This is a genomic window from Streptomyces sp. NPDC102402 (assembly GCF_044765765.1).
Classification (GTDB): domain Bacteria; phylum Actinomycetota; class Actinomycetes; order Streptomycetales; family Streptomycetaceae; genus Streptomyces.
On record NZ_JBIWKR010000001.1, the window covers coordinates 632,758 to 744,918 of the forward strand.

General features: G+C 71.0%; 101 protein-coding genes and 1 tRNA gene (2 of these 102 cut by a window edge). 54 read left to right on the forward strand and 48 right to left on the reverse strand.

What is annotated here, in order from left to right:
* The 5 genes from ACIRJR_RS02605 to ACIRJR_RS02625 form a co-directional block, all read left to right on the forward strand.
* Window positions 1-25, forward strand: the end of a protein-coding gene (locus tag ACIRJR_RS02605) for a DUF881 domain-containing protein (RefSeq protein ID WP_403773781.1). It extends 701 nt beyond the left edge of the window; 25 of the gene's 726 nt are visible here — the last part of the coding sequence; the start codon falls outside the window, past its left edge; the stop codon is at window positions 23-25.
* Between the two features lie 129 nt (window positions 26-154).
* Window positions 155-343, forward strand: coding sequence for a hypothetical protein (locus tag ACIRJR_RS02610; RefSeq protein WP_073750646.1), 189 nt, complete (start codon window positions 155-157; stop codon window positions 341-343).
* Window positions 340-978 (forward strand): aminodeoxychorismate/anthranilate synthase component II, encoded by a 639-nt coding sequence (locus ACIRJR_RS02615; protein WP_403772641.1) that lies wholly within the window; start codon window positions 340-342, stop codon window positions 976-978. Before ACIRJR_RS02610 ends, ACIRJR_RS02615 begins: the two co-directional genes overlap by 4 nt.
* The gene (locus tag ACIRJR_RS02620; protein ID WP_403772644.1) at window positions 975-2,357 is read left to right on the forward strand and encodes a class E sortase; all 1,383 of its coding nucleotides are present in this window, start codon (window positions 975-977) and stop codon (window positions 2,355-2,357) included. The genes ACIRJR_RS02615 and ACIRJR_RS02620 overlap by 4 nt, the downstream gene beginning before the upstream one ends.
* 36 nt (window positions 2,358-2,393) lie before the next feature.
* A complete protein-coding gene (locus tag ACIRJR_RS02625; protein ID WP_403772647.1) occupies window positions 2,394-3,122 on the forward strand; it encodes a class E sortase in 729 nt (242 codons plus the stop codon).
* A gap of 93 nt (window positions 3,123-3,215) precedes the next feature.
* Here ACIRJR_RS02625 and pknB read toward each other — a convergent pair whose 3' ends face one another.
* The 6 genes from pknB to ACIRJR_RS02655 form a co-directional block, all read right to left on the reverse strand.
* Complete coding sequence (gene pknB / locus ACIRJR_RS02630; protein ID WP_403772650.1) at window positions 3,216-5,207, reverse strand: Stk1 family PASTA domain-containing Ser/Thr kinase; 1,992 nt, start codon at window positions 5,205-5,207, stop codon at window positions 3,216-3,218.
* A 171-nt stretch (window positions 5,208-5,378) separates the two neighbouring features.
* The gene (locus ACIRJR_RS02635) at window positions 5,379-6,833 is read right to left on the reverse strand and encodes a peptidoglycan D,D-transpeptidase FtsI family protein (RefSeq protein WP_403772653.1); all 1,455 of its coding nucleotides are present in this window, start codon (window positions 6,831-6,833) and stop codon (window positions 5,379-5,381) included.
* Window positions 6,830-8,230, reverse strand: a complete 1,401-nt coding sequence (locus ACIRJR_RS02640; protein ID WP_403772656.1) for an FtsW/RodA/SpoVE family cell cycle protein — start codon at window positions 8,228-8,230, stop codon at window positions 6,830-6,832. Before ACIRJR_RS02640 ends, ACIRJR_RS02635 begins: the two co-directional genes overlap by 4 nt.
* Before the next feature lie 21 nt (window positions 8,231-8,251).
* Window positions 8,252-9,724, reverse strand: a complete 1,473-nt coding sequence (locus ACIRJR_RS02645; RefSeq protein ID WP_403772659.1) for a Stp1/IreP family PP2C-type Ser/Thr phosphatase — start codon at window positions 9,722-9,724, stop codon at window positions 8,252-8,254.
* 129 nt (window positions 9,725-9,853) lie between these two features.
* Window positions 9,854-10,369, reverse strand: a complete 516-nt coding sequence (locus ACIRJR_RS02650; RefSeq protein WP_103760635.1) for an FHA domain-containing protein — start codon at window positions 10,367-10,369, stop codon at window positions 9,854-9,856.
* A 10-nt stretch (window positions 10,370-10,379) separates the two neighbouring features.
* Window positions 10,380-11,240, reverse strand: a complete 861-nt coding sequence (locus ACIRJR_RS02655) for an FhaA domain-containing protein (RefSeq protein WP_403772662.1) — start codon at window positions 11,238-11,240, stop codon at window positions 10,380-10,382.
* Window positions 11,241-11,554: 314 nt separating this feature from the next.
* Here ACIRJR_RS02655 and ACIRJR_RS02660 point away from each other — a divergent pair.
* Window positions 11,555-11,637: transfer RNA gene (locus ACIRJR_RS02660), tRNA-Leu, on the forward strand.
* Window positions 11,638-11,964: 327 nt separating this feature from the next.
* On the opposite strand, the gene ACIRJR_RS02665 is transcribed toward ACIRJR_RS02660, so the two are convergent.
* Window positions 11,965-12,576: an FMN-dependent NADH-azoreductase gene (locus ACIRJR_RS02665; RefSeq protein WP_403772665.1), complete on the reverse strand. Its 612-nt coding sequence runs from the start codon at window positions 12,574-12,576 to the stop codon at window positions 11,965-11,967.
* Window positions 12,577-12,729: 153 nt separating this feature from the next.
* Here ACIRJR_RS02665 and ACIRJR_RS02670 point away from each other — a divergent pair, with 153 nt between their 5' ends.
* Window positions 12,730-13,074 (forward strand): winged helix-turn-helix transcriptional regulator, encoded by a 345-nt coding sequence (locus tag ACIRJR_RS02670; RefSeq protein WP_403772668.1) that lies wholly within the window; start codon window positions 12,730-12,732, stop codon window positions 13,072-13,074.
* A 131-nt stretch (window positions 13,075-13,205) separates the two neighbouring features.
* Here ACIRJR_RS02670 and ACIRJR_RS02675 read toward each other — a convergent pair whose 3' ends face one another.
* A complete protein-coding gene (locus tag ACIRJR_RS02675; RefSeq protein WP_403772671.1) occupies window positions 13,206-13,658 on the reverse strand; it encodes a MarR family winged helix-turn-helix transcriptional regulator in 453 nt (150 codons plus the stop codon).
* Window positions 13,659-13,740: 82 nt separating this feature from the next.
* Between ACIRJR_RS02675 and ACIRJR_RS02680 the strand changes: the two genes are divergently transcribed.
* From ACIRJR_RS02680 to ACIRJR_RS02695, 4 genes are all read left to right on the forward strand, one after another.
* A complete protein-coding gene (locus ACIRJR_RS02680; RefSeq protein ID WP_403772674.1) occupies window positions 13,741-14,991 on the forward strand; it encodes a hypothetical protein in 1,251 nt (416 codons plus the stop codon).
* A gap of 221 nt (window positions 14,992-15,212) precedes the next feature.
* The gene (locus ACIRJR_RS02685) at window positions 15,213-16,670 is read left to right on the forward strand and encodes a DUF2252 domain-containing protein (protein ID WP_403772677.1); all 1,458 of its coding nucleotides are present in this window, start codon (window positions 15,213-15,215) and stop codon (window positions 16,668-16,670) included.
* 59 nt (window positions 16,671-16,729) lie between these two features.
* The gene (locus tag ACIRJR_RS02690) at window positions 16,730-17,737 is read left to right on the forward strand and encodes a J domain-containing protein (RefSeq protein ID WP_403772680.1); all 1,008 of its coding nucleotides are present in this window, start codon (window positions 16,730-16,732) and stop codon (window positions 17,735-17,737) included.
* Window positions 17,738-17,782: 45 nt separating this feature from the next.
* Window positions 17,783-18,127, forward strand: a complete 345-nt coding sequence (locus tag ACIRJR_RS02695; protein ID WP_403772684.1) for a rhodanese-like domain-containing protein — start codon at window positions 17,783-17,785, stop codon at window positions 18,125-18,127.
* Between the two features lie 126 nt (window positions 18,128-18,253).
* On the opposite strand, the gene ACIRJR_RS02700 is transcribed toward ACIRJR_RS02695, so the two are convergent.
* Genes ACIRJR_RS02700 through paaA form a run of 5 tightly spaced genes read right to left on the reverse strand, consistent with a single transcriptional unit; the run spans window position 18,254 to window position 21,823 of the window.
* Window positions 18,254-19,315 (reverse strand): 2Fe-2S iron-sulfur cluster-binding protein, encoded by a 1,062-nt coding sequence (locus tag ACIRJR_RS02700; RefSeq protein ID WP_403772687.1) that lies wholly within the window; start codon window positions 19,313-19,315, stop codon window positions 18,254-18,256.
* Window positions 19,316-19,813, reverse strand: coding sequence for a 1,2-phenylacetyl-CoA epoxidase subunit PaaD (gene paaD, locus ACIRJR_RS02705; protein ID WP_403773784.1), 498 nt, complete (start codon window positions 19,811-19,813; stop codon window positions 19,316-19,318). It abuts the gene before it with no gap.
* Window positions 19,810-20,511, reverse strand: a complete 702-nt coding sequence (gene paaC, locus ACIRJR_RS02710; RefSeq protein WP_403772689.1) for a 1,2-phenylacetyl-CoA epoxidase subunit PaaC — start codon at window positions 20,509-20,511, stop codon at window positions 19,810-19,812. The genes paaD and paaC overlap by 4 nt, the downstream gene beginning before the upstream one ends.
* Window positions 20,508-20,798: a 1,2-phenylacetyl-CoA epoxidase subunit PaaB gene (gene paaB / locus ACIRJR_RS02715; RefSeq protein WP_398976099.1), complete on the reverse strand. Its 291-nt coding sequence runs from the start codon at window positions 20,796-20,798 to the stop codon at window positions 20,508-20,510. The genes paaC and paaB overlap by 4 nt, the downstream gene beginning before the upstream one ends.
* Complete coding sequence (paaA, locus tag ACIRJR_RS02720; protein ID WP_403772694.1) at window positions 20,795-21,823, reverse strand: 1,2-phenylacetyl-CoA epoxidase subunit PaaA; 1,029 nt, start codon at window positions 21,821-21,823, stop codon at window positions 20,795-20,797. Before paaA ends, paaB begins: the two co-directional genes overlap by 4 nt.
* 115 nt (window positions 21,824-21,938) lie before the next feature.
* Here paaA and ACIRJR_RS02725 point away from each other — a divergent pair, with 115 nt between their 5' ends.
* From ACIRJR_RS02725 to ACIRJR_RS02735, 3 genes are read left to right on the forward strand one after another with little or no spacing between them, the layout of a single operon-like run.
* Window positions 21,939-22,820, forward strand: a complete 882-nt coding sequence (locus tag ACIRJR_RS02725; protein ID WP_403772697.1) for a DUF5819 family protein — start codon at window positions 21,939-21,941, stop codon at window positions 22,818-22,820.
* Complete coding sequence (locus ACIRJR_RS02730; protein ID WP_403772700.1) at window positions 22,817-24,088, forward strand: HTTM domain-containing protein; 1,272 nt, start codon at window positions 22,817-22,819, stop codon at window positions 24,086-24,088. The genes ACIRJR_RS02725 and ACIRJR_RS02730 overlap by 4 nt, the downstream gene beginning before the upstream one ends.
* Complete coding sequence (locus ACIRJR_RS02735; RefSeq protein ID WP_403772703.1) at window positions 24,085-24,786, forward strand: TrmH family RNA methyltransferase; 702 nt, start codon at window positions 24,085-24,087, stop codon at window positions 24,784-24,786. Before ACIRJR_RS02730 ends, ACIRJR_RS02735 begins: the two co-directional genes overlap by 4 nt.
* A gap of 100 nt (window positions 24,787-24,886) precedes the next feature.
* Here the strand turns inward: ACIRJR_RS02735 and paaN are convergent, their stop codons facing one another.
* Complete coding sequence (paaN, locus tag ACIRJR_RS02740; RefSeq protein ID WP_403772706.1) at window positions 24,887-26,587, reverse strand: phenylacetic acid degradation protein PaaN; 1,701 nt, start codon at window positions 26,585-26,587, stop codon at window positions 24,887-24,889.
* A 123-nt stretch (window positions 26,588-26,710) separates the two neighbouring features.
* Here paaN and ACIRJR_RS02745 point away from each other — a divergent pair, with 123 nt between their 5' ends.
* Window positions 26,711-27,301, forward strand: a complete 591-nt coding sequence (locus tag ACIRJR_RS02745; RefSeq protein WP_403772709.1) for a TetR/AcrR family transcriptional regulator — start codon at window positions 26,711-26,713, stop codon at window positions 27,299-27,301.
* A gap of 64 nt (window positions 27,302-27,365) precedes the next feature.
* Here the strand turns inward: ACIRJR_RS02745 and ACIRJR_RS02750 are convergent, their stop codons facing one another.
* Complete coding sequence (locus ACIRJR_RS02750; RefSeq protein WP_403772712.1) at window positions 27,366-27,905, reverse strand: Lrp/AsnC family transcriptional regulator; 540 nt, start codon at window positions 27,903-27,905, stop codon at window positions 27,366-27,368.
* Between the two features lie 211 nt (window positions 27,906-28,116).
* Between ACIRJR_RS02750 and pdhA (ACIRJR_RS02755) the strand changes: the two genes are divergently transcribed.
* The 7 genes from pdhA (ACIRJR_RS02755) (at window position 28,117) to ACIRJR_RS02785 (ending at window position 36,508) form a co-directional block, all read left to right on the forward strand.
* Window positions 28,117-29,280: a pyruvate dehydrogenase (acetyl-transferring) E1 component subunit alpha gene (gene pdhA, locus ACIRJR_RS02755; RefSeq protein WP_403772715.1), complete on the forward strand. Its 1,164-nt coding sequence runs from the start codon at window positions 28,117-28,119 to the stop codon at window positions 29,278-29,280.
* The gene (locus tag ACIRJR_RS02760; protein WP_403772718.1) at window positions 29,277-30,308 is read left to right on the forward strand and encodes an alpha-ketoacid dehydrogenase subunit beta; all 1,032 of its coding nucleotides are present in this window, start codon (window positions 29,277-29,279) and stop codon (window positions 30,306-30,308) included. The genes pdhA (ACIRJR_RS02755) and ACIRJR_RS02760 overlap by 4 nt, the downstream gene beginning before the upstream one ends.
* Window positions 30,308-31,642: a dihydrolipoamide acetyltransferase family protein gene (locus tag ACIRJR_RS02765; protein ID WP_403772721.1), complete on the forward strand. Its 1,335-nt coding sequence runs from the start codon at window positions 30,308-30,310 to the stop codon at window positions 31,640-31,642. The genes ACIRJR_RS02760 and ACIRJR_RS02765 overlap by 1 nt, the downstream gene beginning before the upstream one ends.
* Before the next feature lie 232 nt (window positions 31,643-31,874).
* Window positions 31,875-32,750, forward strand: coding sequence for an NTP transferase domain-containing protein (locus ACIRJR_RS02770; protein WP_403772724.1), 876 nt, complete (start codon window positions 31,875-31,877; stop codon window positions 32,748-32,750).
* Window positions 32,747-34,351: a molybdopterin molybdotransferase MoeA gene (locus ACIRJR_RS02775; protein WP_403772727.1), complete on the forward strand. Its 1,605-nt coding sequence runs from the start codon at window positions 32,747-32,749 to the stop codon at window positions 34,349-34,351. The genes ACIRJR_RS02770 and ACIRJR_RS02775 overlap by 4 nt, the downstream gene beginning before the upstream one ends.
* Window positions 34,309-35,451, forward strand: coding sequence for a potassium channel family protein (locus tag ACIRJR_RS02780; RefSeq protein WP_403772730.1), 1,143 nt, complete (start codon window positions 34,309-34,311; stop codon window positions 35,449-35,451). Before ACIRJR_RS02775 ends, ACIRJR_RS02780 begins: the two co-directional genes overlap by 43 nt.
* Before the next feature lie 70 nt (window positions 35,452-35,521).
* A complete protein-coding gene (locus ACIRJR_RS02785; RefSeq protein ID WP_403772733.1) occupies window positions 35,522-36,508 on the forward strand; it encodes an NAD(P)H-quinone oxidoreductase in 987 nt (328 codons plus the stop codon).
* Window positions 36,509-36,839: 331 nt separating this feature from the next.
* Here the strand turns inward: ACIRJR_RS02785 and ACIRJR_RS02790 are convergent, their stop codons facing one another.
* From ACIRJR_RS02790 to ACIRJR_RS02815, 6 genes are all read right to left on the reverse strand, one after another.
* Window positions 36,840-37,388: a bacterial proteasome activator family protein gene (locus ACIRJR_RS02790; protein ID WP_403772736.1), complete on the reverse strand. Its 549-nt coding sequence runs from the start codon at window positions 37,386-37,388 to the stop codon at window positions 36,840-36,842.
* 179 nt (window positions 37,389-37,567) lie between these two features.
* Window positions 37,568-40,432, reverse strand: a complete 2,865-nt coding sequence (locus ACIRJR_RS02795; protein WP_403772739.1) for an FtsX-like permease family protein — start codon at window positions 40,430-40,432, stop codon at window positions 37,568-37,570.
* A complete protein-coding gene (locus ACIRJR_RS02800) occupies window positions 40,429-41,193 on the reverse strand; it encodes an ABC transporter ATP-binding protein (RefSeq protein WP_403772742.1) in 765 nt (254 codons plus the stop codon). Before ACIRJR_RS02800 ends, ACIRJR_RS02795 begins: the two co-directional genes overlap by 4 nt.
* Window positions 41,194-41,488: 295 nt before the next feature.
* A complete protein-coding gene (locus ACIRJR_RS02805) occupies window positions 41,489-42,100 on the reverse strand; it encodes a PadR family transcriptional regulator (protein WP_403772745.1) in 612 nt (203 codons plus the stop codon).
* Between the two features lie 71 nt (window positions 42,101-42,171).
* On the reverse strand, window positions 42,172-42,678 hold the full coding sequence (locus ACIRJR_RS02810; protein WP_403772748.1) for a hypothetical protein: 507 nt from the start codon (window positions 42,676-42,678) through the stop codon (window positions 42,172-42,174).
* 177 nt (window positions 42,679-42,855) lie between these two features.
* Window positions 42,856-44,487 carry a protein kinase gene (locus ACIRJR_RS02815; protein WP_403772751.1) on the reverse strand — a complete coding sequence of 544 codons (1,632 nt, stop codon included), beginning with the start codon at window positions 44,485-44,487 and terminating at the stop codon, window positions 42,856-42,858.
* Between the two features lie 297 nt (window positions 44,488-44,784).
* Between ACIRJR_RS02815 and ACIRJR_RS02820 the strand changes: the two genes are divergently transcribed.
* Window positions 44,785-46,392 (forward strand): protein kinase, encoded by a 1,608-nt coding sequence (locus ACIRJR_RS02820; RefSeq protein ID WP_403772754.1) that lies wholly within the window; start codon window positions 44,785-44,787, stop codon window positions 46,390-46,392.
* Between the two features lie 113 nt (window positions 46,393-46,505).
* Here ACIRJR_RS02820 and ACIRJR_RS02825 read toward each other — a convergent pair whose 3' ends face one another.
* From ACIRJR_RS02825 to ACIRJR_RS02835, 3 genes are all read right to left on the reverse strand, one after another.
* Window positions 46,506-47,567, reverse strand: coding sequence for a phosphotransferase (locus tag ACIRJR_RS02825; protein ID WP_403772757.1), 1,062 nt, complete (start codon window positions 47,565-47,567; stop codon window positions 46,506-46,508).
* A 1-nt stretch (window position 47,568) separates the two neighbouring features.
* Window positions 47,569-48,063 carry a pyridoxamine 5'-phosphate oxidase family protein gene (locus tag ACIRJR_RS02830; RefSeq protein WP_403772760.1) on the reverse strand — a complete coding sequence of 165 codons (495 nt, stop codon included), beginning with the start codon at window positions 48,061-48,063 and terminating at the stop codon, window positions 47,569-47,571.
* 220 nt (window positions 48,064-48,283) lie between these two features.
* Entirely contained in the window at window positions 48,284-48,943 is a 660-nt protein-coding gene (locus ACIRJR_RS02835) for a response regulator (protein WP_403772763.1), read from the reverse strand.
* 345 nt (window positions 48,944-49,288) lie between these two features.
* Here ACIRJR_RS02835 and pdhA (ACIRJR_RS02840) point away from each other — a divergent pair, with 345 nt between their 5' ends.
* The 4 genes from pdhA (ACIRJR_RS02840) to ACIRJR_RS02855 all read left to right on the forward strand — a co-directional run bounded on the left by pdhA (ACIRJR_RS02840) (window position 49,289) and on the right by ACIRJR_RS02855 (window position 53,527).
* The gene (pdhA, locus tag ACIRJR_RS02840; RefSeq protein ID WP_403772766.1) at window positions 49,289-50,449 is read left to right on the forward strand and encodes a pyruvate dehydrogenase (acetyl-transferring) E1 component subunit alpha; all 1,161 of its coding nucleotides are present in this window, start codon (window positions 49,289-49,291) and stop codon (window positions 50,447-50,449) included.
* A 2-nt stretch (window positions 50,450-50,451) separates the two neighbouring features.
* Window positions 50,452-51,432 (forward strand): alpha-ketoacid dehydrogenase subunit beta, encoded by a 981-nt coding sequence (locus ACIRJR_RS02845; protein ID WP_403772769.1) that lies wholly within the window; start codon window positions 50,452-50,454, stop codon window positions 51,430-51,432.
* Window positions 51,433-51,442: 10 nt separating this feature from the next.
* Complete coding sequence (locus ACIRJR_RS02850) at window positions 51,443-52,852, forward strand: dihydrolipoamide acetyltransferase family protein (RefSeq protein ID WP_403772772.1); 1,410 nt, start codon at window positions 51,443-51,445, stop codon at window positions 52,850-52,852.
* A 135-nt stretch (window positions 52,853-52,987) separates the two neighbouring features.
* Window positions 52,988-53,527, forward strand: a complete 540-nt coding sequence (locus ACIRJR_RS02855) for a hypothetical protein (protein WP_403772775.1) — start codon at window positions 52,988-52,990, stop codon at window positions 53,525-53,527.
* Window positions 53,528-53,542: 15 nt separating this feature from the next.
* Here the strand turns inward: ACIRJR_RS02855 and ACIRJR_RS02860 are convergent, their stop codons facing one another.
* The gene (locus ACIRJR_RS02860; RefSeq protein WP_403772778.1) at window positions 53,543-53,965 is read right to left on the reverse strand and encodes an ATP-binding protein; all 423 of its coding nucleotides are present in this window, start codon (window positions 53,963-53,965) and stop codon (window positions 53,543-53,545) included.
* A 256-nt stretch (window positions 53,966-54,221) separates the two neighbouring features.
* On the opposite strand from ACIRJR_RS02860, the gene ACIRJR_RS02865 reads away from it, so the two are divergent.
* The 3 genes from ACIRJR_RS02865 (at window position 54,222) to ACIRJR_RS02875 (ending at window position 55,625) form a co-directional block, all read left to right on the forward strand.
* Entirely contained in the window at window positions 54,222-55,103 is an 882-nt protein-coding gene (locus ACIRJR_RS02865) for a helix-turn-helix domain-containing protein (RefSeq protein WP_403772781.1), read from the forward strand.
* Window positions 55,104-55,108: 5 nt separating this feature from the next.
* The gene (locus tag ACIRJR_RS02870; protein ID WP_403772784.1) at window positions 55,109-55,297 is read left to right on the forward strand and encodes a DUF397 domain-containing protein; all 189 of its coding nucleotides are present in this window, start codon (window positions 55,109-55,111) and stop codon (window positions 55,295-55,297) included.
* A 142-nt stretch (window positions 55,298-55,439) separates the two neighbouring features.
* Window positions 55,440-55,625 carry a DUF397 domain-containing protein gene (locus ACIRJR_RS02875; RefSeq protein WP_403772787.1) on the forward strand — a complete coding sequence of 62 codons (186 nt, stop codon included), beginning with the start codon at window positions 55,440-55,442 and terminating at the stop codon, window positions 55,623-55,625.
* 62 nt (window positions 55,626-55,687) lie between these two features.
* On the opposite strand, the gene ACIRJR_RS02880 is transcribed toward ACIRJR_RS02875, so the two are convergent.
* On the reverse strand, window positions 55,688-56,587 hold the full coding sequence (locus ACIRJR_RS02880) for a D-alanyl-D-alanine carboxypeptidase family protein (RefSeq protein ID WP_403772790.1): 900 nt from the start codon (window positions 56,585-56,587) through the stop codon (window positions 55,688-55,690).
* Window positions 56,588-56,876: 289 nt separating this feature from the next.
* Here ACIRJR_RS02880 and ACIRJR_RS02885 point away from each other — a divergent pair, with 289 nt between their 5' ends.
* Together ACIRJR_RS02885 and ACIRJR_RS02890 are read left to right on the forward strand one after the other, a co-directional pair.
* Entirely contained in the window at window positions 56,877-57,560 is a 684-nt protein-coding gene (locus ACIRJR_RS02885; protein WP_403772793.1) for a GntR family transcriptional regulator, read from the forward strand.
* Window positions 57,557-58,864: a nitrate/nitrite transporter gene (locus tag ACIRJR_RS02890; protein WP_403772796.1), complete on the forward strand. Its 1,308-nt coding sequence runs from the start codon at window positions 57,557-57,559 to the stop codon at window positions 58,862-58,864. Before ACIRJR_RS02885 ends, ACIRJR_RS02890 begins: the two co-directional genes overlap by 4 nt.
* Before the next feature lie 76 nt (window positions 58,865-58,940).
* Here the strand turns inward: ACIRJR_RS02890 and ACIRJR_RS02895 are convergent, their stop codons facing one another.
* Window positions 58,941-59,765, reverse strand: a complete 825-nt coding sequence (locus ACIRJR_RS02895) for a maleylpyruvate isomerase family mycothiol-dependent enzyme (protein ID WP_403772799.1) — start codon at window positions 59,763-59,765, stop codon at window positions 58,941-58,943.
* Between the two features lie 200 nt (window positions 59,766-59,965).
* Between ACIRJR_RS02895 and ACIRJR_RS02900 the strand changes: the two genes are divergently transcribed.
* Entirely contained in the window at window positions 59,966-60,763 is a 798-nt protein-coding gene (locus ACIRJR_RS02900) for a carbon-nitrogen family hydrolase (RefSeq protein ID WP_403772802.1), read from the forward strand.
* Between the two features lie 75 nt (window positions 60,764-60,838).
* On the opposite strand, the gene ACIRJR_RS02905 is transcribed toward ACIRJR_RS02900, so the two are convergent.
* Window positions 60,839-61,333 (reverse strand): LURP-one-related/scramblase family protein, encoded by a 495-nt coding sequence (locus ACIRJR_RS02905; RefSeq protein ID WP_403772805.1) that lies wholly within the window; start codon window positions 61,331-61,333, stop codon window positions 60,839-60,841.
* 64 nt (window positions 61,334-61,397) lie between these two features.
* Here ACIRJR_RS02905 and ACIRJR_RS02910 point away from each other — a divergent pair, with 64 nt between their 5' ends.
* A complete protein-coding gene (locus ACIRJR_RS02910; protein WP_403772808.1) occupies window positions 61,398-63,209 on the forward strand; it encodes an NHL domain-containing thioredoxin family protein in 1,812 nt (603 codons plus the stop codon).
* Between the two features lie 66 nt (window positions 63,210-63,275).
* Here the strand turns inward: ACIRJR_RS02910 and ACIRJR_RS02915 are convergent, their stop codons facing one another.
* The 3 genes from ACIRJR_RS02915 to ACIRJR_RS02925 all read right to left on the reverse strand — a co-directional run bounded on the left by ACIRJR_RS02915 (window position 63,276) and on the right by ACIRJR_RS02925 (window position 66,987).
* Entirely contained in the window at window positions 63,276-63,497 is a 222-nt protein-coding gene (locus ACIRJR_RS02915) for a DUF6458 family protein (protein ID WP_403772811.1), read from the reverse strand.
* Between the two features lie 104 nt (window positions 63,498-63,601).
* The gene (locus ACIRJR_RS02920) at window positions 63,602-64,900 is read right to left on the reverse strand and encodes a M18 family aminopeptidase (RefSeq protein ID WP_403773787.1); all 1,299 of its coding nucleotides are present in this window, start codon (window positions 64,898-64,900) and stop codon (window positions 63,602-63,604) included.
* Between the two features lie 260 nt (window positions 64,901-65,160).
* Window positions 65,161-66,987 carry an acyl-CoA dehydrogenase gene (locus ACIRJR_RS02925; protein WP_403772813.1) on the reverse strand — a complete coding sequence of 609 codons (1,827 nt, stop codon included), beginning with the start codon at window positions 66,985-66,987 and terminating at the stop codon, window positions 65,161-65,163.
* Window positions 66,988-67,159: 172 nt separating this feature from the next.
* Between ACIRJR_RS02925 and ACIRJR_RS02930 the strand changes: the two genes are divergently transcribed.
* From ACIRJR_RS02930 to ACIRJR_RS02940, 3 genes are all read left to right on the forward strand, one after another.
* Window positions 67,160-67,600, forward strand: coding sequence for an SseB family protein (locus ACIRJR_RS02930; RefSeq protein WP_103760589.1), 441 nt, complete (start codon window positions 67,160-67,162; stop codon window positions 67,598-67,600).
* Between the two features lie 177 nt (window positions 67,601-67,777).
* Window positions 67,778-68,734 carry a pirin family protein gene (locus tag ACIRJR_RS02935; RefSeq protein WP_403772816.1) on the forward strand — a complete coding sequence of 319 codons (957 nt, stop codon included), beginning with the start codon at window positions 67,778-67,780 and terminating at the stop codon, window positions 68,732-68,734.
* 233 nt (window positions 68,735-68,967) lie between these two features.
* A complete protein-coding gene (locus ACIRJR_RS02940; protein ID WP_403772819.1) occupies window positions 68,968-70,044 on the forward strand; it encodes an AI-2E family transporter in 1,077 nt (358 codons plus the stop codon).
* Here ACIRJR_RS02940 and ACIRJR_RS02945 read toward each other — a convergent pair.
* Window positions 70,039-72,162 (reverse strand): SpoIIE family protein phosphatase, encoded by a 2,124-nt coding sequence (locus ACIRJR_RS02945; protein ID WP_403772822.1) that lies wholly within the window; start codon window positions 72,160-72,162, stop codon window positions 70,039-70,041. The genes ACIRJR_RS02940 and ACIRJR_RS02945 overlap by 6 nt on opposite strands.
* A gap of 186 nt (window positions 72,163-72,348) precedes the next feature.
* Here ACIRJR_RS02945 and aspS point away from each other — a divergent pair, with 186 nt between their 5' ends.
* The 3 genes from aspS (at window position 72,349) to ACIRJR_RS02960 (ending at window position 76,217) form a co-directional block, all read left to right on the forward strand.
* On the forward strand, window positions 72,349-74,184 hold the full coding sequence (aspS, locus tag ACIRJR_RS02950) for an aspartate--tRNA ligase (protein ID WP_403772825.1): 1,836 nt from the start codon (window positions 72,349-72,351) through the stop codon (window positions 74,182-74,184).
* A 145-nt stretch (window positions 74,185-74,329) separates the two neighbouring features.
* Entirely contained in the window at window positions 74,330-75,244 is a 915-nt protein-coding gene (locus tag ACIRJR_RS02955) for an intradiol ring-cleavage dioxygenase (RefSeq protein WP_403772828.1), read from the forward strand.
* A 211-nt stretch (window positions 75,245-75,455) separates the two neighbouring features.
* The gene (locus ACIRJR_RS02960; protein ID WP_403772831.1) at window positions 75,456-76,217 is read left to right on the forward strand and encodes a hypothetical protein; all 762 of its coding nucleotides are present in this window, start codon (window positions 75,456-75,458) and stop codon (window positions 76,215-76,217) included.
* Window positions 76,218-76,298: 81 nt separating this feature from the next.
* Here the strand turns inward: ACIRJR_RS02960 and metG are convergent, their stop codons facing one another.
* On the reverse strand, window positions 76,299-77,912 hold the full coding sequence (gene metG, locus ACIRJR_RS02965; protein WP_403772834.1) for a methionine--tRNA ligase: 1,614 nt from the start codon (window positions 77,910-77,912) through the stop codon (window positions 76,299-76,301).
* A 147-nt stretch (window positions 77,913-78,059) separates the two neighbouring features.
* Here metG and ACIRJR_RS02970 point away from each other — a divergent pair, with 147 nt between their 5' ends.
* Window positions 78,060-78,713, forward strand: coding sequence for a response regulator transcription factor (locus ACIRJR_RS02970; RefSeq protein ID WP_403773791.1), 654 nt, complete (start codon window positions 78,060-78,062; stop codon window positions 78,711-78,713).
* A gap of 62 nt (window positions 78,714-78,775) precedes the next feature.
* Complete coding sequence (locus ACIRJR_RS02975; RefSeq protein WP_403773794.1) at window positions 78,776-79,972, forward strand: sensor histidine kinase; 1,197 nt, start codon at window positions 78,776-78,778, stop codon at window positions 79,970-79,972.
* Here ACIRJR_RS02975 and ACIRJR_RS02980 read toward each other — a convergent pair.
* Window positions 79,906-81,612, reverse strand: coding sequence for a VWA domain-containing protein (locus ACIRJR_RS02980; RefSeq protein WP_403772837.1), 1,707 nt, complete (start codon window positions 81,610-81,612; stop codon window positions 79,906-79,908). The two genes, ACIRJR_RS02975 and ACIRJR_RS02980, sit on opposite strands and share 67 nt — an antisense overlap.
* Before the next feature lie 279 nt (window positions 81,613-81,891).
* Here ACIRJR_RS02980 and ACIRJR_RS02985 point away from each other — a divergent pair, with 279 nt between their 5' ends.
* The 3 genes from ACIRJR_RS02985 to ACIRJR_RS02995 all read left to right on the forward strand — a co-directional run bounded on the left by ACIRJR_RS02985 (window position 81,892) and on the right by ACIRJR_RS02995 (window position 86,291).
* Window positions 81,892-83,952, forward strand: a complete 2,061-nt coding sequence (locus ACIRJR_RS02985) for a PhoX family protein (protein ID WP_403772840.1) — start codon at window positions 81,892-81,894, stop codon at window positions 83,950-83,952.
* Between the two features lie 223 nt (window positions 83,953-84,175).
* Window positions 84,176-85,849, forward strand: coding sequence for a hypothetical protein (locus tag ACIRJR_RS02990; protein WP_403772843.1), 1,674 nt, complete (start codon window positions 84,176-84,178; stop codon window positions 85,847-85,849).
* A gap of 37 nt (window positions 85,850-85,886) precedes the next feature.
* The gene (locus tag ACIRJR_RS02995) at window positions 85,887-86,291 is read left to right on the forward strand and encodes an RNA-binding S4 domain-containing protein (RefSeq protein ID WP_403772846.1); all 405 of its coding nucleotides are present in this window, start codon (window positions 85,887-85,889) and stop codon (window positions 86,289-86,291) included.
* Window positions 86,292-86,361: 70 nt separating this feature from the next.
* Here the strand turns inward: ACIRJR_RS02995 and ACIRJR_RS03000 are convergent, their stop codons facing one another.
* Window positions 86,362-87,420, reverse strand: a complete 1,059-nt coding sequence (locus ACIRJR_RS03000; RefSeq protein ID WP_403772849.1) for an NAD(P)-dependent alcohol dehydrogenase — start codon at window positions 87,418-87,420, stop codon at window positions 86,362-86,364.
* A 97-nt stretch (window positions 87,421-87,517) separates the two neighbouring features.
* Here ACIRJR_RS03000 and ACIRJR_RS03005 point away from each other — a divergent pair, with 97 nt between their 5' ends.
* The gene (locus ACIRJR_RS03005) at window positions 87,518-88,120 is read left to right on the forward strand and encodes a TetR family transcriptional regulator (RefSeq protein ID WP_403772852.1); all 603 of its coding nucleotides are present in this window, start codon (window positions 87,518-87,520) and stop codon (window positions 88,118-88,120) included.
* A gap of 52 nt (window positions 88,121-88,172) precedes the next feature.
* Here the strand turns inward: ACIRJR_RS03005 and ACIRJR_RS03010 are convergent, their stop codons facing one another.
* From ACIRJR_RS03010 to ACIRJR_RS03020, 3 genes are all read right to left on the reverse strand, one after another.
* A complete protein-coding gene (locus tag ACIRJR_RS03010; RefSeq protein ID WP_403772855.1) occupies window positions 88,173-88,418 on the reverse strand; it encodes a DUF2630 family protein in 246 nt (81 codons plus the stop codon).
* A gap of 24 nt (window positions 88,419-88,442) precedes the next feature.
* Window positions 88,443-89,384 carry an NADP-dependent oxidoreductase gene (locus tag ACIRJR_RS03015; RefSeq protein WP_403772858.1) on the reverse strand — a complete coding sequence of 314 codons (942 nt, stop codon included), beginning with the start codon at window positions 89,382-89,384 and terminating at the stop codon, window positions 88,443-88,445.
* Window positions 89,385-89,470: 86 nt separating this feature from the next.
* Window positions 89,471-90,382: a hypothetical protein gene (locus tag ACIRJR_RS03020; RefSeq protein ID WP_403772861.1), complete on the reverse strand. Its 912-nt coding sequence runs from the start codon at window positions 90,380-90,382 to the stop codon at window positions 89,471-89,473.
* A 121-nt stretch (window positions 90,383-90,503) separates the two neighbouring features.
* Between ACIRJR_RS03020 and ACIRJR_RS03025 the strand changes: the two genes are divergently transcribed.
* The 3 genes from ACIRJR_RS03025 (at window position 90,504) to ACIRJR_RS03035 (ending at window position 92,905) form a co-directional block, all read left to right on the forward strand.
* Window positions 90,504-90,920 carry a hypothetical protein gene (locus ACIRJR_RS03025; RefSeq protein WP_403772864.1) on the forward strand — a complete coding sequence of 139 codons (417 nt, stop codon included), beginning with the start codon at window positions 90,504-90,506 and terminating at the stop codon, window positions 90,918-90,920.
* Between the two features lie 159 nt (window positions 90,921-91,079).
* The gene (locus ACIRJR_RS03030) at window positions 91,080-92,051 is read left to right on the forward strand and encodes an ATP-binding cassette domain-containing protein (RefSeq protein ID WP_403772867.1); all 972 of its coding nucleotides are present in this window, start codon (window positions 91,080-91,082) and stop codon (window positions 92,049-92,051) included.
* A complete protein-coding gene (locus tag ACIRJR_RS03035) occupies window positions 92,048-92,905 on the forward strand; it encodes an ABC transporter permease (protein WP_403772870.1) in 858 nt (285 codons plus the stop codon). Before ACIRJR_RS03030 ends, ACIRJR_RS03035 begins: the two co-directional genes overlap by 4 nt.
* Window positions 92,906-92,999: 94 nt before the next feature.
* On the opposite strand, the gene ACIRJR_RS03040 is transcribed toward ACIRJR_RS03035, so the two are convergent.
* From ACIRJR_RS03040 to ACIRJR_RS03050, 3 genes are all read right to left on the reverse strand, one after another.
* Window positions 93,000-93,422 (reverse strand): universal stress protein, encoded by a 423-nt coding sequence (locus ACIRJR_RS03040; RefSeq protein ID WP_403772872.1) that lies wholly within the window; start codon window positions 93,420-93,422, stop codon window positions 93,000-93,002.
* Between the two features lie 94 nt (window positions 93,423-93,516).
* Window positions 93,517-94,176 (reverse strand): FMN reductase, encoded by a 660-nt coding sequence (locus ACIRJR_RS03045; protein WP_403772874.1) that lies wholly within the window; start codon window positions 94,174-94,176, stop codon window positions 93,517-93,519.
* A gap of 5 nt (window positions 94,177-94,181) precedes the next feature.
* Window positions 94,182-95,282, reverse strand: coding sequence for an LLM class flavin-dependent oxidoreductase (locus tag ACIRJR_RS03050; protein ID WP_403772877.1), 1,101 nt, complete (start codon window positions 95,280-95,282; stop codon window positions 94,182-94,184).
* A gap of 160 nt (window positions 95,283-95,442) precedes the next feature.
* Here ACIRJR_RS03050 and ACIRJR_RS03055 point away from each other — a divergent pair, with 160 nt between their 5' ends.
* Window positions 95,443-95,571, forward strand: coding sequence for a DUF6126 family protein (locus ACIRJR_RS03055; protein WP_267074804.1), 129 nt, complete (start codon window positions 95,443-95,445; stop codon window positions 95,569-95,571).
* Between the two features lie 302 nt (window positions 95,572-95,873).
* Window positions 95,874-96,932, forward strand: coding sequence for a tryptophan--tRNA ligase (gene trpS / locus ACIRJR_RS03060; protein WP_403772880.1), 1,059 nt, complete (start codon window positions 95,874-95,876; stop codon window positions 96,930-96,932).
* A gap of 63 nt (window positions 96,933-96,995) precedes the next feature.
* On the opposite strand, the gene ACIRJR_RS03065 is transcribed toward trpS, so the two are convergent.
* The 4 genes from ACIRJR_RS03065 to ACIRJR_RS03080 all read right to left on the reverse strand — a co-directional run bounded on the left by ACIRJR_RS03065 (window position 96,996) and on the right by ACIRJR_RS03080 (window position 106,988).
* Window positions 96,996-98,996: an NAD-binding protein gene (locus ACIRJR_RS03065; protein ID WP_403772883.1), complete on the reverse strand. Its 2,001-nt coding sequence runs from the start codon at window positions 98,994-98,996 to the stop codon at window positions 96,996-96,998.
* An 88-nt stretch (window positions 98,997-99,084) separates the two neighbouring features.
* Window positions 99,085-104,001, reverse strand: a complete 4,917-nt coding sequence (locus ACIRJR_RS03070; RefSeq protein ID WP_403772886.1) for a DNA repair ATPase — start codon at window positions 103,999-104,001, stop codon at window positions 99,085-99,087.
* A gap of 63 nt (window positions 104,002-104,064) precedes the next feature.
* Window positions 104,065-106,200, reverse strand: coding sequence for a flotillin family protein (locus tag ACIRJR_RS03075; protein ID WP_403772889.1), 2,136 nt, complete (start codon window positions 106,198-106,200; stop codon window positions 104,065-104,067).
* A 149-nt stretch (window positions 106,201-106,349) separates the two neighbouring features.
* Window positions 106,350-106,988: a hypothetical protein gene (locus ACIRJR_RS03080; protein ID WP_403772892.1), complete on the reverse strand. Its 639-nt coding sequence runs from the start codon at window positions 106,986-106,988 to the stop codon at window positions 106,350-106,352.
* Between the two features lie 301 nt (window positions 106,989-107,289).
* Between ACIRJR_RS03080 and ACIRJR_RS03085 the strand changes: the two genes are divergently transcribed.
* A complete protein-coding gene (locus tag ACIRJR_RS03085; RefSeq protein WP_403772895.1) occupies window positions 107,290-108,354 on the forward strand; it encodes a PucR family transcriptional regulator in 1,065 nt (354 codons plus the stop codon).
* 68 nt (window positions 108,355-108,422) lie between these two features.
* Here ACIRJR_RS03085 and ACIRJR_RS03090 read toward each other — a convergent pair whose 3' ends face one another.
* A complete protein-coding gene (locus tag ACIRJR_RS03090) occupies window positions 108,423-108,878 on the reverse strand; it encodes a TerB family tellurite resistance protein (RefSeq protein WP_359463362.1) in 456 nt (151 codons plus the stop codon).
* A 124-nt stretch (window positions 108,879-109,002) separates the two neighbouring features.
* Between ACIRJR_RS03090 and ACIRJR_RS03095 the strand changes: the two genes are divergently transcribed.
* On the forward strand, window positions 109,003-109,458 hold the full coding sequence (locus ACIRJR_RS03095) for a BlaI/MecI/CopY family transcriptional regulator (protein WP_403772898.1): 456 nt from the start codon (window positions 109,003-109,005) through the stop codon (window positions 109,456-109,458).
* A gap of 11 nt (window positions 109,459-109,469) precedes the next feature.
* On the forward strand, window positions 109,470-110,423 hold the full coding sequence (locus tag ACIRJR_RS03100; RefSeq protein ID WP_403772901.1) for a M56 family metallopeptidase: 954 nt from the start codon (window positions 109,470-109,472) through the stop codon (window positions 110,421-110,423).
* Window positions 110,424-110,442: 19 nt separating this feature from the next.
* On the opposite strand, the gene ACIRJR_RS03105 is transcribed toward ACIRJR_RS03100, so the two are convergent.
* Window positions 110,443-111,774, reverse strand: a complete 1,332-nt coding sequence (locus ACIRJR_RS03105; RefSeq protein ID WP_403772904.1) for a cation:proton antiporter — start codon at window positions 111,772-111,774, stop codon at window positions 110,443-110,445.
* Between the two features lie 2 nt (window positions 111,775-111,776).
* Window positions 111,777-112,161, reverse strand: the 3' portion of a protein-coding gene (locus tag ACIRJR_RS03110; protein WP_104787243.1) for a cation:proton antiporter regulatory subunit. 86 nt of this gene lie beyond the right edge of the window; only the last 385 of its 471 coding nucleotides appear in the window; the start codon falls outside the window, past its right edge — the gene reads right to left on this strand; the stop codon is at window positions 111,777-111,779.

Sequence of the window (112,161 nt, forward strand, 5' to 3'; positions counted from 1 at the left end):
CCATTACGCACAGCCGGTGAAGTAGTCCGGGCGACTGACGCCACGGGATGCGCGTCGGACCGTGACAAGCGGCTCCACAGGCGGCTTTCCACAGCTGACCCACGCCTGTGCCCCGGCCGTTTAGTCTGGTGCCGTACCGAATGGAGGCAACAGCATGTACGGCTGGATCTGGCGGCATCTGCCGGGTAACGCATGGGTGCGGGGCTTCATCTCGCTCGTGCTGGTCCTGGCGGTTGTCTACGCGCTCTTCCAGTACGTCTTCCCCTGGGCGGAGCCACTGCTTCCGTTCGGTGATGTGACGGTGGACGGCGAAAGCACCAGCGGAGCGGGGTCCGGTCAGTGAGCGCACGCATTCTCGTCGTCGACAACTACGACAGCTTCGTCTTCAACCTCGTCCAGTACCTCTACCAGCTCGGTGCCGAGTGCGAGGTGGTGCGCAACGACGAGGTGACCACGGGCCACGCCGACGACGGCTTCGACGGGGTCCTGCTGTCGCCCGGACCCGGTACACCGGAGCAGGCGGGTGTCTGCATCGAGATGGTGCACCACTGCGCGCGGAACGGCGTCCCGGTCTTCGGAGTGTGTCTGGGGATGCAGTCGATGGCCGTCGCGTACGGCGGTGTGGTGGACCGGGCGCCGGAGCTGCTGCACGGCAAGACCTCCCCCGTCCTGCACGACGGCAAGGGCGTGTTCGCCGGCCTGCCGTCGCCCTTCACCGCGACGCGTTACCACTCGCTCGCCGCCGAACCCACGACGGTTCCTCCCGAGCTCGAGGTCACCGCCCGCACGGCCGACGGCATCATCATGGGGCTGCGCCACCGTGAACAGGCGGTGGAGGGCGTGCAGTTCCACCCCGAGTCGGTGCTCACGGAGCATGGCCACCTGATGCTCGCCAACTGGCTCGAGCAGTGCGGGGACGCGGGGGCAGTCGCGAGATCGGTGGGGCTCGCCCCGGTGGTGGGCAAGGCCGCAGCGTGACCTCGCTCCGCCCCGGCGCCGGGCAGGACGGCCCGTACCCGCAGGGAGCGTACGAGCCCGACGGCACGTTCGCGGCGGCGGTGGAGCAGCTCGCGGATCCGCTGAACGATCCGCTTCCGGGGCAGCACACCTCGCCCTGGTTCCGGACGGAGACGGAACAGACCGGCGACGGTTCACCCCAGATGCCTCAGACGCCTCAGGCGGCGCCTCAGGGGCCTGCGGAGACCCCGGGCGAGTGGTACGACCCGGAGGGGTATCAGAGGGACTGGTACGGGCAGCAGGGGCCGGAGGCGGCTCCCAGGGAGGCGACCGTCCGGGGGACGGCGGTGACAGCCGATCCCGCCGCGGGCGTGCCCGGCCCCAGGAGCGGGGTCCAGGACCCGATGGCGGAGACGCCCGCCCGCGTGCCCACGGCGCCCGGACCGGATCGTGTGCGGCCCGTTGCCGGCGTACCTCCGGTCCTGCACGACGAGACGGTGGCCCTGCGGACGGCCGACACGCGGAGGGCGGCGCGGCCCGCCGCCCCCGATGACGCCGGGACCGGTCCCGAGCCGTTGCCGGCGGGCGGCAGGGCCGAGCGGCGCCGGGCGGCCAAGGGGCAGGGCAGACGGCGGGGCGAACCCCGGGCGGCGGCGGACCCGGGGGCCGTCGGGCCCGCGGTCCCGATGTCACGGCTGGAGGCCCGGCGAGCGGCCCGTGCCGCCAAGGACAGCCCCGCCGTGGTGGCCAGCCGGGTCGTCGGCGAGGTGTTCATCACCTTCGGCGTGCTGATGCTCCTGTTCGTCACCTACCAGCTGTGGTGGACCAACATCCGTGCCGACCAGATCGCGGGCCGGGAGACGCACAAGATCCAGGACGACTGGGCGAGCGGTGAACGCAGTCCGGGGGTCTTCGAACCCGGTCAGGGGTTCGCGATCATGCACATCCCCAAGCTGGACGTGGTCGCGCCGATCGCCGAGGGCATCAGCAAGGAGAAGGTCCTCGACCGCGGCATGATCGGCCACTACGGCGAGGGCAAGCTGAAGACCGCGATGCCCTCGGACGAGCAGGGGAACTTCGCGGTGGCGGGTCACCGCAACACCCACGGCGAGCCCTTCCGCTACATCAACAAGCTGAAACCGGGCGATCCGATCGTGGTCGAGACGCAGGACGCCTACTACACGTACGAGATGGCCAGCATCCTTCCGCAGACGTCGCCGTCCAACGTGGCGGTGATCGACGAAGTGCCCCCGGGCTCCGGTTTCACCGGTCCGGGCAGGTACATCACGCTGACCACCTGCACGCCGGAATTCACGAGTACGTACCGAATGATCGTGTGGGGCAAAATGGTCGACGAACGGCCGCGCAGCAAGGGGAAGCCCGACGCGCTCGTCGACTGAAGCGGGCTGGACGACATCACGACAGGGGCGGGTGCGGTGGCAGCGAGGACCGAACAGGAAGAGCGCACCGACGAGCCGGTCGTCCCGGTGCGCCGCAGGGGCCGCCATCCGGTCGCGACGGCCGTGAGCGCCTTCGGTGAACTGCTGATCACGGCCGGGCTGGTGCTGGGCCTGTTCGTCGTCTACTCGCTGTGGTGGACCAACGTGCTCGCCGACCGTGAGGCCGACAAGCAGGGCAACACCATCCGCGACCGGTGGGCCGGGGGCCCCGGGGCGCTGGACACCAGGGACGGCATCGGCTTCCTCCACGTCCCGGCCATGAAGAACGGCGAGGTGCTGGTCAAGAAGGGCACCGACACCGAGACCCTCAACAACGGCATCGCCGGCTACTACACGGACCCGGTGAAATCGGCCCTTCCGTCGGCGGAGCAGGGCAACTTCGCGCTCGCCGCGCACCGGGACGGGCACGGCGCCAAGTTCCACAACATCGACAAGGTGAAGACGGGTGACGCGGTCGTCTTCGAGACCAAGGACACCTGGTACGTCTACAAGGTCTTCGCGGAGCTTCCGGAGACGTCGAAGTTCAATGTCGACGCGATCGCTCCGGTGCCCAAGGGATCGGGTGCGAAGAAGGCCGGACGCTACATCACGCTGACCACGTGCACGCCCGTCTACACGTCGAAGTACCGCTACATCGTGTGGGGCGAACTGGTCCGCACCGAGAAGGTCGACAGGGACCGCACGAAGCCGGCGGAGCTGCGGTAGCGGTCCGGCGCTCCTGTACGGACGACAGGCCCCGACCACCTCAGCGGTGGTCGGGGCCTGTCGTGTGTGTACGCCGTGCACGGCTCCGTGGCGTCAGTCCTGCCGGCCGCCGAAGAGGTTGCCGTCCCCGCCCCCGTCGCCGCCGAAGGTGGTGAGGGTGACCGTGGTGCCCTTGGCGACCGGCGAGTTGGCCCCCGGGTCGGCCTGCACCACCAGGGCGTTCGGCTTGTCGGGCGAGTTGGCGGCCAGCGCGACGACCAGCCCCATGCCTTCGAGCTGGGCCTTCGCCTGCTGGTACCGCATGCCGACGATGTTGGCCGGGATGGTGACCTGCTCGGGCTGCGCAGGGCCCTTGGAGATCTTCAGGACGATCTGAGTGTCCTTGGCCTGCTTGCTCGGGGCTTCCGGGGTCTGTCCGATCACCGTGCCGGCAGGTTTGTCCGATTCCTCTTCGGCACTGGCGATGCTGGTGAAGCCGATGCCCTTGAGCTGCGCCTCGGCGTCCGCGAACGACCTGTCGGTGACGCTCGGCAGGTCGAGCAGCTTCTCCTTGGCCACGGTGATCGTGACCTCGGTGTCCTTCTCGACCTTCGAACCGCCCTCGGGATCCTGCGCGATGACCGTGTCCAGGGTCTTCTCGGACTCCTCCGCCTTCACGTTCACCGTGAAGCCGTCGTCCTCCAGGGCCTTGCGGGCATTGTCCACGGACTTCTCCAGGACGTCAGGCACCTCGACCTTGGGGGCCCCTGTGGAGACGACGACCGTCACGGTCTCGCCCTTCGACATCTCCTCGTCCGTGTCCGGGGTCTGGCTGCAGATCTCGCCCTTCGCCTGGTTCTCGCAGGGCTCCTTCGACCCGACCTTCAGTTCGACCTCGGCGTTGTCCGCCAGCCTCTGCGCCTCCTTGACCGTGGAGCCGACCATGTTCGGCACGCCGAACTTGCCGCCGTCCCCGCCGTCGGTGGAACTGAAGAGCGTCTGGCCGATCAGGATCGCGCCGATCAGCACGAGGACGCCGGCGACGACGAGGAGGATCGTCGAGGTGTTGCTCTTCTTCTGCTGGCGCCGGCGGCCGGGGCGGTCGTCGTAGCCGTAGCCGCCGTCGTCCGGGTTGACCGGGGGCAGCATCGACGTCTGGCCGCCGCCCGGGTCCGTCGCGCGCAGGGCGGTGGTGGGCTGGTCGTTTCCGTAGCCGTCGTACCCGCCGTAGCCGGCCGCTCCCATGGCGGCCGTGGCCGCGACCGGGCGGCCGTCGAGGCATGCCTCGATGTCGGCGCGCATCTCGTCGGCCGACTGGTAGCGGTAGTCAGGGTCCTTGGTCAGCGCCTTCAGGACGATGGCGTCCATCTCGGGCGTGATCTCGGAGTCGAAGTTGCTCGGCGGCTGCGGCTCCTCGCGCACGTGCTGGTACGCGACGGCGACGGGTGAGTCCCCGACGAACGGGGGGCGGACCGCGAGCAGCTCGTAGAGCAGGCAGCCCGTGGAGTAGAGGTCGGAGCGCGCGTCGACCTGCTCGCCCTTCGCCTGCTCCGGGGAGAGGTACTGGGCCGTGCCGATGACCGCCGCGGTCTGGGTCATCGTCATTCCGGAGTCGCCCATCGCGCGGGCGATACCGAAGTCCATGACCTTGACCTGGCCGGTGCGCGTCAGCATGACGTTCGCCGGCTTGATGTCGCGGTGGACGATCTGGGCGCGGTGCGAGTACTCCAGCGCCTGGAGGATCCCGACCGTCATTTCGAGGGTCCGCTCCGGCAGCAGCTTGCGGCCGGAGTGCAGAAGCTCTCTGAGGGTCGACCCGTCGACGTACTCCATCACGATGTACGGGATCGAGACCCCGTCGACGTAGTCCTCGCCGGTGTCGTAGACGGCGACGATCGCGGGGTGGTTGAGCGAGGCGGCGGACTGGGCTTCACGGCGGAACCGTGCCTGGAAGGACGGATCGCGGGCGAGGTCGGCCCGCAGCGTCTTCACAGCGACGGTGCGGCCGAGCCGGGTGTCGTGGGCGAGGTAGACCTCGGCCATGCCACCACGGCCGAGCACCGAGCCCAGCTCGTACCGGCCGCCGAGGCGACGCGGCTCTTCCATAACTGATCCAGCCCTCTCCGTCAGTCCCGACCGCACCCGTGTGTGGTCCGGCGGTGCGCTGCTCGCGCATACGCTACCGGGCACCCCCGGCGTGATCGGCCCGCACCCGTCAGCTGATATCCGACCGGTATCCCAATGTGCTGGTGCGGACAGAAGTTGTGACGGGTGTCACTACTTTCCGTCGAGTACCGCCTTCATCACGTTCTTGGCGATCGGTGCCGCCAGGCCGCCACCGGAGATGTCGTCCCGGTTGGCGTTCCCGTCCTCGACCACCACGGCTACGGCGACCGGTGAGCCGCTGTCGGTCTTGGCGTACGAGATGAACCAGGCGTACGGCTTCTCGCTGTTGTTGAGTCCGTGCTGGGCGGTGCCGGTCTTGCCACCGACGGTGACGCCGTCGATCTGGGCGTTGGTTCCCGTGCCCTCCTTGACCACGGTCTCCATCATCTGCTGCACCTTCTGGGCGTTCTCCGCCGAGAGCGGCTCGCTGAGCTGCTCCTTCTCGTGCGTGTAGATGACGTCCAGATTGGGTGCCTGGCGCTGGGCGACCATGTACGGCTGCATGAGCTTGCCGTCGTTGGCGATCGCCGACGCGACCATGGCCATCTGGAGCGGAGTGGCGCGGTTGGAGGCCTGGCCGATGCCCGCCATGGCGTTCTGCGGCGGGTTGTCCTTCGGGTAGACGCTGGCGTCGGCCCGGACCGGAGTGAAGACTTCCTTGTCGAAGCCGAACTTGTCGGCCTGCTCGATCATCTTCTCGTTGCCGAGGTCGTCGCTCATCTTGCCGAAGACGGTGTTGCAGGAGTAGCGCAGTGCCACTCGGAGCGAGGCGTCCTTGCAGGGGATGTTGCCCTCGTTCTGCAGCAGGTTGGTCGACTGCGGGAGACGCCAGGGCAGCGGGGAGTCGGTCTTCGCGTCGATGTCGGTGTAGAGGCCGTTCTCGAGGGCCGCGGACGCCGTGACGACCTTGAACGTCGAGCCGGGCGGGTAGGTCTCCCGCAGGGCCCGGTTCAGCATCGGCTTGTCCTTGTCGTCCAGGAGCTTCTGCCGTGCGTCGGAGTCCTTCATCGAGTTGCCCGCGAACACCGAGGGGTCGTACGAGGGCGTGCTGGCCAGCGCGAGGATGGCGCCGGTCTGCGGGTCGAGCGCGGCGACGGCGCCCTTCTTGTCCCCGAGTCCTTCGAAGGCGGCCTTCTGGGCGGCACCGTTGAGCGTGGTGACGACGTTCCCGCCGGTCTTCTTCTCGCCGGTGAACATCGACAGGGTGCGGTCGAAGAACAGCTGGTCGCTGTTGCCCGTCAGGATGCCGTCCTCGAGGTTCTCCAGCTGCGAGGAGTCGAAGGCCTGCGAGGAGTAGCCGGTGACGGGGGCCCACATGGGGCCGTTCTTCCAGACGCGCTTGTACCTGAAGTCGCTGTCCTTGGTCTCGACGGAGCTCGTGACGGGTTCGCCGTCGACGATGATGTTGCCGCGCTCGTGGGCGTAGCGCTCGATCTGGACGCGGCGGTTGTGCTCGTTCGCGTTGAGTTCGTCGGCGCGGACGTACTGGATGTAGTTGGTGCGGATCAACAGGGCCAGGACGAGGACGCCGCAGAAGATCGCGATCCTGCGGAGCGGCTTGTTCACGGTCGGACCACCTGGGTCATCTCGGCGTCCGGGGACGGTGCGGGTGCGGGGGCGGGACGCCGGGCCGTGTCGCTGATTCTGATCAGGATCCCGATGAGGGCCCAGTTGGCGATGACGGACGAACCACCGGCCGCGAGGAACGGCATGGTCATACCGGTCAGCGGGATGAGCCCCATGACACCGCCGGCGACGACGAAGACCTGGATGGCGAAGGAACCGGACAGGCCGATCGCCAGGAGCTTGCCGAAGGGGTCGCGGGCGGCGAGGGCCGTACGGACGCCGCGCTCGACGACGAGGCCGTAGACGAGCAGGACGGCCATCATTCCGGCCAGACCGAGTTCCTCGCCGACGGTGGCGAGGATGAAGTCGGAGTTGGCGGCGAAGCCGATCAGGTCCGAGTTGCCCTGGCCGAGGCCGGTGCCGAGGGTGCCGCCGGAGCCGAAGGCCATGAGGGACTTGGCCATCTGCTCGCTTGCGTCGAACTTCCCCCAACCTGCGAACGGGTCGAGCCAGGCGGTGACGCGCTCCTGGACGTGCGGCTCGAACGTCGCCACACCGACGGCGCCTGCTCCCGACATCAGCAGGCCGAAGACGATCCAGCTGGTGCGCTCGGTGGCGACGTACAGCATGACGACGAACATGCCGAAGAACAGCAGCGAGGAACCCAGGTCGGTCTCGAAGACCAGGATCAGGATCGAGAAGGCCCAGACCATGAGGATGGGTCCGAGGTCTCGGCCGCGGGGCAGGTACAGCCCCATGAAGCGGCGGCTGGCGAGGGCCAGGGCGTCGCGCTTGACCATCAGGTAGCCGGCGAAGAACACCGCGATGATGATCTTGGCGAACTCGCCCGGCTGGATCGTTCCGACGCCGGGGATGTTGATCCAGATCTTGGCGCCGTTCACCGCGGGGAAGAACATCGGAAGGATGAGCAGGAACAGCGCGACCAGCATGGAGATGTAGGTGTAGCGCTGCAGGATGCGGTGGTCCTTCAGAGCGATCAGGACGCCGACCATCAGAGCCACACCGACCGCCGAGAACATCAGCTGTTTGGAGGCGGCCGGGGCGAAGGTTCTGATTGCCTGGAACCGCTCAGACTGGTCCAGGCGCCAAATGAGGGCCAGTCCCAGCCCGTTCAGCAGGGTCGCCAGTGGCAGGAGCAGCGGGTCCGCGTACGGGGCGAATCTCCGTACGGCGAGATGGGCCACTCCGCCGAGCAGCGCGAGGCCCAGGCCGTAGCCGAGCATGCCCGCAGGCAGTTCGCCGTTGAGGGCGAGGCCCACGTTGGCGTACGCGAACACCGAGATCAGGACGGCGAACGCGACCAGCACCAGCTCGGTGTTGCGGCGGCTCGGCGCGTCGATCGCGCCGATGGTGGTCGTGTTGGTGACAACGCTCATGTGCTGAAGGCCCCCTACGGCTTACTGCTTACCGCACTGCAGGGCCAGCTTCTTCTCTTCCTCCGAGAGGCTGGGGCCGGGAGTGGGAGTCGCGGTCTTGGTCCCCTTGGCGGGAGACGTGGCGGAAGTGCTGTCGGCGGCTTCGTCCTGGCTCTTGGCGGCGTCCGCCTCGGCCGCACGGCGCTGCGCGTCCTTCTTGCAGGCGGAGGCCTGTGCTTCGAGCTCGCTGAGCTTCTTGTGGGCATCGGTGAGGTTGCCCTGGGAGATCGTCGCTTCGACCTTCTTGCGCCAGTAGGGCGGGAGGTACTTGAGTTCGATCTTGGTGTCCTCTTCGACCTTCGAGAGGGACACCCAGGCCAGGTCCTGGCTGATTCCTCGGTACAGCGCGACGTTGTCGTCCTTCGCGCCCACGTAGAACTGCGTCTGGGTCCAGCGGTAGCCCCCGTAGACGCCGCCGCCGATGACGGCCAGCGCGAGCACGATGTAGAACGAACGCTTCAGCCACCTGCGGCGGCCACGGGGCTTGACGAAGTCCTCGTCGGTGTACGCGTCGAAGGCGCCGTCAGGACCGGAGCCGTAGCCCATGTCGTCGCCGCTGCCGGGCGGGCCGAAGCCTCCGGGCTGCGGAGGCACGGGGCGGCCGAGGCCGGCCGCGCGGCCGGCCGGTGTCTCCATCGCCCGGCCGTCGTTCGCCTGAGCGGCCTGGTTCTCGGCGACCGCGCCGACGATGACCGGGGTGTCGTTGAGCTGTCCGGCCAGGGTGTCGTTGCTGTCGACGTCCAGGACGTCGGCGACGATGCACGTGATGTTGTCAGGGCCTCCGCCGCGCAGGGCGAGCTGGATGAGGTCCTGGATCGTCTCCTGCGGGCCCTGGTAGCTGGCCAGGGTCTCCTCCATCGTCTGGTGGGAGACGACGCCGGAGAGTCCGTCCGAGCAGATCAGATAGCGGTCGCCGGCCCGGACCTCCCGGACCGAGAGATCGGGCTCCACGTGGTCGCCGCTGCCCAGGGCCCGCATCAGCAAGGAGCGCTGCGGGTGGGTGGTGGCTTCCTCTTCGGTGATCCTGCCCTCGTCGACGAGACGCTGCACCCAGGTGTGGTCCTGGGTGATCTGCGTCAGCACGCCGTCGCGCAGGAGGTACGCACGGGAGTCGCCGACGTGGACGAGGCCGAGGCGCTGACCGGTCCAGAGCAGGGCGGTGAGCGTGGTGCCCATGCCCTCCAGCTGGGGGTCCTCCTCGACCATGACGCGCAGTTGGTCGTTGGCCCGCTGGACCGCCGTACCGAGCGAGGTGAGGATGTCGGAGCCCGGCACGTCGTCGTCGAGCTGGACGAGCGTGGAGATCACCTCGGAGCTGGCGACCTCTCCGGCCGCCTGGCCGCCCATGCCGTCGGCGATGGCGAGAAGGCGGGGCCCGGCGTAGCCGGAGTCCTCGTTGCCTTCCCGGATCATGCCCTTGTGCGATCCGGCGGCGAAGCGCAGGGACAAGCTCATGCGCACCTCGCCCGTCGGTTCGGGGTACAGCCGGTCTCGAGCCACACTGCCCACCCTCCGGTCGGGAGCCGGGCCGGGTCCGTCGTAAGGACCGCCGCGGCTCGCTCGCTCCGCTCGCTCATTGTCGTACTACTTCCGCAGCTCGATGACGGTCTTACCGATGCGGATCGGCGCGCCCAGCGGAACAGGCGTCGGGGTGGTGAGCCGGGTCCGGTCGAGATAGGTGCCGTTGGTGGACCCGAGGTCCTCGACGATCCACTGGCCGTCACGGTCCGGGTAGATCCTGGCATGCCTGCTGGACGCGTAGTCGTCATCCAGCACGATTGTTGAATCGTGCGCCCGGCCCAGGGTGATGGTCTGGCCCTGCAGAGCGACCGTGGTACCGGTGAGTGTGCCTTCGGAGACGACCAGCTTGGTGGGTGCCCCACGGCGCTGGCGCCCGGACTGCTGGCGCTGCTGAGGCGGCGCCGCTTGCTGTTGGCGTCCTTGTTGCGGGCGCGTGTCACCGGCAGTGCGGCGTGAGCCGCGCTGCGTGACACGCGTACCGAACAGGTCGCTGCGAATGACCTGGACGGCCACGATTACGAATAGCCACAGAACAGCCAGGAAACCTAGCCGCATGACCGTCAGGGTCAGCTCTGACATTGCCCCCGCTTCACCCTTCGGCTTGCCGGTAAACGATGGTGGTGCTGCCCACGACGATCCGCGAGCCGTCGCGGAGCGTAGCGCGGGTGGTGTGCTGCCCGTCCACCACGATGCCGTTGGTGGACCCGAGATCCTGGATCGTCGAGGGCGTTCCGGTCCGGATCTCACAGTGCCGGCGGGATACGCCGGGGTCGTCGATCCGCACGTCGGCGTCGGTGCTTCGTCCCATCACCAACGTCGGGCGGGAGATCTGATGGCGGGTGCCGTTGATCTCGATCCAGCGCCGCACCTGGGCGTCCGGCGCGGAGCCGGACGCGGCCGGCGGGCGCCAGTCGCTGGAAGGACCTCCGGAGCGCCCGGCACCCGGCGGCGCCGGGGGCATGGGCGGGGCGGAAGCCGGTGGGTAGCCGTAGCCGCCCTGCTGCCCCTGGGGGGCGGAAGGGCGGTTCGGCTGGGCGTGAGGGGCAGGGCCGCTCTGCTGGCCCTGCTGTGACGAACTCGACGCCAAGGTCCGGCTGCGTACGCGGTACAGACCGGTGTCGAGGTCGTCCGCCTTCTCCAGGTGGACCTTGATCGGTCCCATGAAGGTGTACCGCTGCTGCTTGGCGTAGTCGCGTACGAGGCCGGAGAGCTCGTCGCCGAGCTGGCCGGAGTACGGGCTCAGCCGCTCGTAGTCCGGAGTGCTGAGCTCGACGATGAAGTCGTTGGGTACGACGGTTCGCTCGCGGTTCCAGATCGTCGCGTTGTTGTCGCACTCGCGCTGGAGTGCTCCCGCGATCTCGACCGGCTGCACCTCGGACTTGAAGACCTTGGCGAAGGTGCCATTGACCAGACCTTCGAGACGCTGCTCGAAACGCTTCATGACTCCCATGGGGCACCTCCTCCGGTGTCGTCGTCCCTGTACTGCTTACTGATCGTATCCACGCGTCGGGAAATCGGCTGGTTCCCCTTGTCTGCACAGTGGATGAGTGTCACCTCTCACACGGATCGTAGAGGTGGCCTCCTGACAGTGTCCCGCACTCCGGCTGCACTCAGGAGGAGTGGGGCCGAGCTTCCCGCGTTCCCGCTTCCCTCCGTGGGTCGGGCGAAACAACGGATGTGAATCCACCCTGTCCAGCGTGCTAATCTTCCGTTGTCGCCAGGCGCTCGCACCACACGGTGAGAGAGTCTGAAAACACCACTCATGCGCGAGTGGCGGAACGGCAGACGCGCTGGCTTCAGGTGCCAGTGTCCTTAGGGACGTGGGGGTTCAAATCCCCCCTCGCGCACAACGCGCAGTCGCTTGCGACTGCCGGGTTGGTTCGACAGAACCCCCGCACCGGAGAGATACGGTGCGGGGGTTCTTCGTTGTGCGGACCTCACTAAGGGCCCCTCAGGGCGGCCGGTGCGGCCTGTCGGACCGGCCGCCCTGACCGGGTGGTCGGGTCCGGCGATGCATGGGAGAGCCTGCTGGCTCATGTCGGCCGCACGCCGGAGTTCTGTGATGAAGCACGCATCCCGTTCAGGGGCGTGGGCGACCGGGGGCCGTTGTTTCACGTGAAACGTCGGATCCGTACCGAAGAGGCGGTTCGCGCGAACCCGGGTGTGGAGCTACGTCAGGCCGCGAGGCGCGCTGCGAGGGCCTTGGCCTTCTCCTTGGCGTCGGTGAACGCCTGGCTGCGGGACGCGTCGGCGAGCGGGATGAGCTCGGCCATCTCCGGCTTCGAGTGGGCCAGCGTCAACTCCGGCACGATGAAATCGACTTCGGCGCCGAGCATCCCGGTCAGCACCTTCTCCAGGTAGTTCTGGACGAACTCGAAGTCCTCGCGAGGAGTGCCGGCGGCGTACGAGCCGCCTCGGCTGGCCACCACGGTGACGGGGGTGCCGGCGACGGGGCTCTCCGGCCCGGCGTTGTGGCCGACGATGATCACCTGATCCAGCCACGCCTTCAGGGTGGACGGGATGGAGAAGTTGTACATGGGTGCGCCGATGAGCACGGCGTCCGCGGCGTTCAGCTCCGCGGCCAGTTCGGCGCGCAGTGTGTCGGCGGCGCCGGCGGCTGCGGCCGAGGCGTCCAGGTGGGGCAGGGGGTCGGCGGCGAGGTCGCGGTACACGACGTTCCCGTCGGGGTGCTGCTCTCGCCAGGTCGTGACGAAGGCGGCCGTTACCTCACGCGACGTAGAGCCCTGAGGGAAGACGGCGGAGTCGAGGTGGAGAAGCGTTGCCATGGAGATCTCCATAGGAGTCGAGTGGTCGGCTCGGTGCGCGCGGGTGTCGGTCGCGGGGCGGAGAGCACGACCCTGCTTTTGAGTACGTACCTATTGATAACACAGTCCCTTACTTTTAATAAGCCCCTCACTGTGGCGCAGTACTCTGGGGGCATGGCGGATCACAGCGAACAGGCCTGTCGGCGAGTGGATGTGGGCATCACTCGCGTCTTCGAGCTGTTCGGGAAGCGCTGGACGGGCCCGATCGTCTCCGTGCTGATGCAACAGCCGGTGCACTTCGCGGATCTCCGCCGAGCGATCCCCGGCATCAGTGAGCGGATGCTGTCGGACCGGCTGTCCGAGCTGGGGGCGGCGGGTCTCGTCGTGCGTGAGGTCGATGAAGGGCCCCCGCTGCGGGTCGCGTACCGGCTGACGGAGGCGGGTGCCGCCATGGAGCCCTCGCTCAAGGAGCTCGCGCAGTGGGCGGATACCTATCTGGCGGAGCCCGGCGGCTGCTGACCCGTCGCCGGATGCGCCGGCGGCAGGGGGCCGCCAGGAGGGCCGCGTCTTGCCGTCGGGCTCGCGTGCGGCGCTGCGGGGGCGCTTGTCTGTGAGCGGACGGTTGTGGTGTGCGGGGTTCGGCGGGGTGCCTAGCGGGGAGGGAAGTCCTCGCCTGCCGAGTTGTAGCGCAGGAGGTACTCCGCGAACTGCTCGAGATCGTCCGAAGTCCAGGTGCCCAGCCTTTCCCGGTAGGCGGCACGTCGGCTGGCCTGCGTCGAGGCGAGGGTCTGGGTGCCGGCGGCGGTGGGCCGCAGTACCTGGATGCGCTGGTCGTCCGGATCCGCGTGTCGCTCCACCAGGCCGAGTCTCTCCAGCACGGCGACCTGTCGGCTCACCGTCGACTTGTCCAGCATGTAGTGCGCCGCCAGGTCGGTCGCACGGCAGCCGTGCGAGTGTTCGATGTGGGCGAGCAGTGTGTATGAGACCAGCGGCAGATCCGGGTGGAGCCGTGCCGCGGTCGAGCGTGCGCGGCGCGCGAAAGCGGTCAGCTCGCGCTGGATGACATCCAGCGACTCCTCGCGGCCTCCGGGGTTCTCCGCCACGTGCATCACCTTTCCGAAATTTTAGTTGTATGCTACAACGAATATGAAAGTTGTAAAAGCCAACTACTGGAGGAACGGTCGAATGCCCGCAGGCCCGAGCTCCGCCTCCGGCTCAACCGCCGGTGCGCTGCGCCATGTGCTCAGTCATCTCGTTACGCCGCTGCTGATGTGTATCGGCATGGGGCTTGCCTACCTGGGGGCCTTTCATGCCCCGGAGCCGCACGACCTCAAGGTGGATGTCGTCGGCTCGGGAGCAGGCGCGCAGGTGCTTGCGCAGACCCTGCAGGACAAGGGCGACGGCGCATTGAGTGTGCGTACCGTAGCCGACCGCGACATCGCGGTGAACCACTTGCGGACACAGCGGAGCTTCGGCGCCTACGTGCCGGGCGACAGCCCCGGACTGATGGTGGCCGGCGCATCCTCGGACACCAGCGCGACGGTGGTTCGGAAGATCTTCACCGAGGTTGCCGCAGAGCAGGGCGCCCCCCTCCAGGTGACGGACGTGGCCCCCACGGCGGACGGGGATCCGACCGGGCAGGGGATCTTCTTCCTGCTGGTGGCGGTCAGCATCGGGTCGTACGCGTCGGTCGCGGTGATCGGCGGCGCGGGCGCGGTGCTCGCCCTACGGATCAGGGCAGTGCTGGCCATCGGAACCTCCTTCGTGGTGAGTCTGATCGGTGCCGCCTTCGCGGGGCCGGTGTTCGCTCTGGTGGACCACGGTCTCGGCGGACTCTGGGCGATGGCATGGCTGTATTCGACGGGGATTCTGCTGATCGGGGTCGGGCTGCACACCTTCCTCAAGCGGTGGACCACGCTCGGAGTGATGCTGCTCTTCGTCATGCTCAACTTCACGAGCTCCGGCGGCATCTTCCGGCCTGAGCTCCAGCCCGGCTTCTTCGGATCCCTGCACTCGTTCTGGAACGGCGCCGGCTTCGTCGAAGGAGTCCGCAGCCATGTGTACTTCGGCGATCACGCGCTGGGTGGCCATCTGCTGGTGCTGGCTCTGTGGTTCGCTGCCGGCCTGGCTCTCGTGGGTGTGGCGGGTGCGGCCGAGGCCAAGCGGCGCCGAGCTGAGTCGGAGCGGGTGCGCGAGGTGGCGCAGCAGGTCCATGAGGCAGTGGAGTCGGCGCGTGAGGCGGACGACGCGAGGACGCCGGGCGGTGCGTGGTCGACGGGCGGTGCGGCGACCGGTGAGGTGGCGGGCGGTGCGGTGCGGACATCGGCGGGCGAGGCGGGCGAGAACTCGGCGGGCGCGAATTCGGCGGGTGCGAGTTCGGCGGGTGCGAATTCGGCGGGCGCCGAGGAGGAGATGGAGGAGGCCGTCGGTGTGTGATCCGGTCAGGTGCCAGGCCCGTGGCCTGCACATGTACGGGGTTGTCAGGGGAGTACCGGCTTACCGAAGAGGCCGTCGTCAGCCACCGAAGCACAGTTGTCCACAGGTCGGCTCCCGAGTTGTCCACAGGGGAGGACGGTTGTCGCGCACCGGTTGTACCGTCGTCCGCAGTTGATGTTGACCGGACGAACGGCTGACGAGGGCGGGGGAGGCGGCGCTCCATGGGCGAAGTCGAGGCGACGGTGCCGGCACGGCGGGCGGCGGGGGACGGGCGCATTCCCGTCGTTCCAGGTTTTGCGCGGCGAGTGGCCCGAGGAGTGCGGCCGGCAGGAAGCGGGGCGGTGTCCCCGAAGGCGGCCGGCAAGAAGCTGCGTCTCAAGGTGCCCAGGTCCGCGCAGAGTTCCCTGGTCCTGCCCGCCGGAAGGCCGGACGCGGTGCAGGCGGTCGAGGAGTCGAACCGGGGCAGGGTGCCCGGCCTGACCCCCATACGAGTGGGGCGGATGGCGGCATCGCCGTTCGCGTTCCTGCGCGGCTCAGCCGGACTGATGGCCCATGACCTGACGGGCACACCGGTCACAGGGGTGGGCGCCCAGCTCTGCGGCGACGCGCACGCGGCCAACTTCGGTCTGTACGGCGATGCGCGCGGCAATCTGGTCATCGATCTCAACGACTTCGACGAAACCGTCTTCGGACCGTGGGAGTGGGATCTCAAGCGGCTCGCCACCTCGCTGGTGCTCGCGGGCCGGGTGGCGGGCGCGGACGAGGACACCTGCAGACAGGGCGCGTACGCCACGGTGGGGACATACCGGCGCACGATGCGTCTGCTGGCCGGACTGCCCGCGGCCGATGCGTGGAACGCCATCGCGGACGAGGAGCTCGTGTCCCACACGGACGCGCGCGACCTGCTGGGGACCCTGGAGCGTGTCTCCGCCAAGGCGCGCAACAACACGAGTGCGCGCTTCGCCGCCAGATCCACGGAGGACTGCGAGGACGGGGGGCGTCGCTTCGTCGACGCTCCGCCCGTGCTGCGCCGGGTGCCGGACGCGGAGGCCGCGGCCGTCGCGGCGGGTCTCGAGGGCTACCTCGGGACGGTCTCGGAGGACAGGGTCCCGTTGCTGGCCCGCTACGCGATCCACGATGTGGCGTTCCGCATCGTCGGCACGGGCAGTGTGGGCACGCGGTCGTATGTGGTGCTGCTGCTCGATCACCGTGGCGAGCCGTTGGTGCTGCAGGTGAAGGAGGCCCGGCCCTCCGCGCTCACCCCGTATCTTCCGCAGGCGGGCTTCGAGGTACCGGACGTGGTGCACGAGGGTCGCCGGGTGGTGCTCGGCCAGAAGCGGATGCAGGTCGTCAGCGACATCCTGCTCGGCTGGGCCGAGGTCGACGGCAGGCCCTATCAGGTACGCCAGTTCAGGAATCGCAAGGGCAGTGTGGACCCGGCCGCTCTGGCGGCCGACCTGGTGGACGACTACGGGCGGATGACCGGTGCGCTGCTGGCCCGGGCCCACGCGCACAGCGCCGACCCCCGGCTGCTTTCGGGCTACTGCGGGAAGAACACCGAGCTGGACGCGGCGGTGGCCGATTTCGCCGTGACCTACGCGAACAGGACGGAGGCGGACCACGCCGAGCTGGTCCGGGGCATCCGATCCGGGCGAATAGCCGCCGAGCTCGGCGTCTGAGGGGGCCGTGCGGCCACCAGGTGTCTCCGGTGCCCGGGCGGTGGCCATACGCTGGACGGGTGACCCACGAAGCCGCCGGGGTGCCGACCACCCGGAACGACGAAGACCGGCAGGACCAGGACCGGCAGGATGAGCCGCAGCGTGCGCAGGACGCGCCGGAGGGCGGCCTGAGGGCGGATGCTGTCGATGCCCCGCAGGTGGGTCCCGCCACGGCCACCGGTGACGGGGACGGCGGTCCAGCCGGATCCATGGACGGTGCGGTCGGTGACGACGCGGAGGGCGAGACCGCTGCTCCCCGGCCCGAGGAGAGACTCGCGAAGGCAGTTCGGGTGGCCGAGCAGGCGCTGATCGAGTTCGAGATCGCTGTGGAGACCTTCCGGGTCGAGGTGGAGAACTTCTCCCGGCTGCATCACCAGAAGCTCGGCCCGATGTACGCCCGCCTGGACGAGCTCGATGCGCAGATCGCGGAGGCGCGGGCCGCGAGGACCGGCGATCCCGAGGATCTGCGCAAGGCCCAGGAGGCGCGGGCGATCGTCATGCCGATGCCCGGGGTCGACGAGCTCTTCCACGACTGGATGGACTCGGACGGGCTGTCGCCGGAGGCTTCGGCGATGCTCACGGAGCAGCCCGTCAGGCCGCCGAAGCGGGTCAGGCCGGGCGAGGAGGCGCGCAAGCTCTACCGGGAGCTGGCGCGTCAGGCCCACCCGGATCTCGCGCCGGACGAGACGGAGCGGACACGACGGGACGAGTTCATCGCCCGTGTGAACGCGGCCTACGGACGTGGCGACGTGGCGTTGCTCAAGGAACTGGCCGCCGAGTGGGCGGCTGGGCCCGTGACGCCGGAGCTGCGTCTGAGCGAGAGCGAGGAGCTCTATGCGCGGCTGGAGTGGCTCAGCCGCCGCAAGGAGCTTCTGACGGTCCTGGCCAAGGAACTGGAGGAGAGCGCGATCGGCTCGATGCTGCGGATGGCACCGGACGACCCCGACCGGCTGCTGGACGACATCGGCGAGAAGCTTCTGGCCGACGTGTCCCGGCGTGAGGACGAGCTGGCAGGGCTGGTGCAGTAGCGTTCCGGATGACTCTGGCGCGTACGTACGAGAGAAGGCTTACCCATGAATTTCGCTCCGCTGCCCTCGGTGGACGTCGCGGCGGTTCCGTCGGACGGCTTCGTGCTGGACGTCCGGGAGGACGACGAGTGGGCGGCCGGGCATGTCGAGGGTGCTCTGCACATTCCCATGAGTGACTTCGTGGGCCGCTTCGGCGAGCTGACCGAGGCGGCCGACGACGGTCGGCGCGTGCATGTGATGTGCCGGGTCGGGGGCCGGTCCGCCCAGGTCACCCAGTACCTGGTGCAGCAGGGGGTCGACGCGGTGAACATCGACGGCGGCATGCTGGCCTGGGACGGCGCCGGGCGCCCGATGGTCGCGGACAACGGGAGCCCGGCCTTCGTACTCTGACGGGCTCCTCCCCGGCGCTCTCCGAGTCGCGACCGGCACCGGCACCGGCACCGGCGGTGGCACCGGCACCGGCGGTGGCTGCCGGTTCCGGTAACCGGTACCGGCGGTGGATTTTTGTGCGTGCCGTCAGCGGTCGAAGTCGAGTGCCACTTCCGGGGTGACGGGGTGGGACTGGCAGGCCAGCACGAAGCCCGCGTCGGTCTCCTCCGGTTCGAGTGCGAAGTTGCGGTCCATCCGCACCTCGCCCGAGACCAGGAAGGCCCGGCAGGTCCCGCACACTCCCCCCTTGCAGGCGTACGGAGCGTCCGAGCGGCTTCGCAGCACCGTGTCCAGCAGCGACTCGCCGCTCTCGACAGGCCAGCTGCCCGACCGCCCGTCAAGCGTCGCGGTGAGGATGCTCTCCGACGGCGCGGCCACCCGCGCGGCCGTCGCCAGGGCCGGCCCCTCGTCGGCGACGTGGAAGAGCTCCTGGTGGATGCGTGAACGGTCGGCGCCGAGTGCGCGCAGGGCGCTTTCCGCTCCTCGGACCAGACCGAGTGGTCCGCACAGGAACCAGCCGTCCACATCCGGCACCGACAGCAAGGCCGGCAGCAGGGTGGTGAGCCGCTCGCGGTCCAGCCGGCCCGAGGGCAGCCCGGCGGCCTGCTCCTCGCGGGACAGCGCCGTCACCAGCTGGAAGCGGTCCGGGTAGCGGTCCTTCAGGTCCGCCACCTCGTCGAGGAACATCGTCGAGGCGGCCGTGCGGTCGCTGCGGATCAGGCAGAAGTGCGCGAGCGGTTCCCGCGCCAGCAGCGTCGACGCCATCGACAGCACCGGTGTGATGCCACTGCCGCCGACGATCGCTGCGAAGCGGCCCGGGCGCGGCTCGAGAAGGAAGCGGCCCGTCGGAGCCATCGCCTCCACCTGGTCCCCGACCGCGAGCTCCTTGAGGGCGTACGTCGAGAACGCGCCTCCGTCGACCATGCGGATGCCCACACGCAGCAGGGGGTCACCCGGCTGCGCGGGGGCGGGTGCGCAGATCGAGTAGGACCGCCGGATCTCCTCGCCGCCGATTCGGTAACGCACATTCAGGTGTTGACCCGGAGTGTGGCGGAAGGTCTCGCGAAGGTCCGGCGGCACGGCGAAGGTTACGGCCACCGCGTCGTCCGTGATCCGTTCGATCGTGCTGACCCGGAGTGGATGGAACATCTACAACTCCTTGAAGTGGTCGAACGGTTCGCGGCACGCCACACAGCGGCGCAGTGCTTTGCACGCCGTGGAGGAGAAACGGCTGAGCAGTTCCGTATCCCTGGAACCGCAGTGCGGACAGCGAACGGTGAGGGTCAGGGGCACCGGCCCTCCCTGCCGGCTCCCGGCGCGTGGCGGGGCTATGCCGAACTCGGCGAGCTTGCGGCGCCCTTCGGCGCTGATGTCGTCCGTCGACCAGGCCGGGGCGAGAACCGTGATCACGGACACCTCCGCGACGCCGTGGTCGTGCAGCACGCGCTCGATGTCGTGGGACATGGCCTCGATGGCCGGGCAGCCGGTGTACGTCGGGGTGAGCCGCACGGTGACCTTGTTTGGCCCGTCCACCCGCACACCGCGGAGAACGCCGAGTTCGTCCAGGGTCAGGACCGGGAGCTCGGGGTCCGGCACGCTGCCCGCCAGCCGGTGGAGCTCCGCCTCCAGCGGGGTCTCGGTGGTCACCATGACGCCCCCGGGTGGCTGCGGTGCAGATGCTGCATCTCCGCGAGCATCCGCCCGAACGGCTCCGTGTGCAGGCCCTGCCGGCCCGCTCCGGCCGCCCACCCCCCGGACTGCGGCCCTGACGGGAGCGTGAGGGTGGCCCGCTCCACCACGGAGGCCACGGCGGCCATCCAGCCGTCGCGCAGGGTGTCCCGGTCGACGGAGACTCCCTCGACGGGCTCGAAGAGTTCGCCGGTGAAGCGCCACAGCGCGTCCAGCGCGAGCTGCATGCGCTCATGGCTCTCCGCGGTGCCGTCCCCGAGTCGCAGGACCCACTGCTCCGCGTGGTCGCGGTGGTAGGCGACCTCCTTGACGGCCTTGGCCGCGAGATCCTTGAACTCGCCGTCACCGTCGGCCAGTGCGCCGTACAGCAGGTGCTGGTAGACGGAGAAGTAGAGCTGCCGGGCGATGGTGTGGGCGAAGTCGCCGTTCGGCTGCTCCACGAGCTGGACGTTGCGGAAGGCCCGCTCCTCACGGAGGTAGGCGAGCTGGTCCTCGTCGCCCACGAAGGAGAGCAGCATCCTGGCCTGTCCCAGCAGGTCCAGTGCGATGTTGGCGAGGGCGACCTCCTCCTCCAGGACAGGGGCGTGGCCGGCCCACTCCCCCAGCCGGTGCGAGAGCACCAGTGCGTCGTCGCCGAGGGCGAGGGCCGCGGTCACAGGTGCTTCACCCCTTCCGGGATCTCGTAGAACGTGGGGTGGCGGTAGGGCTTGTCCCCGGCGGGTTCGAAGAACGAGTCCTTCTCGTCCGGAGAGGAGGCTGTGACGGCCGTCGAGGGAACCACCCAGAGGGAGACGCCCTCCGAGCGGCGTGTGTACAGGTCGCGGGCGTTGCGCAGGGCCATCTCGGCGTCCGGTGCGTGCAGGCTGCCCGCGTGGGTGTGGGACAGCCCGCGCCGGGAGCGTACGAACACCTCCCACAACGGCCAGTCGGTCGAGCTGCTCATGCGGTCGCCTCCACGGGCTGGGCGGTCGCCCCGGCTGTACCGGGCCGTACCGCGTGCTTCTCTGCGTAGGCCGCTGCCGCGTCGCGGACCCAGGCGCCTTCTTCGTGGGCCGTACGACGCTGGGTGAGCCGTTGTTCGTTGCAAGGGCCGTTGCCCTTGAGGACCTCCTGGAACTCCGTCCAGTCGATCGCTCCGTACTCGTGCCGACCGAGCTCCTCGTTCCACCGGATGTCGGGGTCGGGGAGGTCGAGCCCCAGTGCTTCCGCCTGCGGGACGCAGATGTCGACGAACCGGCGGCGCAGCTCGTCGTTGGAGTGCCGCTTGATCTTCCAGGCCATCGACTGGGCCGAGTGCTCCGAGGAGTCGTCGGGCGGGCCGAACATCATCAATGAGGGCCACCACCAGCGGTTCACCGCGTCCTGCGCCATCTCGTGCTGGGCGGACGTGCCTCGGCTGAGGGCGAGCAGCAGCTCGTACCCCTGGCGCTGGTGGAAGGACTCCTCCTTGCAGATCCGGACCATCGCCCGTGCGTACGGGCCGTAGGAGCAGCGGCAGAGCGGCACCTGGTTGGTGATCGCGGCGCCGTCCACCAGCCAGCCGATCGCCCCGACGTCCGCCCACGTCAGCGTGGGGTAGTTGAAGATCGAGGAATAGCGCTGGCGGCCTGCGTGCAGCTTGTCGAGCAGCTCCTCGCGGCTGGTCCCCAGCGTCTCCGCCGCGCTGTAGAGGTAGAGGCCGTGTCCAGCCTCGTCCTGCACCTTCGCCATCAGGATCGCCTTGCGGCGCAGGGAGGGGGCCCGGGAGATCCAGTTGGCCTCGGGCTGCATGCCGATGATCTCCGAATGGGCGTGCTGGGCCATCTGGCGGACCAGTGAGGCGCGGTACGCCGCGGGCATCCAGTCGCGCGGCTCGATCCGGTCGTCGGCCGCCACCGCGGCGTCGAAGGCCGCCTGGAGCTCGGCGTCCGCTTCGTCCGCCGCTCCTGCCGTCCTCTGCGTCGTCTGGTCCGCAGTCACTGCCGCCATCTCGAGCCCCCTACCGACCGATCGTTCGGTTCCTTGACTTCAATGGTGGGTCGGAGGCCCGTAGGGTGTCAACCCTGTGGATAACTGAGTGGTGATCGACGGTGATCGGGGCGGGATGGATGCGGACCACGGTGGGCGCACCGGAAACGAGAAGAAAGCCCCCTGGCCCGGCGTGGCGAACCGCCCGCTGACGGATCACGACGCGGAGGACGCACCCGCCGGGATACCGGCGGCCGGGGAGGGCCATCCGAGTGGACCGGTCGCCACGGCGCCGGCGGCGGACACCGCCTCCGCGGCCGGGACAGCCGCGGGGCGTCCGGGCGGCGGCATGGCCGCGCTCTCGCTCCCGTACCAGATCGTCGCGGCGCTCGCGCTGTCCGTGATGGGGCTGGTGGCCTGCGCGCACGTAGCCATGATCTTTCTGCACGTCGCGCCGTCCAACACGCTGACGAAGCAGCACGGTGACGTGGTCGACCGCTGGGTCTATCCCGAGTTCGAGCAGAACTGGAAGCTGTTCGCCCCCAACCCGCTCCAGCAGAACGTCTCGGTGCACGTGCGGGCGGAGCTGGCCGACGACGGTGCCGACGGCAGCAGCATCACGCCCTGGATGAACCTCTCGCGGGATGACGGCGAGGCCATACGCGGCAACCTCCTGCCGAGCCACGTCGACCAGAACGAGCTGCGCCGCGCCTGGGACTTCTACACCGGGTCCCACGACAGTGAGGACCACCCCAACGGCATGCGCGGCGAACTGTCCGAGCGCTACATCCGCCGCATCGTCATGCTCCGCCTCGACGAGCACGGCTACGGCGGAAAGGTCGAGCGCATCCAGGTGCGGTCCGTCGTCCGCTCCGTCGGGGCCCCGGCGTGGAGCGACGAGAAGATCAGCACCGAGCCTGAATTCCGGGAGCTCCCGTGGTGGACCGTCACCCCGTCCGACCTCCCTGGGACGACTCCCGCGGACCAGGCTTCGCAGGCCCGGAGGGCGGACCGATGAGGCCGACCGCTCCGGCCCGTGGAGGCGTCGCGACCGTCGGCCTTCCGCTCGCCCACGCCGTCCAGCGCGTCACGGCGTCACCCCTCGGCGCCTACCAGAGCGCCGTCGTCCGGATCGGTGTCTCCGCCACCTGTCTGCTGTTCCTGCTGCGCGAGGTGCCCCACCGCCACGAGCTCTACGGCCCCGACAGCCCGTGGGGCTGGGACATGGCGCGTCGGCTCATCACGAACAACGGCTCCTTCACCCTCCTCATGTGGTCGGACAGCGCGTTCTGGTTCGAGACCGTGTACGCGCTCACGCTGGTGTCCGCGGCGCTGCTGATGGCCGGCTGGCGCACCCGGGCCACGTCCGTGCTGTTCATGGCCGGTGTGCTCTCCCTGCAGAACCGCAGCATCTTCATGGGCGACGGCGGGGACAACGTCATCCACCTGATGGCGGTCTACCTGGTGCTGACGCGCTGCTCGCGGGTCTGGTCCCTGGACGCCCGCCGAGCGGCCCGGGACGCCGCGCGCCTCGCGGAGGGAGGCCGGGCCGCGCGTGACCTCACCGGGCGGGCCCTGTGGGCGGTCCTCGGCTGCGTCCTCCTGCCCGCCACCCTCCTGGGCGGACTCGGCGGCACCTGGTGGCTGCCGTCCCTCATGTGGGTGCTGTGGCTCGGCAACGGTGCCTGGTGGGCCGTGAAGCGGTACGCGCCGGGCCATGAGCTGCGCGCCCTCTTCGACGTACTGGCCAATCTCGCCCACAACGCCACGCTCGCCGTGATCATGGCCGAGGTCTGCCTCATCTACGCGACGGCGGGCTGGTACAAGGTCCAGGGCTCCCGCTGGCAGGACGGCACTGCCATCTACTACCCGCTGAAACTGGACTACTTCGCCCCGTGGCCCGGGCTGTCCGGGCTCGTCGCCTCCAGCGCGCTGGTGATCATGGTGCTGACGTACCTGACGGTCATCGCGCAGGTCGCCTTCCCGTTCACGCTGTTCAACCGGCGGGTCAAGAACGTCCTGCTGGTCCTCATGATCGGCGAGCACGCGGGGATCTCCGTCCTGCTGGGGCTGCCCTTCTTCTCCATGGCGATGATCGCCGCGGACGCCGTCTTCCTGCCGACGGCCTTCCTCCTGTGGCTGGGGAACCGGGTGACGCTCGGTCGGCAGCGGCTCTTCTCCCGTACGGCGGGAAGACTCCGGCTCCCCGGTCAGCGCCGGGCGGAGCGGAAGGACGAGGAGGCCCCGCGCGGTGGCGGCGGCCCTGGCCATACGCTCGTCGGGTGACCAGCGAGACCGGCAGTACAGAAGAGCCCCCGGCGGTGCCCGATCCGTCGGCGGAACCGATCCAGTACGACGACGGGTTCGGTGCCGTGGTCGGCGTCGGACCGCACCCGCTGCCCTGGCCCGAGGGGGAGCGCTACGACCCCGAGCTCCTCGCCCAGGGAGACCGGCGCAACGTGGGCGACGCCTACCGGTACTGGACGAGGGAGGCGATCGTCGCCGATCTCGATCTGCGGCGGCACGACTTCCACGTGGCGGTGGAGAACTGGGGCCATGACTTCAACATCGGCTCGGTGGTGCGCACCGCCAACGCCTTCCTCGCGAAGGAGATCCACATCGTGGGGCGGCGGCGGTGGAACCGGCGGGGCGCGATGGTCACCGATCGTTACCAGCATGTACGGCACCACCCGGACACGGCGGACCTGACCGCCTGGGCGGAGGCCGAGGGGCTTCCGATCATCGGGATCGACAACCTTCCCGGGGCCGTGCCGCTGGAGCGGACGGAGCTGCCGCGCCGGTGTGTGCTGCTGTTCGGGCAGGAGGGCCCGGGGCTGACCGAGGAGGCGCGCGAGCACGCCTCGATGGTGTGCTCGATCGCGCAGTTCGGCTCGACGCGGTCGATCAACGCCGGCGCGGCGGCGGCCATCGCCATGCACGCCTGGGTACAGCGGCACGCGGACATCCCGGAACTCGGCGCGTGACCAGGTGACCGGGCAGGGCGGCTGAGCAAGGTGGCCGGGTATCCGGTAGAGCGGATACCCCGCTCCACCGGATGCCTTCGCGAGGCCGTCGGCGCTCCGCTCAGGCCTGGCGGCGGACCTCCACGACCCGGAAGCGGTTGGACACGAAAGCTCCGTCGCAGAGCGCCGCGTTGGCCGCGGGATTGCCGCCCGAACCGTGGAAGTCGGAGAAGGCCGCCGTCTGGTTGACGTACACACCGCCGGTGAGATTCAGCGAGAGCTGAGCCGATTCGTCGAAGCAGACGTCCTCCACCGCGCTCTCCACCTCGCGAGAGGTGGTGTACGCGCCGACGGTCATCGCGCCCTTCTCGCGGACCGTGCGGCGCAGCAGGTCCAGAGCGTCAGCGGTCGAGTCGACGGAGACCGCGAACGAGACCGGACCGAAGCACTCCGAGAGGTAGGCGGCCCCGTCGTCGGGCTTCGTGCCGTCGATCTTCACCAGAACCGGCGTGCGGACCACGGCGTCGGGGAAGTCGGGGTTGACCACCGGCCGCGAGGCGAGTGCGACATCGCCCAGGGCCGCCGCACCTTCCAGCCGGTCCTTCACGTCGGCGTTCACCAGTGCGCCGAGCAGTCCGTTGGCACGGGCGTCGTCGCCGAGGAGTCCGTTCACCGCCTCGGCGACGTCCGCCACCACCTCCTCGTAGGACTTCGCGCCCGCGTCGGTCGTGATGCCGTCGCGGGGGATGAGCAGATTCTGCGGGGTGGTGCACATCTGGCCGCTGTAGAGGGAGAGCGAGAAGGCCAGATTGGAGAGCATGCCCCGGTAGTCGTCGGTGGAGTCGAGGACGATCGTGTTGACGCCGGCCTTCTCCGTGTAGACCTGCGCCTGCCGGGCGTTGGCCTCCAGCCAGTCGCCGAAGGCGGTGGACCCCGTGTAGTCGATGATCTTGATCTCGGGCCGCAACGCCAGGGTCTTTGCGATGCCTTCGCCGGGCCGCTCGGCCGCCAGCGCGACGAGGTTCGGGTCGAAGCCCGCCTCGGACAGTGCCTCGCGTGCCAGCCGGACGGTGAGCGCCAGCGGCAGGACGGCCCGTGGGTGCGGCTTGACCAGGACGGGGTTGCCGGTGGCCAGCGAGGCGAAGAGGCCCGGGTAGCCGTTCCACGTGGGGAAGGTGTTGCACCCGATCAGCAGGGAGATCCCGCGCCCGGCCGCGGTGTACGTCTTGTGGAGCTGCAGGGGGTCGCGCTTGCCCTGTGGCTTCGACCAGTCGGCGCTGTGCGGCGTACGCGTCTGCTCCTCGTAGGCGTATGCCACGGCCTCCAGGCCGCGGTCCTGGGCGTGCGGGCCACCGGCCTGGAAGGCCATGACGAACGCCTGCCCGCTGGTGTGCATCACCGCGTGGGCCAGTTCGTGCGTACGGGCGCTGATCCGGGCGAGGATCTCCAGGCAGACCAGGGCCCTGGTCTCGGGCCCCGCCGCTCGCCAGGAGCCCATGGCGGCGCTCATGGCGGGGAGCAGGACGTCCACGTCGGCGTGCGGGTACTCGACGCCGAGCTCCGGACCGTACGGCGAGACCTCTGCGCCGGTCCAGCCGTCGGTGCCCGGCTGGCCGAGATCCATCCGGGTGTGGAGCACGGCGTCGAACGCGGCCTTGCCCTCGGCCGCGCCGAGGCTGCCGGGGAGACCTCCCTCGCCGTAGGCCTTCGGGTGCTCGGGGTGCGGGGACCAGTAGGCACGCGTGCGGATCGTGTCGAGGGCCTGGTCGAGCGTCGGTCGGTGGATCTCGGACAGCTTCTCGGGGGAAAGCTCGGCGGCCATGACGGACCAACTCCTCGTCGAGCCGGGCAGGGATGTGCGGACGGAGTTAGAGTAACCGAACGATCGGTCGGGACAAGGGGCCCCAGGGAACCTGTGGACAACTCATGGGGGAGGATCGCGGTCATGACCACGGCCAAGCGGGACACGTACACCCCGGAGACACTTCTTACCGTCGCTGTCCGTGTCTTCAACGAGCGCGGCTACGACGGTACGTCGATGGAGCACCTCTCCAAGGCGGCGGGGATCTCCAAGTCGTCCATCTACCACCATGTGGCGGGCAAGGAGGAGCTCCTGCGGCGCGCGGTGAGCCGGGCGCTCGACGGGCTCTTCGGCATCCTCGACGAGCCGGGGGCGATACAGGGGCGGGCGATCGCCCGGGTCGAGTACGTCACGCGCCGCACGGTCGAGGTGCTGCTGGCGGAGCTTCCGTACGTCACGCTGCTGCTGCGGGTGCGCGGCAACACGAAGACGGAGCGCTGGGCGCTGGAGCGCCGGCGCGAGTTCGACCAGCGGGTGTCCGACCTGCTGAAGGCCGCGGTGGCCGACGGAGACCTGCGGGCCGACGTGGACATACGCCTGGCGACCCGGCTCCTGTTCGGCATGGTGAACTCGCTGGTCGAGTGGTACCGGCCGCAGCCTGGGAGTTCTTCGGAGGCGGACCAGCTCGCCGACACCGTCGTCCAGCTCGCCTTCGAGGGGATGCGGGCCGGCTGATCCGGTCCGGAGGCGGGGTGGACCGACCGCCGTCGGCCTGTCGGCGTCGGGGCGCGCGCCGACGTCACGCGGGGGGCGCGTCCTGGGTGAGCTCGGTGGGGTGGTCCGGGCGGGGCCCCAGATCGGTCTCCTCGAACACCAGCAGGGTGCGGGTCGACAGCACTTCCGGAATCGCCTGGATCCGGGTCAGGACCAGCTCGCGCAGTGCCTGGTTGTCCGGGGTGTGCACCAGGAGGAGTACGTCGAAGTCGCCGCTGACCAGTGCGATGTGGGTGGCGCCCGGAAGGGCCTGGAGCTGCTCCCGCACGGCGCGCCAGGAGTTCTGGACGATCTTGAGCGTGATGTAGGCGGAGGCGGCCTCCCCGGCCCGTTCGTGATTGACGCGTGCGCTGAAACCCCGGATCACTCCGTCCTCGACGAGTCTGTTGATGCGGGCGTACGCATTGGCCCGTGAGACGTGGACGCGTTCGGCGACGGCTCGTATCGAGGCGCGGCCGTCCGTCTGGAGGATGCGCAGGATGGCACGGTCGGTGGAGTCCAGCGGCCGCGCGGGCGGCGTGCGGCCGGGATTTCCGGACCCGTCGGCCATTTGTTCAGCTGCCATCTGCCCGCGCCTTCCTGTTGTGGACGACCTGCCTCTATCCCAGGCTGTGGAGAACCGTTTGTCCACAGGCTGAAGCCGCCTGTAGCCAAATTGCGCCCGCGACCGAACAATCGGTAGGTGAGGCGCACCACACCGGTGCCTCACCCACGCCTCGACATTCCTGCGGATTTCGACACCCCTCGATATATCTCGATGCCAGGAGGTGCTTGTCATGACGGTCCAGGAGCTGCCCGGCGCAGCCGCCTACCGGCCCACGCCGCCCCCGGCCTGGAAGCCGCTCACCGATCCCGCGCCGTTGCTCCCGGATCCCGAGCCGTTCCGGGTGCTCGGTACGGACGCCGCGGCCGACGCCGATCCCGAGCTGCTGCTGAGGCTCTACGCCGAGCTGGTGCGCGGTCGCCGGTACAACGCGCAGGCCACCGCGCTGACCAAGCAGGGCAGACTGGCGGTGTACCCGTCGAGCACCGGCCAGGAGGCCTGTGAGATCGCGGCCGCACTGGTGCTGGAGGACCGTGACTGGCTCTTTCCGAGCTATCGCGACACCCTTGCCGCGGTGGCGCGTGGCCTGGACCCCGTCGAGGCACTGACACTGCTCCGAGGAGACCGGCACACCGGGTACGACCCGCGTGAGCACCGCATCGCCCCGCTGTGCACCCCTCTGGCCACCCAGTTGCCGCATGCCGTGGGCTTGGCGCACGCGGCGCGTCTCAAGGGTGACGACGTGGTGGCGCTCGCGATGGTCGGCGACGGCGGGACGAGCGAGGGCGACTTCCACGAGGCGCTGAACTTCGCGGCCGTCTGGCGTGCCCCGGTCGTGTTCCTTGTCCAGAACAACGGCTTCGCGATCTCCGTGCCGTTGGCCAAGCAGACCGCGGCGCCCTCCCTCGCCCACAAGGCCGTGGGGTACGGCATGCCGGGACGGCTGGTCGACGGCAACGACGCGGCGGCCGTGCACCAGGTGCTGGGCGAGGCAGTCGCACGGGCCAGGCGTGGAGAGGGGCCGACGCTGGTGGAGGCGGTCACGTATCGCATGGAAGCCCATACCAACGCTGACGACGCCACCCGTTACCGCGGCGACAAGGAGGTCGAGGTGTGGCGGGCCCACGATCCGATCCGGCTGATCGAGCGGGAGCTGACCGGGCGAGGGCTGCTGGACGAGGACACCATCGGCACGGTGCGGGAGGCGGCGGAGCGGATGGCCGAGGGGCTGCGTGACCAGATGAACGCGGATCCGGTGCTTGACCCGATGGATCTGTTCACCCATGTCTACGAGGAACAGACCGGCCAGCTGCGGGAACAGTCGGCGCTACTGCGTGGCGAGCTGGACGCCGCGCAGGGCCCGCACGACGAGAGCGGCGCGGAGGGCGGGCGATGAGTACCGCTGCGGCGACGGCCGGTGTCCAGACCGGCAGGGCGAAGCCGGCCACGATGGCGCAGGCCCTCGGCCGGGCGCTGCGCGACTCGATGGCCGAGGACCCCACGGTGCACGTCCTCGGCGAGGACGTGGGCACGCTCGGCGGAGTCTTCCGCGTCACCGACGGTCTGGCGAAGGAGTTCGGCGACGACCGCTGTACGGACACACCGCTGGCCGAGGCGGGAATCCTCGGAGCGGCCGTGGGCATGGCGATGTACGGGTTGCGGCCCGTGGTGGAGATGCAGTTCGACGCCTTCGCGTACCCGGCGTTCGAGCAGTTGATCAGTCATGTCGCCAAGATGCGGAACCGGACGGCGGGCGCGATGCCGCTGCCGATCACGGTGCGGGTTCCCTACGGCGGGGGGATCGGCGGCGTCGAGCACCACAGCGATTCCTCCGAGGCGTACTACATGGCGACCCCGGGCCTGCACGTCGTCATGCCGGCGACGGTCGAGGACGCGTACGGGCTGCTCAGGGAGTCGATCGCCTCCGACGACCCGGTGGTCTTCCTGGAGCCGAAGAGGCTGTACTGGTCGAAGGCGGACTGGTCGCCGGACGCACCTGCGGCGGTCGAGCCGATCGGACGGGCCGTCGTGCGGCGCCCCGGGCGCAGCGCGACTCTGATCACCTATGGCCCGTCCCTTCCGGTCTGCCTGGACGCCGCTGAGGCGGCCACCGCCGAGGGATGGGACCTGGAGGTGGTCGACCTGCGTTCGCTGGTGCCCTTCGACGACGACACCGTCGCCGCGTCGGTCCGGCGCACGGGACGTGCCGTGGTCGTCCACGAGTCGTCCGGTTTCGGCGGCCCGGGTGGTGAGATCGCGGCGCGGGTCACCGAGCGGTGCTTCCATCATCTGGAGGCACCGGTCCTGCGGGTCGCCGGGTTCGACATTCCATATCCGCCGCCCATGCAGGAGCGGCACCATCTGCCGGGCGTGGACCGGGTGCTCGACGCGGTCGCCCGTCTTCAGTGGGAGGCCGAGAGCTGATGGCGCAGGTGCTCGAATTCAAGCTGCCGGACCTCGGCGAGGGGCTGACCGAGGCCGAGATCGTGCGCTGGCTGGTGGAGGTCGGCGACGTCGTCGCCGTCGACCAGCCGGTCGTCGAGGTCGAGACGGCCAAGGCCATGGTGGAGGTTCCCTGCCCCTACGGGGGTGTGGTGACCGCGCGATTCGGTGAGGAGGGGGCGGAGCTCCCGGTCGGCGCACCGCTCCTGACCGTGGCGGTCGGGTCGATGGAGCCGGTGGACGGGGCGGTGGTCTCCGGGCCCTCCGGCACCGGTGACGAGAGCGGTACGTCAGGCAATGTGCTGGTCGGCTACGGAACGGGGGCACCGGCCGCGCGGAGGCGACGGGTCAGGCCCGCTCCGGCCCCGGTCGCACCGGTGCCCGTGCCGTCGGCTTCCGGCACGACCACGCCCACGGCCCCGGCCCCGGTGGATCCTCAGGGTCCCGTGGCCGTCATCTCCCCTCTCGTCCGGAAACTGGCGCGGCAGCACGGCCTCGATCTCCGGATGGTCGCAGGCACGGGACGTGACGGGCTGATTCTGCGGACCGACGTGGAGTCCGCGATCAGGACCGCGGACGAGGAACGTGCCGTCGGCGCGGTTCCGGTGGCCGGTCCGGGGCCGGACACGGCGGTCGAGCGGATCGCGTTGCGCGGGGTCCGGGGCGCGGTCGCCGACAAGCTGTCGAGGAGCCGACGGGAGATCCCCGACGCCACCTGTTGGGTCGACGCCGATGCCACCGAGCTGATGGCGGCGAGGGCCGCCATGAATGCCGTAGGGCCCAAGGTCTCGGTGCTCGCTCTGCTGGCCCGCATCTGTACGGCGGCACTGGCACGGTTCCCCGAGCTCAACTCGACGGTGGACACCGAGGCCAGGGAGATCGTGCGGTTGTCCGCGGTCCATCTGGGTTTCGCCGCACAGACCGAGCGTGGCCTGGTCGTTCCGGTCGTGAAGGACGCGCACACGCGGAACGCGGAGTCGATCGGTGCCGAGATCACGCGGCTGACCGAGGCAGCCCGGGGAGGAAGACTGACCCCGGCACAGCTCACTGGAGGGACGTTCACGCTGAACAACTACGGGGTTTTCGGGGTCGATGGGTCGACTCCCATCATCAACCACCCCGAGGCAGCCATGCTGGGCGTCGGCCGCATCATGGCCAAACCCTGGGTGGTCGACGGCGAGTTGGCGGTCCGTCAGGTAGTGCAGCTCTCCCTCACCTTCGACCACCGGGTCTGCGACGGCGGCACGGCGGGCGGCTTCCTGCGGTACGTCGCCGACTGCGTGGAGCAGCCGGCGGTGCTGCTGCGCACGCTGTAGCGGTGCCCGCCCTGGGCGGTGCCCGCCCTGGGCGGTGCCGCGGCCGACGGCGGTAGCGGTCGGGGGCGGTCCCGGCGCGCGGCGGTGCAGGCCGGGGCGGTCCCGGCTCGCGTCGGTGCGGGCCGGGGACGGTCACGGCCTGGTGTCGACCGTGGGTGGTCCCGGTCCGGGGGCGTTGTGAGTTCGGTCCCTGAAAGGACTCTCATGACCGAGGGCCCCGCATACTCGGGGCATGACCGCGTATGACGCCATCGTTCTGGCCGGCGGGGCCGCGAAGCGGCTCGGGGGAGCCGACAAGCCTGGGCTCCGCGTGGGTGGCCGCGCGCTGCTCGACCGGGTTCTCGCCGTATGTGCCGATGCCGGGTCCACCGTGGTGGTGGGCGGGCGCAGGCCCACCGTGCGCCCGGTCACCTGGGCACGTGAAGAGCCCCAGGGGGGCGGGCCGTTGGCCGCGCTCGATGCCGGAGTACGGCAGACGGAAGCGGACAGCGTCCTGGTGCTCTCCGCCGATCTGCCGTTTCTGGGGGAGGAGACCGTCCGCTCCTTGCTGGCCGCAGCACGGACGGGAGGGAACGAAGGGGCGCTGTGCACCGACGGGGACGGCCGGGACCAGCCGTTGGTCGCCGTCTACCGGGGCGAGCCGCTCCGCCGTGAGCTGGCCCTTCTCGCCACGGAACACGGCAGCCTCGCCGGTCTTCCGCTGCGGTTGCTGACGGCCGAGCTCGACCTGGCCCGGGTGCAGGCCGGCCCTCTCGCCTCGTTCGACTGCGACACCTGGGAAGACATTGCTGCCGCCAGGGCGCGGATCAGGGAGCATGGGACCGTGCTGGACGAATGGATCACCGCAGTCAAGAACGAACTGGGCATCGAACTCGACGTCGACACCGACGTCCTGCTCGATCTGGCCCGTGACGCCGCGCACGGCGTCGCCCGGCCCGCCGCCCCGCTCACCACCTTCCTGGTGGGATACGCGGCGGCGATGGCGAGCAGCGGAAAGGGCCCGGAAGCGGCTGCCGAAGCGGTCTTGGAAGTCTCCCGCAAGGCCACCGCCCTCGCCCTCCGGTGGGAGGAGGAAACGGCAGCGGGCAGCGGGCCCGGCACGCCATGACAGCCCACGGGCGCGAGGCGCGGGCGGCCGCGGCGGAGCGGACGGCCGAGGCGTGGGCGGCCGAGGAGGAACGGGCCGTCGAGCAGGCATTGGCGATCGTCGGACACCAGCCGCAGGCCACCCACTCTCCGCCGGACCGGTCCGGCGGAGCAGCTCCTGCTCCACATCCCCCGCCCCCGCCCGCGCCCGCGCCGAAGGATTCGAGCGGGCCCACCAGCCCCGTACCGGACTCCCAGGCACCGGACTCCCATGCACCGGCCTCCGCGACACCGGGCGGCTCCCCCGCACCGGGTGCGTCGGGCTCCGGCCCGTCCGGCAGCCCTGGTGCTTCGGCCCCTGTTGCCCCGACTCCTGGTGCCCCCGCCGCTGTTCATGGCCGTCGTCGAGCCGGGGCCGACGCCTGGGCCGAGGTGCGCGCCCTGGCCGAGCGCCTGGGCCGGGGCGCGCCCCTGACCGCCCACCGCCTCCCCCTGGACCGCGCTCTCGGGCACGTCCTGGCCGAGGCCGTCGTCGCGCTCACCGATCTGCCGTCCTTCGACACCTCCGCCATGGACGGCTGGGTCGTAGCGGGGCCGGGGCCCTGGACCGTACAGGAGGGGGAAGGGCTGCTCGCCGGACGCGGATCTTCGGAGCCTCTGCCCGACGGGCACGCCCTGCGCATCGCGACGGGCGCCCGCCTCCCCGCGGACGCCACCGCCGTCATCCGCAGTGAGCACGCCCACTGCGACGAGGCCAAAGGCCTGCTGCACGCCGCACGTGAAGTCGTCCCGGGTCAGGACATCCGGCCCCGGGGCCAGGAGTGCCGGTCCGGCGACGAGCTCCTGCCGGTCGGCACGGTGGTGACCCCGCCCGTTCTCGGTCTGGCCGCTGCCGCCGGATACGACGCTCTCGTCGCCGTACCCCGGCCTCGCGTCGATGTCTTCGTGCTCGGTGACGAACTGCTCACGGCGGGGCTGCCGCGCGAAGGGCTGATCCGCGACGCGCTGGGTCCCATGCTTGCCCCCTGGCTCCGCGCCATGGGTGCGGAGGTAGCGGACCCCCGGCGGCTGGGCGACGATGCCGCGGCACTCCGTAAGGCCCTCGTCTCCTCCGACGCCGATCTGATTCTCACGACAGGAGGGACGGCCGCCGGCCCGGTGGACCACGTCCATCCGGTCCTCGCCGAGATCGGGGCCGAACTGCTGGTCGACGGGGTGGCCGTGCGCCCAGGCCACCCCATGCTGTTGGCGCGGCTCCCCGACGGCGGCCCCTGTCTGGTGGGCCTGCCTGGCAACCCGCTCGCAGCGGTGTCCGGGTTGCTGACGCTGGCTGAGCCCCTGCTCCGGGGAATCGGCGGCAGGCCCTCCCCGGAGCGCTATCGTGCGCCCGTCCACGACGAGGTGCACGGGCACCCGCAGGACACCCGGCTGATCCCCGTGGTCCATCGCGACGACACGGTCGTTCCCCTCCACTACAACGGCCCCGCCATGCTCCGGGGGATCGCCGCGGCTGACGGGCTGGCCGTGGTGCCGCCCGGCGGGGTACGGTCCGGCACCGAGGTGGAGATCCTCGATCTACCGTGGGCCTCGGCATCGCCGTGGACGGAAGGGTGTTTCACGTGAAACTTCCCGGCCAGGACGCGATGGCCAGGCGCGCGGACGAACACGTCGTGCCGACGCGCGTGCTGCTGCCCCGGCGGGTGGTCGACCGGCCCCTGCGACAGGTGGCCAAGCGGCTCGCGATGGCTCTCACGGTGCTGGCGCTCACGGTCTTCATCGTCTGGGCCGACCGGGACGGCTACCACGACAACGCGGACGGCCAGGTCGATTTCCTCGACGCCGTCTACTACGCGACGGTGACGCTGTCGACGACCGGGTACGGCGACATCGTCCCGTACAGCGACCCCGCCCGGCTGGTCAACGTCATCCTGGTGACGCCGTTGCGCGTGCTCTTCCTCATCATCCTGGTCGGCACCACCCTCGAGGTCCTGACGGAGCGGACCAGGGAGGACTTCCGGCTGAACCGTTGGAGAACCAACTTGCGTGAACACACCGTTGTCGTCGGCTTCGGCACGAAGGGCCGTTCGGCGATCCAGACGCTCTGTGCCACCGGTCTGAAGAAGGACCAGATCGTCATCGTCGACCCGGCCGGCAAGGTGATCGAAGCGGCCAACGCCGAGGGGTTCGTGGGTGTGCTGGGCGACGCCACGCGCAGTGATGTACTGCTGCGGGCCGAGGTGCAGAAGGCGCGTCAGATCATCATCGCCACCCAGCGGGACGACACCGCCGTGCTGGTCGCCCTGACCGCGCGACAGCTCAACAGGGGCGCGAAGATCGTGGCCGCCGTGCGCGAGGAGGAGAACGCGCCGCTGCTGCGGCAGTCCGGAGCCGATGCCGTGATCACCAGCGCGAGCGCGGCGGGCCGGCTGCTGGGTCTCTCCGTCCTCAGCCCGAGCGCGGGCACGGTGATGGAGGATCTCATCCAGCAGGGCAGTGGCCTCGATCTCGTCGAACGGCCGGTGATAAAGGCCGAGGTGGGCAAGAACGTCCGGGAGACCGATGACCTGGTGGTCAGTGTCCTGCGCGGCCATCGCCTGATCGGTTACGACGATCCGGCGGCCAGCCCCCTTCAGCTGACGGACCGGGTGATCACGATCGTGCGGGCCTCGCCGCTCCACACGTCGCCGCTGAGCCACCCGCAGCATCCCAACCAGCGCTCCTAGGCCACGGACCCGGGCGCGGCGCAGACAGGTCCGCACCGTCCTGGACTCCGCACGGAGTAGCCTCGCGGCCATGTATGCGATCACGATCCCCGAACCCGGCGGCCCCGAAGCGCTCGTATGGGCAGAGGTCCCCGATCCCGTACCCAGCGAGGGAGAAGTCCTCGTCGAGGTCGTGTCCAGTGCGGTCAACCGGGCCGATGTCCTCCAGCGGCAGGGCTTCTACAACCCCCCGGCCGGCGCCTCTCCCTACCCGGGCCTGGAGTGCTCGGGTCGCATCGTGGCGCTCGGCCCCGGTGTGACCGGATGGGCCGAGGGCGACGAGGTGTGCGGACTTCTCTCCGGCGGCGGATACGCGGAGAAGGTGGCCGTCCCGGTTGGCCAGTTGCTGCCCGTGCCCGACGGCGTGGACCTCGCGCAGGCCGCCGCGCTGCCCGAGGTGACGGCGACGGTCTGGTCCAACGTCTTCATGGTGGCCCACCTGCGCCCTGGCGAGACCCTTCTGGTCCACGGCGGGTCCAGCGGCATCGGCACGATGGCGATCCAGCTCGCGAAGGCCGTCGGTGCACGCGTCGCGGTGACGGCGGGCGGCCCCGAGAAGCTGGCGCGCTGTGAGGAACTCGGCGCCGACATCCTCATCGACTACCGCGAGCAGGACTTCGTCGAGGAACTGCGCAAGGTGACGGACGGTGCCGGGGCGGACGTCATCCTCGACATCGTCGGGGCGAAGTACCTGGACCGGAACGTGCGGGCGCTGGCGGTGAACGGCCGCCTCGCGATCATCGGTCTCCAGGGCGGTGCCAAGGGCGAGCTGAACCTGGGTGCCCTGCTGAGCAAGCGGGCCGCTGTCACGGCGACGTCGCTGCGTGCACGGCCGCTCGCGGAGAAGGCCGCGATCATCGCGGCGGTACGTGAGCACGTGTGGCCGCTGCTCGCCGACGGTGTCGTCCGGCCGATCGTGGACCGCACGATGCCCATGGCGGATGCCGCGGAGGCTCACCGGCTGATGGAATCCAGCAGCCACGTCGGCAAGATCCTCCTGGCCGCCCCGAAGGCCTGACCCGAGCGGGCCAGGTTCACCAGCACGTCCGGAGGCCTGACCCGAGCGGGCCAGGGTCACCAGCACGTCCGGAGGCCTGACCCGAGCGGGCCAGGGTCACCAGCACGTCCGGAGGCGTGACCCGAGCGGGCCAGGGTCACCAGCACGTCCGGAGGTGTGAGTACGTCCAGGGTGGGGTGCGAGCAGCCGGATGAGGGTGCACTCCCGGGCAGTGGTCCGCCGCGCCTCGACCGTGTGCGCGCATCACGAGGAGCCGCCGGAAGACGCCGGGGCCCGGCACACACCGCGTGTGCCGGGCCCCGTGCGTACCGCGCTCGGTGGATTCGGTTCGTTACAGGTACGGGCCGGAGCGCGCCGGTCCGTGCGGGTCGACTCCGCCTTCCTCGTCCTCATGACCGACGCCCGGAGGAAGGGCGCGGCGCATGGACTCCAGCTGCGCACGGGCCGCCATCTGCTGGGCGAACAGCGCCGTCTGGATGCCGTGGAAGAGGCCCTCCAGCCAGCCGACCAGCTGGGCCTGCGCGATCCGCAGCTCGGCCTCGGAGGGTACGGACTCCTCGGTGAACGGCAGCGAGAGCCGTTCGAGCTCCTCCACGAGCTCCGGCGCCAGACCGTCCTCGAGCTCCTTCACGGAGCTCGCGTGGATCTCCTTCAGCCTGACCCGGCTCGCCTCGTCGAGAGGAGCCGCCCTGACCTCTTCCAGAAGCTGCTTGATCATGCTGCCGATGCGCATGACCTTCGCGGGCTGTTCGACCATCTCCGTCACCGGGATCTCACGCGACTCGTCGTCACCGCCACCGCCGCCGATGGCCATTCCGTCCTGCCCCACCACGAGGACTTGGGGGTGCTCCTGCGACCGTTCATTCCTCGGCATCTCCATGACGCCATTGTCTCGCATGCGGGCCTCACCACGTGGTGTGCCCCCGGAAAGGGATGATCACCCCTGTCCGGGGGCACCGGGCGGGCCGCGTGCGAACCGAACCCGAGGGAGAACCGGAACCGCGGGGGGACCGGAGGCGAGGGGAAGCAGAACCGTGACCGGTCAGTGGCCCTCGCCCGTCACCCCACGCGCCTGGTCAGCGCCGACCGCGATCCGGTGAACGCGGCGGCCAGCAGCCCGGCCGCCACCGGTACGACGAGGGCCAGCAGCCCGATGGTCTCCCACGGCATCACCACAGGGGTGTAGGCGGAGTCCATCGGCTGCTCCCGCATGGCCGCCATCGCCTCGCGCAGGTCCACCAGACGCAGGGCCACCGCGGGCACGATGCCCGCCGCCGTGCCGAGCAGTACGCCCGTGAGCGCGACCACCAGGCACTGGAACCCGGAGAGCGAGCGCCGTACGCCGGGCGGGGCCCCCACCGCGCTGAGCGTGGTGAGGTCGGCTTCCGCGTCCGCCTTGGCGAGACCGGTGGTGATCGCGGCGGCGCCCAGGGTGACGACGCCCGCGAACAGCGCGAGGATCAGCAGGACCACGTCCTCGTCACGCCTCTCCATGGGGTTCTCGGTCACCAGGTGGATCCCGTTCCCGGCCCTGGTGAACGCCGCCGACACCGCCTGCGACTCGGCGTCCGTCGGCACGTGCGCGACGGTGTAGACGGTCCCGTAGTCCGCGGAGTGCAGACCGAGCCGGTCCGCTGTCCGCTGCGGCAGGATCATGCGGATCCCGGGGGTGGAGGCGTACTTCGCGGGCGCGACGTAGACCTTCAGCCGGTCGGTGGTGGTCTCGGCCCTGCCCGGGTGGAGCCCGCGGTTCTCCTTGTCGTGCGCGTTGTACGTGTGGACGGCGTTGAGCGTGACCTGGCCGTCCCGCGCGTACGCCGAGTTGAGCAGCACGGGGGTCCCGGCCGCCAGGGCTTCGGCTGCCGCCGGGTCGCCGAGTTCCACGTACGACCTGAGCAGTGCGGCGTCCCCCACGGCGATGTTGCCGTCGCCGGTGGAGAGTGCCTGCGCGGTGGCGTATTCGTCGGCGCACGCGGGGGAGTTCATCAGCTTCTTGTGTTCCTGGGCGGAGAGGCTCTCGGCGAGCTTCGCGGCACCGGCTCCCTGGAGCGGGCAGCTGTGGCCCTTGCCGGTCGGCTTGACCAGTTCGAGGGTTCCGCAGCTGTTCTCCCCCTCGTAGTAGACCGTGCAGTCGGAGCCGGCCCAGACACGCCGGATGTCGGCACGCCCGCCGCTGACCGCGAGATTCCGCTCAGCGGCGGCCCGGGCGAGGGGAAGTTGGCCGACGGCGGCCGGATCGGACGCCACGAGCGCCACTGTTCCCGGAGTGAGCGCCTGCAGGTGGTCGTAGTCGTGTTCCGCCATGACGCTGGTGGTGTACGTGGCGATGGCGACGGTGCCAGCCACCGCGGCCATGACGGCGGCGACCGCCGGTGCCGTACGCCCCCGGTTGCGTGCCGCGTCGCGCAGCGCCATGCGCGGGGAGAGCGGCAGCCGGGTGCCGAGCCGGCCGAGGAAGCCGACGATCACCGGGATGCAGCCGAGCAGGCCGAGTTCGGCGACCACGGAGCCGCCGGCGACGAACTGGGTGTCGCCGGTCGTGCCGCCGTACACGGCGACCGCCACGCCCGCCGCCAGCGCCACGCAGCCCGCGACGGGCAGGACGCGTGAGCTCCGGCGTGTTCCACGGCGCCCGGTGAGCGATTCGAGCACCGACTGCCGGCCGGCGACGATCGCCGGGGTCAGAGCCGCAAGGACGCCGGTGACGAGTCCGATGAAGGCGATCCCCAGCAGCTCCGGAGGACGGATGTCCAGCTCGCCGAAACGGCTTGCGGTCCATCCCTCGATCATCGGACGGAACAGCGCGGTGAGGCCGATTCCGGCGGCGACACCGGTCACGGCTCCGACCGCGCCGAGCACCAGGCCCCCGGACAGCACGACGGCTCGTACCTGGCCCCGGTCGGCGCCGCAGGTGCCGACGAGGCCGAGCTGCCGGCGTGAGCGCCTCGCGCCGACGGCGAAAGCGGGCCCTGCCAGCAGGACGATCTCCAGGACCGCCATGGCGACGACGGTCGCCACCCCCGCGCTCAGCTCCTCGGAGCTCTCTCCGAAGGACATGTCCTGGTGCGCGAGCAGCGGGACATCGGAATCCGGCGGCGGGTCGAGAACGACCTGACGTGACAGCACCAGGACGCCCTTCTCGTTGGCCCTGAGCACGTCCGGCCAGGAGACGCCTGCACCGGCGGGGCTCCGTACGAGCCAGGTCCTGCCGTCGGGGTAGGGAGGGACGACCTGCTCGTCGCGGGCGGCCGCCGCCTTCCACGGGGCGATCACCGTCCCCGGGTCGGCGTACAACGCGCTCTTGTCGAGCTCCTGCGGCAGCTCGACGCTGCCGGTGATCGTGTACGTCTGCTCGGGGCCGCGCAGTGTCGTGCGGGAGCCGATACGGAGTCCGGCGGATTCCAGGAAGCGCTCGGTCGCGACGGCCTCCCCCTCGCCGTGCGGGTACGCCCCGTCGACCAGGTCGAGCCTGCCCCGGACCGCCGGATCGGAGGTGCGCAGCTCCACGATCTCGGTGTCGGCGACCCCGTGCCGCGTCGTGACCACGGCAGGAACGGACTGCTCGGTGAGGTACCGCGAACCCTTCGGGAACGTGGCCGGTACATCGACGGGTGCGCGGTGGCCGTCGTCGGCCGGGCGGGCCCCTTCGTCTCCCTGGGCGCCCCAGGTGGTGAGGTCGGGCATCTGCTGCAGGGGGACCGGCCCGGCGCCCGCCGAACTGAACACGGCGTCCGCCGATCCCATCTTCGCCGTCAGTTCCTCGGCGGCGGTGGGCGCGGAACTGCGGTACGTGACGTCGGCGGCCGTCACACCGAGGACCGGCAGGGCGATCATCGAGACGACGAGTGCGCTGCGGCCCTTGGCCCGGAGGGCGTCGCGCCGGGCGATCCGGAGGGCGGCGCGCCACCCGGTGAGAACGCTCACTCCGCACCTTCAGCGGCGAGCAGGGACTCGGCGGCGGTGGCCACCGTCTGGTCCACGATCGACCCGTCCCGGAGGAAGACCACCCGGTCCGCCCAGGCCGCGTACCGGGGCTCGTGCGTCACCATCACACCGGCGGCGCCCTGGTCGCAGCGGTTCCGGAGCAGTGCGAGCACGGCTTCGCCGGTCTCCGAGTCGAGTGCCCCGGTCGGCTCGTCGGCGAGCACGAGCCGCCGGTCGCCCACGAGGGCGCGGGCGATGGCGACGCGCTGCTGCTGGCCGCCGGACATCTCGTCCGGGAAGCGGTCGGCGACCTCCGCGAGGTGCATCTCCTCGAGTGAGGCCATGGCCTCCCTGCGCGCCTTGCGCACGGAGACGCCGTCGAGTTCGCGCGGCAGGGCGATGTTCTCCGCGGCGGTGAGGGCGGGTATCAGGTTGTAGTCCTGGAAGACGTAGCCGACGCTGCGCCGGCGCAGACGTGCGAGGCCCTTGCGGCCGAGCGTGGAGATGTCCTGGCCCTCGACGACGACCTGGCCGCTGGTCGCGGTGTCGAGGCCGCCCGCCAGGGTCAGGAGCGTGGACTTGCCGGAGCCGGAGGGGCCCATCACGGCGACGAGCTCTCCGGTGTGGACCGAGAGGTTGATGCCGCGCAGGGCGTGCACCTCGGCGACGCCGGAGCCGTGGGTGCGGGTCAGGGCCCTCAGCTCGAGGACGGGGGCGTCCACGGAGAGATCGGCGGGCGGTGTGGGAGCGGGCGAGGACATGGTGAGCGGTTCCCCCCTGAGAACGGTGTACGGAAAGCGGCCGCTGTGACGCGGATCGGTGTGGGTGCGCTGCGGCCGGAGTGACAAGGACCGGTCTGGTGCGCTGCGGCCGGAGTGACAAGGACCGGTCTGGTGCGCTGCGGCCGGAGTGACAAGGACCGGTCTGGTGTGCTGCGGCCGCTGTGACGCGGACCGGTGTGGTGTGCTGCGGTCGCTGCGACGCGGACCGGTGTGGTCTCCCGTGGCTCGGCCCGAACGACGCGGGCCGGTGCGGGGTCCGCCGCGCCGCCGGTGGTCAGCGGTGGGTGGACGGGCGCGAGGCGGCGGACCGCGTGGCAGCCCGGCTCGTGGAGGTGGTGGGCTCCGTCGCGGCGGCGGCGGCCAGGCGTACGAGCCGGGACTCGCAGTGGTCCAGCCAGCGTGCTTCGGCCTCTGCCTGGAAGATCAGCTGCTCCACCACCAGCAGCCAGGCGACCTCGTCGCGATCGGCAGGTTCGACGGCGAGTGCCTGGGCCTTCAGCCGGGTGTAGTCCTGCATCGCCTTCAGCGTGTGGCTCCGCTGGGACTGGATGACGGCGCGGATGTCGACGCCGGGTGCCCCGACCGCCATCGCCAGCTTGATCGCCAGCTCGTCACGGGGCGGGCTGCTGCGGTCGACGGGAGTCTCGAACCAGCTCCTCAGCTCGCCCCGTCCGTCGTCGGTGATCGAGTAGAGCGCGTGGCCCGCGTCGTCCTCACCGTCCTGGGCGACCATGCCGTCGCGCTCCAGGCGGCTCAGGGTGGTGTAGACCTGACCGACGTTCAGCGGCCAGGTGGAGCCGGTGCGGGACTCGAACTCGGTGCGGAGCTGGGAGCCGTAGCGAGGGCCCCGTTCCAGGAGGGCCAGCAGCCCGTGACGGATCGACATACTGAGTATGTATACCCGGTATGCTGCTGTTCGCAAGTGCCCCGACCGGAAGGTGCGACCGGTCGCCCGCGTCAGCTCGCGCGGCGCATGCGCAGCGCCAGGAACGCCAGCCCCAGTCCGACCAGGGTGATCCCCGTCCCCAGGGAGACGTCCCGCACCTGCCGCAGGCTGGGTTCGTCCAGCGCCTTTCGCTGCCGCTGCCGTTCGCTCTCACCGGGCTCGGGGAAGGCCCCGGGAGGCGGTGTGAAGGCGGGGACGTCGACGGGGTCCGGATCCGGCGGCACCTCGTCCGCCGCGGCCTCGGAGTCCGTGATGTCCTGGGGGGAGAGCGACCGCCCCGGCCGTGCCCGCCCCTCCCCTGCCTGCCGCCCGGCGAAGGGTGGCTCCCCGGCGGACGCGCTCGCGGAGGGGGACGGGGATTGCGGGGGCCTCGCCGGCGCCAGGTGGCCAGGGGGTGCGGAGCCGGGGGCCCCGCCTTCCGCCTGCGCCCAGGCCGGCGGTCCGAGTGCCACGCCTACGGCGATCACCAGGCAGACGGCGCACCGTGACGGCCATGGAACCGGGAGTCCTGGAGGCATGAGATCAGCGTCACATGCCCCGAAATGTCCGGCATCCCGAAAGCGTCAGGAAGCCGCGGCCCGACGGCGCGGGGAGTCAGCTCCGGCGGAACCGGAGGGGCCCCTGCGGCGGAACCGGAGGTGGTACCGGAGGGGTGCCCCTGCGGCGGGACCGGAGGTGGTACCGGAGGTGGCCGGTCAGGCCGGGTCGCCGGTCGCGATCCGCAGCTCGAAGTGGGCGCCCCGCTCGGACACGGCCGTGCCCGAGGTCGGGAACTGGTCGATGACCTGGTCCTCGGCGTAGGTGTTGCCCTCCACCTCGATGACCTTGACCGTCCAGCCCGCCGCGGCGGCACAGGTCTTCGCCGAGTTGATGTCCTTGTAGACGAAGTTCGGAGCCTGGACCTTGGCCGGATCGTCGCTGTCCTCCGTGGGGTCGGTGCACTCCTCCTCGTCCATCGTCCGGTACCGCTCCGGGGGCTTGTGCTCCCCTGCCACGGAGGAGGACTCGCCGGTGCTCGGATCGCCGCCCTTGCCGGAGTCGTCGTCCTGCAAGCTCAGGAAGGCGACGAGTCCGCCGATCGCGACGAGGGCGACCACGATCGCCCCGACGACGACGGGCATGTTCCGCGAGGAGCCGCCACCCGAGCCTCCCGCGGTCGTGTGCGGGGTCATCGTGTACGGAGGCGGAGTCTGGTGCCCCAGGGGCCCCTGCGTCCCGTACGGCTGGGCCGCCTGCGGGTAGCCGTAGCCCGGTGTGGGAGCGGGGGTCGGGGCGCCGTACGGGCCCGGCTGGTGCTGCTGCTGGTGTGCCTGCGGCTGGTACGGCGTCTGCACGCTCTGCGGCGCCGGAGTGGCCTGGTCGACGGGCGGGAAGACCGCCGAGCCGACGCCCGAGCCGCTGTTCGCCGGACCGCTGCCGCCCGCGATCACCGGGGCGCCCGCGGGTCCGCTCGCGCTCAGGACGCGCGCGATCTCGTCCTGCATCGCCGCGGCGCTCGGAAAGCGCTCGTTCGGGTTCTTTTTCAGCGCGCGGGCGACGAGGGCGTCCATCGCGGGCGTGATCGACCGGTTGATGCTCGACGGGGCGACCGGCTCCTCCTGCACATGCGCGTACGCGATGGCCAGGGGCGAGTCCGCGTCGAACGGGATGCGTCCCGTGAGCAGCTGGAAGAGCATGATGCCGACCGAGTACAGGTCGGAGCGCGCGTCGACGCCGCGGCCGAGCGCCTGTTCGGGGGAGAGGTACTGCGGGGTGCCGACGACCATGCCGGTCTGCGTCATCGAGGTGACCCCGGACTGCATGGCCCGTGCGATGCCGAAGTCCATGACCTTCACGACGCCGCGCCTGGTCATCATCACGTTGCCGGGCTTGATGTCGCGGTGGACCAGGCCCATCTCGTGGCTGGTCTCCAGCGCGGCGAGCACGTCGGCCGTCACCTTGAGCGCCTTGTCGGCCGGCATCGCGCCGTACTGCTGGATGTCCGACTGGAGCACGGAGCCGAGCGGCTGCCCCTCGACGTACTCCATGACGATGTACGGCATCAGCGCGCCGCCGAGCTCGTCCTCGCCCGTGTCGAACACGGAGACGATGTTGGTGTGCTGCAGCTTGGCGACGGCCTGCGCCTCGCGGCGGAAGCGCTCACGGAAGGACTGTTCGCGTCCCAGCTCCGTGTGCAGCGTCTTGATGGCGACCTGGCGGTCGAGGGCGGAGTCGTACGCGAGGTAGACGGACGCCATGCCGCCCTCGCCGAGCAGGTCGCGCAGCTGGTAGCGGCCACCGGCCACGGAACCGCCCGCGTAGCGTCCCTGTGCACCGTCGTGGCTCATGAGCTCGCATCCCCCTCGGCGCCCGGCGTGGACGCGATCATCCCTATGACGGGCCAAGTCTGCCCGAGGGGTACGACACGTCAAGCCGGGTGCCCGTTCCGTGACCGTACGCACAAGAAGCGTCTCGGAAGCGTTACCGGACGCGCATGGAATTTGCGCGGACGGCGCGCGAGCCGATTGGATGGCCCGTCACTCTGAAAACCGGCGTGTCGGCCAGAGGCTGTAGCGTGACGTGGCAATGCAGCAAGGCACCGTGAGAACCCGCGGACGCGCGGACAGATACGACGGCGAGGACTGATGGCACCCGAATCCGAAGCAAACGGCGGCGGAGTTTCGGATGGCACCGACTCCTGGGGTGTCGGCGGTGTGGTCGGAGACGGCCGTTACCGCATGACCCACCGGCTCGGCCGCGGCGGCATGGCCGAGGTCTACGCCGCGGAGGACGTCCGTCTGGGACGCACGGTAGCGGTGAAACTGCTCCGTTCCGATCTTGCCGAGGACCCGGTCTCCAAGGCCCGCTTCACGCGTGAGGCACAGTCCGTGGCCGGGCTGAACCATCACGCGATCGTCGCCGTGTACGACTCCGGCGAGGACGTCGTGGGCGGATCGACGGTGCCCTACATCGTCATGGAGCTCGTCGAGGGCAACACCATCCGCGACCTGCTGCTCGAGGCCGAGGCTCCGCCGCCCGAGCAGGCGCTGATCATCGTCTCGGGAGTCCTGGAGGCCCTGGCCTACTCCCACCAGCACGGCATCGTGCACCGTGACATCAAGCCGGCGAACGTGATCATCACGCACTCCGGCGCGGTCAAGGTGATGGACTTCGGCATCGCCCGCGCGCTGCACGGCGCCCAGTCGACGATGACCCAGACCGGCATGGTCATGGGCACCCCCCAGTACCTCTCCCCCGAGCAGGCGCTCGGCAAGGCCGTCGACCACCGCTCCGACCTGTACGCCACCGGCTGTCTGCTCTACGAGCTGCTCGCGCTGCGGCCCCCGTTCACGGGTGAGACCCCGCTCTCGGTGGTCTACCAGCACGTGCAGGACATGCCGGTGCCGCCCTCCCAGACCGCCGGGGACGTACCGCCGGAGCTGGACGGGCTCGTCATGCGCTCCCTGGCGAAGGACCCGGACGACCGGTTCCAGAGCGCCGAGGAGATGCGCGGCCTCGTCCAGTACAGCCTGCAGATGCTGCAGGTGCAGGGCGGGCACACGGGCACCTGGAACACCGGCCCGGTCGACGCGCACGACAGCGGCCGTACGGCGGCGATGAACATGGGCGGCAGCACGACGGCCATGGGGCGCCCCTCGTACGGGGACACCTCGCAGGGCCCGATCCTGCCGCCGATGAACCCGGACGACGGGGCGTACGCAGGCGGGAACCACAACGGCGGCGGTCGCGGCAAGATGTGGCTGTTCGTGCTGCTCGCGCTCATCGCGATCGGCGCGGGTGTCGCGTTCGCCCTCCAGGCGGCGGACCTCGGCGGCAGCAAGAAGTCCCCGTCCACGCCCTCCACCACCGTCTCGCCCTCGGCGACGCCCTCATCGGCGGACCCGACGGACGAGGAGACCGAGGAGACCGAGGAGCCGGACAGTTCCTCGGGCGGTCAGACGTGGGAGACGCGGGAGCCGTCGTACACCCCGACGGAGGACCCGACCGAGCCGACGAAGGAGCCGAGCCCGACACCGACGGCGACCGAGCCGGGTACGGGCGGCACGACCGACGGCGGTACGACGACGGACGGCGGGACCGGTGACGACGGCGGTACGTCGGACGGTGGCACCGAGGACGGCGGTACCGGTGACGACACGGGGGGCACGACGGAAGGGACCACCGCGGGCACTCCGGCCGGCGGCGCCGCGGCGGGAGCCGCCGCGGGGGCGACGGGCACCACGGGGGAATGACGATCCGCCTCACCGGACGGTGAGGCGGGTTCCACCGGACGGTGTTTCACCGGGGGCGCCCGCGAGGCTCGCGCGCGGGGAGTGCGGGGAGCGCCGGGAGCGCCGGGAGGCCCTCACTCCGTGAAGGCCTCGCCGACCGCCTCGTACTCGCGCGTCCACCACACCGCCAGGGCCGACACCGCGGGAAACTGCGGGTCGGCCCTGCGGTCGTGGAGGCGGTAGCGCCAGCGCAGTATCCAGAAGTCGTTGAGGCGCTCCCACCACACCCGGTGCACGGCGGCCGCCAGCTCGGCCGCCCCCGCGCCTGCCGCCCGCCGGTACGCGCGTGCGTACGCCCGCACCTTCTCCAGCGCCAGCTCACCGTCGGGCCGGACGAAGAAGATGGCCGCGGCACGGACCGCCTCCTCCGCGCGCGGCTGTACGCCCAGCCGGTCCCAGTCGACGATCGCCACGGGGTCGGCGCCCCGGTAGAGCAGGTTCAGCGGGTGGAAGTCACCGTGCACCCACCCCCTGGCGGAGCCCTCGGGCGTGGGCGGACGGCGGTGCGCGTGCTGTTCCAGCAGGGCGCGGCGTTCGACGAGACGGTGTACGGCGAGTTCGTCGAAGGCGTCCCGGGGGCCCATCCGCCGCGCGGCGGTCAGCAACTCGTCGATCAGCGCGAACGTGTCGACGGGGTCGGGGCTGGGACTCTGAGCCCGTGCGGGCGGCGGCGGGTCCGCCTCCATGACCTGCTCCAGGCCCATGTGCACGGCTCCGAGGAGCGCCCCGAGCCGGCGTGACTCGGCCGTCGTCAGCTGGGCGCCGTCCCGGTGGAGGCCGTCCACCCAGTGGTGCAGGGCGTAGCGCTGCCCGCCGATCACCGTGACCGTGTCACCCTGTGTGTCCGCGAGGGGCGGGGCCACCGGTACACCGAGGGAGTGCAGCTGCTGGGTCGCCCGGTGCTGCCGGACGATCGTGGCGTGGTCGCCGCTGGCGTCGTCGAGGTGGTGCTTGTCGAGGTGGTGCTTGAGGAAGTACGAGCCTCGCGTGGTGGACACGCGGTAACCGTGATTGAGCAGGCCCTTGTTGAGGGGTTCGCAGGCGAGGGGCGCCCCGGCGCCGGGGTAGCGGCGCAGGACCTCGCCGACCGGAGGGACAGGCGGAAGGGTCACAGATGAGCGCAGCACTCGCCACATGTTAGGTGACGCTGTGTGTCCGCCCTGACGGACTTGCGCCGAAGCCCAGAGTGTGCATATGGGCAAGGTGCGGATCGAGCTTGAGGTACACGGGATCGAAGTGCTCGCCGTTCACCACGGACGGGCCGGTCCCGAAGCGTTCACGCTGGTCGGAGGCCGGGTGCACTATCTCCACGGGGCCGGTGAACTGCACCGACCAGAGGCCCTCCTTGCCGTCGGGCTCCGGGAAGTTGAAGTTGTCCGCCCCGTAGGCGATGACGCTCCCGTCGCAGGACTCGTGGAAGCCGAGCCCCCGGTGCATCCGCAGGAGCACGCGGCCCTCGGTCACCAGGTGCCGGGCCACGGCCAGGAAGGGCAGGGCGCGCATGCTCATGGCCAGCCGGCCGTAGTGGACGCTGCCGAGCAGTTCGATCGCGCGGAGCTTCTCCGCGACGGATGCGGCCGGGGAGCCGGAGGGGCCGGTGCCTGCGGCGTCGGAGGGGCGGGAGGAAAGCATGCGTCCCACTCTGGGCCACGGGTAGGAGCCGTGTAAGGGTCCGCCGCCCCGACGGGCCGGGACCAAAGTCCCTGCTCCGCCCTCGCGCGGACGGGGAACCGGGGCCGGTGTCCCCGCCCCGCCCTCGCGCGGCGCCGGTGCCGCGCCCCGCCTCTCGGCCCCCCGCCCTCGCGCGGTGTGATTGGTGCCGGTACCGGTGCGGTGCCCCGTTCCGCCCCGCTCAGCGCTTCTCGGCCTGCAGTCTCGCCACGTACGCCGCCGCCTGCGAGCGCCGCTCCATGCCCAGCTTGGACAGCAGGCTGGAGACGTAGTTCTTGATGGTCTTCTCGGCGAGGTGCAGCCGTTCGCCGATCACCCGGTTCGTCAGCCCCTCGCCGATCAGGTCGAGGATCCTGCGCTCCTGGTCGGTCAGGCCCGCGAGCCGGTCGTCGCCCTTGCCGTCCTTGCCCTCGCGCAGCCGCTCCAGCACACGGGCGGTGGCCGCCGGGTCCAGCAGGGACTTGCCCGCCGCCACGTCGCGCACGGCGCTGAGCAGCTCGTTGCCCCGGATGGCCTTCAGTACGTATCCGGAGGCGCCGGCCATGATCGCGTCGAAGAGGGCCTCGTCATCGGCGTACGAGGTGAGCATCAGGCACTTGATGTCCTCGTCCCTCGAGCGGACCTCGCGGCAGACCTCCACACCGCTGCCGTCCGGCAGCCGCACGTCGAGCACGGCGACGTCGGGCCGGGTCGCCGGGATGCGCGCGAGGGCGTCCGCCGCCGTGCCGGCCTCGCCGACGACCTCGATGTCCTCCTCGGAGGACAGCAGCTCATGGACGCCGCGCCGGACGACCTCGTGATCGTCGAGCAGGAATACCGTGATTTTTCCTTCTTCGCGCACCTTCGCAGTCTCACACACTCCTTTCCCGTCCGCCCTTCCCTAGGGCTGTCGGCCGGGATAACGTGCCGGTGTTCCGGCCGCCTGCCGAGCCGTTACCGGCGCTGTGACCAGCGGGAGTTCGCGATTTTTGCGATTTACTTGGAAATCCAAGCAAAATTGCAGGTCACAGGGTGTTTCGCAGTTGTGCGATGCACTGGGTAACGTGCTTATGACAGGAAGCTCGCCGGGGCACCTGTCACGCCTGTTCCGGCCGAGTGGCACCCACCCCGTGCACGGGTCCGGACACAGGCGAGCCGCACTGGTTCCCGGCCATCCCGGGGGCCGGACCGACGGAGGAGCACGCACGTGACCGTGGAGAGCACTGCCGCGCGCAAACCGCGACGCAGCAGCAAGCGGACCAGCGCCGCGAAGACACCCGCGCAGACGCCGGAGGCTTCCGAGCCCCAGCTGGTGCAGCTGCTGACGCCCGAGGGTGAGCGCGTGGAGCACCCGGACTTCGAGATCGACCTGAGCGCGGACGAGCTCCGGGGCCTCTACCGGGACATGGTCCTCACGCGCCGCTTCGACGCCGAGGCAACCGCGCTCCAGCGCCAGGGCGAGCTGGGCCTGTGGGCCTCGCTGCTGGGCCAGGAAGCCGCGCAGATCGGCTCCGGCCGGGCACTGCGCGACGACGACTACGTCTTCCCGACCTACCGTGAGCACGGTGTCGCCTGGTGCCGCGGCGTCGACCCGACCAATCTGCTCGGGATGTTCCGCGGAGTGAACCACGGCGGCTGGGACCCCAGCAGCAACAACTTCCACCTCTACACGATCGTCATCGGCTCGCAGACCCTGCACGCCACGGGCTACGCCATGGGCGTCGCCAAGGACGGCGCGGACTCGGCGGTGGTCGCGTACTTCGGTGACGGCGCCTCCAGCCAGGGCGACGTGGCGGAGGCGTTCACCTTCTCCGCCGTCTACAACGCCCCCGTCGTGTTCTTCTGCCAGAACAACCAGTGGGCGATCTCCGAGCCGACCGAGAAGCAGACGCGCGTGCCGCTCTACCAGCGCGCGCAGGGCTTCGGTTTCCCCGGTGTCCGGGTCGACGGCAACGACGTACTGGCGTGTCTGGCGGTCACCAGGTCGGCGCTGGAGCGTGCGCGGCGGGGTGAGGGCCCCACCCTCGTCGAGGCGTTCACCTACCGGATGGGCGCCCACACCACCTCGGACGACCCGACCAAGTACCGGGCGGACGAGGAGCGGGTGGCCTGGGAGGCCAAGGACCCGATCCTGCGGCTGCGCACGTACCTGGAGAAGCAGGAGCTCGCCGACGCGGCGTACTTCACCGCGCTGGACGAGGAGAGCGAGGTCCTCGGCAAGCGGGTGCGCGACGTGGTGCGGTCGATGCCCGACCCGGAGCCCCTTGCGCTGTTCGACCACGCCTACGCCGACGGCAGCCCGCTCGTCGACGAGGAGCGCGCCCAGTTCGCCGCCTACCAGGCATCGTTCGCCGAGGAGGGCAACTAGCCATGGCCACCGAGAAGATGTCCATCGCGAAGGCGCTCAACGAGTCGCTGCGCAAGGCTCTCGAGACCGACCCCAAGGTCCTCATCATGGGTGAGGACGTCGGCAAGCTCGGCGGGGTCTTCCGCATCACGGACGGGCTCCAGAAGGACTTCGGCGAGGACCGGGTCATCGACACCCCGCTCGCCGAGTCCGGCATCGTCGGCACGGCGATCGGCCTGGCTCTGCGCGGCTACCGCCCGGTGGTCGAGATCCAGTTCGACGGCTTCGTCTTCCCCGCGTACGACCAGATCGTCACCCAGCTCGCCAAGATGCACGCCCGCGCCCTCGGCAAGGTCAAGATGCCGGTCGTCGTGCGTATCCCGTACGGCGGCGGCATCGGTGCCGTCGAGCACCACAGCGAGTCGCCCGAGGCCCTGTTCGCGCACGTGGCGGGCCTGAAGGTCGTCTCGCCCTCCAACGCGAGCGACGCCTACTGGATGATGCAGCAGGCCGTCCAGAGCGACGATCCGATCATCTTCTTCGAGCCCAAGCGGCGCTACTGGGACAAGGGGGAGCTCGACACCGAGTCGATCCCCGGCCCGCTCCACAAGGCCGCCGTGGCCCGTGAGGGTTCCGACCTCACGCTCGTCGCGTACGGCCCGATGGTGAAGGTCTGCCTGGAGGCGGCGGCCGCGGCTCAGGAGGAGGGCAAGTCGATCGAGGTCCTGGACCTGCGGTCGATGTCCCCGATCGACTTCGACGCGGTGCAGACCTCGGTCGAGAAGACCGGCCGGCTCGTGGTGGTCCACGAGGCGCCGGTGTTCTACGGCTCCGGCGCCGAGATCGCGGCGCGGATCACCGAGCGCTGCTTCTACCACCTCGAGGCGCCCGTGCTGAGGGTCGGCGGCTATCACGTCCCCTACCCGCCGGCCAGGCTCGAGGACGAGTACCTGCCGGGTCTCGACAGGGTGCTCGACGCCGTCGACCGCTCGCTGGCGTACTGAGGAGAGGGCCGTGACGACGATGACCGAAACGTCTGCTCGTTTCCGCGAGTTCAAGATGCCCGATGTGGGCGAAGGGCTGACCGAGGCCGAGATCCTCAAGTGGTTCGTCCAGCCCGGCGACACCGTCACCGACGGCCAGGTCGTGTGCGAGGTCGAGACGGCCAAGGCCGCGGTCGAGCTGCCGATCCCGTTCGACGGGGTGGTGCACGAACTGCGCTTCCCCGAGGGCACGACCGTCGACGTCGGCGAGGTGATCATCGCCGTGGACGTGGCGCCCGGCAGCGGTGACGCCCCGGCCGCGGGGGACACCGCTCCGGAGCCGGCCCAGCCCGTCGCGGAACCTGAGGCGGAGCCGGAAGCGCCCAAGGGCCGCCAGCCGGTGCTGGTCGGCTACGGCGTGGCCGAGACCTCCACCAAGCGCCGTGCCCGCAAGGGCGTCGAGATCCCCGGTCCGGCCGCCGCCGCGATCCAGGCGGAGATGAACGGCCACGCTGCCCCGGCGGCACCCGAGGCGCGCCCGCTCGCCAAGCCGCCGGTGCGCAAGCTGGCGAAGGACCTGGGCATCGACCTCGCCACGGTCACCCCGACCGGCGAGGGCGGGATCATCACCCGCGAGGACGTCCACGCGGCCGCCGCGCCGGCTCCCGCCGACGCCCCGGTGCAGGCCGCCGCTCCGGCCGTGACGCCCGCACCGGTCGCCGTGTCCGTGGACGCGGCCGGCCGGGAGACCCGCATCCCGGTCAAGGGCGTACGCAAGGCCATCGCCCAGGCCATGGTCGGCAGCGCCTTCACCGCGCCCCATGTCACCGAGTTCGTCACCCTCGACGTGACGCGCACGATGAAGCTCGTGGCGGAGCTCAAGGAGGACAAGGACATGGCGGGGGTGCGGGTCAACCCGCTCCTGATCATCGCCAAGGCCCTCCTCGTCGCGATCAAGCGTCACCCGGAGATCAACGCCGCCTGGGACGAGGCCAACCAGGAGATCGTCCAGAAGCACTACGTCAACCTGGGCATCGCCGCCGCCACCCCGCGCGGTCTGATCGTGCCGAACATCAAGGACGCGCACGACAAGACCCTGCCCGAGCTGGGGCAGGCCCTGGGCGACCTGGTCACCACGGCCCGGGACGGCAAGACCTCCCCGGCCGCGATGGCGGGCGGCACGGTGACCATCACCAACGTCGGCGTCTTCGGCGTCGACACCGGTACGCCGATCCTCAACCCGGGCGAGTCCGCGATCCTCGCGGTCGGGGCGATCAAGCTCCAGCCCTGGGTGCACAAGGGGAAGGTGAAGCCCCGCCAGGTGACCACGCTGGCCCTCTCCTTCGACCACCGCCTGGTCGACGGCGAGCTCGGTTCCAAGGTCCTCGCGGACGTCGCGGCGATCCTGGAGCAGCCGAAGCGCCTGATCACCTGGGGCTGAGGCTCCCCGCTGTACGTGTTTCCGGTGGGTCCGCGCAGTGCGTGCGCGGGCCCATCGGCATGTGCGCCGACGGTGCGCGCGACTACTCTGCGGACAAGACGTGTCACCCGACGCAGTCAGCCGAGGAGGCGCTCCGTGCCATCGAGTTGCGACCCGCAGTACGCTCCCGCCGGCGATGTGGGCGGGGCGCTGATGATGATCGACTCCCGGCTCAAGGGCATTCACGACGGCAACGCCGTGAATGATCTGGAACAGAGGGCGCTGGCGGAACAGGTCGTCGCTTCCCTGGGCCCCGGCGGTGCCGAAGACGTCCTGGACGGCACCTGCACGATCATCTACATGTTCATGAGCTGGCTGCGGCAGGCGCATGAGGCACAGGACAAGGACGTCCTCGAGTACGTGGTGCCCACGCTGGTGGCCTCGATGCGCCAGATGCCCAGGAGTATCCGCCCCGAGGCCATCCCCACCATGGCGGGCCTGGTCGTCGCGGCGGGCATGGGCCTGAGCCCCAACCTGTGGCGCAAGCAGTACGGGGAGTGGACGGAGGAAGAGATGAATCCCTTGGAGGCCACCGCGTTCCTGCTCGCGGAACACATCAACCGCATCACGGGCGACCCGGACTTCGCCACCCGCACGATCGCCGAAACGCTGTCCCTCTCGGAGGAGGGGGCCTGAGCCGACGTTCCGCGGTCATCGCACGACGAGTTCGGCGAACACGGTCTTGCCGACGGTGCGCGGCTCGACGCCCCAGCGGTCGGCCAGCCGGGCGACGATCAGCAGGCCGCGCCCGTAGCAGTCGTCGTCGGCGGCTTCGCGCAGCCCGGGCAGCCGCTCCCCGCGCGGATCGCTGACCTCGATGCGGAGGGCGGTGCCAGTGAGGGTGAGGTGCACCCGGAAGAGCCGGCCCCGCATGCAGCCGTGCAACAGGGCGTTGGTCGCCAACTCGCTGACCAGCAGCGCCGCGTCACCGGCCAGCTCCGGATGCCCCCACTGCCGGACGAGCCGCGCGGTGCGGTGGCGGCTGAGGGAGATGCTCCGCGCGGTGGGGGTGTAGTCGAGCCGGTCCTCATGGAGCGGGGGTTCGGGTACAGGGATTTCCTGGGCTGCGCCCATGGGGTCTGCCTCCGGTGTACGTGGATGGCGGTGGCGATGTCGCGCTGCGGTGGGCCGGGTTCCGGTCGTCGGTTCCGGCGCAGGGCAGGGCGGTGCACTTCCGCGCCTTGATCTCGCTGTGTGAGTGGTACGGCACTGACAGTAGCGGTGTCATTGCGTGGGCAGCAATAACTTCAAGCAGAGAATTCTCTGCCCTAGTTGGTGTTCGAGAAGGGTGGGTCCCAGACTTGGGCCCACTCGGCGGAGGGGATGTGACGTGGCGGGCAACAGCCCTGATCGGGGCCGGACGGTATCCACGGTGCTCGGGCGCCGTCTCGGCGGTGAGTTGCTGCGGTTGCGTGAGATGCGAGCCCTGCGCCAGTCGCATGCGGCAGAGGCGCTGACGGCCTCAGTTGCGAAGGTCGCGAAGATCGAGCGTGGTCTCGTGCCGATCAGGGATCCTGACGTCAGGGCCCTGTGTCACCTGTACGGAGAGACCGATCCGGTGGTTGTCGCCAGACTGCTGGCTCTGGCCAAGGCCGACCGCGAACGACGTAAGGCCAGCGGCTGGTGGAACCAGTACCCGGGCTTGCGGTCCATGGTCGAATACGTGGCCCTGGAGGACATCGCCACCAGCCTTCGTACGTGGCAACTCGCCATCGTGCCCGGTCTGCTCCAGACACCGGACTACGCACGGGCGCTCGCTGTGGGCAACGGGTCCTGGGACGACCCCGATGAGATCGAACCGTTCGTCGAGGCCCGGATGACCCGGCAGGCGCGGTTGGGCGGAGACCGGCCGCTCGAGTTGCGCGTGGTCGTGCACGAGGGCGCCTTGCGCCAACTGGTAGGCGGGCGAGAGGTGATGCGGGAGCAGCTCGGCAGGTTGCTGGACGTCGCCCGACAGCCGAACGTGAAGCTCCAGGTGATGCCGTACATCGCGGGTGCTCACCCCGGAATGACATCCGCGTTCACGATCGTCTCCTTCGCCGAGCCGGGCGCGCTGGACGTGGTCCACATGGACACGACCTCGACCACTCTCTGGCTGGAGAGCGATACTGATGCCGAACGGCATGGCATCCACTTCGACCGCATCTCGCGGCTGGGGCTTGCGCAACACAACTCGGTCAGACTGATCAACGGGATCCTCAAGGAGCTGTAGGCCGCGTGCTCGCGTACAAGTTCGTCAAGTCCAGCTACAGCGGCGGTAACGCGGGCCAGGAGTGCGTCGAGGTGGCCCGCAACGTGCCCTTCACCGTGGCAGTCCGCGACTCCAAGCGACCGGACGGTCCTGTGATTGCCGTCGCGCCTGCTGCCTGGTCTGCTTTCCAGGCTGGGATCCGCCGATGGCCGTAGGTCCCCCTGGCGCGGGTTGAGAGCCCCTTCCCTGTGCACTCCCGAGGGGCGACACTTGGCTGTACTCGCACATGTGTGCGGGAGGTCGTTGTCGCACCGCTCGGTGCGGTCCACGGAGTGCATCGCCAAGGGGGACGGCCGAATGAGCGAGTACCGCTTCAAGAAGTCCAGCTATAGCAGCGGGAACGGCGAGTGCGTCGAGGTGGCCCGGAACGTACCCGCTGTCATAGGTGTCCGCGATTCCAAGCGCACCGACGGCCCCGTCCTCGCCCTCGCCCCCGCCGCGTGGGAGGCCTTCACCGCCGGCCTGCGCCGACAGCAGGCGTAGCGACGGCGAAGGGGGCCTGCCCGCACGGACCGTGCGGGCAGGCCCCCTTCGCCGTCGCGGGGCTACTTCTTGAAGCCGTAGTCCAGGAGCTTCTTGGCGTCCGCGGTGCGGGTGGTCGCGGACGTCGAGGTGAGCACGGTGCCGATGACCGTCTTGCCGTTGCGGGTCGCGGCGAAGACCAGGCAGTACTTGGCCGAGGGGCCCGAGCCGGTCTTCACGCCGATCATGCCGGTGTAGCTGCCCAGCATGGCGTTGGTGTTGGACCACGACATGTAGCGGTAGCCGCCGCTCTTCGTCGTGACCTTCTGCTTCGTCGACTTCGTCTTCACGATCCCGCGGAACGTGGAGTTCTTCATCGCGCTGCTGGCGATCTTCGTGAGGTCGCGGGGCGTCGAGTAGTTCGAGCCGCTCCCGATGCCGTCGAAGGAGTCGAAGTGGGTGTTCTTCAGGCCCATGCTCTTCGCGTCGGCGTTCATCTTGCCGATGAACGACTTGACCCGGGCCGCGCGCGTGGTGCCGGAGCCGAACTTGTCGGCGAGGGCGTACGCGGCGTCGCAGCCCGACGGCAGCATCAGGCCGTACAGCAGCTGGCGGACCGTGACCTTGTCGCCCACGATGAGCCGGGCCGACGAGGCGGTCTTCGAGACGATGTAGTCGCTGTACGCCTTCTGGACCGTGACCTTGGTGTCGAGATTCAGGTTCTTCTGGGCCAGCACCACCTTGGCAGTCATGATCTTGGTCGTCGAGCCGGTGGAGCGGCGGGTGTCCGACGCCTTGCCGTAGAGCGTCCCCCCGGTGCCGTTGTTCATCACGAAGCCGCCCTTGGCGGTGATCGTGGGAGTCGGCGGGGTCGCTGCCTGCGCCGTGGAGGCGAATCCGCTGCCCGCGAGGACGGCGCCTGCGGTGAGGGTCACGGTGACGGCGACCCGTGCGCGGTTTGTACCCTTAAGACCGATTTTCAAGTCGAACACTCCAAATACGCCTGCATTGCGGCCACATGAGGGTGCCGCTCGGTGGTGAGACGCGTGAGGCGGCCTGATGGATGTGCCCCCGAACGGGTGAATTCGGATCGGCTGTCCAGATCGAGCGCGTCCGGCGTTCGGTGCCCCTGTCGCGCGGACTCCTGTCCCTGCGACGGCTCCTGCCCGCGCTTCCCTCCCCTACGCCCACCGCCTTGGCCGGGTGCGGCGCAGGCGTCCCGCATCATGGACCGGATCCGCCATGCGTGCATCTTGTATCTATGCTGTGTGCATGCCTGCTGCACCTTCAGCCTCCCCTCTCGCCCGCAAGGCGGACCCCAAGCCCCCGCCCGCGGCCGAGCGCGTCTACACGCACATCAAGGAAGCGGTTCTCGACCGCCGGTACGAGGGCGGCACGCTCCTCACCGAAGGCGACCTGGCCGAGGCCGTCGGCGTGTCCCGGACACCCGTGCGGGAAGCGCTGCTCCGGCTGGAGGTCGAAGGGCTGATCAAGCTCTACCCGAAGAAGGGCGCCCTGGTCCTCGCGGTCTCCGCCCAGGAGATCTCCGACGTGGTCGAGACCCGCCTGCTCGTGGAGGAGTTCGCCGCGCGCAAGGCCGTGCCCGCACCGGACCGGCTGATCGCCCGGCTCGAACTGCTCCTGGAGGAGCAGAGGGAGCTCGCCGAAGCGGGCGATCTGGCCGCCGTGTCGGTCAAGGACCGCTGCTTCCACGCCGAGATCGTGAAGAACGCGGGCAACGAGATCCTCTCGCGCCTCTACGACCAGCTCCGCGACCGGCAGCTCCGGATGGGTGTGGCCGTCATGGAGGCGCACCCCGGCAGGATCGCCGCCAACATCACCGAACACGGTGAGCTGCTGGACGCCATCAGGGCCGGCGACGCCGACGGCGCCGCGCAGGTCGTGCGGCGCCACGTCAGCCGGGTCAAGGTGCTGGTCCGGGGTGATGACCGGTGAGCTCCGCGTCCCCCACCCTCTCCCTGCCCGGGGACCCGCCCGGCGGCCGTCGTGCCCTGTGGGTCTGGGGCATCGGTGTCGCCGTCTACTTCGTCGCGATCATCTTCCGTACGAGTCTGGGCGTCGCCGGACTCGACGCCGCCGACCGGTTCGACGTCAACGCCTCGGCCCTGTCGACGTTCTCCATCCTGCAACTGCTCGTCTACGCCGGCATGCAGATACCCGTGGGCCTCATGGTCGACAGGCTCGGCACCAAGAAGGTCCTCACCATCGGGGTGGTGCTCTTCACGCTGGGGCAGCTGGGCTTCGCGCTCTCCCCGTCGTACGGCATGGCGCTCGCCTCACGCGCGCTGCTCGGCTGTGGCGACGCGATGACGTTCATCAGCGTGCTGCGGCTCGGCGCCCGGTGGTTCCCGGCCCGGCGAGGACCGCTGATAGGACAGGTGACCGGGCTGTTCGGGATGGCGGGCAACCTCGTCTCGACGCTCTTCATCGCCCGCGCGCTGCACGGCTTCGGCTGGACTGCGACCTTCGTCGGCAGCTCGCTGGCCGGAGTGGTGGTGCTGATACCGCTGCTGCTCTTCCTCAAGGACCACCCCGAGGGCCATGAGCCGCCGCCCTCCGAGCACGCAGGAGCGGCGTACGTACGGAAGCAGATCGCCGCTGCCTGGCGGGAGCCGGGCACCCGCCTGGGCATGTGGGTGCACTTCACGACGCAGTTCCCCGCCATGGTCTTCCTGCTGCTGTGGGGCATGCCGTTCCTGGTCGAGGCGCAGGGGCTGAGCAGGGGGACCGCGGGTGAGCTGCTCACCCTGGTGGTGCTCTCCAACATGGTGGTGGGACTGGTCTACGGCCAGGTCATCGCCCGCCATCACGCGGCGCGGGCCCCGCTGGCCCTCGGCACGGTCGCGGTGACGGCGCTGCTCTGGGCGACCACGATCTTCTATCCCGGCGACCACGCGCCGATGTGGCTGCTGATCACCCTGTGCGTGGTCCTCGGCTCCTGCGGGCCCGCGTCGATGATCGGCTTCGACTTCGGCCGCCCCGCCAATCCGCCGGAACGCCAGGGCACCGCTTCCGGGATCGTCAACATGGGGGGCTTCGTCGCCTCGATGACGACCCTGTTCGCGGTGGGGGTCCTGCTGGACGCGACGGGGGACAACTACCGCGTCGCGTTCGCCTCGGTCTTCGTCCTGGAGGCGCTGGGTGTCGTACAGATCCTGCGGCTGCACGCCAGTGCCACCCACAGGGAACGCGACCACCACGTCGTCAGCCGCGTCGAGGCCGTGCACGTGCCCGTCTGACCGTCTCCTGTTTGACCGTCCCCGCCGGCGGAGCCCGCCCGGGTCCGCCGGCGGACGGGGTACCGCCGGGTGCCGGCTACGGGGTCACGGCGAAGTGGCGCAGGATCTCGGCCGCGAGGTCCTGGTCGCCGTCGGTCTTGATCCGGTCCTCCACGGCCCCTGCCCTGACCCTGCCGCAGGCCAGCCGGTAGTACGTCTCCCAGTCCATCGACAGGGTCGCGGCGGGCCCCAGGGACGGCGCACCGTCGACCGAGCCGCGCCCCTCCCCGTCGACCCTGACCGTACGCAGGAACTCCAGTGGGCCGTGCACGTCGAAGACCACGGCCGAGTTGGGCGGCGCGCCCGCGTCCTTGGCGACGACCTTCGCCAGGCCGATCAGCAGGGTGTCCCGGACGATCAGGGCGCCGGGGGAGTCCAGGTTGCCGGGCTGCCCCAGCGTCGTGCGCAGGTCCTGCTCGTGCACCCAGACGTCGAAGGCGCGCATGCGCAGAGCGAGTTCCAGCGTCTGCTCCGCACCGAGGGGTGCCCGCACCATGGTCTCGGGATCGCGCGACTCGTTGCGCAGCTGACGCATGCGCCGGATGAGCGTGTACTCGAGCTCCGAGGTCATCTCCGGTGCTGTGTGGTGGCGCCGTACGTCGACCTGCATCTCCATGTAGCGCTGGTGGTCGTTCTGCACGTGGTAGAGGTCGCGCGGCAGCGTGTGGATCGGACGGGGGTCGCCGAGCTGCTCGCACTCCATGCCGATGACGTGCGAGACGATGTCACGTATCGACCAGCCCGGGCAGGGCGTCCGGCGGTTCCACTCCCCCTCGGCGAGCGGCTTGACCAGCTCGGATATCGACTCGACGGAGTGGGTCCAGGCATCGGCATAGGTCTGGAGGCTGGGATGGACGGTCACGGGACCCCTCGTGCGGTTCTGCGGTGCATGGGCTGGAGAGCAGGGAGTGCCGGACAGGATGGCCGGCACCGACGGTGCTGTCTGCGGGCTGCGTGGGAGGTTCGCTCGCTAAGTTACGCTGCGAGCAGGCACCCCGGCAGTGCTTTCGTGTGACGATCGTAGGCCCGCGTTGACGGCTTCCATGCCAGGACGGTGGTAGTGTGCACGCCTCCCTCATCCAGATCGCAGTAAACGAGGATGAATCGGTCAATTCCCGTAGAGAGCGCGCGGCTTCCCTGGTCGTCGCGCAGCGGGGAGCGGACCTGGTCGTCCTCCCTGAACTCTGGCCGGTCGGCGCCTTCGCCTACACCGCGTTCGCCGATGAGGCCGAGCCGCTGCACGGACCCACGCACGACGTCATGGCGAAGGCGGCGGCCGAGGCCGGGGTCTGGCTGCACGCCGGATCCTTCGTGGAGCGCGCCGAGGACGGCACGCTCTACAACACCTCGCTGGTGTTCTCGCCGGAGGGCGGACTGGCCGCCTCGTACCGGAAGATCCATCGCTTCGGCTTCGACAAGGGTGAGGCGGTGATGATGGGTGCCGGTGAGGAGCTCGTCACCGTCGCCCTGCCGCAGACCACGCTCGGCCTTGCCACCTGCTACGACCTGCGCTTCCCGGAGCAGTTCCGGGGGCTCGTCGACGCGGGGGCCGAAACCATGATCGTCGCGGCGGGGTGGCCGGAGCGCCGCCGGGCGCACTGGACGCTGCTGGCGCAGGCCCGTGCCGTGGAGAACCAGGCGTACGTCCTGGCCGTCGGGTGCGCGGGTACCCACGCGGGGATCGAGCAGGCGGCCCACAGCATCGTCGTCGACCCCTGGGGCGAGGTGCTCGCCGAGGCCGGAGCGGGCGAGGAGGTGCTCACCGTGGAGTTCGACCCCGCGAGCACCGCCACCACCCGGGAGCGGTTCCCGGCGCTCAAGGACCGTCGCCTGGGCATCCCTCCGCGGCGCCTGGCCTGAGCCGCACGTGGCCGTCCCCCGGTGGCCCGGTTTCACGTGAAACCGGGCCACCGGCGTCTCCGGGCGCGCCGGCGGTCAGTCGTCCCCGTGCTCCTTGTCCCCGAGGGCGATCACGCACACGGCCACCGCGATGAGCAGGGGCACGTCGGCGTCCTCCCTGACGATGTCGACGCCGTAGGTGTCGCGAACGCTCAGCCGGCGCCGGGAGATCTGTGCCAGCAGCTCACCGTCGTAGTCGACGGCGAATTCGCGGTCCAGGATCTTGCCGCTGACGTCCAGCTCGGTGCCGTCCACCAGGGTCACCCGGTAGTGGTTGCGCAGGAGGGAGAGCCGCTTCTTCCTGACCTTGGCGAGCTCCTCTCCGTTCCGCTCGATCAGCATGGTGTCGCGCAGGCTGATCAGCTTCTGACGGATCTCCACCAGCACCCGGCCGTCCGCGTCCTTCAGCTCGAAGGTGTCGCGGATCCGCATGGCCTTGCCGTCGACGAGGAAGAGCTTGTGCCCGTCCGCGTCCTCGATCCAGTAGTCGTCGCCGATGCCGAAAAGCCGCTCACGCACGAGAAGTCTCATGGATCACAGGTTCCCCGACGCCCCAGCGGAATGCGGGCAGGCGGCGTTGCTGTTGACTGGTGTCATGACCGCACGTGCACGTGTCCGCGCCCCCGAACTCATCGGCAAGGGCGGCTGGCTCAATACAGGCGACCGGCAGTACACCCTTGCTGAGCTGCGGGGACGCATTGTCATTCTGGATTTCTGGACCTTCTGCTGTGTGAACTGCCTGCATGTGCTCGACGAGCTGCGTGAGCTGGAGGAGAAGCACCGCGACACCGTGGTGATCATCGGTGTCCACTCGCCGAAGTTCGTGCACGAGGCGGAGCACCAGGCCGTGGTCGACGCCGTCGAGCGCTACGAGGTGCACCACCCCGTCCTCGACGACCCCGAGCTCGCCACCTGGAAGCAGTACGCCGTCCGGGCCTGGCCCACGCTCGTCGTCGTGGACCCCGAGGGATACGTCGTCGCCCAGCACGCCGGGGAGGGGCACGCCCACGCCATCGCGAAGCTGGTCGAGGAGCTGGAGACCGAGCACGCCGCGAAGGGCACCCTGCGCCGTGGCGACGGTCCGTACGTGGCTCCGGAGCCGGTCGCCACGCACCTGCGCTTCCCGGGCAAGGCGCTCGCCCTGCCCGACGGCGGATTCCTGGTCTCGGACACCACCCGCCACCGCCTGGTCGAGCTCGACGCCGACGGGGAGACCGTGCGGGGGCACTTCGGCGCCGGTGAGCGTGGATTCGCGGACGGGGGCCGCGAGGACGCCCGGTTCAGCGAGCCGCAGGGCCTCGCCGTCCTGCCCGACGGCCGGATCGCCGTCGCGGACACGGTCAACCACGCGATCAGGGCGCTCGACCTCGCGACGGGCGTGACGACCACGCTCGCCGGGACCGGCCGCCAGTGGTGGCAGGGCTCCGCCACCGACGGCCCCGCGACGGAGGTGGACCTGTCGTCCCCCTGGGACATCGCCTGGTTCGGTGACCGGCTGTGGATCGCGATGGCCGGTGTGCACCAGCTGTGGACGTACGACCCCGGGCAGGGCACGGTTCGGGTGGCCGCCGGGACGACCAACGAGGGTCTGGTCGACGGGCCCGGCGGAGAGGCGTGGTTCGCGCAGCCGTCCGGCCTGGCCGCGGCCGGGGACCGCCTCTGGGTCGCCGACCCGGAGACCTCCGCGCTGCGCTGGGTGGACCTGGAGGGCGCCGTGCACACCGCCGTCGGTACCGGGCTCTTCGACTTCGGCCACCGCGACGGCCCGGCCGGTCAGGCGCTGTTCCAGCACCCGCTGGGCGTCACCGCCCTCCCGGACGGTTCCGTCGCCGTCAGCGACACCTACAACCACGCCCTGCGGCGCTTCGACCCGGAGAGCGGCGAGGTCACGACGCTGGCCACCGACCTGCGGGAGCCGAGCGACGCGGTGCTGGTGGACGGCGATCTGGTGGTCGTGGAGTCCGCACGGCACCGGCTGACCCGGCTGCGGCTTCCCGAGGAGGCCGTGCGCGTGGCGGAGCGGGCCCACCGCACGCAGCGGGCGGCCACCGAGGTCGCCGCCGGGACACTGCGCCTGGACGTCGTCTTCCAGGCGCCCGCCGGACAGAAGCTGGACACCCGTTACGGTCCCTCGACCAGGCTGCTGGTCTCCTCGACACCGCCGGAACTGCTGGCCGAGGGGTCAGGCCCGGGTACGGACCTGAGCCGCGAGCTGGTCCTGGCGGACGGGTACACCGAGGGAGTTTTGCACGTGTCCGCGATGGCGGCGTCCTGCGACGACGACCCGGCGAACGAGTACCCGGCCTGCCATGTGCACCAGCAGGACTGGGGGGTTCCCGTCAGCGTCACCGCGGCGGGTACGTCCAGGCTTCCGCTGGTGCTGGCCGGGATGGACGAGCAGGGCTGACGGCCCGAGCACGAAGCCCCGCCTGCCCGGCAGGAACGTCCGGGCGGGCGGGGCCTTCACATGCCGTCACCGGTAGCGGCGATCGTCCTCCGAGACCACCGTGGTGGTGGGAGGCACGACCATGCGGCGGCGACGCGCGATGCTCGCGTAGACGAAGACCCCGACGAGGCCGACGAGCATCATGATCCAGCCGACCAGGTCGACATTGACGGTATCCATTTCCCAGTCGGTGGCGAATGCCAGAATCGCTCCGGCACCGATCAGGAGAATGCATCCTCCGAGTCCCATGACTTCCGCCTCCTCGACGGCCCGGTGAGTCCGGGCCGGTGTACGGGTCGCGTACCCGGCCCGGGAACAAGCATGTCCGGGAAGGCGGTTGGGACGGCCTGCGGTCAGTCCGTGAGGAACGCGGTGAGCGAGTTGGCCAGCAGGTAGGGGTCGTCGGCGCCGCACAGCTCGCGCGCGCTGTGCATCGACAGGATCGCCACACCGATGTCGACGGTCCGGATGCCGTGCCGGGCCGCGGTGATCGGGCCGATCGTCGTGCCGCACGGCATCGAGTTGTTCGAGACGAACGTCTGCCAGGGCACACCCGCCCTCTCGCAGGCCGCCGCGAACACGGCGCGGCCGCCGCCGTCGGTCGCGTAGCGCATGTTGACGTTGGTCTTGAGGATCGGGCCGCCGTTGACCACCGGGTGGTGCGTGGGGTCGTGCCGCTCGGCGTAGTTGGGGTGGATGGCGTGGCCGGTGTCCGAGGAGAGGCAGACGGCGCCGGCGAAGGCGCGGGCCCGGTCCTCGTACGAACCGCCGCGGGCGAAGACCGAGCGCTCCAGGACCGTGCCGAGCAGCGGGCCGTCCGCGCCGGTGTCGGACTGGGAGCCGTTCTCCTCGTGGTCGAAGGCGGCCAGTACGGGGATGTACGGGAGCTCGTCGTCCGGCAGTGCGGCCACGGCGGCGAGCGCGGCGGTCGCGGCGTGCACGGAGAGCAGGTTGTCCATGCGCGGGCCGGCGACCAGCTCGCGGTCCCGCCCCAGGTAGGCGGGCGCCTCGACGGGGTGCGGCATGAGGTCCCAGCCGGTGATCTCGTCGGGCTCGACGCCGGCCTCCTCGGCGACGAAGCGGATGAGGTCGCCCTCCTCGACCTCGCCCAGTCCCCAGATCGGCTGCATGTGCTTCTGGCGGTCGAGCTTGAGGCCGTCGGGGTTGGCGGACCGGTCCAGGTGCACGGCCAGCTGGGGGACCCGCAGCAGTGGCCGGTCGATGTTCACCAGCCGGTGTGTGCCGTCGCGGAGCGAGATGCGGCCGGCCAGCCCGAGGTCCCGGTCCAGCCAGGTGTTCAGGAGCGTCCCGCCGTAGATCTCGACGGCGATCTGGCGCCAGCCGTACGCCCCCGAGTCGGGCAGCGGCTTGACGCGGAGGTTGGGGGAGTCGGTGTGGGCTCCCACGATCCGGAACGGGGTGTGGGCGGCGGCCCCCTCCGGCACGTACCAGGCCACGATCGCACCGCCCCGCAGGACGTACTTGCCGCCTGTGGTGGCGTCCCACGCGGCCGTCTCCTCGACCTGACGGAATCCGGCCTTCTCCAGCCGTGCGGCCGCCGTGGCCACGGCGTGGTACGGGGAGGGGGAGGCCATCAGGAAGGCCATCAGATCGTCGGTGTGGCCGCGGTCGAAGCGGGCGGGAGAGCTCATGTCCTCACTGTAACGAGAGCGAGGCGTCCGGAATCCGGCAGGCTGTGGGCCGCTCTCCGGACGGATCCGCAGCTCGTCGGCCGTCGTCAGGCCGATGTCCACGCCGTACGGGGCGGAGAGCCCGAGCCGGTCGTGGTGGACGCCGGAGGGGACGTAGGCCCAGGTCCCGGCGGGATTCCAGGCCGTGCGCCCGGACACGACAGCGCCGCCACCCGGGCGAGGTCCGGGTGGCGGCGCTGTCGTGGATCAGGGCGCTGTGCCTAGAACGCGGCCTCGTCCAGCTCCATCAGCGAGTTGTCGACGGTCTCGGCGAGCGCACGCTCGGCGGAGACGCCGGGCAGGACGTTCGCGGCGAAGAACTTCGCCGCGGCGATCTTGCCCTGGTAGAAGGGGGCGTCCTTCGCGGAGGCGTTGCGGAGCTTCTCGGACGCCACGACCGCGCCCTTGAGGAGCAGGTAGCCGACGACGACATCGCCCGAGGCCATCAGGAGGCGGGTGGTGTTGAGGCCCACCTTGTAGATGTTCTTGACGTCCTCGCCGGTCGCGGTGAGGTCGGTGATCATCGTGCCGACGATCGCCTCCAGGTCCACCGCCGCCTTGGCGAGGTTGTCCAGCGAGCCGGACAGCTCCTCGTTGTCCTGGGCGCCCGCGAGGAACTTCTTGATCTCCTCGGAGAGGGCGTTCAGCGAGGCACCCTGGTCGCGGACGATCTTCCGGAAGAAGAAGTCCTGGCCCTGGATCGCCGTCGTGCCCTCGTACAGGGTGTCGATCTTGGCGTCGCGGATGTACTGCTCGACCGGGTACTCCTGGAGGTAGCCGGAGCCGCCGAAGGTCTGGAGCGACTGCGCGAGCTGCTCGTAGGACTTCTCGGAGCCGTAACCCTTCACGATCGGGAGCAGCAGGTCGTTCAGGCCGTTGAGCGCCTTGGAGTCCTCGCCCGCGGCCTCCTTCACCTGGATCGCGTCCTGGACGGAGGCGGTGTACAGGACGAGGGAGCGCATGCCCTCGGCGTACGCCTTCTGCGTCATGAGGGAGCGGCGCACGTCGGGGTGGTGCGTGATGGTGACCTTGGGGGCCGTCTTGTCCATGAACTGCGACAGGTCGGTGCCCTGGACGCGCTCCTTGGCGTACTCCAGCGCGTTGAGGTAGCCCGCGGAGAGGGCCGCGATGGCCTTCGTGCCGACCATCATGCGGGCGAACTCGATGATGCGGAACATCTGGCGGATGCCGTCGTGCTTGTCACCGATCAGCCAGCCCTTGGCGGGGTGCTGGTCGCCGAAGGTCATCTCGCAGGTGTTCGACGCCTTGAGGCCCATCTTGTGCTCGACGTTCGTCGCGTAGACGCCGTTGCGCTCACCGAGCTCGCCGGTGGTCCAGTCGAAGTGGAACTTCGGGACCAGGAAGAGGGAGAGGCCCTTGGTGCCCGGACCGGCGCCCTCGGGGCGTGCCAGAACGTAGTGGAGGATGTTCTCGGACATGTCGTGCTCGCCCGAGGTGATGAAGCGCTTCACACCCTCGATGTGCCAGGAGCCGTCCTCCTGCTCGACCGCCTTGGTGCGGCCGGCGCCCACGTCCGAACCGGCGTCCGGCTCGGTCAGCACCATCGTCGAGCCCCACTGCTTCTCGACGGCGATCTCGGCGACCTTCTTCTGCGCCTCGTTGCCCTCGTCGAAGAGGATGCCGGCGAACGCGGGGCCGGAGGAGTACATCCAGACCGCCGGGTTGGAGCCGAGCAGAAGCTCCGCGTAACCCCAGATCAGGGAGCGCGGGGAGGTCGTGCCGCCGATCTCCTCGGGCAGGCCCAGGCGCCAGTACTCGGAGTCCATGAACGCCTGGTACGACTTCTTGAAGGAGGCCGGTACGGGCGCGGTGTTCGTCGCGGGGTCGAAGACCGGCGGGTTGCGGTCGGCGTCGGCGTACGAGTCGGCGAGCTCGTTCTCCGCGAGGCGGGTGACCTCGTCGAGGATGCTCTTCGCGGTGTCGACGTCCATCTCCGCGAACGGACCGGTGCCGTACAGCTTGTCGCGCCCGAGGACCTCGAAGAGGTTGAACTCGATGTCGCGGAGATTCGACTTGTAGTGCCCCATGGGAAGGCTCCGTAATCAATAGCAGTGGCGCGCAGCGCCCCGTGGAGGAACAGAGGGTCGGGCGGCGGACGGCCGGGCGTGGGTATATCACCTGACCTCTCCGATGATGCTACCCGTCAGTAATAAGACGCAACCCCCCGAGGCACAGATGTGTCCGATTACTCTTTGCGGCATGTATGGCTACGACCAGAACCAGGGCGCGCAGCAGCAGATGGGCGGCGGCTACGGCGAGCAGCCGTTGTACCCCGAGCCCTCGCCGCCGTCCCTGGCCGACGCGGTACGGGCCTTCACGACCGGTTCGCTGTCCGCGGAGGACTTCCAGCAGATCTTCGCCACGGCGAAGGTCTACTGCCCGCGGGGCGACAACCCCGGCTTCCTGGCCCTCCACAACACCCAGCAGCCGGTGATTCCCATGTTCACCACGCTCAAGGAGCTGCGGAGCTACGCGGGCAAGGAGTCCAAGTACTTCGTGATCACCGGTGCCGAGGTGATCGACCTGCTGCCGACCGGCTACGGCTTCGTCCTGGACATGGAGGGCGATCACCGCATGGTGTTCGACGCCAAGGCGGTGGAGCAGATGGTCGACTTCGCGATGCGCCGTATGTACGGCTGAGCGGCACCCTCCGCACACGCCGCCCCCGAGGGGCCCGCACCGGCACGGTGCGGGCCCCTCGGGGCTGTCCGGGGCCTGTCCGGGGGCGCTTGCGGAGGCGCCGGGAATGAAGGCCGCCTTGCAGGATGTTCACCGTTCAACTAAATTGGGATCAGAAGACTCCCGGAGGTGGCTCCCATGCCCGCAGTGACCGTCGAAAACCCGCTGACCCTGCCGAAGGTCGCGGCCCCGGCCGAGGCCGTGGCCCGCCCCGTGCTGACCGTCACGACCGCGCCGAGCGGTTTCGAGGGTGAGGGGTTCCCGGTGCGGCGCGCCTTCGCCGGGATCAACTACCGGCACCTCGACCCGTTCATCATGATGGACCAGATGGGTGAGGTGGAGTACGCGGCGGGCGAGCCGAAGGGGACTCCCTGGCACCCGCACCGCGGCTTCGAGACCGTCACCTACATCATCGACGGGAGCTTCATCCACCAGGACAGCCATGGTGGCGGTGGTTCCATCGAGAACGGCGACACCCAGTGGATGACGGCAGGCAGCGGCCTCCTGCACATCGAGACGCCGCCGGAGGCCCTCGTCATGTCCGGCGGCCTCTTCCACGGCCTCCAGCTCTGGGTGAACCTGCCCAAGGCCGACAAGATGATGGCCCCGCGCTACCAGGACATCCGCGGCGGCCAGGTCCAGCTCCTCGCCTCCCCGGACGGCGGCGCCCTGCTCCGCGTCATCGCGGGTGAGCTCGACGGTCATGAGGGCCCGGGCATCACGCACACCCCGATCACCATGGTCCACGCGACGGTCCGCCCGGGTGCCGAGGTCACGCTGCCCTGGCGTGAGGAGTTCAACGGCCTCGCCTACGTCCTCGCGGGCCGCGGGAGCGTCGGTGCGGAGCGCCGCCCCGTCCGCATGGGCCAGACCGCGGTCTTCGGCAAGGGGTCCTCGCTGACCGTCCGCGCCGACGAGGCGCAGGACGGCAACACCCCGGACCTGGAGGTCGTGCTGCTCGGCGGGCGTCCGATCCGCGAGCCGATGGCGCACTACGGGCCGTTCGTCATGAACACCCAGGACGAGCTCAAGCAGGCCTTCGAGGACTTCCAGAAGGGCCTGCTGGGCACCGTCCCCGCCGTGCACGGGATGTGACGCGGACGTGCCGGCCCCGGCCACCGGGGCCGGCACGTACGGCTCTGCCCGGCTCCGCCGGCCGTGTCCGGTGTCGACCGCCGGCGGGTCTCCCCCGGCTCCTGGCGTTCCCGCGGGTCGCTGCATCGCTGCACCGTCCCGACCCCGTACGGAATATGACGTGGCGTCCGGCGTCGTCACCCGTACGCCCGTGAGCAAGGGACACCGCTCCGGGCCCGTGGTCGGGTGGGAGGGTGCCTACCCGGAAGCCCCTCCTGCCCGACGTCGCGCGGCGGACGGCCGCCTGGTGTGGCGTCATGCTCTTGGTCGCCGGTGTGGCGGCCGTGGCCATCTGGCTGTGCGTGGCGCTCAAGACCGCGGTCACCCCGGTCCTGCTGGCGCTGCTCGGCACCGCCCTGCTCGGTCCCGTCCATCGCTGGCTGGCCGCACACAGGGTGAACAGGTCGGTGGCCGCCGGGCTCACCTGCGCCGCACTGGTCGCGGTGGGCGGGGGTGCCGGCTACATCGTGGTCACCGTGCTCGTCGACACCGGCGGCCAGATCGTGGACTCGCTGAAGGACGCCGCGCAGTGGGTCATCGACCACTTCCAGATCGAGGGCGTCGCCGATGTCGACGACCTCGCGGACAACGCCAAGAACCTCGTCGAGAAGTTCGGGGCCAGTGCCGCGGGCGGACTGCTCACCGGGATCAGCCTCATCGGGTCGCTCGTGACGACCGGTGTCCTCGCGCTCCTGCTGACCTTCTTCTTCCTGCGCGACTCCGACCGTGCCGTGAACCTGGCCCACAGCCTCGCGCCGCGTGGCACCGGCGACCTCGTGGAGGCCATGGGGCGCCGGGCCTTCGAGGCCGTCGAGGGGTTCATGCGCGGCACCACCTTCATCGCCCTGATCGACGCGTTCTGCATCACGGTGGGCCTGCTGATCCTGCGGGTGCCGGGTGCGGCGGGCCTGGGGGCGCTGGTCTTCGTCGGCGCCTACATCCCGTACCTCGGGGCCTTCATCTCCGGAGCCGTGGCCGTGCTCGTCGCACTCGCCGACCGGGGCATCGTCATCGCGCTCTGGGCCCTGGGCGTGGTGCTCGCCGTCCAGGTCCTGGAGGGCCACGTGCTGCAGCCCGCCATCCAGAGCCGCACGGTCCAGATGCACCCCGCGATGATCATGATCGCGCTGACCGCGGGAGCGAGTGTCGCGGGGCTGCTGGGCATGCTGCTCGCCGTACCGGTGTGCGCCGCGGCGTTCGGCGTGATCGGCGAGCTGCGCAGGGACTACGAGGCCACCGATGAGGGCGGCGCGGTCCCCGGGAGCTCATGAGCCGGCGGCTGCGGCCAGTTCCGCGGGCTCCGCCGACTCGTACAGCTCGAACCAGATCGACTTGCCCTCCCCCCGGGGGTTCACCCCCCACGCGTCGGCGAGCATCTCCATCAGCACCAGCCCCCGGCCGCTGGACGCCATCTCGCCCGGCCGGCGTTTGTGGGGCAGCTCGTCGCTGGAGTCGGCCACCTCGACCCGCAGCCGCCGCTCGCCCCGCTCACCCGTCACCTCCGCCACGAGCAGCGCGTCGCCGTCCGTGTGGACGAGCACGTTGGTGGACATCTCCGAGACCATCAGTTCCGCGGAGTCGACCTGTTCGGTGTCCTCCCAGTCGTGCAGCAGCTCCCGCACCTGCTGCCGGGCCGCCGCGATCCGCTCGGGTTCCGCCTGGGCGATGGTCATCGCCGAGCGCCGCCTCGGGGTCCTGCGCGTCCGCGCGGCCTCGCGGCGCAGGACCAGGACCGCGATGTCGTCCTCGCGGCGGTCGACGAGAGGTCCGGTCGTGTAGTGCGAGCCCGGACCGTGCACGGTCCGGACGAGGGCGTCCGCGAGCTCGTCCAGGTCCTCGACGGGCTTCTCCAGCACCGGCCTGAGCCTGGTCCATCCGGTGGCCATGTCGTGTCCGCCGGTCTCGATGAGGCCGTCCGTGCACAGCATGATCGTCTCCCCGGGCCCCAGGACGACGCGGGTCGTCGGATAGTCGGCGTCCTGCTCGACGCCCAGGGGCAGCCCTCCCGCGGTCTGCCGGATCACCGCGGTGCCGTCGGCGCTGATCACCACCGGGTCGGGGTGGCCCGCGCGGGCGATGTCGAGGGTGCCGTTCTCGGGGTCGGCCTCCGCGTACAGGCAGGTCGCGAAGCGTGTCGCGTCGGACCGGTCCTCGCCGTCGGCCAGGTCGTAGGTCTCCGTCAGGCCGAACAGGAAACGCGAGGCGCGGGAGAGCACGGCGTCGGGGCGGTGCCCCTCGGCGGCGTACGCGCGCAGGGCGATCCGCAGCTGGCCCATCAGTCCGGCCGCCCGCACGTCGTGGCCCTGGACGTCGCCGATGACGAAGGCGATCCGGCCGTTGGGGAGCGCGATCATGTCGTACCAGTCGCCGCCGACCTGGAGCCCTCCCCCCGTCGGGACGTAGCGCGCCGCCACCGTCAGGCCGGGCACTCCGGGGCCGAGGGACGGCCTCATGGCCCGCTGGAGGCCCATCGACAGCTCGCGCTCGGTCTCGGCGACCCCGGCGCGCGTCAGGGCCTGTGCGAGCATCCTGGCCACCGTGGAAAGCACGGAGCGCTCATCCGGTGTGAAGGCCACGTTGTGCCGGAACCCGGCCATCCAGGCGCCCATGGTGTGCCCGGACGAGATCATCGGGAGGAAGGCCCAGGACCGGCGCCCGAACTCCTCGGCGAGGGGCCAGGTGGCGGGGAACCGCCGCCGGTACTCCTCGGGCGACTCGAGGTAGATCGCCTGGCCCGTCCGGACGACCTCCGCGGCCGGATAGTCGGTCTCCAGCGGCATGTCGGTGAACGGCTTCTCGTCACCGACGTTGTGGCCGTGGTGCCCGATGACCGTCAGCCGGTCGCCCGAGACCCCGAAGACGGCGAGCCCGTCCGGTGAGAAGCCCGGCATGGAGAGCGACCCGGCGACCCGCAGCACCTCCTCGGTGGACCCGGCCTCGGCCAGCGCCCGGCCCGCGTCCAGCAGGAACGCCTCGCGCGAGCGTCGCCAGTCGCCCGTGAGCGGGGTCTGCGCCGCGGTGGCCTCCGGGGGGGACGACACCTCCTGGAGGGTGCCCATCAACACGTACGTATGGCGTCCCGGGGTGTCCAGAGGGACGGGCTTGGACCGGGTGCGGACCGTGCGCACGACCCTGCCGTCCTCGTCCACGACCCGCATCCTGGCCTCGGCCAGCGTGCCCTCGGCGATCGCGAAGTTCACGATGCCGTCGATCTCGTTCCAGTCGGCCGGGTGGAAGCGGGGGCGCACCTCCTCGCCGGGGCGGGCTGTGGACCTGGCGGGCAGTCCCACCAGGCGTGCCGCCTCGGCGTCGAGCGTGACCGTGCCCGATGAGCTGTCCCAGCTCCACAGGCCGGTCCCGATCGCAGCCAGGATCTCCTCGGTGCGCATTGCCCCACTTTAGGAAGATGTTCTTCGCGGTCGCCACCGAGGGACAGCCGCCCGGCGGTCGACCGGAGCGGCCTCCCGCACGCGTCCCGTACGGCCGTACGGCGACAATCCCAATGAAGCGGCGCGTCCGCGGGCGGTAGCCTGGGGTGTCAATCCACCCCGACCGCGAAGACTGGATGAACGACGATGCATCGGTACAGGTCCCACACCTGCGGCGAGCTCCGCGCCTCTGACGTCGGCACCGACGTCCGGCTGAGCGGCTGGCTGCACAATCGCCGAGACCTGGGTGGCATCCTCTTCATCGACCTGCGCGACCACTACGGTCTGGTGCAGCTCGTCGCCCGCCCGGGCACACCCGGCAACGAGGCCCTGTCGAAGCTGACCAAGGAGACCGTCGTCCGGATCGACGGCAAGGTCTCCGCGCGCGGCGCCGACAACGTCAACCCGGAGCTCCCGACCGGTGACATCGAGATCGAGGTCACCGAGGTCGAGGTGCTGGGCGAGGCCGCCCCGCTGCCCTTCACGATCAACGCCGAGGACGGCGTCAACGAGGAGCGGCGCCTGGAGTACCGCTTCCTCGACCTGCGCCGCGAGCGCATGCACCGCAACATCATGCTGCGTTCGTCCGTCATCGCCTCCATCCGCTCCAAGATGGTGGCCCTCGGCTTCAACGAGATGGCGACCCCGATCCTCGCCGCGACGTCCCCCGAGGGCGCCCGCGACTTCGTGGTCCCGTCCCGCCTGAACCCGGGCAGGTTCTACGCGCTCCCGCAGGCGCCGCAGCAGTTCAAGCAGCTGCTGATGATCTCCGGATTCGACCGCTACTTCCAGATCGCGCCGTGCTTCCGCGACGAGGACGCCCGCGCGGACCGTTCGCCCGGTGAGTTCTACCAGCTCGACGTCGAGATGTCGTTCGTCGAGCAGGAGGACGTCTTCCAGCCGATCGAGAAGCTCATGACCGAGCTCTTCGAGGAGTTCGGCAACGGCCGCCCTGTCACCTCGCCGTTCCCGCGCATCCCGTTCCGCGAGTCGATGCTGAAGTACGGCAACGACAAGCCGGACCTGCGTGCCCAGCTGGAACTCGTCGACATCTCCGACGTCTTCGCGGACTCGGAGTTCAAGGCCTTCGCCGGCAAGCACGTCCGCGCCCTCCCGGTGCCGGACACCGCGGGCCAGTCGCGCAAGTTCTTCGACGGCCTCGGTGCGTACGCGGTCGAGCACGGCGCCAAGGGCCTCGCCTGGGTCCGCGTCGGCGAGGACGGCACGCTGGCGGGCCCGATCGCCAAGTTCCTCACCGAGACGGACATCAAGACCCTCACGGAGCGTCTGTCCCTCGTCCCCGGCCACGCCGTCTTCTTCGGCGCGGGCGAGTTCGACGAGGTCTCCAAGATCATGTCCGTCGTCCGCGTCGAGGCCGCCAAGCGCGCCGGCCACTTCGAGGAGGGCGTCTTCCGCTTCTGCTGGATCGTCGACTTCCCGATGTACGAGAAGGACGAGGACACCGGGAAGATCGACTTCTCGCACAACCCGTTCTCCATGCCCCAGGGCGGCATGAAGGACCTGGAGGAGAAGGACCCGCTCGACATCCTGGCGTGGCAGTACGACATCGTCTGCAACGGCATCGAGCTGTCCTCCGGCGCCATCCGTAACCACGAGCCCGAGGTCATGCTGAAGGCCTTCGAGATCGCCGGCTACGAGGCGGAGACGGTCGAGCGCGAGTTCGCCGGCATGCTGCGCGCGTTCCGTCTCGGCGCCCCGCCGCACGGCGGCATCGCCCCGGGCGTCGACCGCATCGTGATGCTGCTGGCCGACGAGCCCAACATCCGGGAGACGATCGCCTTCCCGCTCAACGGCAACGCGCAGGACCTGATGATGGGTGCCCCGAGCGAGTTGGACGAGACCCGCCTGCGCGAGCTGAACATCCAGCTCCGCAAGCCCGTCGCGTCGGCCAAGGACAAGGCGGAGGCCCGGGACAGGGCGGAGGCCAAGGACTCGGTGGCGAGGGACACGGGCGCGAAGTAGGCGTCAGCGGTTCCGCTTCGGTTCCACGTGAAACAGTCCCCGGCCCTCCGGCCGGGGACTGTTCTCGTAGGAGCACGGGATACGCACAGGAACGCACAGCCCGCACCCACGTCCCTGCCAGCCGGGCTGCCTAGCCTCACCCCTCATGACAGACAATCAGGGACCCGCGCACAAGAAGGATCTGACCCGCCGGCGCGTGATCCTCGCAGGAGGCGCGGTCATGGCTGCCGCGGGCATCGGCGCCGGAGTCGTGGCGACTGCCTCGGCAGGCGAGGAGAAGAGCGGCAGCAAGAAGGCCGGCCAGGGCGAGGAGTGCTACCGGCTGACCTCGGAGACCACCGAGGGGCCGTACTACATCGACGCCGACAGGATCCGGAAGGACATCACCGAGGACAGGGAGGGCATCCCGCTGACCCTCCGTCTCAAGGTGATCGACTCCGACACCTGTACACCGCTGAAGAGGGCGGCCGTCGACATCTGGCACTGCGACGCGCTGGGGATCTACTCCGGTTACGAGAGCATGAGCCAGGGCGGTCCCGGCGGCGGGACTCCGCCCAGCGGCGCCCCCACGGACGCGCCGACCGGTACGCCGACCGGGACACCCCCGTCCGGAGGCCCCGGCGGTGGAGGCGGTGGGCACAGTGAACCCACCGACGACGAGCGGTATCTGCGGGGCACCCAGCTCACCGACCAGCACGGGTACGTGGAGTTCACCACGGTCTTCCCGGGCTGGTACCAGGGCCGGGCCGTGCACATCCACACCAAGGTCCACGTCGGCGGGACGATGACGGACGCCGGGTACGAGGGCGGGCACACCTGTCACACGGGCCAGTTCTTCTTCGCCGAGTCCGCGGTGCTCGACTCCGCGGAGGAGGAGCCGTACTCGACGAGCACCACCACCCGCACGACCCTGACCGAGGACACCATCTACGACCGGAGCGGAGTGACCGGCGGCCTGCTGAAGCTCTCGTACCGCAAGGGCAGGATGGCGAGGGGCGTCATCGGCTCGATCACGATGGGCGTCGACCCCGACGAGACCCACGACGGCACGGACCTCTAGGGACTCCGCGGGAGTCCGGTGAGAGGTGGCCCAGGGCCGCTGCGGTCCCGGGCCACCTTCCTGCGTACGGGTGAGACGTGCGGAACTCGCCGTGAGCGGGTACGCGGAGCGGGTACATCCGGATGGCCCCGGTTCGGGTTCGGCGCCGCCCGGCCCGGCAAGGACTGGCACCGGAAGTGCTCGCCCGCCCGCCACCGAGGAGTTCCGCACCGTGTCCGTACCGCGTCGCCCGTACGTCCTTCTCGTCGCCCTCTTCGTCCTGGTCATCGGCTGTTCCGCCGGTGCGGTGCAGACCTCCGACCCGTCGGCGCCCCGGGGCGCGGGTGGGCCCGGGGCCTCACCCGCGCCGTCCCGCACGGTGGAGCCCTTCGTCGCTCCGGCTGAGATCCCGGACCTCGGCCCGGAGACCCGGGCGCGGATCCCGGTGACCGCGAGGCAGGCCGTGGTGGTCACCGGGCAGGGGCCCGACTCCAACCGTTCCGCGGTCACGCTCTACAGCCGGGACGATCCCGCGCGCGGCTGGAGACCCGGGGCGGGGCCCTGGCCCGCCCACAACGGGATGGAGGGCTGGACGGACCACCACGTCGCCGACGATCTCCGCTCACCCGTCGGGGTCTTCGGCCTCACCGACGCGGGCGGCCGCCTCCCCGACCCGGGCGCACTGCTGCCGTACGACGAGCAGTCCCGCTTCTCGGTGAGCGGAGAGGGCTTCCTGGGGGAGCCCCTGGAAGGCTCCTTCGACTACGTCGTCGCCATCAACTACAACCGCGCCCCCGGTACGAGCCCGCTGGACCGTACCCGGCCGCTCGGCGGGGAGAGGGGTGGCGGCATCTGGGTCCACGTGGACCACGGCGGTCCCACGCAGGGCTGTGTCTCGCTGACCGAGGACCGGATGCGGGAGCTCCTGCTCACCCTGGACCCGGAGAAGAACCCGGTGATCGTGATGGGGGACGCGGCGTCGCTGGCCCGCTGAACCCGGCAGGCCGCCACCGGGCCGCGCGAAGGAGCCCGGCCCCTGGACATCGGGGGCCGGGCTCCTTCACGCGTACGCCGGTTATGCGGGCTTCTCCTCCAGGCGCGGGAACAGCACCGCGCCCTTCGTCACCGTCGAGCCGACGGGCAGCAGACCCCAGTGGCCCGCGTCCTGGACCGGCTGGTCGGCCAGGGCACCCAGGGACGCCTCGGCGCCCAGGGAGTCCCACAGCTTCTGCGAGGTGTCCGGCATGACGGCGTTGAGCAGGACCGCGACTCCGCGCAGCGACTCGGCCGCCGTGTACAGGATGGTCGCGAGGCGGGCCTGTCCCTCCGGGGACGTGTCCTTGGCGACCTTCCAGGGCTCCTGCTCCGTGATGTAGCCGTTGACCTGCTTCACGAAGTCGAAGACCGCCAGGATGCCGCCCTGGAAGTCCAGCTCCTCGCCGATCTTCTGATCGGCCGCCGCGACCGCCTGCGCCAGACCCTCCTGGACCGCACGCTCGGCGTCCCCGGCGGCCGTGGCCTCCGGGAGCGCGCCGCCGAAGTACTTGCCGACCATGGCGGCGACGCGCGAGGCGAGGTTGCCGTAGTCGTTGGCGAGCTCGGAGGTGTAGCGGGCGCTGAAGTCCTCCCAGGAGAACGAGCCGTCGCTGCCGTACGCGATGGCCCGCAGGAAGTACCAGCGGTAGGCGTCCACGCCGAAGTGCGAGGTCAGGTCCTGCGGCTTGATGCCCGTCAGGTTCGACTTGGACATCTTCTCGCCGCCGACCATCAGCCAGCCGTTGGCGACGACCTTGCCGGGCAGCGGCAGGCCCTGCGCCATCAGCATGGCCGGCCAGATGACCGAGTGGAAGCGCAGGATGTCCTTGCCGATCAGGTGCACGTCCGCCGGGAAGGTGGCGTCGAACTTCTCCTGGTTGGCGCCGTAGCCGACGGCCGTCGCGTAGTTGAGCAGCGCGTCGATCCACACGTAGATGACGTGCTTCGGGTCCCAGGGGACCGGGACGCCCCAGTCGAAGGTCGAGCGGGAGATCGACAGGTCCTGCAGGCCCTGCTTGACGAAGTTCACGATCTCGTTGCGGGCGGACTCGGGCTGGATGAAGCCCGGGTTGGCCGCGTAGAACTCCATGAGCTTCGGGCCGTACTCACTGAGCTTGAAGAAGTAGTTCTCCTCCTTGAGGAGCTCCACCGGCTTCTTGTGGATCGGGCACAGCTTGGTGCCGTCCTCGGCCTCGATCAGGTCGCCGGGGAGCTTGTACTCCTCGCAGCCCACGCAGTACGGGCCTTCGTACCCGCCCTTGTAGATCTGGTCCTTGTCGTACAGGTCCTGCACGAACTCCTGCACACGGTCGGTGTGCCGCTTCTCCGTCGTACGGATGAAGTCGTCGTTCGCGATGTGCAGGTGCTCCCAGAGGGGCTTCCAGGCCTCCTCGACGAGCTTGTCGCACCAGGCCTGGGGCGTGACGTCGTTCGCCTCGGCCGTGCGCATGATCTTCTGACCGTGCTCGTCCGTGCCGGTGAGGTACCACACCTTCTCGCCGCGCTGGCGGTGCCAGCGGGTGAGCACGTCGCCTGCGACGGTCGTATAGGCGTGCCCCAGGTGAGGAGCGTCGTTGACGTAGTAGATGGGGGTCGATACGTAGAAACTCTTCACGCCGTCGCCCCCTTGCTTCTCGGATCCAGTGGCCGCCATGGTCGAAATCCTAACGGCCCGTGGAAGATCCACTCACATCGATATCGCCCGCCCCGGCTCCCGAGAGCTTTGCGAAACATCCTTTCCCGTACCAAAGACGCATCCTGGGAGGAGTGGGCACGCGTGCACGAGGCAGGGGACAACACGATGCGGGTACTGGTCGCCGAGGACGAGGAGATCCTGGCGGAGCTGGTGGCGACCGGACTGCGGAGGGCCGGCTTCGCCGTCGACACCGTGTACAGCGGTGACGCGGCGCTCGCCTATCTGGGGCTGCACGACTACGACGTCGTCGTCCTGGACCGGGATCTTCCCCGGGTGCACGGCGACGACGTGGCCCGCAGGCTCGTCTCCGCCGGCTCCAGGACCAGGATCCTGATGCTCACCGCCTCCGGGACCATGGAGGACCGGGTGGAGGGGCTCGATCTCGGCGCCGACGACTACGTGAGCAAACCCTTCGAATTCCCGGAGCTGGTGTCCCGGGTGCGCGCCCTGCGCCGGCGCAGCGCCCGGCCGGTGCCGCCGCAGCTGGAGAGACACGGCATCCGGCTGGACAGCGCCCGGCGGGCCGCCACCCGGGACGGGCGGGACCTGGACCTGTCTCCGAAGGAGTTCACGGTGCTGCAGCTGCTGCTGGAGGCGGACGGGGGCACGGTCAGCGCGGAGGAGCTGCTGGAGCGTGCCTGGGACGCCAACGCGGATCCCTTCACCGGCGCCGTCCGTGTCTGCATGAGCAAGCTCCGCGCCAAGCTGGGGGAACCCGCGCTGATCCGCACCGTGCAGGGCGTCGGGTACGCCCTGTGAGCCGGCTGCTCGGACCGGTGCGGGCCGCGGGGGCACCGCCGGTCAGGCACACGACCATCCGGATGCGGATCGCCCTCGTCTACGGCGGTGTCTTCCTGGTCCTCGGCACGGCGCTGCTCGCCACGGTCAATCTGGCCTCGCGCGCCGGTACGGACTCGCGGGCGCGGGCCATCGCCACCTCCGCCGCGGTCGCCCAGCCGGGGTTCGCGGTCAACGGCCCCCTCCACGCGCGGGGCCGCATCGGTCCGCCCACGGTCTACGACGTCACCGACGACGTCAGCGACGCCGCGAGCCGGGAGCTCCTGTACTGGTCGGCCGCGGCCCTGCTCGTGATGACGGGGTGCGCGGTCGGCGTGGGCTGGTGGACCGCGGGGCGGGTGCTGCGGCCCGTCCACGCCATGACGGCGAAGGCGCGCCGGCTCTCCGAGCACACCCTGCACGAGCGGATCGCCTCCAGCGGCCCCGACGACGAGCTGAGGGAGCTGGGGAAGACCCTCGACGCGCTGCTGGCCCGGCTGGAGAAGGCCTTCGACAGCCAGCGGAGGTTCATCGCGAACGCCTCGCACGAGCTGCGTACGCCGCTGGCGACGCAGAGGGCGGCCATCCAGGTGGGCCTCGACGACCCGTCGCCGGAGGACCTCGCACGGACCCGGCAGACCCTGCTGGACAACAACCGGCGCAGCGAGCGGCTCATCGAGGGGCTGCTGGTGCTGGCGCGCAGCGAGCGGGGGCTGGCGAGGAGCGAGAGCGCGGAGGTCGACCTCGCTCAGGTGGTGGCGGAGGAGACCGGGCGTCCGCCGGTGGCCGCGGGGCGTGCGGCGGCGTCCCACCCGGAGATCACCGTCACGGCCGAGCTCTGCGTCGTACGGGGGAACCGGCAACTGCTCGCGCAACTCGTGGCGAACCTGCTGTCCAACGCGGTGCGGTACAACGTGCCCGGCGGCCGGGTGGAGGTGTCGCTGTCGGCGGACGGGTCCCTGGCGGTCCGCAACACGGGGCCCGTGGTGGCCGAGGAGGACATCGCCGGGCTCTTCCAGCCGTTCCGGCGCGGGGAGGGCCGGGACCGGATGGGGCAGGGGTCGGGGCTCGGGCTGTCGATCGTGCGGTCCATCGCCGTGGCCCACGGCGGTACGGCCACGGCGGTACCCGGCCCGGAGGGCGGGCTCGCCGTGACCGTACGACTGCCGGCCGGTCAGGCCTCCGCGGCCACCTGGCGGGCGGCGGCCCAGGCGGGCAGCCCGGCGAGCACCTCCCGGTAGAACGTCGCGTCGGGCACCTCGCGCGGGGCGGGGCCCGCGTGGAAGAACCCGGCGTTCTCGACGTCCAGCCTGCGCAGGAAGTCGAAGCCCTTCGCGTCCTCGTCGCCGAAGGCGACGAACTGGAAGTACAGCGGCAGTCGTGCGGCGTCCGCCAGCGCCTGCTTCGCCGCCACCTTGGCGTCCGGGGCGCCGTCCGTCTGGAAGATCACCAGTGCCGGACCGGTGGCTCCGGACTTCTCGTAGTGCGTGACGATCTCCTCGACGGCCCGGTGGTAGTTCGTACGGCCCAGGCGGCCGAGTCCCGCGTGCAGCTCGTCGATCCTGCCCTCGTGGGAGGTGAGGTCGATCGCCCCGGTGCCGTCGATGTCGGTCGAGAAGAAGACGACGGGCACGGTGGCGTTCGCGTCGAGCTGCGCGGCGAGCGCCAGGGTGCGGTCGCCCAGGTGCTGGGCGCTGCCGTCCTTGTAGAACGACCGCATGGACCCGGACCGGTCGAGCACCAGGTACACGGTGGCCCGCATCCCGGTGAGGCCCTGGGCCTTCAGCCCGGCCTGGGCGGCCTTGTACGGGGCGACCAGCCCGGGTGCCGCTGCCTTGACCCGGGCGAGGGTGACGGCGGGCTTGCCCGCGGGGACGGCCTTGACCTCCGGCGCGGGCTCGGCGACGGGCTGAGGCGCGGCTACCGGCTCGGGCGCGGCGACGACGGGCTCAGGCGTCGCGACGGCCTCGACGGCGACGGGCTCAGGCGTCGCGACGGCCTCGGCGACGACGGGCTCGGCCGCGACCGGCTCGGGCTCGGCGACGGCCTCGGTCACGGGGGCCGCGACCGGCTCGGCGACGGCCTCGGGAGCCACGACGGGCTCGGGTTCGGCGGCCACCGGCTCGGGGGCCGCGACGACCGCGGGCTCGGCGGCGGCCACCGGCTGGGCGGCCGCCTCGGCGACGCGCTTCTCGTCGGGCTCCGCGGCGGCGGCCGGCGCGGGAGCGGCCTCCGTCCGCGTCTCGACGGCAGGTACCTCGGCGGTGGCGGGCTCCTCGACCGCAGGTGACCGCGTGTCACGTGCGGCAGGAGCGTCGGCCTCGTCAACCGCGTCGACCGCGTCAACTTCGGCGGGTGCGACGGGGGCGGCATCGGTCCCGGGGGCGGCCTCGACCGCCCCCTCCGGCTTCGCGGGCGCGGCGACGGACGCCTCCTCGGCCCCGGCCTCCGCTTCCGCTTCCGGCTCCGGCTCCGGGTCCATGTCGATCGTGATCGGTGCCGCGGTGACCGGTTCGGCCTCGACGGCGGTCACCGCGGTCGCGTCCTCCACGGAGTCCGCCACCGGCTTGGCCTCCGGGTCCGACCCCTGGGCCGGAACCCTCGGCGCGGGTGCGGAGACCGGAGCAGCAGTCGTGGCCGCCTTGTCGAAGGCCGCCGCCACCAGGTCCGACGCCTGTCCGTTGTCGTGCTCGGCACCGGTGGACCGGTCCGAGGAGGAGGCCGGGGCCGGTACCGAGGCCTTCGCGGGCTCGGCCGCCGAAGTAGTGGTGTCCGGCTCCGTGGGCTGGGTGCGCTCGGCCTGGGGCGGGACGGTGGCCGTGGTCGGCTCGTCCTGCTCCGTCCGGCCGAACACCTTGCGCAGCATGCTCCGAATGCCCATGGGCGAGGCCTTTCGCATGAGTTGGGTGCGATAAATGTCCGTACTGCGGGAATTCATCCCTGGCCAGGGCGGATACGTAAGGTTAGCGGCCGGATCCGGCCGTTCGGCTGCGCGGCCCGCCCCTGCGTCAACCGAGCTCCAACCGAGTCGTAACCGAGCCCTGGAAGGCCGGGAGGCCAGCGGTGTCCCGGACTTCACCCTCTGTTCACCGGCAGTCCCACGGATGGCGTGGATGCGCACCTACCGTCACGCGTGACACACAGACGGAGGGACGAAAACGTGCGCAACCTGCTGCCGCTCATCGGCTCGCACCCGGGCGGGCGCTCTGCGCTGACCTGCCGCTACCGCTGCGGTGACGCCTGCTTCCAGGAGATCCCGAACACCAGCGACAACGAGTACGCCGGCGACATCATCGCCGGTGCCCTGTCACGCCGGTCGATGATGCGCGCCGCCGCCGTGGTGACCGTGGCCACCGCCGCCGGAACCGTCGCGCTCGGTGGTCCCGCTGCCCCGAACGCCGAGGCCGCACCGCTCCCGGGCCGTACCGGCGGCAGGCCGAAGCCCACTCCTTCGGGTGCCCGTGGCCTGCGTTTCGCGGCCGTCGCGCCCAACAAGGACGACAAGGTCACCATCCCCGACGGCTACGGCCAGAACGTGGTGATCCGCTGGGGCGAACCGATTCTTCGCGGCGCCCCCGACTTCGACCCGGACAAGCAGTCCGCGAAGGCGCAGGCGAAGCAGTTCGGTTACAACAACGACTTCCTCTCCCTGCTCCCGCTCACGGGCGAGCGCGGCCGTCAGGTGCTGGTCGCCAACCACGAGTACACGGACGAGATCCTGATGTTCCGTGGCTACGATCCGGCCAACCCGACACGGGAGCAGGTGGAGATCGCCTGGGCCGCGCACGGACTCTCCGTGGTCGTGGTCCAGGAGGAGAACCGCACCGGCAAGCTCACCCCGGTCAACCGCCACCCGCTGAACCGCCGCCTCACCGCGACGAGTGAGTTCCGGGTGACCGGCCCGGCCGCGGGCAGCCCGCTGCTCCGCACCTCCGCCGACCGCACCGGCAGCCGGGTCCTGGGGACCCTCAACAACTGTGCGGGCGGCACCACTCCGTGGGGCACCACGCTGCACGGCGAGGAGAACTTCAACCAGTACTTCGCCAACGGCTCCAGCGACACCGACAAGCGCTACGGCATCGGAACGGCCGCGACCGAACGCAAGTGGGAGCTGTTCGACAAGCGCTTCGACCTGAAGCAGGAGCCCAACGAGGCGCACCGCTTCGGCTGGGTCGTCGAGCTCGATCCGTACGACCCCGACTCCACGCCCCGCAAGCGGACCGCGCTCGGCCGTTTCAAGCACGAGGCCGCGCAGCCCCGGCTGACCGCCGACGGACGCCCGGTCGTCTACATGGGCGACGACGAACGCTTCGACTACCTCTACAAGTTCGTCTCCAGCAAGAGGATGAAGAAGGGGAACTCCCGGGCCGCCCGCGAGCACAACCTGACCCTGCTGGACGAGGGCACCCTGTACGTCGCCAAGCTGACGGGCGACTCCCCGGCCGCCGAGTTCGACGGCACGGGCAAGCTCCCCTCGGACGGCGAGTTCGACGGCAGCGGTGTCTGGATCCCGCTGGCGACCGGAGAGACCTCGCACGTGCCGGGCATGACCGCCGACGAGGTCTACGTCTTCACCCGCATGGCCGGTGACAAGGTCGGTGCCACGAAGATGGACCGCCCCGAGGACGTCGAGCCCTCGCCGCGTACCGGCCGGGTCTACGTCGCCCTCACCAACAACACCGACCGCGGCAAGGCCGGCAAGCCCGGCGCCGACGAGGCCAACCCGCGCAACGCCAACAAGCACGGTCAGATCCTGGAGCTCGCCGAGCACTGGGACGACCCGGCGGGCGACGGCTTCGCCTGGAGGCTCTTCCTCGTCGCGGGTGACCCGGAGGACCCGGCGACGTACTTCTCCGGCTTCCCCAAGGAGAAGGTCAGCCCCATCTCCTGCCCGGACAACGTGGCCTTCGACGCCCACGGCAACCTCTGGATCTCCACGGACGGCAACCAGCTCGGCTCGCACGACGGGCTGTTCGGTGTCGCCACCCAGGGCGACCGGCGGGGTGAGCTCAAGCAGTTCCTGACCGTGCCGACCGGGGCCGAGACCTGCGGGCCGCTGATCCAGGACCGCCGCGTCCTGGTCGCCGTGCAGCACCCGGGCGAGGTCGACGGGGCGTCCGTCGAGAAGCCGGCGAGCGCCTGGCCGGACGGGCCGGGCCGGATCGTCCGGCCGTCGGTCGTGGCCGTATGGCGCAAGGACGGCGGCGACATCGGCGTCTGAGCGGGTCCGGGCGGGCCGGCCGGTCAGGGCGGGCCGGCCCGCCCGCGACGGCTCGAACCGGAGGCCCGCCTACGGCCTGTGCCTGCGGCGTGGACAGCTGATGTGTGTCGTTCAAATGTGCCCATGTGGAGCCGAGTCGCGTTGCTAGCGTGACCGGCCGGTGCGCCTGATGAGGCATCAGGCGCACCGGCCGGTCACTCAGCGCACTCACGAAGGGCCCCACATGGGACAGCCATCCCGCAGGACACGCCTCGCCGCCTGTGCCGTGGCAGCAGGCGCACTGCTGTCCGCACTCGTGCCGGCGACGGGCGCCACTGCCGCCCCCGCCCCGCGCACCGTCGCGGCGGACGATCCCGTCCCGGGCCATGAAGGCATGCCGGACGACGGCTTCGCGGACGCCCCGGAGGGGGAGCAGGACGACCTGGCGGGCACGGGTGCCGCCGCGCCCTCCGCACGGGCGAGGGCCGGCGCGCAGGCCGTGGTCCCCGGGCGCCCGGCCGACTTCACCCTAGAGGCCGGCACCGGCCTGACCGGCCTGGTCGACAAGCTGGACGCGGCCCTCCCGAAGCAGGGCCTCACCGAACTCATGACGCAGGCCAACCGGGACGCGGGCTGGAACTCGGCCTGCGGCGACGCCGGCATCTACGGCCCGGACCTGGTCGCCGCGCCCCGCGTCTGCTGGGAGGACGACGACGCCACCTCATCGGAGTGGATCCCGCAGGCCGTCACCGGCGTGTCGGACGCCCAGGAGGACGAGGACTGGGGCACGTCCGACGCGGAGCCGATCGCGGTGGGCGGCTACGACGGCCAGAACCCGGGCCGCAGCAACTACGTCTCCGGCCGGGACAACTGTGTGCAGGCGTCCGCCTCCGACGCCTGCAACGAGAAGGGCATACGGGTCAGCTTCTTCAATCAGGCCACCGACAAGTACCGCCATGTGCTGCTGGCCTGGCCCTACATGAACTCCAAGGACCACATCTCCTTCGACGCGTTGCACGCGAGCGAGGGCACCTGTACGCCGGCGTCCGGCGTGACGGACTCATGCAGGGCGCAGAACGGCATCCACGCCGGCGGCATGGTCTGGTACGGCAACTACCTCTACGTCGCCGACACGGCCAACGGCATGCGGGTCTTCGACCTCCGCCGGATCATGGACCTGAACCCCGACAACGACTCCGCGGTCCACGACCCGACGCCGGACGGACTGGTCAGCAACGTCGTGGACAAGAAGCGGGTCGGCCGCCAGAACAACGTCTGGTACGCCTACGGCTACCGCTACGTGATGCCCCAGGTCGCCACGCTGAGGTTCACCACGGCGAGGAACAGCGGCACCACCGCCGAGAACCAGTGCTACGCCACCGGCCGTCCGAAGGCCTCGTACGTCTCGCTCGACCGGACCGGCGACGACCACCTGATCCTCGGCGAGTACTGCAACTTCAACAACGGCGGCACCAGCCACGGCCGCGTCGGCACGTACCCCATGACCGCGCTCACCGCCGCCGTCGAGGGTGCGGCGGGCACCACGGCCAAGGCGGACCTCGCCTACGGGCTGCCGGACACCGGCACCTTCGGCGGTGAGTCCCTCTGGCACAAGATCCAGGGCGCCACCCGTTACGAGGGGAAGTGGTACTTCCACCGCAGCAACGCCTACGACAACGGCCGGCTGCTCCAGGCCACCCCGGGGACCGTGGACGGCACGCCGCAGCTCGTCGGCAACCCGAAGATCCTGGAGAGCTCGTTCGGCCCCGAGGACCTGTACCTCGCGCACGGCCGTGGCGACGGCGTCGCGCCGAAGCTCTGGTCGCTCAGCGAGCACGCGCCGAGCCGGTGCGGGTTGTGCAAGCGGGAGCTGTACGGCTACGACATGGGTGACGTCATCAGCGGCTTCGGCTCCTGACCCCACCGGGGCGCCTCATCGGATTAGAGTCGGACGCATGGTTTCCGGTGAGGCGCCGCAGGCGGAGGGAAGCGTCCGGGTCGATGCCTGGATCTGGGCGGTCCGGCTGACGAAGACCCGGTCGCAGGCGGCTGCCGCCTGCCGTGCGGGACACGTGCGGGTCAACGGCGAGCGCGCGAAGCCCGCCCAGGCCCTGCGCACGGGCGACGAGGTGCGGCTGCGGCACGCGGGCCGGGACCGGATCGTCGTCGTCTCGAAGATCGTGAAGAAGCGCGTCGGGCCGCCGGTCGCTGTGGAGTGCTTCGTCGACAACAGCCCGCCCCCGCCGCCCCGCGAGGCGGCGGTCCAGGTCCCGGTCCGCGACCGGGGCACGGGGCGTCCCACCAAGCGGGACCGCCGCGAGATGGAACGCCTCCAGGGCCGGGGTCCCGACGCCGGATAGGCCTCCCTCTTCTTTCTTCCCGGTCCCGGTCGCCCGACGGCGGACGCTCCGCCCTGTCCCCCTGTCGGGGTCACTCCCGGTCCAGGTCGGACATGTCCAGGACGAACCGGTAGCGCACGTCGTTGCGGCCCAGCCGGTCGAGGGCCTCGTTCACCCGGGCCGAGGGGAGGACCTCGATCTCGGCGGTGATCCCCTTCTCGGCGCAGAAGTCCAGCATGGCCGCGGTCGCGGGGCGGCCTCCGCTACCCGCGGAACTGAGCTTCTTCCGGCCGATCAGCAGGTCTGTGGTGTCCACGGTGACCGGTCCGAGATGCCCGAGGTGGCTGAGAGTGCCGTCCAGGGCGACCAGCCGTAGGTACGGGCCGAGGTCGTGAGGGGCGGAGATGGTGTCGATGACGACGTCGAACCCGTCCCGGGCGGCCTCCATCCGGGCCTCGTCCGTGGAGACGACGAGGCTGTGGGCGCCGAGGCGGCGCGCGTCCTCGGCCTTGTCCGGGGAGCGGCTGATGACCGAGGTGGTCGCACCCAGCGCCACGGACATCCTGACCGCCAGGTGGCCCAGACCGCCCAGCCCGGCCACGGCCACGCGGCTGCCGGGGCCCACACCCAGCGCGTGCAGGGGTTCCCAGACGGTGATTCCGGCGCAGAGCAGGGGCGCGGCACCGGCCGGGTCCAGCCCGGGGGGCAGCGGGTAGGCGAACGCGTCGCGGACGACGTACTCGCGGGAGTAGCCGCCCAGCGTGACGGTGCCGTCCTCCCGGTCGGCGCCGCCGTAGGTCAGGGTCGGGAAGGTGCGGCAGAAGTTCTCCTGGCCGGCCAGACACATGGTGCAGGTGCCGCAGGAGTCGACGATGTTGCCCACCGCCACCGGGTCGCCGACCGTGAAGCGGGTGACGGCCGACCCGGTTCCCGTCACGACTCCGGTGAATTCGTGTCCCGGTACGAGCGTGGGCTTTTCCGTGTCCCCCCGGTCGAGCCAGGAGAGCAGGGCGTGAAGGTCGGAGTGGCAGACGCCGCAGTGGTCCACGCGGACCGCGAGGTCGTCGGGCCGCAGGTCGCGGCGCTCCAGTGAGGTGAGCCGGAGTGCTCCCGTGGACCGGTCGGCCTGCCAGCCGGATGTCGTACGCACAGTGGGGCTCCTTCAAACAGACTGTTCTGTCTATTTGAAGGTAGGCGCGCTGCTCGCGATAAGCAAACAAACCGTTCTGTCTGGTAGCGTCGCCGGCATGGTGGACCAGCCCTTGACCCCGCGTGGAGCCGCGACCTACCAGCGGATTCTGGACGCGGCGACGCAGGAGTTCGCCGAGTACGGGATCGCCGGTGCGCGCATCGAGCGGATGGTGGCCGCCGCGCACACCAACAAGGCGCAGCTCTACGCGTACTTCGGCAACAAGGAGAGGCTCTTCGACGCGATCTTCTACGCCTCGCTGGAGCGCATCATGAACGTCGTCCCGATCGACGCGGACGACCTGGCGGACTGGGCGGTGCGCCTCTACGACGAGTACCTCCTCCGCCCCGATCTCATCCGGCTGGCTACCTGGGCGCGCCTGGAACGCCGGCCGGCCGGTCCCCTCGTACCGGAGAGGCGGGACCTGGAGGACCACAAGCTGGGTCTCATCGCCGAGGCTCAGGACGCCGGCCGAGTGCGACAGGGGAAGCCGTTCGACGTGATGGCCATGGTCATCGCCATGTCGATGGCCTGGTCGCCGGTCAGCAATGTGTACGCGGCGACGGCCGACGAGCCCGCCGAGGTGCACGAACAGCGCCGAACCCTCCTGCGCGCGTGCGTGCGGCAGGCCACCGCCCCCGAACGGCCGGGCCAGGCCTGAGGGCCTCTCGTCCGGATCATGCTGGGCTCCAGCCCGATCCGGACGAAGGACCCTAGCTCTGGTAGCCCTCCACCTCGTCGGCGGGACGCACCCTGGCCTCCTTCGGGTCCTCGCCGTACTCGCTGAGCGCGCGCCGCTGTCGCAGCAGGTCCCAGCACTGGTCGAGACGGACCTCCACCTCGCGCAGCCGGGCCCGCTCCCCGGAGGAGAGGCCCAGCTCGGCGGTGGAGCGGGCCCGCAGGGCGCGCTCCTCGGTGATCAGCCCGTCGATGTCCTCGAAGATGTCCTGGTCGCCCATGAGCCTCTCCCGGTCGGGTGTCCTTCAGATGCCGAAGACGGTCTTGCCGCGCGCCCCGCCCGCGCGGTTCTGGACCAGTGCCTGCGGGGCCTTCTCCAGGGGAAGCTCCATGTCGATCGGCACGGTCAGCTCTCCGCGGGCCGCCGCCGCGGCCAGCTCGTCGGGCAGCGCGGCGTTCGGCGCGAGCCGGAAGTCGGTCCAGGCGACACCGGGCGGTGCCGCGACCCCCCGGGTGGTGACGGTGACCCCGCCGTCCCGCACGAGGGCGGCGTACACGGCGAACGAGGCGTCGTCCGTGGAGACGAGGTCGACGAGCGCGTCGACGCCGTCCGGGTAGAGGCCGCGTACCGCGGCTTCCAGTGCTTCGGGGCCGGTGGTCGTGTCCACGGTGGCGGCGGCGCCGAGCTCCTTCATCCGCCGGCCCTCGTCGCCCCGCACGGCGGCGACGACGCCGATGCCGCGGTCCGCCGCGAGCTGCGTCAGGAAGCTGCCGACGCCGCCGGTCGCCCCGACGAGAAGCAGGCTCAGCCCGCTGCGCACGGCGGTGCTCGACAGGATCTGCGCGGCGGTCGTCCCGGCCGACGGCAGCGCCGCCGCGCTCCGGAGCGGCAGGTCGCGCGGGACCAGGGCGATCGGGGAGTCCTGGGGGACGCAGACGTACTCGGCGTACGCCCCGCAGCGCCCCCTGGGCGGTGCCGTGACCCGGCCGAAGACCGGGTCACCGACCCGGAAGCTGTTGTCGCCGCTGCCGATCATGTCCACGCGGCCCGCGAAGTCGGTGCCCAGGACGAACGGGAACACATGCGGGACGGCTCCGTCGGGAGCGCCGTCGGCGGTCTGCCAGTCGAGCGGGTTGAGGGCCGCGTACTCGACCTTCACCCGTACCTCGCCCGGCCCGGGATCGGGCTTCGGAACCTCGACGAGACAGGGCTCCGTACAGAACGCGCTGACAGCGATGGCACGCATACGGCAGGCCTCTCAGTCGCCCCCTGCACTCACGCCTCCCACTCTCGCCCGGCCCACGCGGCCGCGCACGTCGGGCCCGGGCCCTCTCACACGGGCGTGCCGCCGGTGGCGGGGCCAGGGCGTCCGCGCCTGCCGGAGGCCCGCTCCCGGCGGGCCGCGACGACCCGTCCCACGATGCCGCCGACCACCAGGACCGCACCGACGAGCAGCACGACCCACGCCGTGGTCAGCAGGGAGGAGGTCAGCGCGTCGTAGACCGCGGCGGCCCCGTCCCGGTCGGTGGCCGGAACCTCGTCCAGCGCCCGGTCGCGGCCCACGGCCACGGCGATCCGCAGCAGGGCCGCCCCCAGGACGAGCCCGCCGCCCGCCACGGCGGCGGCCGTCAGACCGGCCCGCACCCCGCCGCGTACGAGAGACAGCCCCAGCACCAGGACGAGGAGCACCACCGTCCCGACGGCCGGCCAGACGCTGCAGTACCGCAGCCATCTGAAGGAGTCGCGCAGGCCGTCGGCGCGGTCGGCGGGCAGCACGGTGATCGAGGTCTCCTGGACCGGGATCTGGTCGGCGAAGGGGACCCCGCTGCTGACCAGCTCCTTCTTGACCTCCTCGATCACCGGTGCGAGGTCGATGGTCACCGCCTGCCCGTCGTCCCCGCGCAGTGAGGCGGTCACGGCTTCGTGCGCCGTCCGGTTGGCGCTGTCCCAGGCGCGTCGGAAGGCGTCGGTCGTGGTGAAGGACAGGGCGGTCTCGTGCAGGAACCGCTCGACGGTCTCCTGGAGCGGCCCGACGTCGATGTTCTTCATGGCCTCGTCGGTGACGACCGTGGCCACGGTGTTCCGCACGTCCTCGTCGGAGGCGAGCGGGGAGACGGCGGCGAGGTAGCGGTCGGTGTCGTCGAGTTCCAGGTCGACCCAGGCGGAGGCGGCGCCCACCGGCACCAGCACGGCGAGCACGACGAGGAACACCGCCGACAGGGCCACTGAGAGAGAGGTCCGCACGGGCACCAGCCAATCCCGTGCGGGGGCGTCGCGCTGCGGACCGTACGCCATTCGAGTTGCCGGGTGGCCCGGCCGGGTGTGCGCTGGAGGAACACGGGGGCGACGGAAGGAGCTGTGCGCCATGGCCACACACGCAACGATGCCGACGCGCCGACCATCGCGGGCCCCCGCCCCCACCCCCGCACGCCACGGCCACACGCCGCTCGCCTGGGCGATGCCCCTCGCGCTGGGCGTGATCCTCGGTTTCTGGGCCTTCTTCATCAAGCGGGACGGCGGAGCGACCACCGGAGGGCAGATCTGGCTCGGCGTCATCTCCGGGGTGGCCTTCGCGGTGCTCTGCTACGCCCTCGTGCAGGTCCGGTGGGCCCTGCCGCGCGAGCTGCGGGCCGCGGCGTTCGGCGTGCTCACCGGGGGTGCGATCGGTTTCCTCTACAGCCTGCACGGCAACAGCGTGCTGGCCTCGGGCCTGCTCGGACTGGTGGTCGGCGCGGGGATGTTCTGCACGATGTTCTACCTCTACTACACGCGCGAGAACTGACCCGGCCGTCCTCGCCGGAGTGAGGGGAGCGGCCGCCGGATCACGTCCGGTGGCCGCGCCCGCCCGTTCCGCCCGCTTCGCGCGATTCGCCCCGCGGCCGTAGCGCCCCGTGCCATCGTGGCCGTGTCCGACCTCGACACCCCCGGCAGGGAAGGGACCATGAGCGCTGAACTGGCCATCGAGACCACGGGGCTGGTGAAGGTCTTCGGTGACAACCGTGCGGTGGACGGCATCGATCTCGCCGTACCCGTCGGCACCGTCTACGGAGTCCTGGGGCCCAACGGAGCCGGGAAGACGACCGCCGTCAGGATGCTGGCGACCCTGCTGCGGCCGGACGCGGGCTCGGCCCGGGTCTTCGGCCACGACGTCGTGAAGGACGCCGACACGGTCCGCGGCCGCGTCAGTCTCACCGGGCAGTACGCCTCGGTCGACGAGGACCTCACCGGCACGGAGAACCTGGTGCTGCTGGCACGGCTGCTCGGCCACTCCAAGCCCGCCGCGCGGGCCCGGGCGGCGCAGCTGCTCGAGGCCTTCGGGCTGGGAGAGGCGTCGGGCAAGCAGGTGAAGAACTACTCCGGCGGGATGCGGCGCCGCATCGACATCGCCGCCTCCATCCTGAACACGCCGGACCTGCTCTTCCTCGACGAGCCCACGACCGGGCTCGATCCGCGCAGCCGCAACCAGGTGTGGGACATCGTGCGAGCGGTCGTCGCCCAGGGCACGACGGTCATGCTGACCACCCAGTACCTCGACGAGGCCGACCACCTCGCCTCCCGCATCGCCGTGATCGACCACGGCCGGGTGATCGCCGAGGGGACGAAGGGCGAGCTCAAGGCGTCGGTGGGCGCCGGCTCCGTCCATCTGCGCCTGCGCGACCCGGGGCAGCGGCCGGAGGCCGAGCGGGTCCTGGCGCTCGTGCTGGACGCCACCGTGCAGCTGGACCACGACCCGGTGGCCCTGACCGCGAGGGTCGGCGGACACGGCACCGGGAAGGGGGCGGCCGAGCAGGCCTCCCGGGCGCTGGCGGAGCTGGCGCGGTGCGGGATCCACGTGGACAACTTCGCGCTGGGGCAGCCAAGTCTCGACGAGGTCTTCCTCGCCCTCACCGACAAGAAGGGGGTGGCGGCATGAGCGCCGCGCCCACCAGGACCGAAAGCGGTGACGCCGAGCTCGCCGCGCCGGACGCGAAGACACTCGCCTCCCTGCTGGTGGGCCAGGAGCGGCCGCACCGTCCCAGCGCGCTGTCGGCGTCGTTCACCTTCGGGTGGCGGGCCATGCTGAAGATCAAGCACGTACCGGAGCAGCTGTTCGACGTGACGGTCTTCCCGGTCATGATGGTGCTGATGTTCACGTACCTCTTCGGCGGCGCGCTGGCCGGGTCCACCGAGGACTACGTCCAGTTCCTGCTGCCCGGGATCCTGGTCATGAGCGTCGTGATGATCACGATGTACACGGGCGTCGCGGTCAACACCGACATCGCGAAGGGTGTGTTCGACCGCTTCCGTACGCTGCCGATCTGGCGGCCGGCCCCGATGGTCGGCTATCTGCTCGGCGACGTGGTGCGCTACCTCCTGGCCTCGGCCGTGATGCTCGTGGTCGGCATGGTCATCGGATACCGGCCGGACGGCGGGGTGCTCGGGGTGCTGGCCGGTGTCGCGCTCCTGCTGGTGTTCTCGTTCTCCTTCTCCTGGATCTGGACGATGTTCGGGCTGATGCTGCGCTCCGAGAAGTCGGTGATGGGCGTCAGCATGATGGTGATCTTCCCGCTGACGTTCCTGAGCAACGTCTTCGTCGATCCCAGGACGATGCCGGGCTGGCTGCAGGCTTTCGTGAACAACAGTCCGGTCACCCATGTCGCCGCCGCGGTCCGCGAGTTGATGGCCGGCAACTGGCCCGCGACGGACATCGCCTGGTCGCTGGGGTGGTCGGCGCTGTTCGTCGTGGTCTTCGGCGCGGTGACCATGAGGCTCTACAACCGGAAGTGACGCCGCCGGCCCGGCCACGTCGCCGCCCTCCGGCCTCGCGCCCGCCCGGGCTCCCGCGCGCGGGTTCCCGGGCGGAGAAGTCTCCGGCCGGGCGTCAGTCGCGTACGACCGTGACCGGGCAGGTCGCGTGCTGGGCGACGTGGAGGCTGACCGAGCCGAGCAGCGTCGCCCTGAGGCCGCTGCGGCCACGGGCGCCGACGACCAGCAGGTTCGCTCCCCTGGATCGGTCCAGCAGGGACTGGGCGGGGTTGCCGATCACGACGACCTTCGCGACCGCGGCCGCCCCTTCGGTGCCGAGGGCCTCCTCCAGAGCCTCGGTGAGGGCCACGGTCGCCACCGCCTGCGGGTCGAAGTCCTCGGGCATGCCCGGCATCATGGACGCCCAGCTGGTCGAGGGGTACTCCCAGCTGTTGACCGCCTCGACGGTGTCACCGGTCAGCTCGGCCTGGCGTACGGCCCAGCGCAGCGCCTTGACCGAGGGGTCCGATCCGTCGACGCCCACGACGATCCTGCCCATGTCTGCCTCCCAGAGTGTTCGAGCATGTCCGGCATACAGGGGGCAACTCTAGTCAAATCGGGCATCGGGGGCAGGGTGGCCCCCGATGTCGTGGTCAGCCGATCCGCAGTTCCGCCAGCTGCTGCGCGAACGGCACGACCGCGTCCTCGCCGTCGTCGAGCGTGAGGGCCCGCGAGGCGCCCGAGACGGCCCGTCCCGTGACGGCGGAGGCGAGCTCGCCTCCCGCACGCCGGATCCGGGAGGGCAGTCCCTCGGTGTACTCGTCGCCGTGCGAGCCCCAGTCCTCCGACGCCGCGTACACGGCGGTCGGCAGGACGACGGCCCGCAGATAGGCGAAGAGCGGGCGCAGCGCGTGCTCCAGGACCAGCGAGTGCCTGGGCGTCCCGCCCGTCGCCGCGATGACGACGGGCTTGCCGGTCAGCGCCGTGTTGTCGACCAGGTCGAAGAAGGACTTGAACAGGCCGCTGTAGGAGGCGGTGAACACGGGGGTCACGGCGATCAGCCCGTCGGCCCCCGTCACCGCGTCGATCGCCTTCTTCAGGGCGGCCGGCGGGAAGCCGGTGACCAGGTGGTTGGCGATGTCGACGGCCAGATCGCGCAGCTCGACGACCTCGACCTCGACTCGGCGGTCCTGGTCGGCCGCCAGGCGCTCGCGGGCCGCCTCGGCGAGCCGGTCGGCCAGCAGCCGGGTGGAGGAGGGGCTGCTGAGCCCGGCGGCGACGGCGACGATCTTCAGGGGGGCGGTGACGGGCACGGTGCTCAGAGCTCCTTCGGGTCGGCGGTGGCGGCGGCGCGGGCGGCGGCGACCGCGGGGTGGACGGGGGCGTCCGGCACGCCGGCCGGGCGCAGCCGGGCGAACTCCTTGCGCAGGACGGGCACGACCTCCTCGCCGAGGATGTCGAGCTGCTCCAGGACCGTCTTGAGCGGCAGGCCGGCGTGGTCCATCAGGAACAGCTGGCGCTGGTAGTCGCCGACCTCCTCGCGGAAGGACAGGGTCCGGTCGATGACCTCCTGCGGGGAGCCGACGGTCAGCGGGGTCTGCTGGGTGAAGTCCTCCAGGGAGGGGCCGTGCCCGTAGACCGGTGCGTTGTCGAAGTACGGACGGAACTCCCTGACCGCGTCCTGCGAGTTCTTCCGCATGAACACCTGGCCGCCGAGGCCCACGACGGCCTGCTCGGCGGTGCCGTGTCCGTAGTGGGCGTAGCGGCGCCGGTAGAGGTCGACCATCTTCTTCGTGTGCTCCATGGGCCAGAAGATGTTGTTGTGGAAGAAGCCGTCGCCGTAGTAGGCAGCCTGCTCGGCGATCTCCGGGGAGCGGATGGAGCCGTGCCAGACGAACGGCGGGACGCCGTCCAGCGGGCGCGGGGTCGCGGTGAAGGACTGCAGCGGGGTGCGGAACTTCCCCTCCCAGTCGACGACGTCCTCACGCCACAGCTTGTGCAGCAGCGCGTAGTTCTCGATCGCGAGCGGGATGCCCTGGCGGATGTCCTTGCCGAACCAGGGGTAGACCGGGCCGGTGTTGCCGCGGCCCATCATCAGGTCGACGCGGCCGTCGGCCAGGTGCTGGAGCGTGGCGTAGTCCTCGGCGATCTTCACCGGGTCGTTGGTGGTGATCAGCGTGGTGGAGGTGGAGAGGATCAGCTTCTCGGTGCGGGCGGCGATGTAGCCGAGCGTGGTCGTCGGGGAGGACGGGACGAACGGCGGGTTGTGGTGCTCGCCGGTCGCGAAGACGTCCAGGCCCACTTCCTCGGCCTTGAGCGCGATCGCGAGGGTCGCCTTGATCCGCTCGTTCTCGCTCGGTGTCGTACCGGTCGTGGGGTCGGTGGTGACGTCCCCGACGGTGAAGATCCCGAACTGCATGGCGCCCGCCTCCAAAGTTTTGGTTGAATGTTGAACTATGTGAACACACCCTACAACGGAGCACCCCCCTTCCCTATTCCGCCCGCTCCGGAAGGCCGCCCGGCAGGGCTGCGTACCCTGAGGAGGGCCGTCCGATCCGGCCGTGACGAGGGAGCGGCGGATGAGTGAGAGCGAACGGTGGAAGGAGCGCGGCGTCCTGCTGCGCGTCTTCGTCTACGTCTTCGCGACGCACCTCTTCGCCGGCTTCGTCATGCTCCTGTTCTACGTGGGCGGCCACGCCGACCGGTAGCGCATGCGTGACCGGTGGTTGCCCGTGAGCGCACCGCTCCGGTGCACCGGGCCGAGCGGTCGCACCCGGCCCACGTGAGCGCACCGGGCCGCGCTGTCGTGCCCGGCCCTCGGGGACCGGTGCGCGCTAGACTCGCCCCATGACCTCCGTACCGTGCCGTAACTGGTGGCGCTCCTCCTAGGAGCGGCCACCCCCACCTGCGCGGAACCAGGGCCGTTCGATCTTCGGACGGCCCTTCCTGTTGCCCCGGTGCCCCACGGCGGGCCGTCCTCCACGCGTACACCACCAGCGAGGAGAGCCCCGTGACCATGACCACCGACCTGCCCGCCACCCCCGCCGCGCGTCGCAGCGCCGAGCTGGAGCGACAGCTCACCGAGGACCCGGGCCGCTTCCGCGTCCTCACCGGGGACCGGCCCACCGGGGCCCTGCACCTCGGGCACTACTTCGGCACCCTCCACAACCGGGTGCGGCTCCAGGACCTCGGAGTGGAGGTCTTCGTGCTGGTCGCCGACTACCAGGTCCTCACCGACCGGGACGTCGCCGAGCGGCTCACCACGCACGTGGAGGGGCTGCTCCTGGACTATCTCGCCATCGGGATCGACCCCGCCCGCACGACGGTCTTCAACCACAGCGCGGTGCCCGCACTCAACCAGCTCCTCCTGCCGTTCCTGTCGCTCGTCTCCGTCGCGGAACTCGGCCGGAACCCCACCGTGAAGGACGAGATCGCCCACTCCCGGCAGTCCGCCGTCAGCGGCCTCATGTACACCTATCCGGTGCACCAGGCCGCCGACATCCTGTTCTGCAAGGGCAACCTCGTGCCCGTGGGCCAGGACCAGCTGCCGCACCTGGAGATCACCCGCACGATCGCCCGCCGCTTCAACGAGCGGTACGCGGACGTCTTCCCCGAGCCCGACGCGCTGCTCTCCGCCGCACCCCTGCTGCTCGGCACCGACGCGGCCAAGATGAGCAAGAGCCGGAACAACGCCGTCGCCCTGGGCGCGGACGCCGATGAGACCGCCCGGCTGATCAAGGGCGCGACCACCGACGCCGACCGGCACATCACCTACGACCCCGAGCTGCGGCCCGCGGTCTCCAGCCTGGTCCTGCTGGCCGCGCTCTGCCTCGACCGTGACCCGCACGAGGTCGCCGAGGAGATCGGGAACGGCGGCGCGGCCGGTCTCAAGCGGACGGTGACGGAGGCGGTCAACGCGCGCATGGCCCCGATCCGGGCCCGGCGCGCGGAGTACGCCCAGGACATGGGGTACGTACGGGACGTGCTGCGCGCCGGGAACGAGCGGGCGAACGCCGTGGCCGAGGAGACCCTCCAGGAGGTGCGGGAGGCGATGGGGATGTTCCGCTAGCGGGGTCCACCCGAGGGCGGAGCGGCTCAGGGCTCCGGCCCGCGGGCGGAGCGGCTCGGCGGCTCAGCGGGAAGCCACCGGCCGCTGCCCGCGCAGCAGTTCGGCCAGACCCCGCCGGGTCGCGGCTATGACCACGCGGTCCTCCCGCCGCAGCACATAGCCCGGGTGCAGGTCCCACACCAGGCCCGAGTGCCGGTCCGGCGTCCCGGCCGAGGTGGGGTCGAGCGGGTCGTACGGCGGTACGGCGGCGAGGTCCGGGAGGCGGTCGGCCGGCGGGGTGGCGTCCAGGGCCAGGACCCGCCAGGCGCCGGCCCGGAACGCCTGCTCGACCGTCCGGCCCTCCAGCTGGGGCTGGCCCGCCACCACCAGGGCCGCGAACAGCATCACCTTGCGCTCGACCGGGATCGCCCCCAGGATCTGCCGCCCCATCATCGCGCCGGCGAAGGCGGGGGCGGCCAGGTGGGACACGGACCGGGAGCGCGTCACGGCCCCCGGGTGCGCGGTGCGCAGGGTGCGGTAGACGGCCGTGGCGAACTCGTCGTCGTACAGGCGCAGCGCCACGTGCAGGTCGGACACGACGGAGCGCGCGTACAGCGTCGCCTCGAGGTTCGTGGTGTCGACGCTCGTCAGGGCCAGGAGCGACCGGGCGCGGTGGATCTTGGCCGCCTCCAGGACGCCCTCCTGGGTGGCGTCGCCGATGACGGTGGGGACGCGCAGGCTGCGGGCCAGGGGGATGCCGCGCGCCTCGGGGTCCTCCTCGACGACCACGACGGGGATGTCCATCTCGCGCAGCCTCACCAGCACCCTGGTGCCGATCTTGCCGAGGCCGAGCAGCACCACATGGCCGGACAGGCCGCGCGGCGGGCGGCGCAGGGAGGACGCGGTGCGCAGCGAGCCGAACGCCTCCAGGACGGCTGCCACCAGCAGCGGCAGGAGGAGGAGCCCCGCCGTCCCGGACAGGAGCTGGATGATCTGCCGGGACGCGGGATCGCCCTCGACCGCGGGGTCGCCCATCGCGAGCAGGTCGAGCAGGGTGAGGTAGGTGGCGTGGAGCGGACTGTCACCGGTGGTGACGACCGAGGCGATGGCCAGCCCCACGACGGCGGCGAGGACGCCCGCCGCCGACCAGCGCAGTCTGCGCGAGAAGATGTGGCCCAGCGGTGCGCCCCGGCCGCCCATGCGCGTGGGGTCCCGGTCCGCCCCCGCCTTGCTGACGGTCTCCAGGACGATCGTGCCCCGGCCGGTGGCGGCCTCCACCGTCGCCCGGTCGGGCAGCAGCTGGGGCCCCTCGGCGCCGCTGCTGTCGGAACCCTCGGCGCCGGCCGGGTCGTGGGAGGTGGAGGAGAGCAGGGCCAGGGTGCACAGCCCGGGGTCGGCGAGCTCGCCCGGCCGGGGCGGTGTGCGCTCGGCCGCCCGCAGGAGGAGGCCCTCCGCCTGGATGACCTTGCTGCTCCCGGTCACGGCGGTGGCCGCCAGGGCGGGCGCGGCGGTGTCGGCGTCGGACAGGACGGTGGTCGACGCGTCCAGCGCCGCATGGTCGAGGCCGGGCACGGCCAGGGCCGCGGCCTGGTCGAGCAGGGTCTCCAGGTGCTGGCCGAGCTTGCGGTTGTAGAGCCGGATGACGAGCCGCAGACGGGGGTTGAGCCGCCGGGCCGTCAGGGCGGCCCGGATGTTGCGCTCGTCGTCGTCGTAGACGAGGGCGAGCGCCGCCGCCCGGTCGACGCCCGCCTCCTCCAGCGCGTCGTCGGACGGCTCGTGCGCCTCCATGATGCGGACGGACTCCACCCCGGCGTTCGTGTCGCCCTCGCCCGGCGTGCCGTTGCGGTTCATCGCGGCGGACATCCGCCCGAACAGGGCGGCGGCACGCGCCCGTTGGGTGAGGGGCAGTTCGGGGCGCGCGGTCTCCCGGCCGGGAGGGATCACCAGGGTGACCCGCTCGCCGTACACGTAGCGGAGCTCCACGGCCAGCCGCCGGGCGAGCGCGTCGTCGCCACAGACCACCATGTGGCCTGCTCCCGAGGGGCGTTGGGGCTGCTGAGGAAGTGGGGGCACGAAACCCAGCATGCCTGGTGCTCCTTCCGTGCGGATCTTCCGGGGGCGTCAGGTTTCCCTGGGCCGTGGGGCGGGCGCGGCGGGCAGGCGGCCGGCCGCGTCAGCTCTCCCTGGGCCGTGGGGCGGGCGCGGCGAGCAGGCGGCGCGGGTCGGCCGCGCGCTCGATGGCCGTCTCGACGGCGGCGATCCGGTCGGCCAGCAGCCCCAGCGCCCCGACCGCGCGGGTGGCGGGATCGCCGTCCGGGCCGCCGAGCGCCTGCGTGCGCACGTACGAGGAGGTGACCGCCGTCCAGCGGTCGGCCTGTTCCGGGGTGAGGGTGCCCCGCAGGGCGGCCAGCTTCAGCAGGTTCGACTCGGCGCCGGTGGTGAGCGTCTGGGCCTCGGCCGCGTAGTGGTCGGTCAGGACGGAGGAGAGCTCGGCGTCGTTCATCACCGGCACGATCCGTTCCGCGATCTTGTTCATGTCGCGGTACGAGCCCTGGAGGCGGAAGGGCGGTTCGGTGCGTGTGGCGTCCGTCTGCGCGGCGGAGGCGATGTACGCCGCGTTCACCGCGAGGACGGTGTCCCGGGCGGTGAGCAGATGACGCAGGACGGAGACGATCCGGTCCCGTTCCGCCGGAGAGTACGGGTGTTCGAGCTGGTCCGCGCGGGCCGAGGGGTCCGTGCCGGAGGCGAGGCGCACGAGCAGGTCGAGGTCGCTCCGGGACCGGCCGGCGAGCGGCGCCAGCACCGGGCTGGCGGTCAGGGCGTTCTCGACGAAGCTCAGCGCGAAGACCTCGTCCCGCCCGCTCAGGACCTCGCCCAGATTCCGGACGTCGGCCCGGTTGGCGAGCATGTCCGGGATGCGGAAGCGGGCGCCGGACTCGGTGTACGGGTTGCCCGCCATGACCACGGCGAACCGCTTCCCCCGCAGGTCGTGGCTGCGCGGCTGTCCGTCCCGCACCCCCTCGACACGGCGGGTGGCGTCGCAGAGCGGGATGAACTTCTGCAGCAGCTCGGGCGAGGTGTGCTGGATGTCGTCCAGGTAGAGCAGCGTGTTGTTGGCCGACTCGAACGCGAAGTTGATCTTCTCGATCTCCCGGCGGGCCGTCGCACCGGGCGCCAGGGCCGGGTCGAGCGAGGTCACGTCGTGACCGAGGTTCGGGCCGCTCACCTTGACCAGGACCATCCCGAGCCGCTCCGCGACGTACTCCATGAGCGTCGTCTTCCCGTAGCCCGGCGGCGACACGAGCAGCAGCAGGCCCTGCGAGTCGGTGCGCCGGCCGGCGTCGGCGGTGCCCAGCTGCTTGGCCAGGCTGTCGCCGATGAGCGGGAGGTACACCTCGTCCAGCAGCCGGCTGCGGACGAACGAGGGCATGGCGCGAGGCCGGTGGTCGTCCAGCCGCAGCCGGGAACGCTCGGCCTCGACCAGGCGGGTGCGCAGCCGCTGGTACGCGCGGAAGCCGGGCACGGCGTGGGCACGGAACTCGGCTGTACGGGACAGGATTTCGTCGAGCCGGACCGTGAGCCGCCCGTGCGCCACGCGCGGGTGGTCACCGAGGAGTCCCTCCACCGTCGCGGTCAGCGGGGCGTCGCAGTCGTAGCGCTCCAGCTGCGGGCACAGCTCCACGGCGACCGCCTCCGCGAGGTCTCCGTCCTCCGGTCGCGAGCCGCTCGCGGCGGCGTACGAGGTGAGCCAGCCCTCCACCAGCCGGCGTCGGGCCGGGAGGTCGCCGGAGAGGGCGGCGAGGTCGTCGTCGTACGCCGATGTGCCCACCGCACGGCGGAATTTGTCGAGGAGCGTACGGACGGCGGCGCTCGTGACGAACCCGGCGGGGCCGCCGGCCAGTTCCTCGAAGAGGTATTCGGCGACGGTGTTCTCAGCCCCCATCGCCGCCGCCCACTCCTCCTGGAGCACGGCGATGGCGGGAGCGGGCCCGAAGGCGTCGCGGGCCCGTGCCAGCGAGCCGGCCTGACGCGTCCAGGAGGCCCGCAGGGCCTCGTCGGCCCCGTGCTCCCAGAAGAGCTGGGCCGCCGCCCGCACCGAGGAGGGGAAGCGGAGGAGGCCCGCACCGGCGCGCAGCCGCAGCAGGACGGTCAGGACGGCGAGGGCGTCCTCGTCGTGGACGCCCCGCTGGTGGCCCTCGTCGTACGCCGCCGCCGCGGCCTCCCGCACCAGCGCCGCGAGGTCCGCACCGGCCAGCGCGTCCGCGCCGTGCTCGGCCAGCAGCCGGGCGGCCAGGTGCTCCGCGCGGTAGACGTCCGGGGACTCCGACGGGAGGGTCCGGCCCCAGTGGGCACGGGCCGCCTCGAACTCCGGGTCGGTGACCGGCGCGCGGTAGTCGGTGCCGGTGAGCGCGAAGGCGATGCCGTCCCCGGACGGGACCAGCGTCAGGTCGAAGGGCTTGGTGTTCACCGCGAAGCGGTGCCGGCCGAGCCGGATCACGGCGCCGCCGTCCGTGTACAGCTCGCTCCGGTCGCGCAGGGCGCGGCCCGCCTCCTGCCGGGCCGCCTCGATCCGGCCGTCGAGCTCCTCGGCGCGGACCGGGTCGCCGAGGGCGCGGAGCTCGTCGGCGGTGCGGCGGACCTTGGCGACCATGGGGTCGGAGGCGAAGTAGGTGTGGACGGCGTCCAGGTCCTCCAGACCGGCCAGCCGCCGGGAGACCGTCTCCAGGACGCGGCCCGCGGACCCCGCGAGCCGCTCCGCGCGCCGGGCCCGGGTGTCCTCCAGGGTCTGCTTCCGGCCCGAGAACGCCTCGTACACCTCCGTGCGGCGCTCGTCGAGCCGGGCGAGGAAGTCGTCGGACTCCGCGAACCGGGACTCCAGGTTCTCCAGCTGGAGCAGCACCCGGGCCAGCTGCTCGTCGCAGGCCTCGGGTGAACCGGCCGAGGCCAGGGCCCCTGTGACGGCCTGCCCGAGGAGCGCGAACTCGGCGGCGAACTCGGCCCGGCCCTCACGGGCCACCAGCTCCCTGCGCCGGGCGTCGAGGGTCGCGCGGGCGCGGTTGGCACCGCCCATGACCTCGGCGATCCGCTCCAGGACCGACGTACGGACCGTGGCGTCGCCCATGTCCAGCCCGGCGACGACGTCCGTGACGGTCGCGAGGCCGTCCGTGATCTCCGTCAGCCGGTCCCCGGCCGCGGAGGTGTCGGCTGCGGTCTCCAGGCCCGCCGCGTCCGCGGTGACGCGGGCGAGGTCCTCGTGGTACCCGGCGAACGCGTCCGCACCGGAGAGGAAGGCCACCGCCCGCTGTGCGGCCGACTCCAGGTCGCGTGCGGTCTCCTCCGTCAGCGCGGCGATGCGGCCGGTGTCGGCGTACCGCATCCCGGCGAGCGTCGCCAGGTGGCCGTGTGCCCGCCGCAGTTCGGTGAGGCGGCCGACCCAGGCGGCGGCCGAACGAGGGGCCTCGCCCCGGATGCGGCGTACCAGCGTGGTGAGGTCCGAGGCCGCCTCGTCCAGCGCACGGGAGGCCTGCCCGGTCAGCTCCCGCACCGTGTCGAACTCGTCGAGGATCTGGCGGGCGGTGGCCCGCAGCTCCTCCAGGGGCTCGGCGAGAGAACCGAGTTCGGGATCGGTGAGCCAGTGGTGGCGGTCGCCCGCCCGGACGCAGTCGTCGACGAGTCTGCTGTAGACGGCGCCGGTCGGCGTCATCTCCCGGACGCCGTGGGCCAGCGCGAGGCAGTCCGAGATCCCGCGCACCAGGTCGGCGTTGCCGGTCCGGGCGAGCGGGCCCGTCCCGGCGGGGCGGGAGGCGGCATGCGTGTCGGAGACGTACGGGGTCTGCCAGCGCTGGAGCGGGTGGACCCGCCCCGGGCCGTCGGCGCCGCCCTTCAGGAGGACCAGTGTCCCGTCGTCCAGCAGGGCGTGGCCCCGGCCGAGCAGCGGGGCCGCGACCTCCTGGCGGATCACGTTGTACGGCAGGAGCAGGGCGCGGCCGCCGTCCCGGGACCGGAAGGAGTAGAGGACGTCCTCCCCGTCGGGTGAGGGGACCGTGCCCTCGAAGACGGGGTCGGCGATCTCCCCGGCGGTGTCGAAGGTCCTGGCGGTGCCGGTGGTGAGGTAGTAGCCGCCGGGGAAGATGATCCCCTGGTCCTCGGGGAGGCGGTGGCAGGACGGGCCGATCGCGTCGAGGCGCCGCACCTCGGACAGCAGTGTGTTGAAGACCAGGTGGCGCCAGGTGTCCTCCTTGTACGGGCGGACCCGCAGAAGGATCAGCGGTCCGGCCACGGCGTACTCGACGGCGGCGTCCGCCAGCGACTGGAGCGGCTCGTCGACCGGCTCCTCGTAGATCCCGTCGGGCGACTCGGTGTCGTCGGCGGTCTTGACGGTGAGGGTGCCGCCGAGGGTGTCCACGAAGACCGTGTCCAGGACGGCGATGTGGGGGTGCCTGCCGGGTACGTGGGCGTCCCGCCCGGCAGGGGTCCAGTCGAAGTCGTGGGAGGGCGGGAAGACGTGGTCCCGGTCGCCCCGGGCGTCCAGGAAGCCGGCGGGCGCCCCGTCCGGGCCCAGCGCCCAGCGCAGGACACGGATGTCCTCGGCGGTCTCCCCGGTGCGGAACACGGCCAGCAGGCGCCCGTTGACCCGGCGCAGGCGGAGCAGGCGGGCGTCGCGGTAGTACCGGTGCAGGGAGGCGAACTCCCGTACGAACGCCTCGTCGTCCAGGAGCCCCTTGCCGTCCGGGAGCCCTTTGCCGTCCGCCTTGCCGTCCGGGAGCCCGTCGTCCGCCTTCTCCAGGCCGGGCTCGCGCAGCGTGAGCACCTCGCCCACCCCGGCGTCCCCGCGCGCACCCGGCCCCCGCTCGAACCCGAACAGCAGGCGCCCGCCCACGGCGACGAGATCGCGGGCCACCGAGGCGTCCTCGGTGCGCACCTGCTCGGTGGCGAGCAGGCGCAGCCCGGCGGAACCGAACTCCTCGGTCCGCCGGGCGTCGAGTGCCTCGGCCCGCCGGACGAGCTCGCCGGCCTGGTCCCGGAGCCGTCGCCGGAGCACCTCGTAGGCGTCGGCGTCGGCTTCGGTGAGGGTGAGGTCGCGGTCCATGCGTGAGGCTCCCTACGAGATGACGTCCAACCGGTCCGGCCGCCTGCGGGCCGGGGCACCTGCCTACGGGGCGACGACCGTTCCGTTCCGCGGGGCGGCGCCGTTCGCCGAGGACGCCGCCGTCCCCGCTCCGGTGCCCGACAGGGAGGACACGGTCATCCCCGACAGCCCCAGTTCGTCCGCCGCGTCGAGCAGCTGCTTCAGCTGACCCGAGGCCGCACCGGGCGACCGCATCAGCCGGGTCAGCAGCGCCGACACCGTCAGGTTCTGCACGTCCCCGGTGGAGAAGGACCCCAGCACCCGGGTCAGGTCCTCCGTGAACGAGGACGTGCCGTCCAGCCACGGTCCCGCCAGCGCCTGCGCGGTCTTCGAGTTCGAGACGAACCCGTCCACGCTCCGGCCGAAGGAGATGGACGACACGAGACGGTCGAAGAAGACGGAGTCGCCTCCCACGATGTCGATGTCCGCGTGCTCCAGCCCCGTCGCCAGGACCGTCGCCTGGGCCTCGGCCACCTGCCGCTGGACGTCGAACTCCGCGAGCCGGATCTCCTTCTCCGCGTCCAGCCGCAGCCGGTACTCCTCGTGCCCGCGCGAGGCCTCGTCGAGCGCCGCCATCGCCGCGGCCTTCAGGGTCAGCCCCTCCGCCTCGGCCTTCAGCTTCTCGCCGATCATCGCCGCGTCCGCCGCGGCCTGGGCCTGCGTGCCCTCGGCCTCCGCCAGGGCCTTGAGGCGCGCGCCCTCGGCCTCCGCCCTGAGCCGGGCCTCCGTCGCCTGCGCCTCCGCTCGGCCCGCCTTCTCCGTGACCTCGGCCTCGGCGTCCCTGACCTGGACGTCTGCGAGTCCCGCCGCGGCGCTCTCCGCCTGGATTCCTTCCGCCAGCCGCAGCTTCGCCTGCGCGTCGAGGTCGGCGGTCTTCAGCCGGGCGTCCGCGAGGGTCAGCTGCTCGGCGGCCAGGTGCACGGCCGCCGCCTCGGCGGCCTCGGCCGCCTTGATGTCCTTGACCAGCTTCTCCTGCGCCTCCGCCTCCGCCGCGATGATGACCGACCTGCGGGTGCGCTCCGACTCCTCGACGGACCGCAGGGTCAGGATCGACTCCTCCTGCTCGGCGACCGTACGGTCCACGGCGATCCGCTCCCGGATGACGTCCGCGACCTCACGGCGTTCGGCCTCGACCTCCTTCGTCGCGGCGATCCGGTTCAGCTCGGTCTCGCGCTCGCGCCCGATGACCTCCAGCATCCGGTCCTTCTCGATGCGCTCGTTCTCCACCGCGATGACCCGCTCACGGTTCTTCTGCGCGACGGCGATCTCACGGGCCTGGTTCTCCCGCTGGATGCCGAGCTGTTCCTCGGTGCGGATGAAGGCGCCCTGGGAACCGAGCCGCTCCTCCTCCTGCACCCGGGCGGTCGCCGCCTCCTCCCGGGCCCGCAGCGTCTCGACCTCGCGGCGCTGCTTGATCTCGGCCTCGGACTGCCGGCGCTCCAGCTCCAGGATGGTCTCCCGGGCGTCGACGTCCTGCCGGGTGATCTCCTTCTGCTCGGTGCGCTGGAACTCGTTGGTCCGCACGTGCTCGATCGACGTCAGCTCGGTGATCTTCCGGATGCCCTGCGCGTCCAGGATGTTGGCGCCGTCGAGCTGCGCCATCGGCGTCTGCTCCAGGAAGTCGATCGCGGCGTCGTCGAGGTGATAGCCGTTCAGGTCGGTCCCGATGACCCGGATGATCCGGTCCCGGAACTCCTCGCGCTTGGTGTAGAGGTCGACGAAGTCGAGCTGCTTGCCCACGGTCTTGAGGGCCTCGGAGAACTTCGCGGCGAAGAAGTCCTGGATGGCGGCCTTGTCGCTGGCGCGCTCCGTGCCGATGGCCTGCGCGACCTTGATGACGTCCTCGACGGTCTTGTTGACCCGGACGAAGAACGTGATGTGGATGTCGGCGCGGATGTTGTCCTGGCAGATCAGCCCCTCGCGCCCGGTGCGGCGGATCTCGATGGTCTTCACCGAGATGTCCATGGTCTCGGCCTTGTGCAGCACCGGGAGGACCACGGCGCCGGTGAAGGTGACGTCGACCTTCTTGGTCTTGGAGATGATCAGCGCCTTCCCCTGCTCGACCTTGCGGAAGAGCCGGGTGATGACGAAGACCAGTGCGACGGTGATGAGCAGGACAACGGCGACGAGCACGCCGATGCCCCAGGAGATGGCATCCATGTCAGTCCTTGACGGCTGGTGGGGACGTACGGGTGCGTACGCTGACGTACGGGTACGCACTGGTACGTACGAAGTGGAGGGGCCCGCACGACGGCATGCGGAACCACATGCGGAACCAGGGCCCGGAGGCCCGGAGGTGATGTGCGGGGTCAGCCCGCGGCGCGTGGCAGCGGGCGTGGGGCGAGCGCCGCGTCGTACGGCGAGACCCAGAAGAACTCGCCGTCGGCGTCGTACGCGTAGAGGAGCCCCGTGCTGCCGGAGGTGAACACCTCACCTGGTCCGGAGGGCCGCGACGGCTGCCGCACCTGCACGATGGCGGTCGATCCGTCCGCCGCCGCGACCTCGGCCTGGCCGAAGTCGGTGCTGACGGACCCCGTGCGGATCGTGCAGACCTGGCCCACGAAGTCCTCCCTGGACGGTGGAGGTTCCGCGGGGAAGAACCGGCGGAATCGGCGTACGAGCATGCGGACCACCCCCCAGGCGATCAGAAGCGCACCCGCCAGGACGGCCAGGTGGAGAGCGGCCCGGACGGTACCGGTGGCTCCGCTGCGGAGTACCAGGACCGAGCCGGTCAGGGCGGCGAACCAGGCGATGACGACGAACAGCGACACCGACACGGACACGGGCACCCCGCCGAAGCCGACGGCGTCGCTGTCGAGGTCGGTGTCGAAGGAGTCCGGTCCGGCGGCTCCGGCCAGCACCAGCAGCCAGAAGCAGACGACGACCACCAGGGCCGCGCAGAGGACTACGGCCGGGAAGGCGACTGCTGCGGAAAGGAATTCGGTCATCCGGCCCACCCCCCTGTGACGCGGCACGCTGTACGGTCCGGGAGGCAGGGCGGCGGCGGGCGGCGGGGCACCGGCGCTGCGACACCGCGAACGGTCCCGCAGCAGCCGGTTCCTTCCCCCGTGATTCCCCGTGATCCCCCGTGATCCCCCCGTGTGTTGCTGGACCGATGGTGACAGCCGGAGCCTCCGCGGCGCACTGCCGGAGTCCGGCAGGCTTCGCGGATACCGGCTGCCGGGCACCGGCAGCCGCCGGTGCGCGTTGGGGAGATGACGGAGCTGTCGAGACACGGAGGAGTGAAGCGTGGAGCCCGAGATCCCCGAGAGGTTCCTGGAGGGCTACGCCCGCATCCTGGCCGAGGTCGCGGAGACCGGCCGGCGGCTCACCCGGGACGAGCTGGAGGCGCGGCGCACGCGCGGACGTGAGGCCGCGGAGGCCGGGCACCAGCTGCGTGCCCTGGTGCGCAGCCATCTCTCGGAGACCCGCACCGCCTGGCCGCGCCTGTCGACGGGCGCCGTCACCGCGGATGCCGTGCTGGGCGCCGTGGAGCAGGCCGTCGACGCCTTCGCGGAGGGCTACGAGCGGGCCCAGCGCCTCACCGTGCGGCGGGAGGAGGCGGCGCGGCGGGAGTTCATCGACGACCTGCTGTACGGGCGCAGTGACCTGGGCAGGCTCGCGGAGCGTGCCACCCGGTTCGGGCTGCGGCTGTCCCGGGCGCATGCCGTCGCCGTCGCGGCGGGCCCCGAGGCGTACACCGAGTCGGACTCGGTGCCCCGCAGCGTGGAGTCGGCGCTGCTCGCCCGCTTCGACGGCCGGAAGATCCTGCTGACGACGAAGGACGGGCGTCTGGTGTGCATAGCCCCCGGCAGCCAGCCGGACGTCCTGCGGTACTTCGCCAAGCAGGCCCATGCCGCGACGGACGGAGGCGTGGTGGCGGTCGGCCGGCCGCACCGCGGTCCCGGCGGGGTGGTCCACTCGTACGACGAGGCGCTGGACGCGATCGATCTGGCGCGGCGGATGGGGCTCGACGATCCGGTGCTGTACGCCGCGGACCTGCTGGTCTATCCGGTGCTGACCAGGGACCGGCAGGCGATGGCCGATCTGGTGCGCAGTGAGCTGGGGCCGCTCAAGCAGGCCCGGGGCGGGGCGGAGCCCCTGCTGCGGACGCTGTCGGTCTACTTCGAAGCGGGCTGCGTGGCCGCCGAGACGGCCCGTCGGCTGTCCCTGAGCGTCCGCGCGCTGACGTACCGGCTGGAGCGGATACACCAGCTGACCGGCTCCGACCCCGCCGACCCCTCGCACCGCTACACGCTGCAGACCGCGGTGATCGGCGCCCGGCTGCTGGACTGGCCCGCGGCGGAGCTCTGACGGCCGGTGAGCGCCGTCCGCGAGGCGCACGGGCCGAGGGCTCCGGTCCGTACGCCTCCGCGGGTGCCCTACAGGTCGAACTCGTGCGGGGGCAGGTCGAGCGTGAAGCACGCCTCCCGCACGACGGCCTGCTCCGACTTGTCGAAGTCGCCGTCGGCGCCGCCGATGACGATCCCGATCTGGATGACCGCGCGCGCCTCGGCGGGCTTCTTCTTCGCCTTGGCGATCTCCTGGAGCACGCTGACCTTGCCGAAGGCGAAGTCCGCCGTCAGCTTGTCCACGTAGGCGTTGAACCGGCGCTGCAGGTCGTCCGCCGGGAAGTTCTGCAGGACGTCGTTGGTGGCGATCAGTGAGGCGACGCGCTGCCGCTCCGACGGGTCGATGGAACCGTCGGCCGCGGAGACCAAGGCGCACATGGCCATGCTCGCGTCCCGGAACGCCCCGCTCTTCAGGTCGTTCTTCTTCGCCTCCAGCTGCGTCTGCATCGTCGACGCGGATTCCTTGATCCGATCCCAAAGGGCCATGACGTCTCCATACGTTGCGTTGCCTGTGGTGCGGGAACCACCTGAACTCTACAGCTGTGTAGAAGAACGAGGGGTGGACGCGGGAGGACGGGCCGTTCAACGGCCACTCAGTAGGATGCGGCGGATGAACAGGCCCAGAGCTACGGACGACGGCGGCGACCCGGACGGCCCACGTCTGCCCCGGCGCGGACAGGGACAGCTGGAGTCCCAGGTCCTGACCGTGCTCCGCTCCGCGGGCGGCCCCGCCACGGCCGGCTGGGTGCAGGAGCACCTCGACGGGGACCTCGCCTACACCACCGTCATCACGATCCTCTCCCGCCTCTACGCGAAGAACGCCGTGACCCGCACCCGCCAGGGCCGCTCCTACGTCTGGACCCCCGCGTCCGACGAGGCCGGCCTCGCCGCGCTGCGGATGCGCCGTGTCCTGGACGGCGAGCGCGACAGGGGGGCCGTCCTCGCGCGCTTCGTCTCCGCGCTCTCCCCGGGCGACGAGGCCCGGCTCCGGGCGCTGCTCTCCCGCGCGGCCGAGGATGCCGAGGACTCCGGCCCCCACGACGACTCCGCGGCTCCGGAAGGCTGAGAGCCACCACGATGGGCGTCTTCGTCTACCTGCCACTCGTCCTGCCGCTGACCGCACTGCCCATGGCACGCCTCGCCGAGCAGCATCTGCACCCCAGGAGCGCCACCCGGCTGCTGGCCGTCGTGGGCTCGGTACTGGCCCTGTGCAGCACCCTGTGCCTGGCACTGCTCATGGTGGTGGGCACGGCCCAGCTCCCCGGGAACCCGCTGCCCGACGGCTGGTCGGACCCCGAGGTGCGGGCCGCGGTGCCCTACGAGGAGAAGGCGGGCCTGATCGCGATCGGCGTCCTGGGCGCGGTGCTGGCGGCCTGCGGCTCCACGCTGCTGCGGCACACCAGGACCCGGGCCCGCGCCGCCCGCGCCCTCCCGCCGTCCTGCGGCCCCGGTGCCCGCGGGGACCTCGCGGTGGTCCCGTCCCCCGACCCCTACGCGTACGCCCTCCCGGGGCGGCGCGGGCGGGACGGCAGGGTCGTCGTCTCCACCGCGATGATGGAGTGCCTGGGCGCCCGCGAGCGGCGGGCGCTCGTCGCCCATGAACGCGCGCACCTGGCAGGCCGCCATCACCGCTACCTGCTGGTGACGCAACTGGCGGCACGCGCCAACCCGTTCCTCCTGCCGCTGCGCACGGCGGTGGCGTACAGCACCGAACGCTGGGCGGACGAGGAGGCGGCGAGCGTGGTCGGCAGCCGCCGGGCCGTGGCCACGGCGGTCGGCAGGGCGGCGCTGTTCTCGCACCGCCCGCCGGAGGCCGCCACGCTCCCCGCCTTCGCGGCGGCCGGCCCCGTCCCGCGCAGGGTCGCGGCCCTGCTCGACCCGGAGCCCTCGGCCGGGCTCTGGCCCCCGGCCGACCCGTATCTGGCCCTGGCGGCGGTGACCGCGACGGTGGGGACGGCGGCTTCGGCGCTGTCGTCGCTCAACGCGACGGTGACGCTCGTCTCCATCCTCCACGCGGCCACCCCGCTCTGAGCGGCTGCCCCCGGTCGCCTCAGTCGGAGTCGCGCCCGGCGTGCTCCGGCGTGAGGTCGTCGTGCGAGGGCATCGGCGCCCGCTCCTGCCGGTCGACAGGTGCCTGCGCCTGCCGGTCGACAGGTGCCTGCGCGTGCAGGTCGGCAGGTGCCTGCGCCTGCCGGTCGCCTGCGGGGACGGGCTGCTTCCGCCGCCCGGCCAGCGCGGCCTGGAGCTTCGAGGCGACCGGTTCCGTCCACCGGGCAGTGAGCGGTCCGGCGATCACCAGGATCAGCACGTACGCGGTCGCGATGGGCCCGATCCGCGGTTCCGTCGCCACGGCCAGACCGGCGATGACGATCGAGAACTCCCCGCGCGCGACCAGCGTCCCGCCCGCGCGCCACCGGCCCCGCGGACCGATCCCGGCCCGCCGGGCGGCGTACCAGCCGGTGCCGATCTTCGTGAAGACCGTGACGATCGCCAGGGCGGCCGCCGGGAGCAGCACGGGCGGGATCTCCGCCGGGTCGGTGGACAGCCCGAAGAACACGAAGAAGACGGCCGCGAAGAGGTCCCGCAGCGGCGTCAGCAGCTTGCGCGCTCCCTCGGCGACCTCCCCGGAGAGGGCGATGCCCACCAGGAACGCGCCGACGGCGGCGGACACCTGGAGCTGCTGGGCGACCCCGGCCACCAGGACGGTGAGCCCGAGCACGACGAGCAGCAGCATCTCCGGGTTGTCGGAGGACACCGCGCGGCTGATGAGCCGGCCGTGGCGCAGCGCCAGGTACAGCACGAGCCCGACGGTGCCGAGCGCGATCAGCAGCGCGATGCTGCCGCCGGCCAGGCCGACCCCGGCCAGCATCGCGGTGAGGAGCGGCAGGTAGACGGCCATGGAGAGGTCCTCGATGACGAGGACACCGAGGATGACGGGCGTCTCGCGGTTGCCGAGCCGTCCCATGTCGGTCATCACCTTGGCGATCACGCCCGACGACGAGATCCAGGTGACCCCGGCCAGGGCGACGGCCCCCACGGGACCCCACCCGAGCATCAGGCCGGCTGCCGCGCCGGGTGTCGCGTTGAGGACGAAGTCGACGACGCCGGAGGGGTACTGCGTCTTGAGGCTGGTGACGAGCTCCGAGGCGCTGTACTCCAGCCCGAGCAGGAGCAGGAGCAGGATGACGCCGATCTCCGCCCCGATGGCGGTGAACTCCTCGCTGGCACCGAGCGGCAGCAGCCCGCCGTCACCGAAGGCGAGTCCGGCCAGCAGGTAGAGCGGGATGGGCGAGAGGCCTATCCGCCCGGCGAACCTTCCGATGATGCCGAGTCCCAGGATGACGGAGCCGAGCTCCACCAGGAGTGCGGTCGTGTCGTGCATGGTCAGCCCTCCGCGATGATCTCGGAGAGCGTGTCGACGCCCTCACGGGTTCCGACGACGACGAGTGTGTCCCCGATGGCCAGCCGGAAGTCCGGCCCCGGCGACGGGTGCGCGCTGTGCGTCCGCAGCACGGCCACGATCGAGGCCCCGGTGCGTGTCCGCGCCCGGGTGTCCCCGAGCAGCCGCCCGCCGTACGGGGAACGGGTCCCGAGCGGGATGTGCTCGGTGACCAGGTCGATGCCGTCGGTCCGTACGGCGTCGATCGGCGCCGCGTCGATGAGGTGCGCGAGCCCGGTGGCCTCGGTGGTCGTCAGCGGCACGGAGAGCACGCACGAATCTGGGTCGTCCTTCTCGTAGAACCCCAGGAACCGCCGCCCGTCATGGTGC

Excerpts from the sequence above, each read along its gene's own strand:
- ACIRJR_RS02920 (WP_403773787.1), bottom strand. The coding sequence starts at position 64,900 with ATGAGCTCTCCCGCCCGCTTCGACCGCGGCCACACCGACGATCTGATG.
- ACIRJR_RS02995 (WP_403772846.1), top strand. The coding sequence starts at position 85,887 with ATGGTTTCCGGTGAGGCGCCGCAGGCGGAGGGAAGCGTCCGGGTCGAT.
- ACIRJR_RS02935 (WP_403772816.1), top strand. The coding sequence starts at position 67,778 with ATGCCCGCAGTGACCGTCGAAAACCCGCTGACCCTGCCGAAGGTCGCG.
- ACIRJR_RS02915 (WP_403772811.1), bottom strand. The coding sequence starts at position 63,497 with ATGGGACTCGGAGGATGCATTCTCCTGATCGGTGCCGGAGCGATTCTG.
- ACIRJR_RS03075 (WP_403772889.1), bottom strand. The coding sequence starts at position 106,200 with ATGGATGCCATCTCCTGGGGCATCGGCGTGCTCGTCGCCGTTGTCCTG.
- ACIRJR_RS03095 (WP_403772898.1), top strand. The coding sequence starts at position 109,003 with ATGAACAGGCCCAGAGCTACGGACGACGGCGGCGACCCGGACGGCCCA.
- ACIRJR_RS03005 (WP_403772852.1), top strand. The coding sequence starts at position 87,518 with ATGGTGGACCAGCCCTTGACCCCGCGTGGAGCCGCGACCTACCAGCGG.
- ACIRJR_RS02680 (WP_403772674.1), top strand. The coding sequence starts at position 13,741 with ATGCCCGCAGGCCCGAGCTCCGCCTCCGGCTCAACCGCCGGTGCGCTG.
- ACIRJR_RS03030 (WP_403772867.1), top strand. The coding sequence starts at position 91,080 with ATGAGCGCTGAACTGGCCATCGAGACCACGGGGCTGGTGAAGGTCTTC.
- ACIRJR_RS02945 (WP_403772822.1), bottom strand. The coding sequence starts at position 72,162 with ATGCGCACCGAGGAGATCCTGGCTGCGATCGGGACCGGCCTGTGGAGC.
- aspS (WP_403772825.1), top strand. The coding sequence starts at position 72,349 with ATGCATCGGTACAGGTCCCACACCTGCGGCGAGCTCCGCGCCTCTGAC.
- ACIRJR_RS02885 (WP_403772793.1), top strand. The coding sequence starts at position 56,877 with ATGCCTGCTGCACCTTCAGCCTCCCCTCTCGCCCGCAAGGCGGACCCC.
- ACIRJR_RS02805 (WP_403772745.1), bottom strand. The coding sequence starts at position 42,100 with ATGTCGATCCGTCACGGGCTGCTGGCCCTCCTGGAACGGGGCCCTCGC.
- ACIRJR_RS02760 (WP_403772718.1), top strand. The coding sequence starts at position 29,277 with ATGAGTACCGCTGCGGCGACGGCCGGTGTCCAGACCGGCAGGGCGAAG.
- ACIRJR_RS02730 (WP_403772700.1), top strand. The coding sequence starts at position 22,817 with ATGAGGCCGACCGCTCCGGCCCGTGGAGGCGTCGCGACCGTCGGCCTT.
- paaA (WP_403772694.1), bottom strand. The coding sequence starts at position 21,823 with ATGGCGGCAGTGACTGCGGACCAGACGACGCAGAGGACGGCAGGAGCG.
- ACIRJR_RS02725 (WP_403772697.1), top strand. The coding sequence starts at position 21,939 with ATGGATGCGGACCACGGTGGGCGCACCGGAAACGAGAAGAAAGCCCCC.
- ACIRJR_RS02845 (WP_403772769.1), top strand. The coding sequence starts at position 50,452 with ATGGCCACCGAGAAGATGTCCATCGCGAAGGCGCTCAACGAGTCGCTG.
- ACIRJR_RS02750 (WP_403772712.1), bottom strand. The coding sequence starts at position 27,905 with ATGGCAGCTGAACAAATGGCCGACGGGTCCGGAAATCCCGGCCGCACG.
- ACIRJR_RS02820 (WP_403772754.1), top strand. The coding sequence starts at position 44,785 with ATGGCACCCGAATCCGAAGCAAACGGCGGCGGAGTTTCGGATGGCACC.
- ACIRJR_RS02825 (WP_403772757.1), bottom strand. The coding sequence starts at position 47,567 with ATGTGGCGAGTGCTGCGCTCATCTGTGACCCTTCCGCCTGTCCCTCCG.
- ACIRJR_RS02655 (WP_403772662.1), bottom strand. The coding sequence starts at position 11,240 with ATGGGAGTCATGAAGCGTTTCGAGCAGCGTCTCGAAGGTCTGGTCAAT.
- ACIRJR_RS03065 (WP_403772883.1), bottom strand. The coding sequence starts at position 98,996 with ATGCTGGGTTTCGTGCCCCCACTTCCTCAGCAGCCCCAACGCCCCTCG.
- ACIRJR_RS03040 (WP_403772872.1), bottom strand. The coding sequence starts at position 93,422 with ATGGGCAGGATCGTCGTGGGCGTCGACGGATCGGACCCCTCGGTCAAG.
- ACIRJR_RS03070 (WP_403772886.1), bottom strand. The coding sequence starts at position 104,001 with ATGGACCGCGACCTCACCCTCACCGAAGCCGACGCCGACGCCTACGAG.
- ACIRJR_RS02990 (WP_403772843.1), top strand. The coding sequence starts at position 84,176 with ATGGGACAGCCATCCCGCAGGACACGCCTCGCCGCCTGTGCCGTGGCA.
- ACIRJR_RS02860 (WP_403772778.1), bottom strand. The coding sequence starts at position 53,965 with ATGGGCGCAGCCCAGGAAATCCCTGTACCCGAACCCCCGCTCCATGAG.
- ACIRJR_RS02670 (WP_403772668.1), top strand. The coding sequence starts at position 12,730 with ATGGCGGATCACAGCGAACAGGCCTGTCGGCGAGTGGATGTGGGCATC.
- ACIRJR_RS02800 (WP_403772742.1), bottom strand. The coding sequence starts at position 41,193 with ATGTCCTCGCCCGCTCCCACACCGCCCGCCGATCTCTCCGTGGACGCC.
- ACIRJR_RS02930 (WP_103760589.1), top strand. The coding sequence starts at position 67,160 with ATGTATGGCTACGACCAGAACCAGGGCGCGCAGCAGCAGATGGGCGGC.
- ACIRJR_RS03050 (WP_403772877.1), bottom strand. The coding sequence starts at position 95,282 with ATGCAGTTCGGGATCTTCACCGTCGGGGACGTCACCACCGACCCCACG.
- ACIRJR_RS03015 (WP_403772858.1), bottom strand. The coding sequence starts at position 89,384 with ATGCGTGCCATCGCTGTCAGCGCGTTCTGTACGGAGCCCTGTCTCGTC.
- ACIRJR_RS02770 (WP_403772724.1), top strand. The coding sequence starts at position 31,875 with ATGACCGCGTATGACGCCATCGTTCTGGCCGGCGGGGCCGCGAAGCGG.
- ACIRJR_RS02700 (WP_403772687.1), bottom strand. The coding sequence starts at position 19,315 with ATGTTCCATCCACTCCGGGTCAGCACGATCGAACGGATCACGGACGAC.
- ACIRJR_RS03105 (WP_403772904.1), bottom strand. The coding sequence starts at position 111,774 with ATGCACGACACGACCGCACTCCTGGTGGAGCTCGGCTCCGTCATCCTG.
- ACIRJR_RS02875 (WP_403772787.1), top strand. The coding sequence starts at position 55,440 with ATGAGCGAGTACCGCTTCAAGAAGTCCAGCTATAGCAGCGGGAACGGC.
- ACIRJR_RS02810 (WP_403772748.1), bottom strand. The coding sequence starts at position 42,678 with ATGCCTCCAGGACTCCCGGTTCCATGGCCGTCACGGTGCGCCGTCTGC.
- ACIRJR_RS02790 (WP_403772736.1), bottom strand. The coding sequence starts at position 37,388 with ATGGAGATGCCGAGGAATGAACGGTCGCAGGAGCACCCCCAAGTCCTC.
- ACIRJR_RS02925 (WP_403772813.1), bottom strand. The coding sequence starts at position 66,987 with ATGGGGCACTACAAGTCGAATCTCCGCGACATCGAGTTCAACCTCTTC.
- ACIRJR_RS02745 (WP_403772709.1), top strand. The coding sequence starts at position 26,711 with ATGACCACGGCCAAGCGGGACACGTACACCCCGGAGACACTTCTTACC.
- ACIRJR_RS02610 (WP_073750646.1), top strand. The coding sequence starts at position 155 with ATGTACGGCTGGATCTGGCGGCATCTGCCGGGTAACGCATGGGTGCGG.
- ACIRJR_RS02665 (WP_403772665.1), bottom strand. The coding sequence starts at position 12,576 with ATGGCAACGCTTCTCCACCTCGACTCCGCCGTCTTCCCTCAGGGCTCT.
- ACIRJR_RS03090 (WP_359463362.1), bottom strand. The coding sequence starts at position 108,878 with ATGGCCCTTTGGGATCGGATCAAGGAATCCGCGTCGACGATGCAGACG.
- ACIRJR_RS02910 (WP_403772808.1), top strand. The coding sequence starts at position 61,398 with ATGACCGCACGTGCACGTGTCCGCGCCCCCGAACTCATCGGCAAGGGC.
- ACIRJR_RS02785 (WP_403772733.1), top strand. The coding sequence starts at position 35,522 with ATGTATGCGATCACGATCCCCGAACCCGGCGGCCCCGAAGCGCTCGTA.
- ACIRJR_RS03035 (WP_403772870.1), top strand. The coding sequence starts at position 92,048 with ATGAGCGCCGCGCCCACCAGGACCGAAAGCGGTGACGCCGAGCTCGCC.
- paaN (WP_403772706.1), bottom strand. The coding sequence starts at position 26,587 with ATGGCCGCCGAGCTTTCCCCCGAGAAGCTGTCCGAGATCCACCGACCG.
- pdhA (WP_403772715.1), top strand. The coding sequence starts at position 28,117 with ATGACGGTCCAGGAGCTGCCCGGCGCAGCCGCCTACCGGCCCACGCCG.
- ACIRJR_RS02815 (WP_403772751.1), bottom strand. The coding sequence starts at position 44,487 with ATGAGCCACGACGGTGCACAGGGACGCTACGCGGGCGGTTCCGTGGCC.
- ACIRJR_RS03100 (WP_403772901.1), top strand. The coding sequence starts at position 109,470 with ATGGGCGTCTTCGTCTACCTGCCACTCGTCCTGCCGCTGACCGCACTG.
- ACIRJR_RS02980 (WP_403772837.1), bottom strand. The coding sequence starts at position 81,612 with ATGGGCATTCGGAGCATGCTGCGCAAGGTGTTCGGCCGGACGGAGCAG.
- ACIRJR_RS02775 (WP_403772727.1), top strand. The coding sequence starts at position 32,747 with ATGACAGCCCACGGGCGCGAGGCGCGGGCGGCCGCGGCGGAGCGGACG.
- ACIRJR_RS02640 (WP_403772656.1), bottom strand. The coding sequence starts at position 8,230 with ATGAGCGTTGTCACCAACACGACCACCATCGGCGCGATCGACGCGCCG.
- ACIRJR_RS03080 (WP_403772892.1), bottom strand. The coding sequence starts at position 106,988 with ATGACCGAATTCCTTTCCGCAGCAGTCGCCTTCCCGGCCGTAGTCCTC.
- ACIRJR_RS02645 (WP_403772659.1), bottom strand. The coding sequence starts at position 9,724 with ATGAGCTTGTCCCTGCGCTTCGCCGCCGGATCGCACAAGGGCATGATC.
- ACIRJR_RS02650 (WP_103760635.1), bottom strand. The coding sequence starts at position 10,369 with ATGTCAGAGCTGACCCTGACGGTCATGCGGCTAGGTTTCCTGGCTGTT.
- ACIRJR_RS03025 (WP_403772864.1), top strand. The coding sequence starts at position 90,504 with ATGGCCACACACGCAACGATGCCGACGCGCCGACCATCGCGGGCCCCC.
- ACIRJR_RS02970 (WP_403773791.1), top strand. The coding sequence starts at position 78,060 with ATGCGGGTACTGGTCGCCGAGGACGAGGAGATCCTGGCGGAGCTGGTG.
- ACIRJR_RS02975 (WP_403773794.1), top strand. The coding sequence starts at position 78,776 with ATGCGGATCGCCCTCGTCTACGGCGGTGTCTTCCTGGTCCTCGGCACG.
- metG (WP_403772834.1), bottom strand. The coding sequence starts at position 77,912 with ATGGCGGCCACTGGATCCGAGAAGCAAGGGGGCGACGGCGTGAAGAGT.
- ACIRJR_RS03010 (WP_403772855.1), bottom strand. The coding sequence starts at position 88,418 with ATGGGCGACCAGGACATCTTCGAGGACATCGACGGGCTGATCACCGAG.
- ACIRJR_RS02765 (WP_403772721.1), top strand. The coding sequence starts at position 30,308 with ATGGCGCAGGTGCTCGAATTCAAGCTGCCGGACCTCGGCGAGGGGCTG.
- ACIRJR_RS02830 (WP_403772760.1), bottom strand. The coding sequence starts at position 48,063 with ATGCTTTCCTCCCGCCCCTCCGACGCCGCAGGCACCGGCCCCTCCGGC.
- ACIRJR_RS03055 (WP_267074804.1), top strand. The coding sequence starts at position 95,443 with ATGAGTGAGAGCGAACGGTGGAAGGAGCGCGGCGTCCTGCTGCGCGTC.
- ACIRJR_RS02955 (WP_403772828.1), top strand. The coding sequence starts at position 74,330 with ATGACAGACAATCAGGGACCCGCGCACAAGAAGGATCTGACCCGCCGG.
- pknB (WP_403772650.1), bottom strand. The coding sequence starts at position 5,207 with ATGGAAGAGCCGCGTCGCCTCGGCGGCCGGTACGAGCTGGGCTCGGTG.
- ACIRJR_RS02685 (WP_403772677.1), top strand. The coding sequence starts at position 15,213 with ATGGGCGAAGTCGAGGCGACGGTGCCGGCACGGCGGGCGGCGGGGGAC.
- paaB (WP_398976099.1), bottom strand. The coding sequence starts at position 20,798 with ATGAGCAGCTCGACCGACTGGCCGTTGTGGGAGGTGTTCGTACGCTCC.
- ACIRJR_RS02905 (WP_403772805.1), bottom strand. The coding sequence starts at position 61,333 with ATGAGACTTCTCGTGCGTGAGCGGCTTTTCGGCATCGGCGACGACTAC.
- ACIRJR_RS02695 (WP_403772684.1), top strand. The coding sequence starts at position 17,783 with ATGAATTTCGCTCCGCTGCCCTCGGTGGACGTCGCGGCGGTTCCGTCG.